The sequence below is a fragment of the Pseudoalteromonas sp. SM9913 genome, assembly GCF_000184065.1.
In the GTDB taxonomy this organism is placed as follows: Bacteria; Pseudomonadota; Gammaproteobacteria; order Enterobacterales; family Alteromonadaceae; genus Pseudoalteromonas; species Pseudoalteromonas tetraodonis.
This window is the reverse complement of sequence record NC_014803.1, coordinates 230,134-345,476: the sequence shown is the minus strand read 5'-3', so window position 1 is coordinate 345,476 and position 115,343 is coordinate 230,134. Positions and strand designations below refer to the sequence as shown.

87 protein-coding genes, 1 tRNA gene and 1 pseudogene (2 of these 89 only partly in view) are annotated in these 115,343 nt (G+C 41.2%); 36 read left to right on the top strand and 53 right to left on the bottom strand.

Going from position 1 to position 115,343, the window contains the following annotated elements; genetic code table 11:
* From aroB to PSM_RS01520, 7 genes are all read right to left on the bottom strand, one after another.
* Positions 1-850, bottom strand: partial view of a 3-dehydroquinate synthase gene (aroB, locus tag PSM_RS01550; RefSeq protein WP_008115047.1) — the 5' portion only. It extends 221 nt beyond the left edge of the window; 850 of the gene's 1,071 nt are visible here — the first part of the coding sequence; its start codon is at positions 848-850; the stop codon falls past the left edge of the window.
* Between the two features lie 29 nt (positions 851-879).
* The gene (gene aroK, locus PSM_RS01545; RefSeq protein ID WP_008466255.1) at positions 880-1,398 is read right to left on the bottom strand and encodes a shikimate kinase AroK; all 519 of its coding nucleotides are present in this window, start codon (positions 1,396-1,398) and stop codon (positions 880-882) included.
* A gap of 448 nt (positions 1,399-1,846) precedes the next feature.
* Entirely contained in the window at positions 1,847-3,937 is a 2,091-nt protein-coding gene (locus tag PSM_RS01540; RefSeq protein ID WP_013463907.1) for a type IV pilus secretin PilQ, read from the bottom strand.
* Positions 3,924-4,460 carry a pilus assembly protein PilP gene (locus PSM_RS01535; protein ID WP_008115036.1) on the bottom strand — a complete coding sequence of 179 codons (537 nt, stop codon included), beginning with the start codon at positions 4,458-4,460 and terminating at the stop codon, positions 3,924-3,926. The genes PSM_RS01540 and PSM_RS01535 overlap by 14 nt, the downstream gene beginning before the upstream one ends.
* Entirely contained in the window at positions 4,460-5,062 is a 603-nt protein-coding gene (locus tag PSM_RS01530; protein ID WP_008115035.1) for a type 4a pilus biogenesis protein PilO, read from the bottom strand. Before PSM_RS01530 ends, PSM_RS01535 begins: the two co-directional genes overlap by 1 nt.
* Positions 5,052-5,624, bottom strand: coding sequence for a PilN domain-containing protein (locus PSM_RS01525; RefSeq protein WP_008115031.1), 573 nt, complete (start codon positions 5,622-5,624; stop codon positions 5,052-5,054). The genes PSM_RS01530 and PSM_RS01525 overlap by 11 nt, the downstream gene beginning before the upstream one ends.
* Entirely contained in the window at positions 5,612-6,691 is a 1,080-nt protein-coding gene (locus PSM_RS01520; protein ID WP_013463905.1) for a pilus assembly protein PilM, read from the bottom strand. Before PSM_RS01520 ends, PSM_RS01525 begins: the two co-directional genes overlap by 13 nt.
* 131 nt (positions 6,692-6,822) lie before the next feature.
* Here PSM_RS01520 and PSM_RS01515 point away from each other — a divergent pair, with 131 nt between their 5' ends.
* A complete protein-coding gene (locus tag PSM_RS01515) occupies positions 6,823-9,297 on the top strand; it encodes a penicillin-binding protein 1A (RefSeq protein WP_013463904.1) in 2,475 nt (824 codons plus the stop codon).
* 48 nt (positions 9,298-9,345) lie between these two features.
* On the opposite strand, the gene metL is transcribed toward PSM_RS01515, so the two are convergent.
* Together metL and metB are read right to left on the bottom strand one after the other, a co-directional pair.
* On the bottom strand, positions 9,346-11,691 hold the full coding sequence (metL, locus tag PSM_RS01510) for a bifunctional aspartate kinase/homoserine dehydrogenase II (protein WP_013463903.1): 2,346 nt from the start codon (positions 11,689-11,691) through the stop codon (positions 9,346-9,348).
* Positions 11,692-11,740: 49 nt separating this feature from the next.
* Positions 11,741-12,988, bottom strand: a complete 1,248-nt coding sequence (gene metB, locus PSM_RS01505) for a cystathionine gamma-synthase (protein ID WP_013463902.1) — start codon at positions 12,986-12,988, stop codon at positions 11,741-11,743.
* A 198-nt stretch (positions 12,989-13,186) separates the two neighbouring features.
* Here metB and metJ point away from each other — a divergent pair, with 198 nt between their 5' ends.
* On the top strand, positions 13,187-13,507 hold the full coding sequence (gene metJ / locus PSM_RS01500; RefSeq protein WP_008115021.1) for a met regulon transcriptional regulator MetJ: 321 nt from the start codon (positions 13,187-13,189) through the stop codon (positions 13,505-13,507).
* Positions 13,508-13,576: 69 nt separating this feature from the next.
* On the opposite strand, the gene PSM_RS01495 is transcribed toward metJ, so the two are convergent.
* Together PSM_RS01495 and rpmE are read right to left on the bottom strand one after the other, a co-directional pair.
* Entirely contained in the window at positions 13,577-14,818 is a 1,242-nt protein-coding gene (locus PSM_RS01495; protein WP_013463901.1) for a malic enzyme-like NAD(P)-binding protein, read from the bottom strand.
* A 524-nt stretch (positions 14,819-15,342) separates the two neighbouring features.
* Positions 15,343-15,558, bottom strand: a complete 216-nt coding sequence (gene rpmE, locus PSM_RS01490; protein WP_008115018.1) for a 50S ribosomal protein L31 — start codon at positions 15,556-15,558, stop codon at positions 15,343-15,345.
* A gap of 230 nt (positions 15,559-15,788) precedes the next feature.
* Here rpmE and priA point away from each other — a divergent pair, with 230 nt between their 5' ends.
* From priA to PSM_RS01465, 5 genes are all read left to right on the top strand, one after another.
* Positions 15,789-17,972 carry a primosomal protein N' gene (priA, locus tag PSM_RS01485; protein ID WP_013463900.1) on the top strand — a complete coding sequence of 728 codons (2,184 nt, stop codon included), beginning with the start codon at positions 15,789-15,791 and terminating at the stop codon, positions 17,970-17,972.
* A 20-nt stretch (positions 17,973-17,992) separates the two neighbouring features.
* Positions 17,993-18,520 (top strand): SPOR domain-containing protein, encoded by a 528-nt coding sequence (locus PSM_RS01480; protein WP_008115014.1) that lies wholly within the window; start codon positions 17,993-17,995, stop codon positions 18,518-18,520.
* A gap of 80 nt (positions 18,521-18,600) precedes the next feature.
* On the top strand, positions 18,601-19,119 hold the full coding sequence (gene hslV / locus PSM_RS01475) for an ATP-dependent protease subunit HslV (protein ID WP_008115012.1): 519 nt from the start codon (positions 18,601-18,603) through the stop codon (positions 19,117-19,119).
* 12 nt (positions 19,120-19,131) lie between these two features.
* Entirely contained in the window at positions 19,132-20,460 is a 1,329-nt protein-coding gene (gene hslU / locus PSM_RS01470; RefSeq protein ID WP_013463899.1) for an HslU--HslV peptidase ATPase subunit, read from the top strand.
* A gap of 65 nt (positions 20,461-20,525) precedes the next feature.
* Positions 20,526-20,900, top strand: a complete 375-nt coding sequence (locus PSM_RS01465) for a gamma-butyrobetaine hydroxylase-like domain-containing protein (protein ID WP_013463898.1) — start codon at positions 20,526-20,528, stop codon at positions 20,898-20,900.
* Positions 20,901-20,977: 77 nt separating this feature from the next.
* Here PSM_RS01465 and PSM_RS01460 read toward each other — a convergent pair whose 3' ends face one another.
* Positions 20,978-22,858 carry a methyl-accepting chemotaxis protein gene (locus PSM_RS01460; protein WP_013463897.1) on the bottom strand — a complete coding sequence of 627 codons (1,881 nt, stop codon included), beginning with the start codon at positions 22,856-22,858 and terminating at the stop codon, positions 20,978-20,980.
* Between the two features lie 428 nt (positions 22,859-23,286).
* On the opposite strand from PSM_RS01460, the gene rraA reads away from it, so the two are divergent.
* Both rraA and PSM_RS01450 read left to right on the top strand, forming a co-directional pair.
* Complete coding sequence (gene rraA, locus PSM_RS01455; protein WP_008115004.1) at positions 23,287-23,784, top strand: ribonuclease E activity regulator RraA; 498 nt, start codon at positions 23,287-23,289, stop codon at positions 23,782-23,784.
* Between the two features lies 1 nt (position 23,785).
* On the top strand, positions 23,786-24,835 hold the full coding sequence (locus PSM_RS01450) for a formimidoylglutamase (RefSeq protein ID WP_013463896.1): 1,050 nt from the start codon (positions 23,786-23,788) through the stop codon (positions 24,833-24,835).
* 272 nt (positions 24,836-25,107) lie between these two features.
* On the opposite strand, the gene PSM_RS01445 is transcribed toward PSM_RS01450, so the two are convergent.
* Together PSM_RS01445 and hutI are read right to left on the bottom strand one after the other, a co-directional pair.
* Positions 25,108-26,832 carry a GGDEF domain-containing phosphodiesterase gene (locus PSM_RS01445; protein WP_013463895.1) on the bottom strand — a complete coding sequence of 575 codons (1,725 nt, stop codon included), beginning with the start codon at positions 26,830-26,832 and terminating at the stop codon, positions 25,108-25,110.
* Positions 26,833-26,891: 59 nt separating this feature from the next.
* On the bottom strand, positions 26,892-28,139 hold the full coding sequence (gene hutI, locus PSM_RS01440; RefSeq protein ID WP_013463894.1) for an imidazolonepropionase: 1,248 nt from the start codon (positions 28,137-28,139) through the stop codon (positions 26,892-26,894).
* 110 nt (positions 28,140-28,249) lie between these two features.
* Between hutI and hutC the strand changes: the two genes are divergently transcribed.
* From hutC to hutH, 3 genes are read left to right on the top strand one after another with little or no spacing between them, the layout of a single operon-like run.
* Entirely contained in the window at positions 28,250-28,978 is a 729-nt protein-coding gene (hutC, locus tag PSM_RS01435; RefSeq protein ID WP_013463893.1) for a histidine utilization repressor, read from the top strand.
* Positions 28,979-29,000: 22 nt separating this feature from the next.
* Positions 29,001-30,680 carry a urocanate hydratase gene (hutU, locus tag PSM_RS01430; protein ID WP_013463892.1) on the top strand — a complete coding sequence of 560 codons (1,680 nt, stop codon included), beginning with the start codon at positions 29,001-29,003 and terminating at the stop codon, positions 30,678-30,680.
* Positions 30,677-32,209 (top strand): histidine ammonia-lyase, encoded by a 1,533-nt coding sequence (gene hutH / locus PSM_RS01425; RefSeq protein ID WP_013463891.1) that lies wholly within the window; start codon positions 30,677-30,679, stop codon positions 32,207-32,209. Before hutU ends, hutH begins: the two co-directional genes overlap by 4 nt.
* On the opposite strand, the gene PSM_RS01420 is transcribed toward hutH, so the two are convergent.
* Positions 32,206-32,976, bottom strand: a complete 771-nt coding sequence (locus PSM_RS01420) for an NADP-binding protein (protein ID WP_013463890.1) — start codon at positions 32,974-32,976, stop codon at positions 32,206-32,208. The genes hutH and PSM_RS01420 overlap by 4 nt on opposite strands.
* Before the next feature lie 621 nt (positions 32,977-33,597).
* Between PSM_RS01420 and secA the strand changes: the two genes are divergently transcribed.
* Together secA and mutT are read left to right on the top strand one after the other, a co-directional pair.
* On the top strand, positions 33,598-36,306 hold the full coding sequence (gene secA, locus PSM_RS01415; protein ID WP_013463887.1) for a preprotein translocase subunit SecA: 2,709 nt from the start codon (positions 33,598-33,600) through the stop codon (positions 36,304-36,306).
* 70 nt (positions 36,307-36,376) lie between these two features.
* Positions 36,377-36,775, top strand: coding sequence for an 8-oxo-dGTP diphosphatase MutT (gene mutT / locus PSM_RS01410; protein WP_013463886.1), 399 nt, complete (start codon positions 36,377-36,379; stop codon positions 36,773-36,775).
* A 108-nt stretch (positions 36,776-36,883) separates the two neighbouring features.
* Here mutT and PSM_RS01405 read toward each other — a convergent pair whose 3' ends face one another.
* The 3 genes from PSM_RS01405 to pmbA form a co-directional block, all read right to left on the bottom strand.
* Positions 36,884-38,956, bottom strand: a complete 2,073-nt coding sequence (locus PSM_RS01405; protein ID WP_013463885.1) for a M13 family metallopeptidase — start codon at positions 38,954-38,956, stop codon at positions 36,884-36,886.
* 239 nt (positions 38,957-39,195) lie between these two features.
* Positions 39,196-39,675 (bottom strand): DUF721 domain-containing protein, encoded by a 480-nt coding sequence (locus PSM_RS01400; protein ID WP_013463884.1) that lies wholly within the window; start codon positions 39,673-39,675, stop codon positions 39,196-39,198.
* A gap of 109 nt (positions 39,676-39,784) precedes the next feature.
* A complete protein-coding gene (gene pmbA, locus PSM_RS01395; protein WP_013463883.1) occupies positions 39,785-41,134 on the bottom strand; it encodes a metalloprotease PmbA in 1,350 nt (449 codons plus the stop codon).
* A 145-nt stretch (positions 41,135-41,279) separates the two neighbouring features.
* Here pmbA and yjgA point away from each other — a divergent pair, with 145 nt between their 5' ends.
* Positions 41,280-41,804: a ribosome biogenesis factor YjgA gene (gene yjgA / locus PSM_RS01390; protein ID WP_013463882.1), complete on the top strand. Its 525-nt coding sequence runs from the start codon at positions 41,280-41,282 to the stop codon at positions 41,802-41,804.
* A gap of 116 nt (positions 41,805-41,920) precedes the next feature.
* Entirely contained in the window at positions 41,921-43,294 is a 1,374-nt protein-coding gene (gene hemN / locus PSM_RS01385) for an oxygen-independent coproporphyrinogen III oxidase (RefSeq protein ID WP_013463881.1), read from the top strand.
* A 72-nt stretch (positions 43,295-43,366) separates the two neighbouring features.
* Here hemN and PSM_RS01380 read toward each other — a convergent pair whose 3' ends face one another.
* The 3 genes from PSM_RS01380 to PSM_RS01370 all read right to left on the bottom strand — a co-directional run bounded on the left by PSM_RS01380 (position 43,367) and on the right by PSM_RS01370 (position 45,844).
* On the bottom strand, positions 43,367-43,882 hold the full coding sequence (locus tag PSM_RS01380) for a DUF2489 domain-containing protein (RefSeq protein WP_013463880.1): 516 nt from the start codon (positions 43,880-43,882) through the stop codon (positions 43,367-43,369).
* Between the two features lie 12 nt (positions 43,883-43,894).
* Positions 43,895-44,479 (bottom strand): Der GTPase-activating protein YihI, encoded by a 585-nt coding sequence (gene yihI, locus PSM_RS01375; RefSeq protein WP_013463879.1) that lies wholly within the window; start codon positions 44,477-44,479, stop codon positions 43,895-43,897.
* A gap of 732 nt (positions 44,480-45,211) precedes the next feature.
* Positions 45,212-45,844: a c-type cytochrome gene (locus PSM_RS01370; protein WP_013463877.1), complete on the bottom strand. Its 633-nt coding sequence runs from the start codon at positions 45,842-45,844 to the stop codon at positions 45,212-45,214.
* Positions 45,845-46,125: 281 nt separating this feature from the next.
* Here PSM_RS01370 and yihA point away from each other — a divergent pair, with 281 nt between their 5' ends.
* Positions 46,126-46,782: a ribosome biogenesis GTP-binding protein YihA/YsxC gene (gene yihA / locus PSM_RS01365; protein ID WP_013463876.1), complete on the top strand. Its 657-nt coding sequence runs from the start codon at positions 46,126-46,128 to the stop codon at positions 46,780-46,782.
* Here the strand turns inward: yihA and PSM_RS01360 are convergent, their stop codons facing one another.
* The 3 genes from PSM_RS01360 to polA all read right to left on the bottom strand — a co-directional run bounded on the left by PSM_RS01360 (position 46,783) and on the right by polA (position 51,121).
* Complete coding sequence (locus tag PSM_RS01360) at positions 46,783-47,301, bottom strand: DUF1285 domain-containing protein (protein WP_013463875.1); 519 nt, start codon at positions 47,299-47,301, stop codon at positions 46,783-46,785.
* On the bottom strand, positions 47,298-47,885 hold the full coding sequence (locus PSM_RS01355) for a YceI family protein (protein ID WP_013463874.1): 588 nt from the start codon (positions 47,883-47,885) through the stop codon (positions 47,298-47,300). The genes PSM_RS01360 and PSM_RS01355 overlap by 4 nt, the downstream gene beginning before the upstream one ends.
* Before the next feature lie 500 nt (positions 47,886-48,385).
* Positions 48,386-51,121, bottom strand: coding sequence for a DNA polymerase I (gene polA, locus PSM_RS01350; RefSeq protein WP_013463873.1), 2,736 nt, complete (start codon positions 51,119-51,121; stop codon positions 48,386-48,388).
* A gap of 510 nt (positions 51,122-51,631) precedes the next feature.
* Between polA and elbB the strand changes: the two genes are divergently transcribed.
* The 3 genes from elbB to PSM_RS01335 all read left to right on the top strand — a co-directional run bounded on the left by elbB (position 51,632) and on the right by PSM_RS01335 (position 55,634).
* Positions 51,632-52,279, top strand: coding sequence for an isoprenoid biosynthesis glyoxalase ElbB (gene elbB, locus PSM_RS01345; RefSeq protein ID WP_028834474.1), 648 nt, complete (start codon positions 51,632-51,634; stop codon positions 52,277-52,279).
* Between the two features lie 223 nt (positions 52,280-52,502).
* Positions 52,503-52,895: a c-type cytochrome gene (locus PSM_RS01340; RefSeq protein ID WP_016899314.1), complete on the top strand. Its 393-nt coding sequence runs from the start codon at positions 52,503-52,505 to the stop codon at positions 52,893-52,895.
* Positions 52,896-53,069: 174 nt separating this feature from the next.
* Positions 53,070-55,634 carry a bifunctional diguanylate cyclase/phosphodiesterase gene (locus tag PSM_RS01335; protein ID WP_013463870.1) on the top strand — a complete coding sequence of 855 codons (2,565 nt, stop codon included), beginning with the start codon at positions 53,070-53,072 and terminating at the stop codon, positions 55,632-55,634.
* Positions 55,635-55,647: 13 nt separating this feature from the next.
* Here the strand turns inward: PSM_RS01335 and rep are convergent, their stop codons facing one another.
* Positions 55,648-57,666, bottom strand: coding sequence for a DNA helicase Rep (gene rep, locus PSM_RS01330; RefSeq protein ID WP_016899315.1), 2,019 nt, complete (start codon positions 57,664-57,666; stop codon positions 55,648-55,650).
* A gap of 113 nt (positions 57,667-57,779) precedes the next feature.
* Here rep and ubiK point away from each other — a divergent pair, with 113 nt between their 5' ends.
* Positions 57,780-58,043, top strand: coding sequence for a ubiquinone biosynthesis accessory factor UbiK (ubiK, locus tag PSM_RS01325; protein WP_013463868.1), 264 nt, complete (start codon positions 57,780-57,782; stop codon positions 58,041-58,043).
* Between the two features lie 37 nt (positions 58,044-58,080).
* On the opposite strand, the gene PSM_RS01320 is transcribed toward ubiK, so the two are convergent.
* The 8 genes from PSM_RS01320 to ilvG all read right to left on the bottom strand — a co-directional run bounded on the left by PSM_RS01320 (position 58,081) and on the right by ilvG (position 67,264).
* Positions 58,081-58,737, bottom strand: a complete 657-nt coding sequence (locus PSM_RS01320; protein ID WP_013463867.1) for an NADH dehydrogenase — start codon at positions 58,735-58,737, stop codon at positions 58,081-58,083.
* Position 58,738: 1 nt separating this feature from the next.
* A complete protein-coding gene (gene can / locus PSM_RS01315; RefSeq protein WP_013463866.1) occupies positions 58,739-59,404 on the bottom strand; it encodes a carbonate dehydratase in 666 nt (221 codons plus the stop codon).
* Between the two features lie 10 nt (positions 59,405-59,414).
* Positions 59,415-60,599, bottom strand: coding sequence for a methyltransferase (locus PSM_RS01310; protein WP_013463865.1), 1,185 nt, complete (start codon positions 60,597-60,599; stop codon positions 59,415-59,417).
* 133 nt (positions 60,600-60,732) lie between these two features.
* Complete coding sequence (locus tag PSM_RS01305; protein ID WP_013463864.1) at positions 60,733-61,716, bottom strand: ABC transporter substrate-binding protein; 984 nt, start codon at positions 61,714-61,716, stop codon at positions 60,733-60,735.
* A 144-nt stretch (positions 61,717-61,860) separates the two neighbouring features.
* Entirely contained in the window at positions 61,861-63,414 is a 1,554-nt protein-coding gene (gene ilvA / locus PSM_RS01300) for a threonine ammonia-lyase, biosynthetic (RefSeq protein WP_013463863.1), read from the bottom strand.
* 2 nt (positions 63,415-63,416) lie between these two features.
* Positions 63,417-65,273 carry a dihydroxy-acid dehydratase gene (ilvD, locus tag PSM_RS01295; RefSeq protein ID WP_013463862.1) on the bottom strand — a complete coding sequence of 619 codons (1,857 nt, stop codon included), beginning with the start codon at positions 65,271-65,273 and terminating at the stop codon, positions 63,417-63,419.
* Between the two features lie 102 nt (positions 65,274-65,375).
* Complete coding sequence (gene ilvM / locus PSM_RS01290) at positions 65,376-65,618, bottom strand: acetolactate synthase 2 small subunit (protein WP_013463861.1); 243 nt, start codon at positions 65,616-65,618, stop codon at positions 65,376-65,378.
* Complete coding sequence (ilvG, locus tag PSM_RS01285) at positions 65,615-67,264, bottom strand: acetolactate synthase 2 catalytic subunit (protein WP_013463860.1); 1,650 nt, start codon at positions 67,262-67,264, stop codon at positions 65,615-65,617. The genes ilvM and ilvG overlap by 4 nt, the downstream gene beginning before the upstream one ends.
* 529 nt (positions 67,265-67,793) lie before the next feature.
* Here ilvG and PSM_RS01280 point away from each other — a divergent pair.
* The 4 genes from PSM_RS01280 to PSM_RS01265 all read left to right on the top strand — a co-directional run bounded on the left by PSM_RS01280 (position 67,794) and on the right by PSM_RS01265 (position 72,739).
* Positions 67,794-69,467, top strand: coding sequence for a phosphoethanolamine transferase (locus tag PSM_RS01280; protein ID WP_013463859.1), 1,674 nt, complete (start codon positions 67,794-67,796; stop codon positions 69,465-69,467).
* The gene (locus tag PSM_RS01275) at positions 69,464-69,835 is read left to right on the top strand and encodes a diacylglycerol kinase (RefSeq protein ID WP_008112748.1); all 372 of its coding nucleotides are present in this window, start codon (positions 69,464-69,466) and stop codon (positions 69,833-69,835) included. The genes PSM_RS01280 and PSM_RS01275 overlap by 4 nt, the downstream gene beginning before the upstream one ends.
* The gene (locus PSM_RS01270; protein ID WP_013463858.1) at positions 69,826-71,760 is read left to right on the top strand and encodes an LTA synthase family protein; all 1,935 of its coding nucleotides are present in this window, start codon (positions 69,826-69,828) and stop codon (positions 71,758-71,760) included. The genes PSM_RS01275 and PSM_RS01270 overlap by 10 nt, the downstream gene beginning before the upstream one ends.
* 100 nt (positions 71,761-71,860) lie before the next feature.
* On the top strand, positions 71,861-72,739 hold the full coding sequence (locus PSM_RS01265) for a TraB/GumN family protein (RefSeq protein WP_013463857.1): 879 nt from the start codon (positions 71,861-71,863) through the stop codon (positions 72,737-72,739).
* Positions 72,740-72,745: 6 nt separating this feature from the next.
* Here PSM_RS01265 and modF read toward each other — a convergent pair whose 3' ends face one another.
* From modF to PSM_RS01245, 4 genes are all read right to left on the bottom strand, one after another.
* Positions 72,746-74,197, bottom strand: coding sequence for a molybdate ABC transporter ATP-binding protein ModF (gene modF, locus PSM_RS01260; protein WP_013463856.1), 1,452 nt, complete (start codon positions 74,195-74,197; stop codon positions 72,746-72,748).
* A 67-nt stretch (positions 74,198-74,264) separates the two neighbouring features.
* On the bottom strand, positions 74,265-75,989 hold the full coding sequence (locus PSM_RS01255) for a response regulator (RefSeq protein WP_013463855.1): 1,725 nt from the start codon (positions 75,987-75,989) through the stop codon (positions 74,265-74,267).
* A gap of 119 nt (positions 75,990-76,108) precedes the next feature.
* Entirely contained in the window at positions 76,109-78,439 is a 2,331-nt protein-coding gene (locus PSM_RS01250; RefSeq protein WP_013463854.1) for a fatty acid cis/trans isomerase, read from the bottom strand.
* On the bottom strand, positions 78,439-78,801 hold the full coding sequence (locus PSM_RS01245) for a hypothetical protein (RefSeq protein WP_013463853.1): 363 nt from the start codon (positions 78,799-78,801) through the stop codon (positions 78,439-78,441). Before PSM_RS01245 ends, PSM_RS01250 begins: the two co-directional genes overlap by 1 nt.
* 531 nt (positions 78,802-79,332) lie before the next feature.
* On the opposite strand from PSM_RS01245, the gene PSM_RS01235 reads away from it, so the two are divergent.
* Positions 79,333-80,501 (top strand): IS3 family transposase gene (locus PSM_RS01235; protein WP_128860809.1). Its coding sequence is split into 2 segments (ribosomal slippage): positions 79,333-79,603 and positions 79,603-80,501, totalling 1,170 coding nucleotides; the frame shifts between segments, so codons are not numbered across the junction.
* Positions 80,502-80,777: 276 nt separating this feature from the next.
* Here PSM_RS01235 and tuf read toward each other — a convergent pair.
* The 13 genes from tuf to PSM_RS01170 all read right to left on the bottom strand — a co-directional run bounded on the left by tuf (position 80,778) and on the right by PSM_RS01170 (position 97,629).
* On the bottom strand, positions 80,778-81,962 hold the full coding sequence (gene tuf / locus PSM_RS01230; protein ID WP_013463851.1) for an elongation factor Tu: 1,185 nt from the start codon (positions 81,960-81,962) through the stop codon (positions 80,778-80,780).
* Positions 81,963-82,024: 62 nt separating this feature from the next.
* Entirely contained in the window at positions 82,025-84,139 is a 2,115-nt protein-coding gene (gene fusA / locus PSM_RS01225; protein ID WP_013463850.1) for an elongation factor G, read from the bottom strand.
* 27 nt (positions 84,140-84,166) lie between these two features.
* Positions 84,167-84,637 (bottom strand): 30S ribosomal protein S7, encoded by a 471-nt coding sequence (gene rpsG, locus PSM_RS01220; protein WP_010392135.1) that lies wholly within the window; start codon positions 84,635-84,637, stop codon positions 84,167-84,169.
* Between the two features lie 97 nt (positions 84,638-84,734).
* A complete protein-coding gene (gene rpsL / locus PSM_RS01215) occupies positions 84,735-85,109 on the bottom strand; it encodes a 30S ribosomal protein S12 (RefSeq protein ID WP_002958885.1) in 375 nt (124 codons plus the stop codon).
* Positions 85,110-85,303: 194 nt separating this feature from the next.
* Positions 85,304-89,476 carry a DNA-directed RNA polymerase subunit beta' gene (rpoC, locus tag PSM_RS01210; RefSeq protein WP_013463849.1) on the bottom strand — a complete coding sequence of 1,391 codons (4,173 nt, stop codon included), beginning with the start codon at positions 89,474-89,476 and terminating at the stop codon, positions 85,304-85,306.
* A 104-nt stretch (positions 89,477-89,580) separates the two neighbouring features.
* The gene (gene rpoB, locus PSM_RS01205) at positions 89,581-93,606 is read right to left on the bottom strand and encodes a DNA-directed RNA polymerase subunit beta (RefSeq protein ID WP_013463848.1); all 4,026 of its coding nucleotides are present in this window, start codon (positions 93,604-93,606) and stop codon (positions 89,581-89,583) included.
* A gap of 269 nt (positions 93,607-93,875) precedes the next feature.
* Entirely contained in the window at positions 93,876-94,238 is a 363-nt protein-coding gene (gene rplL, locus PSM_RS01200; protein ID WP_013463847.1) for a 50S ribosomal protein L7/L12, read from the bottom strand.
* Positions 94,239-94,312: 74 nt separating this feature from the next.
* Complete coding sequence (rplJ, locus tag PSM_RS01195; RefSeq protein WP_013463846.1) at positions 94,313-94,807, bottom strand: 50S ribosomal protein L10; 495 nt, start codon at positions 94,805-94,807, stop codon at positions 94,313-94,315.
* Between the two features lie 320 nt (positions 94,808-95,127).
* Positions 95,128-95,832 carry a 50S ribosomal protein L1 gene (gene rplA / locus PSM_RS01190; protein ID WP_013463845.1) on the bottom strand — a complete coding sequence of 235 codons (705 nt, stop codon included), beginning with the start codon at positions 95,830-95,832 and terminating at the stop codon, positions 95,128-95,130.
* Positions 95,833-95,836: 4 nt separating this feature from the next.
* Complete coding sequence (gene rplK, locus PSM_RS01185) at positions 95,837-96,265, bottom strand: 50S ribosomal protein L11 (protein WP_008108462.1); 429 nt, start codon at positions 96,263-96,265, stop codon at positions 95,837-95,839.
* A gap of 217 nt (positions 96,266-96,482) precedes the next feature.
* The gene (gene nusG, locus PSM_RS01180) at positions 96,483-97,040 is read right to left on the bottom strand and encodes a transcription termination/antitermination protein NusG (RefSeq protein WP_013463844.1); all 558 of its coding nucleotides are present in this window, start codon (positions 97,038-97,040) and stop codon (positions 96,483-96,485) included.
* A gap of 4 nt (positions 97,041-97,044) precedes the next feature.
* Positions 97,045-97,422, bottom strand: a complete 378-nt coding sequence (gene secE, locus PSM_RS01175) for a preprotein translocase subunit SecE (protein ID WP_013463843.1) — start codon at positions 97,420-97,422, stop codon at positions 97,045-97,047.
* Positions 97,423-97,552: 130 nt separating this feature from the next.
* A tRNA-Trp gene (locus PSM_RS01170) sits at positions 97,553-97,629 on the bottom strand.
* A gap of 165 nt (positions 97,630-97,794) precedes the next feature.
* Here PSM_RS01170 and PSM_RS01165 point away from each other — a divergent pair.
* Both PSM_RS01165 and PSM_RS01160 read left to right on the top strand, forming a co-directional pair.
* The gene (locus tag PSM_RS01165) at positions 97,795-101,784 is read left to right on the top strand and encodes a hybrid sensor histidine kinase/response regulator transcription factor (RefSeq protein ID WP_013463842.1); all 3,990 of its coding nucleotides are present in this window, start codon (positions 97,795-97,797) and stop codon (positions 101,782-101,784) included.
* Between the two features lie 133 nt (positions 101,785-101,917).
* The gene (locus PSM_RS01160; protein ID WP_013463841.1) at positions 101,918-103,048 is read left to right on the top strand and encodes a CsgG/HfaB family protein; all 1,131 of its coding nucleotides are present in this window, start codon (positions 101,918-101,920) and stop codon (positions 103,046-103,048) included.
* 56 nt (positions 103,049-103,104) lie between these two features.
* Here PSM_RS01160 and PSM_RS01155 read toward each other — a convergent pair whose 3' ends face one another.
* Positions 103,105-103,605, bottom strand: coding sequence for a hypothetical protein (locus PSM_RS01155; RefSeq protein ID WP_013463840.1), 501 nt, complete (start codon positions 103,603-103,605; stop codon positions 103,105-103,107).
* Positions 103,589-104,341, bottom strand: coding sequence for a deoxyribose-phosphate aldolase (gene deoC / locus PSM_RS01150; protein WP_013463839.1), 753 nt, complete (start codon positions 104,339-104,341; stop codon positions 103,589-103,591). The genes PSM_RS01155 and deoC overlap by 17 nt, the downstream gene beginning before the upstream one ends.
* Positions 104,342-104,605: 264 nt before the next feature.
* Here deoC and cysG point away from each other — a divergent pair, with 264 nt between their 5' ends.
* The 8 genes and pseudogenes from cysG to PSM_RS01110 all read left to right on the top strand — a co-directional run bounded on the left by cysG (position 104,606) and on the right by PSM_RS01110 (position 114,695).
* Complete coding sequence (gene cysG, locus PSM_RS01145) at positions 104,606-106,027, top strand: siroheme synthase CysG (RefSeq protein WP_013463838.1); 1,422 nt, start codon at positions 104,606-104,608, stop codon at positions 106,025-106,027.
* Positions 106,028-106,070: 43 nt separating this feature from the next.
* Complete coding sequence (gene cysD, locus PSM_RS01140; protein ID WP_013463837.1) at positions 106,071-106,970, top strand: sulfate adenylyltransferase subunit CysD; 900 nt, start codon at positions 106,071-106,073, stop codon at positions 106,968-106,970.
* Entirely contained in the window at positions 106,970-108,394 is a 1,425-nt protein-coding gene (cysN, locus tag PSM_RS01135; RefSeq protein ID WP_013463836.1) for a sulfate adenylyltransferase subunit CysN, read from the top strand. Before cysD ends, cysN begins: the two co-directional genes overlap by 1 nt.
* 34 nt (positions 108,395-108,428) lie before the next feature.
* The gene (locus tag PSM_RS01130) at positions 108,429-110,153 is read left to right on the top strand and encodes an SLC13 family permease (RefSeq protein WP_013463835.1); all 1,725 of its coding nucleotides are present in this window, start codon (positions 108,429-108,431) and stop codon (positions 110,151-110,153) included.
* A gap of 33 nt (positions 110,154-110,186) precedes the next feature.
* Complete coding sequence (cysC, locus tag PSM_RS01125) at positions 110,187-110,780, top strand: adenylyl-sulfate kinase (RefSeq protein ID WP_013463834.1); 594 nt, start codon at positions 110,187-110,189, stop codon at positions 110,778-110,780.
* Positions 110,781-110,789: 9 nt separating this feature from the next.
* Positions 110,790-111,560: a 3'(2'),5'-bisphosphate nucleotidase CysQ gene (gene cysQ / locus PSM_RS01120; RefSeq protein WP_016900056.1), complete on the top strand. Its 771-nt coding sequence runs from the start codon at positions 110,790-110,792 to the stop codon at positions 111,558-111,560.
* Positions 111,561-111,957: 397 nt separating this feature from the next.
* A complete protein-coding gene (locus tag PSM_RS01115) occupies positions 111,958-113,229 on the top strand; it encodes an aromatic amino acid transport family protein (protein WP_013463832.1) in 1,272 nt (423 codons plus the stop codon).
* Positions 113,230-113,358: 129 nt separating this feature from the next.
* Positions 113,359-114,695, top strand: a pseudogene (locus PSM_RS01110) (M24 family metallopeptidase).
* A gap of 62 nt (positions 114,696-114,757) precedes the next feature.
* Here PSM_RS01110 and speD read toward each other — a convergent pair.
* On the bottom strand, positions 114,758-115,343 hold the 3' portion of the coding sequence (speD, locus tag PSM_RS01105) for an adenosylmethionine decarboxylase (RefSeq protein ID WP_013463831.1). Its footprint extends 227 nt past the window's final position; only the last 586 of its 813 coding nucleotides appear in the window; its start codon lies beyond the right edge, outside the window; its stop codon occupies positions 114,758-114,760.

Sequence of the window (115,343 nt, the reverse complement as noted above, 5' to 3'; positions counted from 1 at the left end):
TTAAATCTTGGCGAGTATAAGCAAGCTTTGCAGCAAGCACCATACCTGTTGCGACTGCTTCTCCATGTAACCAAACACCGTAACCCATTTGTGCTTCAATAGCATGCGCAAACGTGTGCCCTAAATTTAACAACGCACGAAGACCCTGCTCTTTTTCATCTTGTGCAACAATGAGCGCTTTAATTTCACAGCATCTGAAGATGATGTGCTGTAAACACGTCTCGTCTAATTGTTGTAATTTAGCGATGTTATGCTCTAGATAAGCAAACAGTTCAGTATCGTAAATCAAGCCATACTTAATAACTTCAGCCATGCCTGCAGCAAACTCGCGTGTTGGTAAGGTATGCAACGAACGTGTGTCAATAAATACAGCTTGGGGTTGATAAAAAGCCCCAATCATATTTTTACCTAGCGGGTGATTAACCGCTGTTTTGCCGCCAACTGAAGAATCAACTTGAGATAATAAAGTGGTTGGTATTTGGATAAAAGGGACGCCACGCTGATAACAAGCAGCAACAAATCCAGTTAAATCACCTACAACGCCACCACCTAATGCAATTAAGCAGGTGTCACGGCCGCAATTATTCTCAAGTAGGAATGCCGAAATTTTTTCAAACCAAGTGAGTGATTTATATTGCTCACCATCTGGAATAATAAAATGCAGTGGGTTTAGCTGTGCTAATGAATCAAGCAACTGTTGAAGGTACAGCGGTGCAATCGTTTCATTAGTAATGATGATAGGCCGACAATCACCAATGTGATGGATTAGACGGCCTGTATCTTGAAGTGCAGATTGGCCAATATAAATAGGATAACTTCGCTCGTCTAAATTAACAGTTAATTCAAGCATGCTGGGTTAGTCCTTTTTAATACTGGCTTTTAAAAATCCAATTTCTCGATGATTTGGTTAGCAACAACTTTCGCGCTCTGCTCATCAGTGCGTACAACAAAATCAGCTACTTCTTTATATAATGGTTCACGCTCTTCTGCTAAGCGCTCAAGTACATCACGAGGTGCTTCTTCTGTTTGCAGTAATGGGCGACGCTTGTCGCGTTGCGTACGTGCAACTTGCTTTTCAATCGGTGTCTCTAAGTATACAACAATACCGCGAGCCGAAAGCTTGTTTCGAACTTCTTTACTCATTACTGAGCCACCACCGGTTGCAAGTACAATACCTTGCATTTCGGTTAAGTCACCAATAACAGATTCTTCACGAAGTCTAAAGCCTTCTTCACCTTCAAGATCGAATACCCAGGCAATATCTGCGCCCGTGCGACGTTCGATTTCTTGATCAGAATCAACAAATTCAAGGTGTAATTGGTCAGCGATGTGACGACCAATCGTGCTTTTGCCAGCCCCCATGGGGCCAACTAGAAATATATTACGTTTCTCAGCCATATCTTTTAGTACAAACGAACTCTAAAATTTGAAATAAAACCCCGCCTAACGACCTGGCCCCAAAATTAAGAAAGGGATTATCTCAGTAATCGGTCGGGTATTTCAAGTCAATTAGGATAAAAAGCCATATAACGAGCAATTAAACTAAATAATTACCCACTGGTTAACAAAAAAGCACCTTATTATAGGCAAGTTTATCTTCTAGGGTTAAAATTTATGCAATTAAGGTTACTACATTGTTGCTTCATGAAAGCTTTTGCATGGTAACTTTACAAGAGCCTGAATTACACACAACATAAACGCAGCCTTAAATACATCCGCAGTACAGTACATGATCAAAATTATATACTGTCTTATTGTACATTTATAGGGAGTGTTCACACCACGATAACTAAATTACATACCCATACTATCTAGGCTGGTATTCAACCTAGATAAGCTTAAATATTTAGTCTATTTGGATTTTAGGTGTGACAAAAATCAGCAGTTCGCGCTTTTCATTGAACTCGCTTGTGCTTTTAAATAGTCTTCCTACGTAAGGAAGGTCGCCCAATAAAGGTACTTTTTTGGTCGAATTAATAATTTGCTGTTGGAAAATACCACCCAACACTACCGTTTGTCCATTCTCAACGAGTACTTGAGTCTCAATTTGTTGCGTATCGATGGCAACCGCTGGGCCTGTACCTGTTTGAACCGTATCCCCTCGGGTATCTTGAGTAATGATTAAATTTAAAATAACTTTGTTATCGGGTGTGATATGAGGTGTCACCTCTAGGCTTAGTACCGCCTTTTTAAAACTTACGGTTGTTGCACCACTTGAAGCTGACTCCACATACGGGATCTCAGTACCTTGTTCAATACGCGCTTTTTGCTGATTAGCAGCAGTAATGCGTGGGCTTGCAATGATTTCACCTTTGTTTTCTTCTTCAAGGGCGGTTAATTCTAAATCAATTAATGTTCCGTTAGCCAATTTAGCAATGTGCATACCTATACTTGCCGATGGATTCGCCACAGGTAAATTAACGTTAAGTCGATCAGAAAGGCTAGGAATATTACCATTAGAAATCGTTTCAGCTCCTTCTAATGTGCCAGAAACACCGTCTGAGCCTTGCTGATCACTAAACCCCCAACGAACCCCCAAGTCTTCAGTTACGTTGTCACGTACGGTTACCATACGCGCTTCAATAACCACTTGTTTAACCGGTATATCTAAAGTTTCGACCATACGACGAACACTTTCAATACTTTTTGCAGTGTCTTTCATTAATAACGTATTAGTACGTTGATCAACAGACACGCTCCCTCTGGCTGTAATAATACTGTTGGTATCTGTTTTTAATAAGTCGGCAAAATCTTCTGCTTTTGCATAATTTAAGCGGATGTATTCACTGTAAAGTGGCTCTAAATCCTCAACTTGCTGTTTAGCTTTTAACTCTTTTGCTTCACGGGCAGCCAGCTCTTCAGATGGTGCAACCATTAAAATAGAACCGTCCATGCGTTTGTCTAAGCCTTTTATTCTAAGCACGACATCTAACGCCTGATCCCACGGAACCCCATCAAGGCGAAGAGTAATATTGCCTGTCACTGAGTCGCTTGTTACCAAGTTAAAATCATTGTAACCGGCAATAATCTGTAATACAGCACGAACAGAGATATCTTGAAAATTAAGCGTCATAGGACGACCCAAGTACTCTTTACCACCATCTAAGTAGGCATTTTGCGTTTCATCTTTCTCAACCGTTAAGGTAAAAATATTCTCAATTTGCTGATAGGTATAGGCAAAAGCAGTGTTTGGTTCAATCACTAAACGTGTAAGGTTATCTTCTTTAAACGTTTCAATACTGCTCACCACAGTGCCAAAATCGAGTACATCTAATTCATACAATAAATCATCTAAAATATCGGTATGATGAAACTCGGCAATGATTTTTCCACCGCTTTCATGAACCTCTACAGCTGCCTGAGTATCTTGTAGATAAACAAGTACTTTCGCCTCACCTTTTTCTCCACGTCGAAAGTCAATTGCTTGAATACCGTTAATATAATTAGACGTGTAAGCAGGCTTATCTTCGCTGGTTGTTAAAATTTGCTCTGTGAGTGGGTTATCAGAAATTCTAATAGAAACTAAATTATTGTTTACTTCAGTCTCATAAATTTTTAATCGGTCCAAGTTAATGGTCACTTTTAAACCCGCACTGGTCATCATACTCGTGATGTTACTGATACCAGCTTGGTTGATAGCGATATTCGTCAACCCTTCATCTAATTCTACCCCATCGAATAGTAGCTCTATTCTTGCAGGGCTATTAAAAACTTGTACTGCTGGTTGCTGCTGCAACTCTTCATCAAAAACTAGCTGTAATTCGGTTTCACCTTTAAGCAATGGATTATATCGAACGTCATAGAGTAAAGGGGCTGCACTGACGGCTTTTGTCATTAGTAGTAAAAAAACAAACAATAAAGCAGATAAAATACGATGATGCGAACACTCACCTTTGTGCATATAGGGTATACCTTTTTTCTTATTAATTTGCGCCATTGGTTGCCGCCTCTAACATTTCTAATTTGGTCAAACGTTCTTTCCAACAACCTGACCCATCAGGGATTAATTCTACTAATTCAATATAGTCACTATTAACACTGCTTACTTTTCCGTCATAGGTGCCTAAATAGCTTCCTATTGTTACTCGGTGCAAGGTGTCATCAGCAGCTGTAATGAGCGCCCATGTTTTGCCGTTCGATCCTATTGTGCCCCTCATTGCTAAATTATCTAATGGGTACTTCTCCAGTGGCTGACGAACACGCTCTGGATCTGGGTGAAGACAGTTTTTAACTTGTGTTAGCTTGTTTTGAATAATTTCTGGTTCTGGCGCTACAAAAGGGCTACGTAAGTCTTTGGCGTTATACTCAAAGTGCTCAAACTTAACTAGCTCAGGTATTTTTTCAATACGTGCCGTGGTATTTGCCTTAACCTGATCAATAAATTCTTTTTGCTCCGATGTATCCTCGTTACAGCCACTGAGCAAAAACATCGCAGTGGTTAAAAAGAGAAGCTGCTTCATCATCTCACCCCCTCTTCATAACGGTAAGTTTTTGCTACTACACTGAATGTTAGCTGCTTTTCGCCAGATGATAAAATAGAAAAGTCATGTAAACTGACAATTCTTGGTAGTTGAGCCACTTTCCCTACAAATTCGCCAAACTCATGATAAGTACCTACCACTTCAATTTTAATTGGCAACTCGGTATAAAACTCTTTTTCAACTTCTGGCAACCAACCAATTTTTAAAAATGTTAACCCGCTGGTTGTACCCACATAAGAAAGGTCGTCCAATAATCCTGGCGTCTCATTTGAAGTAGGTAGGCGTTTTAATAATTGAGAGAATTTATCTTCCATCTCAACCATTTGCTCACGATAAATATCAAGCTTACTGGCAACTGCATATTTAGTTCGGTAGGTTGTGCGTAACTCAATTTCCTTAGCAACGGCATTGTGGTAGCTGTCTATTTCATCCGACACTAATAAGCTGTAGCTAAAAAACAACACCAAACAAGCTACAAAAGTTCCGCATATTGCTTTTACAATAACGGGCCACTCACCGATGTTATCGAGCTCGATTTCATTCCAATCGATTTCTGTAAACGATTTAAAATCAAGGTTCATTACGTACCTCACCTATTTTGCCAAATGGTTTTACGTAAAACTCCATATTAAAATCGCTGAGTAAACGTGAAGATTGATCGCCGGCAACAATACCTTGCATAGTCGGGCGCTCTAATAAGTAAGAGCTTTGTACCTGTCTGAGCATAGTAGATAAACGATTATTAGACTCACTTTTGCCTAACACATGAATTTGATTACCTTTGCGCTCCAGCTTGGTTAAATAAACCCCTGCAGGCACTATTTTTGCCACTTCATCCATTATTTGGGTGCCTAAATTACGGCTACTTTGTAACTCTTCAATTAAACGCATACGTTGTTGTAAGTTTTCTTTTTTCTTGTCTAGATCACGTATGTCGCGAATTTTATTGTCGAGCGTTGTAATTTCTGAACTAAGATAATTATTTTTTAACGTTTGCCCTTCTTTTAGAGCACCATAAAACACACTCAGCATATACATACCAGCAAAACAGACGATAACCACAGCCATAAGAAGTGTTATAAATTTCTTTTTAGACTGCTCACGCTGTAGCTCACGCCAAGGTAATAAATTTATATGTGGCATGATGAAAAGCTCCTCAACGCCAGGCCAGTCGCAATTGCAAATTGAGTGCGGTGGCGCTGTATTATATTACGATCAACTCTAGGGGATATTTCCATCTTATCAAATGGTTCAACAACAACTGTGTGTATTCCTAATTCTTCAATCAGCAATCTATCAATGCCTTTAATCATCGCTGAGCCGCCCGTCAATACAATATAGTCCAATTGTTCTTTACCTGTGGTGGTTAAAAACATTTGAACAGCACGACGAACCTGCTGGAGTAACGATGTTTGAAAAGGTGCTAACACTTCAAATGTATAGTTTGGAGGTAAATCACCGGTTGTTTTGCCAATTTCAGCTTCATCAAAGCCTTTGTTGTAGTAAGCAACGATACTATTTGTGTATTGGTCGCCACCAAATACTTGGTCACGGGTATAAATTGTCTCACCAGATTGCACTACACTCACCAAGGTGAGTACAGCACCAATATCAACCACTGCAACCGTTTTGTCATATGCATCTGATGGTAACTGTTGGTAGTAAACATCCATAGCGCGACTTAGCGCATAGCTTTCAACGTCCACTACTTTTGCGGTTAAATTCGCAGCACTTAACGCACCGACTCTGGCTTCAACGCTTTCGGTTCTAGCGGCAGAGAGCAGTACATTTATTTTGCTCGGGTCAGCACTATTTGTAGAGAGCTTTTCAAAATCAAGACTCACTTCATCTAGTGGGTAAGGAATTAAGCTGTCGGCTTCAATTTCAATCTGCGACTCTAATTCAGCGTCGCTTAAGGAAACATCCATGAAAATAACTTTGGTAATCACGGTTTGCCCAGAGACGGCAACAGACGCGAATTTTAGCGACTTTGGTAGCTTTCGTTTTAACTTGATTATCACATTACCAATTGCTTCAATATCTTGAATATTACGCTCGCTCATAGCGCCTTTTGGCATAGGTTCAATTGCAAGTGCTTCTAGTCGAAGCCCAGTTTCCGTTTCACTTAAAAGTACGGCCTTGATAGAGTGCGATCCAATATCAATACCTACCATCATTGGTGATGGTTTTTTTATTAGTTGACTTAGCATGTTTGCAACTTTGCCTTTGTTTTAATAATAAACAAGTTATAATTTATATCTTAAAAAATATTATTCAATTTTTAATCAATATATACTAGCAGTCTCAACCTGTAATTGGGAGTCCGTTTAGGGAAATATCAGTGATTTTATTAAAAAGAACTTTACAATTTTTGATCATTTGTGCATTACTTGCACTAATTACATTGCTCAGCCTTTATTACTACGTTAAATCCGATATTCCCAGCGTGCAAGTTTTAAAAAACGTGCAATTACAAACGCCTATGCAAGTATTTACTAAAGATGGGCTTTTAATCAACCAATTTGGTGAAAAAAGACGGATCCCTGTAACTATAGACCAAATTCCCCAGCCTTTATTGCAGGCTTTTTTGGCAACTGAAGATAACCGCTTTTACGATCATATCGGTATTGATCCAATTGGTATTGTGCGCTCAGCGCTAGTACTTATTTCTACTGGTGAGAAAAAGCAAGGTGCCAGTACTATTACCATGCAATTAGCTCGTAACTTCTTTTTAACACGAGAAAAAGCCTACATTCGTAAAGTAAAAGAAATATTTATTGCCATTCATATCGAAAACCTCCTCTCAAAAGATGAAATATTTGAGCTTTACCTGAATAAAATAGAATTAGGAAATCGTGCCTTTGGTATTGGTGCTGCGGCGCAAGTTTATTATGGTAAAGAACTAAAAGAGTTAACTCTTGCGCAAATGGCAATGATTGCTGGTTTACCAAAAGCCCCTTCGGCACTTAATCCTATTCGTAATCCAGAACGTGCTAAAGCAAGAAGAAATGTGGTGTTAGGAAGAATGCTTGAAGAGAAGTATATTTCAAGAGCGCAGTATAACGAAGCCACTAACCAACCAATTACCGCGTATTTTCATGGAGCTGAAATTGACTTATACGCGCCGTACATTTCAGAAATGGTACGAGCAGAAATGGTGTCACGCTACGGTATAGATAAAGCCTATAACTCAGGGTTTAAAGTGTACACTTCTGTTGAATCAGATGTTCAAAAAGCAGCACAAACAGCTCTAGTTAATAACCTGCATGCCTACGATATGCGCCATGGTTTTAGAGGCCCTGAAGCCATTTTATGGGATCCACAAACAGAGCCCACACCTTCTGATTCTGAGTTATTAAACACTTTAAAAGAGGCCAATGAACTAGGCCCTCTAAAAGCCGCTGCAGTTTTAAATGTATCCGACAAAAGCGCGGAAGTTATACTTAAAAGCGGCGAGCGCACAACCCTTACTTGGGATAACCTAAAATGGGCACGTAAGTTTATTACACGCTATCGCCAAAGCTTTGCGCCTGAAACAGCAAGCGATATACTAACGCCAGGCATGCAAATATGGCTGCGCAAAAATGATGACAACAGCTATATTTTAAGTCAAATACCTGAAGCGGCGAGCGCCATTGTTTCTTTAGACCCACAAGACGGGCGCATAAAAGCCATTGTTGGTGGATATAGTTTTGAACAAAGCCAATATAACCGAGCTGTACAAGCTAAACGCCAAGTAGGCTCAAATATTAAGCCGTTTATATATTCAGCTGCGCTTGAAAAAGGCTACACACTAGCGTCAATTTTAAATGATGCTCCTATAAATCAATGGGATAAGAGCCAAGGCGTTGCATGGCGACCAAAAAACAGCCCAGCTATTTATAATGGTCCAATTCGCATTCGTCGTGCTTTAGCCCAATCTAAGAATGTAATTTCCGTACGCTTATTAAGGGGCGTTGGACTGCAAAGAACAGCCGATCATTTATTAAAATTTGGTTTTGACGATAAAGATATAAATCGTAGTGAGTCACTGGCATTAGGCAGTGCATCCATTACGCCGCTTGAATTAGCTCGTGGGATGAGTGCTTTTGCTAATGGCGGTCACCTAATTGAGCCGTACTTTATTTCACAAATCCAAGATGCAATGGGTAATACGTTATTTAAAACCAATCCCACCATTATTTGTGATGATGAAACGACAACACCTAGCTCGCTAATGCTAGGTGAGCAAGTAGCACCAAATTGTGCGCCGCAGATCATCTCTAAACAAAATGCATTTTTAATTGCCAGCGCAATGAATAGTGCTATTTGGGGTGGCGGTAGCTGGTCACATAAAACCGGTTGGAGTGGAACAGGCTGGCGTGCACAAGCGCTAAAACGTCGCGATCTTTCTGGTAAAACAGGCACGACAAATGATTCTGTAGATACTTGGTTTAGTGGCTTTAACCGCGATGTGATGACATCAGTTTGGGTTGGCTTTGATAACCCAGGTAATACACTGGGACGCTCAACCTACAATAACAACTTAGGAAGTGGTCAAATATCAGGTGCTGAGTCAGGCGCAAAAACAGCTCAGCCTGCATGGGTTGATTTTATGCGCGCCGCACTGGATGGTAAACCTGCTGCGCCCATCGAACCACCTGAAGGCTTAGTTTCTATTCGTATTGATTTAGAAACCGGATTATTAAGTCATAAAAACGATTACACCAGCCGTTTTGAATACTTTGAAAAAGGCACCGCTCCTACCAAGTATGTGTTATCACAACCAAATGATATATTTGAAGAAAACACTAAAACTGAAGAAGAACTATTTTAAATATAGCGAACAGTAAAAAGGCCGCAAATTAGCGGCCTTTTTGATGGTCTAACTAATATTTTGTACCAACCAGTATAAGTCAGAGTGAACGCCAGCAGCAGTCACTTCTTTACCCGCACCGGGCCCTTGTATCACTAATGCGTTTTGGTTATACCACTGGGTATTAATCACAAAAATATTATCGCCAGGGGTCAAATTCGCAACCGCTTCGCTTTTTGGTACATAGGTAATCCCTACCTTAGCGTTTAGCGTGTTGTTTTCAAACTCTAATAACCCGGTGTAGCACAGTGCAGCATTTTGTTGCTGAGCCGCTTGCGCATGCTGCTCAATAAATGCATCTAAACGAGCCTTATTATCAATAAAGTCATTCCAGCTGCCTGCACTTAACTCATCGGGCATCAAAGCGGATAAAGAAATGTCATCAAGTTCCAATTCAATACCTAATTCACGCGCTAAAATAAGCAACTTACGTTGCATATCTCGTCCAGATAAGTCTTCTCGAGGATCAGGCTCTGTGAACCCCAAAGCTTGCGCTTCTAGAACTAAATCTGAAAACGCTTTACTGCCATCATACATACTGCATAACCATGATAGCGTGCCTGAAAACACGCCTTCTATTCGCGTTATTTTATCGCCACTATTTTGTAAATCAGCCAAGGCAAAATTAATCGGTAGTCCGGCCCCTACACTTGCATTATAACGCCAATGTAAGCCACGTTGAGCAAGGCTTTCACGTAGTGTTTGATACCACGAAAGCGATGCGGTTCCCGCGTATTTATTAGCACTAATTAGATGGCAGTTTAATTCAACTAACTTACTATAAAGCTGACTAAAATGTTCACTGGCGGTAATGTCGATCACTATTTTATGTTCATACTCAAGAGTATCTATGTATGACAATAAATCGGCTTGTTTATAGGAGCTTGCATGGTTTTCCCATTGAAGTTGCCAGCTTTCACAGTCTAATCCATTAGCATTCACCAGCATCTGCTCTGAGCGTAAAAGCGCTACTAACTTGACGTTAAAATCAGTTGATAAGCGTGCTAGTTGAGCAGGTAATTGGCGCATAAACTCAGCACCTACATTACCAAGTCCTGCAATAATTAAAGCTATTTCTTGTGCTTTATTAATGAGCTTGTCATGTAACAGGCTCAGCACATCACTTTCAAGTACTTGATCGGTTAATAGTAACGTATATCCCTCACCGTAATGGGTAAACCGAGGCTGTATAGATTGTGTTTGTAATAAGGCTTCACTTTGCTTAACAAGCGGCGCTACCTCTTGATCAGGTGCAATAATCGCCACCCCATTTAAGTTTGACTCACTAATATTGGCGCGGCCAGCAAAATAATTAGCCACCTGATGTGTCGCTGACGCAGGGACTAGTAAGTAGATTTCGCCTTCGTGTTCAAAGTGATGCAAACTATGCTGAATAAGTTGGCTAACATGTGCTACTTCGCCTTCACTCAGATCATCAACAATGAGTAAATCCACATTATTTACTGTGGTTAAAAAGCGTTTTTGTTTACTCATTCCTAGTTTAACTATTTCGGTATGACTGCCTTGAGGATCGTAACTACTGCGAACAACTAATTCTATATCGGTATCTTTTAATGGCGATAATGTTTTAGCGTGTAATACTGGATTACCTAACCTCGCTAATAAATTAGCTTGATCACGGCACACTCGCGCATACTTAACCGCATTAGCAACCTTACGCGGATCAGTACTAAAAACACCTTGAGTGTCAGTCCAAATAGAGACTTTTTTAGCATTGCAATACCGCGCTAATAAAGTGGCACTGTAATCACTGCCATTTCGCCCTAAGGTCACTGTTTCACTATGTAAATCAGCCGCAATAAACCCCGTAACTACATTAATTTTACTCGTCTGTATGGCTTTTAAGCACTGCTGCTGATTATTAGCATGCTGCAGCTGTCCGGCATCTAACGTAAATAACTGCCTAGCGTCATGGGCACAAGCGCTAACGTTAAGCTGTTCTAAGTAAGCGCTTAGTAACCTTGCAGACCACAATTCACCATGTGCTAATAACGCAGCTTCAGCTAATGTTCCTTGCTTAGCCTGCTTGGTAATAATACTGAGCTCAGTTTCAAGTAAATCAAGCGCATGGTGCTTAGCGTTAGCTATTAATAATTGCTCAATCAGAGCTATTTGATGGTTGCTCAATAGCAATACAATATCAGCAATAGCTTGAGTGTCTTGCTGTTGATAGCTTTGCCACAGTTTAACTAAGGTGTCGGTGGTTTTACCGGCAGCCGATACCACCACACAATCCCCAGCTTGAGCATGAGTTAAAATAATATTTGCGACACTTTTAAAGCGATCCGCTGAGCTTAAACTCGAACCACCAAATTTATGAACCTGATTTACCATATTAATACCGACTCGCATTTATGTTTTGTATTTTGAAGATTGGTATGCACTACCATAACGCCGGATGCGCCGCGTTTAACTTTGCTGAACCAAATGATTCACTAGCACCACTTTTTGCCGATAGGCCGGGATTGGCTTGCCCTGGGCGCACCAAATTAAATACCCTGTCTAAGTCAGCGAGTAAATCATTTACATCTTCAATACCCACCGAGATACGAATAAGCGTGTCGCCTACTCCGGCTTCTGCACGCGCGGTTGCGTCCATGCCGGCGTGGGTCATAGTCGCAGGGTGACAAATCAAACTTTCTACTCCACCTAATGATTCCGCTAAGCTAAATTCATTTAAGCGCGTTAAAAACGCTGCAGCATCGTTTATATCGCCTTTTATATCAAAACTAACCATAGCACCAAAGCCAAGCTGCTGCGCCTTAGCTAGCGCATGTTGAGGGTGTGATTCAAGACCTGGGTAGTAAACTTGGGCAACAAACTGGGAGCGTTCTAAATACTGTGCAATGGCGAGTGCATTTTCTTGGTGTTGCCTTAAACGCACGTTTAACGTACGTAAGCCTCTGAGCGTTAAATAGCTATCAAATGGCGCGCCAGTGATGCCAATGTTATTTGCCCACCACGCTAACTCTTCACCTAACTCAGCAGTCGCTGCGATAACCGCGCCACCAACAACGTCTGAATGGCCATTGATATATTTTGTGGTTGAGTGCACCACAATATCAGCGCCAAACTTAATCGGGTTTTGTAATGCTGGCGATAAAAACGTGTTGTCGGCGGCAACCAGTGCACCACACTGTTTAGCTGTATCAGTTACCGCTTTAATATCTGTTAGGCGTAAAATAGGATTGCTAGGTGTTTCAATCCAAATCAGCTTAGGTTTAATAGCAAGGATGCGTGTCAAACTGTCGCTTTTGGTAAAATCGACCACTTCTAGTTTTAATAAGCCGCGCTTTTCTAGCGAAGTAAATAAGCGATAGCTGCCCCCATAACAGTCATGAGGGATCACTAACGTATCGTCACTATTAAGTAATTGTGTTGTTAGGTGAACGGCTGCCATGCCTGTTGCGGTAATAATGCCTTTAGCGCCACCTTCAAGCTCCGTGAGCGCCTCAGCCAAAATGTCACGATTGGGGTTACCACTGCGGCCATAATCATATTGGCGCTTTGTATCAAAGTCAGCAAATGAGTAAGTTGTTGATAAATAAAGCGGTGGAACAACCGCACCATGCTGTTTGTCGGCTTCTATTCCACTACGAACAGCAATTGTTGCCTTATTTTTTTCACTCATTTTCGCTACCTTTACTAATTTGGATGTTTAGACGTCTAAAATGTAGCGCATGCAATTTAAGATGTCAAAACATTTAAATGTCTAGATAGCTAAATAACTAGTATTTGACTATCTTTTTTAAACCGATAGAATTTCACGCATATTTACACGCTTTGATGCTGTGTGAGCAATTTATAATCTGAGGCAACGATACATCTTATGGCTAAATGGAATGGTGAATATATTCACCCATACGCAGAACACGGGAAAAAATCCGAACAAGTAAAGAAGATCACCGTTTCGATCCCGCTAAATGTATTAAAAGTATTAACTGATGAACGTACTCGTCGTCAAATAAACAACTTACGTCATGCAACAAATAGCGAGCTTTTATGCGAAGCGTTTTTGCATGCGTTTACCGGGCAACCGCTGCCTAATGATGATGATTTGCGTAAAGATAACGCAGAAAAAGTACCTGAAGAAGTGAAGAAAATAATGCAAGAAATGGGACTAGAAGTGCCTATTTTAAATGAAGACTAGAAGGGTCTTTATACAAAAAAACCTCAGCAAATAGCTGAGGTTTTTTTTGCGCTAATTTACACTTAACAATTACGCCATGTAGTTTTCTGGCATATCAATTTGTGCAACGCCAGAGTCTACCGCCGCCTGCGCAACCGCTTTAGCTATACGTGGTAACAAACGTGGATCCATTGGTTTTGGTATAATATATTTAGCACCAAACTCTAATTTGTCGATGCCTGCGGCAGTAAGCACTTCAGTTGGCACGGGCTCTTTAGCAATACTGCGAATTGCTTCTACAGCAGCAATTTTCATCTCGTCGTTTATTTCACTGGCACGTACATCTAACGCACCACGGAAAATAAACGGAAAACACAATACGTTATTAACTTGATTCGGATAATCAGAGCGACCTGTAGCCATAATTAAATCGTTACGTGCAGCGTGTGCTAATTGCGGATCGATTTCAGGATCGGGGTTTGAACAAGCAAATACCACGGGTCTATCAGCCATTAATTTTAAATCTTCAGGGGCTAATAAGTTAGGGCCCGATACACCCACAAACACATCGGCATCTTCAATTACATCTTGTAAAGTACGTTTATCGGTATTGTTTGCAAATAATTGCTTATATTCATTCAAGTCATCACGACGCGTATGAATAACTCCTTTGCGATCTAACATATAAATATGTTCACGCAACGCGCCACATTTAATTAAAAGCTCCATACAGGCAACAGCTGCAGCGCCGGCACCTAAACATACAATAATTGCATCTTCAATTGCTTTGCCCTGTACTTCCAGCGCGTTTAGCATACCCGCAGCCGTTACAATAGCCGTACCATGCTGATCATCATGAAAAACAGGAATGCTACAACGCTCTATAAGCGCTTTTTCTATTTCAAAACACTCGGGCGCTTTAATATCTTCTAAATTAATTCCACCAAAGGTGTCGGCAATATTAGCCACCGTGTTAATAAAGTCTTCGGTAGTACGGTGCTTAACTTCAATATCTATAGAGTCTAACCCTGCAAAACGCTTAAATAGTAGCGCTTTACCTTCCATAACGGGTTTTGAAGCCAGTGGACCTAAATTACCTAAGCCTAAAATTGCGGTGCCGTTAGTAATAACCGCAACCATATTTCCTTTACCAGTATATTTGTAGGCATTTGCTGGATCAGCGGCAATTTCACGAACAGGTTCTGCGACACCCGGGCTGTATGCGAGCGCGAGGTCTTTAACCGTCTCAGCGGGCTTGGTCAGCTCAATACTGATTTTACCTGGAACGGGATGGGCATGGTAATGTAGTGCTTGTTCACGAAAATCTGACATAACGCGATTATATCCTGCAATTTAAGTTAAAGTGAGAGGTAGTTTTAATCTACGATACCTTTATTATTTTTAAATTCCAAGCAATATCAGGTCTATCCTGTTATATGCTAGAACTGTTAATTTTAAGTGATTTATCAGCAACTTCCCTAGATTATCCTGACATTTTTAAAATATAAATTCGTCATAAAAATGAAAAATACAGGTACTTTTTGCCCTTGTTCTATTTTTATAAAGCGTATTTTTTAGTCTTAAATTAAAATAGTGAAATACCGAATTTTATTTAACTTTAAACACAAATAACCTCACGTTACCTGCATTTGAGTACCATCTTTAAAGTTTAACAAATAAAAATATAGAGAATATTGGCTGTTTTGTCTGCAAATGTTTATGCATACTCAGAATAAGAACAGGAAATAGTTATGCAAAAAAAATAAATACAAAATTGCTAAGAAAGCAGGTAGGAAAGTAAATTTTGGCCACAAAAAAAGCACCCTAAGGTGCTTTTTTTACATAGAAACAAAAAATTATTTTTTGCTGCTAAGTGCACCGAAGCGCTTGTTGAAGCGATCAACACGGCCGCCAGTGTCTAAAATCTTTTGCTTACCAGTGTAAAACGGGTGACACGCAGAACATACGTCTAAGTGAATGTCTTTACACAGAGTAGAACGAGTTTCGAATTTGTTTCCGCATGAACAAGTTGCAGAAATTACTTCGTACTTAGGGTGAATACCTTCTTTCATAGGAACCTCTAGTTAAGGCCGCATCGCTCTCCAAACCCGAAGTCTGGCACCATACGTCGTTAAAACAAATTTATTGGTCGCGAATTTTATCCAACAACCCGCACGCACACAAGCTTTAATTACCCTTTTTGCTAAAAAGTCGGCAAACACCTATTCATTACTGATTTGTCGGTAGGCTTTTAATGCTATTTTTAGTACATTAAACCATTACGTTAATTGGTTGAGTTGTTATGCGTTTTGCTGAAGTTGCAATAAAAGTCCCCTTGCCTCGCACCTTTGATTATAAAGTGGATGAGCAATTAGTACCTCTGACTCAATTACAGCCTGGTATGCGCGTGTTAGTCCCTTTTGGTAATCAACGTAAAGTAGCGGTTATTCTTAGCTTAAAAACGGAAACAGCAGTCCCCGAAGGCAAAATAAAATCTATTATTGAAGTTATTGACGACTCACCGGTGTTATCTGCGCAGCATTTAGAGCTACTGAAATTTACAGCGCGTTATTATTGCTATCCACTCGGTGAAACTATTCATATTGCATTGCCCAGTGCACTGCGCCAAGGTGAGTGCCCTGATAAAACCAGTATAAACATGGTGACATTAAGCGAAAAGGGAGCATTTTTACCGTCTTTAAAAGCTAAAACACAGCTTAATTTGCTTAAGCAATTATCAGCATCAGGTAAATCATCATTAACCGAACTCAAAGCTCTCGGGTTTAATAAAAAAACCATTGATACCCTTTTAGATAAAAAGCTAATAGTTCAAACCATTGAGCACGACAATCAATGGCAACATACCTCGCCAACGGTTGGCAGCAAACCCCGTTTAAATAAAGAGCAAGCCATTGCCTGCACTGCAATTAATCAAAGTACGGGGTTTAATAGTTTTTTGCTAGAAGGTGTCACTGGCAGCGGAAAAACCGAAGTTTACCTGCAATGCCTAGAAGAAGTATTAAAACGTGGCGAACAGGCGTTAGTGCTCGTTCCTGAAATCGGGCTAACGCCTCAAACGGTCAATCGTTTTAGACGTCGCTTTCCTGACACTCCTATTATGTTATGGCACTCGGCATTAACCGATAACGAACGTCTACAAACATGGCGTTTTTGCGAAAAAGGCAGTTGTGCCATTGTTATAGGCACCCGTTCGAGTATTTTTCTGCCATTTTTAAAGCTTGGGATGATTGTGGTTGATGAGGAGCATGATGCCTCATTTAAACAACAAGACACTTTACGCTACCATGCCCGTGATTTAGCTGCGTATCGTGCCTATCAGCATCAAATTCCACTTATTTTGGGTAGCGCTACGCCAGCACTAGAAACACTGCATAAAGCTATTAATAACAAATACCAGTTGCTTACATTAAGTGAGCGCGCACAAACCGCCACCGATAATCAGTTTAAGCTGCTCGACATGAAAGGTCAGCCTGATCGAGCCGGTATTGCACATGCCAGTCTTGCAATAATGCGCCAGCACCTGAATAGGGGAAAGCAGGTGATGGTATTTTTAAATCGCCGTGGGTTTTCTCCTACTTTGATTTGTCATGAATGTGGTTGGTTGAGTGAATGTAACCGCTGCAGCACCAGTGCGACTTTTCATAAGGCAATAGGCCAAATGATTTGCCACCATTGTGGCGATCAATATCATGTACCGCATCAATGCCCTGACTGTGGTAGTACGCAAATCTTTCCTAACGGCAAAGGCACCGAGCAAATAGAAGAGTTTTTGAGTAGTGAATTTGCAGACACCCCGATCAGCCGTATCGACCGTGATTCAACTCGGCGTAAAGGTAGCCTTGAAAAAGCACTGGATGAAATAAATCAAGGCGGCGCACGTATTTTAGTTGGTACGCAAATGCTGGCAAAAGGTCACCATTTTGCTGATGTTAGCTTAGTACTTATTTTAGATGTCGATAGTGGTTTGTATTCGTGTGACTTTAGGGCTACTGAGCATTTAGCACAATTAGTAACACAAGTTGCAGGACGCGCGGGACGTTCTGGCGAGCCCGGTGAAGTATTATTACAAACGCACTTTCCTGAGCACCCGTTATTACAAGACTTAGTTAATAATGGCTATCAAGATTTTGCCCGCTTTGCACTCACTGAGCGAAGTGATGCACAGTTGCCACCTATTACGAGTATGGCAATTGTTCGCGCACAAGGGCATAACATAAAGCAAGTCGTCGACTTTCTAACGGATTTGGTTCCTGTCAATGGGGTATCTGGTATACAATTGCTCGGACCGATCCCCGCGCCTTTAGAAAAAATTGCGGGAATGTATCGTTTTCAATTACATATTCAAGCGCAAGATCGACGCATACTACATCAGTATCTCGCGCAAATGGTTGATTATCTCAGCACTAGCAAACTTGCACAAAAAGTTCGCTGGAGTTTAGACGTAGACCCTACAGACATGATTTAGGTAAGGCCACATATAACACCATGGCACAGCACGATTATATTAATAAAAAACCAAAAAATAGAAAAAACACTAAACAAGAGCCGGCTAAAAAACCCTTCCCGTTTTTGTTAATCATTATTGCCTTGTTACTAATCGGTGGTTTTGCATACGGACTCTGGTTTGTTAAAAACAATGCCGATCCAGAGCTTGTTGAAAAGCAAGCAAATCCAACACCCGAAAAACAAGTAGAAATAGCTAAACCGCGGCCACCTAAATTTATTAAAGAAATTAAAGAGCATGAGATTCAGGTTGAAGTAAAAGAACTTGAACAAAAAGGCCCTTATGTCATGCAATGTGGTTCATTTAGAACCCATCAGCAAGCTGAAACCTTAAAAGCTAAAATAGCGTTTGCAGGATTAATTTCAGAAATCAAAAAAACCACAGGCAGCAATGGTATTTGGTACAAAGTGCGTTTAGGGCCTTATGAAACCAAGCGTCATGCAGAAAGTGACAAGAACAAACTTAAACGAATTAATATTGTCGGCTGCGGAATTTGGGGCTGGACTTGAATTTAAACCATTCACCCATATAACCTCTTCATAATCGTTTTTTACGCGCTGCCCCTTGCAGCGCGATGATGAGGAATAACATGACTACAATCGTAAGTGTACGCCGTGATGACAAAGTTGTTATTGGTGGTGACGGCCAAGTATCTCTTGGTAACACAGTAATGAAGGGCAATGCCCGAAAAGTTCGACGCCTTTATAATGGCAAAGTTATCGCTGGGTTTGCTGGCGGCACTGCTGATGCCTTTACTCTTTTCGAACGTTTTGAAAGCAAACTAGAAATGCACCAAGGTAACCTCACTAAAGCTGCTGTAGAAATGGCTAAAGATTGGCGTAGCGATCGTGCTCTGCGTAAACTTGAAGCTTTACTTGCTGTTGCTGATGAAACAGCTTCGCTAATTATCACCGGCAACGGTGACGTGGTGCAACCAGAAAACGACCTAATCGCAATTGGCAGCGGCGGTAACTTTGCGCAATCAGCTGCAACCGCCTTATTAGAAAATACCGACTTAAGTGCTCGTGAAATTGTAGAGAAAAGTCTAACAATTGCTGGCAACATCTGTGTATTTACGAATAACTTCCAAACTATCGAAGAATTGTAATAGGAACTCGCTATGTCTGATATGACCCCAAGAGAAATTGTTCATGAGCTAGACCAACATATTATTGGCCAAGCTAAAGCGAAAAAAGCGGTTGCTATTGCCCTTCGTAATCGCTGGCGCCGTATGCAGTTAAACGAAGACTTACGCGCAGAAGTAACGCCAAAAAATATCTTAATGATTGGCCCTACGGGTGTAGGTAAAACTGAGATTGCTCGTCGTTTAGCAAAGCTTGCCAACGCACCTTTTATTAAAGTTGAAGCCACTAAATTTACAGAAGTAGGTTATGTCGGCAAAGAAGTTGAAACTATCATCCGTGATTTAGTTGATGTTTCAATTAAAATGACACGAGAGCAACAAACTAAAAAGTTCAAACATCGCGCTGAAGAAGCGGCTGAAGAACGTATATTAGATGTATTACTGCCTCCAGCGAAAGATCAATACGGTGAAGTTCAGCGCGATGAAAATTCATCGACACGCCAATCGTTTCGTAAAAAGTTACGCGAAGGCCAATTAGATGACAAAGAAATTGATATTGATTTAGCCCAAGCTCAACCTAATATTGAAATTATGGCTCCTCCTGGTATGGAAGAAATGACCAACCAGTTACAGGGAATGTTTCAAAACATGGGTGGTGATAAACGCACTAAGCGTAAGCTTAAAATTAAAGAAGCGTTTAAGTTACTTACTGAAGAAGAAGCCGGTAAACTGGTTAATCCTGAAGAATTAAAAGAACAGGCCATTTTTGCAGTAGAGCAAAACGGCATTGTGTTTATTGATGAAATAGACAAAATTTGTAAACGTGGTGAAGCCTCTGGCCCAGATGTAAGTCGTGAAGGTGTACAACGTGATTTACTTCCGCTTATTGAAGGCTCTACCGTTAATACTAAGCACGGCATGGTAAAAACTGACCACATGTTGTTTATTGCCTCAGGCGCATTCCAAATGTCTAAACCATCAGACATGATCCCTGAGTTACAAGGCCGTTTACCTATTCGTGTTGAACTTGAAGCACTCACAGCCGATGACTTTAAACGTATATTAACTGAGCCACACGCGTCACTTACTGAGCAACAACGCGAGCTACTCAAAACAGAGCAAGTCGCTATTGAATTTAGCGACGACGCAATTGAGCGTATTGCTAAGGCAGCATGGCAAGTAAACGAAAAAACCGAAAATATCGGTGCGCGTCGCCTTCATACAGTTATGGAAAGGCTAATGGAAGAGATTTCATATGACGCTTCTGAAAAAGCGGGTTCAAGTCTTGTTATCGATGCCGCCTACGTTGAAAAACACTTAGGTGCGCTAGTTGAAGATGAAGACTTAAGTCGTTTTATTCTTTAATTGAAAACACAAACAGTTATACTAAAAGCCTCCAATATGGAGGCTTTTTTGTAAGCGAGATGACGATGAAACAAGTTACAAAAGTGCACTATCATAGTGTGAGTAAAAATTTAGATGTTTATTTTGATGATCACTCTGAAGTTATATTTAGCGCTGAGTTTTTACGGGTACACTCTCCCTCAGCAGAGGTTCAAGGCCATGGATCTGAGCCTATGAAATTAGTACTAAATAAACAAGCAGTGGGCATTAAAACCATTACGCCGGTAGGGCATTACGCGTTACGTTTAGAGTTTGACGATGGCCATAACAGCGGGCTGTTCAGCTGGCAATATTTTGCTAAATTACAAGCTGAACAAACAAGCTTATGGGATACGTATTTAGAGCGTGTTAAACAACATGAAAACAACAAAGACAGCGTACCCATAAAGTTTGTTCCCTAGTATTTAGTCTTTAGTCTGAACTTATACTCTGTGAATGAGAAAAAAGCGGCAATTAAGCCACTTTTTTCTGTTAGTAGTTAAACCTTATATTTTGAAATTGCTTGATGAAGTACCCTTGCTTGCTCAGAGACCTCTTCACTGGTTTGCGCATTAGTTTGTGAGTGAGCCGCAGCCCCCTCTGCAATATCTCGAATACGGACCACGTTTTTATTTACCTCAGAAGCCACCTGACTTTGCTCATCTATAGCAGTAGCAATATGTGTACTCATTTCCATAATAGTTTGCACATCAATGGTAATTGATCCTAGCAGCTCACCCGCTTTTGTTGCTTGTGTAGCACTTTCGCCACCTTGAGTACGACATTGGTGCATGATACTCACAACTTCTTGAGTACGCTGTTGTAGGGTGTTAATAATGCCTTCTATTTCGCTGGTTGACTCCTGCGTACGCTGTGCAAGTGAGCGCACTTCATCTGCAACAACCGCAAAGCCACGACCTTGTTCACCCGCTCTCGCCGCTTCAATGGCAGCATTTAAAGCAAGTAAATTAGTTTGCTCTGCAATCGCACGTATCACATCAAGCACAGAACCTATGGTTTCACCATCTTTTTCTAGCTGAGACACCACGCTGGAAGCTTTACCAAGTGAATCAGATAAGGCATTAATATGCTTAATGGTTGACTCTACTTCAACCTGACCTTGCTGGGCGCTTACATTGGTCGATTCAGCTTTTTTAGCGGCGGCTTCAGTATTGTGTGAAATATCTTGAATCGTTGCCTGCATTTCTGTAGCAGCGGTTGCTACCATATCCGCTTCATGTAATTGCTCTTGCATACCAGAGCTAGTCGCTGAGGTTGTTTCAGATAGGTTCCCTGTTGCTATATTAAGCGTTGTTAGAGCCGTATTTACTTCGTAGATGAGATCTTTAAAGTCACTAATTAAACTATTAAAGTCTATGGTCATCCTCGTTACTTCATCTTTCCCTTTATGCTCTATAAACAAGCTTAAGTCATTGTTTTGTCTTATCTTATCTATTGCTTGATAAACTTTTTCTATAGGTTGGATAATCGAACGACTGGTTAAGTACACAAGCAGCATAACGATGATACTTGCAATTATAAATATGACTATTGCTAATAATTGCGCCTGCTGCGCCGTTTCAGTTACTTGCTCTTTAGTCGCATTAGTGATCAAAGTGACCACTTCATCACTTTTCTTAACACTTATTCTCATTTTCCCTAGGGCACCCGAATTTAAATCGACGCCTAGTTCCACCTGCGCCTCTACCAATGCAGTAAATTTATTTTGGTAGTTGGTCATTAACGAGACCAGATGATTGCGTAAATTATTAGGTAGCTCTGCAGCATTTACTTGTTGTTTTAACTCGCTTGCTAATTTATTAAATCGATCTAAATACTTGGTATCTAAACGTAACATAAAATCTTTTTCAGCTCGGCGTAGCTGTAGCATAGTGGTGAGTAATTGGTAATTATTTTGCTCACTAAGCAATGTTTCTATTTTATGAACTGCTTCTCGCAGCTCGCCATATAAAGCGTCTTTTGGGTGCAACCCGATTTTACGCTGTAGTTTTACAACATTTTGAAAGTCGTCATAGTACTGTTGGGCTAACGTAGAAAATTGATTGACCTGAGCCGTAGCAATATTTAAATCTGCAGATAAAACAGATAGCTTTTCTAGTTTAAATTGTAGTTTTTTATATTCTTGCGCAAATAGCTCTAAACTAGACTCATCTTTGTAAAACAAAAAGTCTTTTTCGTATTTACGCATCGAAAGCTCATGCACATCTAGCTCTTCAGCGTACTGAATAGTTTCATTTAATTTAAGCATAATACGTGCTTCATAAATGATGATGCACAGCATAACAATCATGGCTAAGCCAACGATTAATGCGTTAAATTGTAAACGACGTTTAATCGTTAGATTCTGTAAAAAGTTCATTGTAAATACCTATATTAAATTTGCCAGTTCAGTATAACGTGATGCTTTCTTGTATTAACATAATTTTGTTACATGAAATAAACAATAATGCCTATCATTAAAAACCATAAAAAAGGGCTACCAGTAAAATTTAACCATTAACAAACTCCCTTTATACAAATGGACAATATAATCATCGGCCTAATCACAGTATTGTTTAATTTTTACAGTCTCGCCAATCAGAACTTAAATCTCTCGCACTTAATAAGCGCTCAGTCCATAGCTTTAAAATATTTATTTATAAAGATGACAATTTTATTAAAAAATTATGAGTCGTGTTATTGATTTAGTTCTATTTCTGGCTAAATTTACTGCAATTAAGTCGTTGTTATTGAATATAAGGAGGGTATACTAAGTCACTAACTTATGTATCTTTTGAGGATAAAATAATGGATTACAGCACTTCTGATTTATGTGACCATTTCGCTGATGTGGTTGACGTGCTTGAACCTATGTTCATCAACTTTGGTGGTCGACACAGTTTTGGTGGCCGCATTAAAACGGTAAAATGTTTTGAAAATAATGAACTGATCCGTCAATTGCTTTCTCAAGATGGTACAGATCAGATTTTACTTATTGATGGTGGAGGCTCCACTCGCAGAGCCTTAATTGATATTGAACTGGCTGAGCTGGCACTTGAAAACAATTGGCAAGGTATTATTGTATATGGTGCACTGCGCCATGTTGATGAACTTGAAGAACTGGATTTAGGAATTCAAGCCATTGGATCAATTCCGGTTGCAGCTGACAGTGAAGGCGCGGGTGAAAGCGGCATAGGCGTTAACTTTGCGGGTGTATCATTTTTCGATGATGATTTTGTTTATGCCGACAGTACAGGTATTGTACTTTCTGCTGAAGAATTAGAGCTAGAAATAATAGAACTGTAGCGTGACAGCACACCTTAAAGTATATAACGAAAGCACGCTCAAGCGCATTTGTTCTAACCGTGCAGGTGAACAAAAAGCGTGGCAGTCAATGGCATTACTTGACGCAAACGTTAATATACAACAAGCGCTTACTGATGCTGCACAGTTTGGTATGCGCTTTGTTTTACTGGGCGTTTGCGAAGACATTGGACCTAGAGCCAATTTAGGTAAAGGCGGAGCACAACATGCTTGGCCCGCTTTTTTACAACACTTTTTAAACCAACCTCACAATCACGCTATTGCCATGCAAAAAGTGTTACTCCTTGGCGAAGTAAACCTCGATGACTTAATGGAACAAGCACACCCGCTTGATAACCAAAATCCTCTCGATTTAGACCAATTACGTCAGTTGTGCGCTGAGATTGATGTGCGGGTTGAAGCAATTTTAAGCATGATTTTTAAAGCAGGTCTTGAACCCATCATTATTGGTGGCGGACATAATAACTGCTTAGGTATTATTCGCTCGCTTGCAAAATATAAAAACAGCGCAATTAACGCCATTAATTTAGACCCCCATGCCGACTTTAGAGAGTGTGAAGGCAGACACAGTGGCAATGGTTTTCACTACGCCTATCAAGAGCAGCACCTTAACAGTTACCATGTAATTGGCTTACATGAGCTTAAAAATAATCAACAAATTTTTAATGCGATGCAAAGTGCAAAATTTAGTTTCACCAGCTATCAAGCGATTAATGTTAGGCGAGAAATAAGTTTAACGGAGGCAACTAACAATGCACTAAACGCATTTGATAACGCACCGTTAGGAATAGAAGTTGATTTAGATAGCCTAACCAACATGCCTGCAAGCGCATTTAATTATTGCGGTTTTGATGTTAGCGATGGCGAGCATTATGTTTATTTAGCTGCAAGTAATCATCACAGTGCTTATTTACATTTATGCGAAGCAGCACCGTCACAACATCCTCACTCTCTTGCTGCAGGTAAATTACAATGTGGTCAAGTTATCAGTGCCTTAGTAAATACCTACCTACAAACAAAGCAAAAAATCTAATCTTCCCTAGGGTCTGTCGACCTTTGCGGATTAAAATTTGTTCAAACTAGGGGCTATTTAATCGCGGCGCGAGGTTTGTAACCTAGTGGGCTAAGTAAAAATCGAGCAACAAAGAGTAAATCGCCCCTAGGCAGAACCCGAAGGGCTGCGCCTGTTTGGCATTGATGCTGCGTTATCGCCTATTTATGGGGAATAACCACACCACATAGGCTCTGCCTTGCCTAAATACCAAACAGACTGCTGCAAATTTAACCTTGAAAGATCAACAGACCCTAGTCTTCTTGTGCCTGTAACCACTGTTTAAACCAACTCATTAACCCTAAGCTACTTAAAGGGTGTCCGAAGTAGTAGCCTTGTGAGGCATAAGCTTTCAAACTTTTCACAAATTTAAGTTGGTCCAGTGTTTCAACACCTTCAAAAATAACTTTTGTTTGTTGCTGATTATGCATTTCTACCATACCGCTTACTAAGCTGCGTATATTATTTTGATTACTAAAGTCAGCAGTTAAAGCAGGAGATACCTTAATATACTCCACCGCTAAACTTGGTAATTTAGACAATAATACGGGGTTATCTCCCAAGCCATCAACGCATACTTTTAAACCTAAACTGTTAAGCCTTGCGATCATGGCTCTGCCTTTATCATCTAGGCTGGTAAAAACATGAAGCGGACATTCAATAATTAAATCGCCTGGCCTTAGTTGATGCTCACTAATTACTCCGTAAACAAAATCAACAAACTCTTCATTGAGCATTTCTGGGCCAAATAAATTAACACTCAAAGGTACCGACATCCCTTCCATACGAAGTGCCATGGCTAATTCGCCAGCACGCTCTATAACAAAGGTAGCCAGTGAATAACCAAGCCCTGCAATTCTAATATCATTTATAAATCGGCTTGCCGATAAGGTGCCTTGCGTGGGGTGTTGCCAACGTAATAACAATTCTAAAAATTCAATTTGGCCATCGCCGTTGCGAATAACGGGTTGAAAAAACAGCTCAAACTCATCAGCAAAGCTGATATTCGCAAGCTCTGTTAATCGCGCTTGTTGCTCTAAATGCTCAACCGTCATTTGTTGATGATAAGCCACTATTTGTTTGCTTGGCTGACTATCAAGTGCCAAGTAAGCATGGCTAATTAAATCATCAAAGCTCGTACTTTGTTGATCGCAATGAACATAACTGGCTCTTACCTTTACTTCAATAGTGCAATTAGCCACGTTAAAGGGCTTTAATGTAGCGCCAATAATTTGCTTGATAAGCTGTTGATGTAAATGATTATGGCTTTGTAGATCACAAATAAACGCAAAATTTAACCCGCCTAAATGCGCTAATTTAGCATGCGGAGCAAGGAACAACACTTCATCACTGTCTAGTAAGTCTTTTATTCGATTTGCCGACTGCGACAACAATAAGTCACCAAAATCTCGTCCAATATGCTGATTTACCTGCGCAAACCCCTCAAGCCTTAATACAATAAGTGCGGCTCTGAATGAACCTTCATCAATAAGCTCATTATACTTTTGACGTAACTGTTGTTTATCGGGGAAGCTGGCTAAGGGTGAGTTTTCAACATACACCTCAGGCTCGGTTTGTGGCTTTAAAGGCGTAGTAGCTTTAGGCTCATTATCAGCTAAAAAACCACTGACTGAGAGCAGTAAAATAGCCATGAGCAACCACGCTAAATGCAGCGTAAAAAAGAGATACCCTATTAACAATAAAGCAAGTAATGCGCTTGCACAGGCACTGATAAGAAATGGTTTTTTTTGCTTTTGTAACTTCGCTTGATATAAATTAAAACCAAAACCTAGCGCTAGTAAAATAGCGAGCCAAGGTATTGCGCTACTCACCATAGCTAAGCCAATGAGCCCAGTACATAAAAAGCTGAGTCTCATTACGTTACTTTTAACGGTTAATAGCGTGGCAACCATTGCCATTAAAAGTGCACCACTTAAAAAAATAGCTAAATTGCTGTAGCTCAATAACGTTCCATCCATAGCTGACGTACTCACTGACATTAAATAAAACATAGGTTTAAGAGTTAATTTTATACAAACTAACTAAGTTTACCCAATATCCATAGATTTAACAGTTTATTTACCCCAAACTGATAACTTAATTGTGCAGGATGGTCAATTTGCCAATGAGCTATATCTGCGCGAGCGCCAACTTTTAATACCCCTCTATCAGTAAAACCTAAAGCACGAGCCGCATGTGCTGTTACGCCAGTTAATGCCTGCTCTGGGGTGAAATTAAATAAGGTGCAGGCCATATTCATCATTAATTGCAACGAACACAAGGGTGATGTGCCGGGATTAAAGTCACTGGCGATCGCAATGGGTACTTTGTATTTATTTAACAGCTCAATTGGTGGGTATTTCGTTTCTTTTAAAAAATAAAAAGCCCCAGGCAGTAATACCGCCACAGTGCCTGCGTTTGCCATAGCTTTAACGCCTGCTTCATCAAGGTATTCTAAATGATCAGCCGACAGGCCATTGTATTGTGATACCAGCGCTGCACCGTGTTGATTTGATAATTGCTCGGCATGACACTTGATTGCCAAACCCTGTTTTTTAGCTGCATCAAATACGCGTTGAGTTTGTGCGTAGCTAAAGCCAATGTCTTCACAAAATACGTCAACTGCATCCACTAGGTCATGTTCAACAAGCGTGCTTAGCATTTCATTGCATACCAAATCTATGTAATCATCACTGCGGTTTTTAAACTCCAAAGGTAGCGCATGTGCCCCTAAAAAGGTGTTAACCACTTCAATAGGATGATGTTGATTTAACAGCCTAGCCACCTCCAATATTTTTTTCTCATTGTCTATATCAAGCCCATACCCTGACTTAATTTCAACCGTCGTCACCCCTTCAGCTAACAATGCATTTAAACGCTCTTTTGCTGCTACAAATAACTGTTCGTGGTCAGCCTCTCGGGTTGCTTTAACTGTACTTGCTATTCCCCCTCCCTGCGCTGCTATTTGTTGATAGCTCACGCCCTGCAAACGCTGCTCAAACTCTTGCGCACGAGAACCGGCAAACACTAAATGTGTATGGCAATCAATTAAGCCTGGGGTTAACCATTGTCCTTTTACACTTAATATCGGAGTGGCTAACACATCAAAATTAGGTAAATCAGCTTGTTTACCTAGCCACACTATTTTGCCATTTTTAATAGCTAGCGCCGCATTTTCTATCGCCCCATAAGGCGCATCAATATTGCTATCCATGGTCGCAATGTTGGCATCTGTGAGCAATAAATCGATATCATTTAACTGTTCTGTAGACTCTGTGGCTTGCATAAGTTTCTCCGCGATAATGTTCAAATGAGTTTAACAACACATCTTGTATATACAAGGTAATTATGCCATCTTATTAAGTATTGTTTATTTTTAATACACCAAAAGCGTCTATGCCAACACCTAAATTTACACAAATAAAACAGTTTATTGTGGACAAAATACGCAGTGGGCTTTGGCTTGAAAACCAACGCGTGCCCTCAGAAAATGAACTGGCAAAGCAGTTTGCGGTAAGCAGAATGACCGCACGTCGAGCGTTAAGTGAGCTAACTGATACAGGCATTTTAACCCGTAGCCAAGGGCTAGGTACTTTTGTCGCAAGCTTTAAGTCGCAGTCATCATTACTCGAAATAAAAAACATTGCACATGAAGTCAAAGAGCGAAACGGAAACTACAGCTGCACAGTACAGGTGTTGGAATCAATCAATGCCGTGGCGCCAATTGCTATTGCTTTAGGTGTTGAGGTAGATAGTGTGGTGTATAGAAGTGTCATTATTCATAACGAAAATGACAGTCCCTTGCAAGTTGAAGAACGCTTTGTAAACCCGTTACTTGCCAAGGATTATTTACAACAAGATTTTACCGCTCTCACCCCACACGAATACCTATCAACGGTTGCCCCTTTAACACAAGCAAGGCACACCGTAGAGGCTATTACACCAAGCAGTGAAATGTGCCAATGGCTTAACTTATATAACGAAGAGCCATGCTTACAAGTAATACGCCGCACTTGGTCGATAAACGGGATTGTTAGCTTTGCACGACTTATATCGCCTGGCAGTAAGTATCGCTTGGGCGGGCAATTAACATTTAAAAATAATAATAAAGCGCATAACGCTTAATACTATTTAACAGGAGTGAACAATGAATCATCGACTGGACACACAACGCGAAATACGCGCGCAACATGGCAATAAAATAACCACCAAAAGCTGGCAAACCGAAGCGGCTAAACGCATGCTAATGAATAATTTAGACCCTGATGTTGCAGAGCACCCTCAAGCTCTGGTGGTTTATGGCGGTATTGGCCGTGCTGCACGTGATTGGCCAAGTTATGACAAAATAATTGCCACACTGGAACGCCTTGAAAATGACGAAACTCTATTAGTGCAATCAGGCAAACCTGTGGGTGTATTTAAAACTCATAGCAATGCACCACGGGTATTAATTGCCAATTCTAACCTAGTACCGCACTGGGCAAATTGGGAGCACTTTAACGAGTTAGATAAAAAAGGCTTGATGATGTATGGCCAAATGACCGCTGGGTCTTGGATTTACATTGGCTCTCAAGGCATAGTGCAAGGCACTTACGAAACGTTTGTGGCTATGGCAAAACAGCATTTTGCTGGTAATGCTAAAGGTAAGTGGGTATTAACGGGTGGCCTTGGAGGTATGGGGGGCGCACAACCATTAGCGGCTACTATGGCAGGCTTTAGTGCCTTGGTGGTGGAATGTGATGAAAGCCGTATCGATTTTCGGATAAAAACAGGATATGTCGATGTAAAAGCCACAGATCTTGAGCATGCACTAAAATTAATAACAGATGCTTGCATAAAAGGAGAAGCGCTTTCTGTGGGGTTACTAGGTAACGCCGCCGATGTGTTTAGTACCTTGGTAAAGAGTGGTATTACTCCCGATATAGTTACCGATCAAACCTCAGCTCATGATCCACTTAACGGTTACCTGCCACAAGATTGGAGTATGGAATACGCAGCTAAAATGCGAATCGATAACCCACAAGCAGTTGTAAAAGCGGCTAAACAGTCAATGGCAGTCCAAGTAAAGGCGATGCTGGCACTACAAAAAGCGGGCGCAGCAACAACCGACTATGGCAATAATATTCGTCAAATGGCCCTAGAAGAAGGCGTGAGTAATGCATTTGATTTCCCTGGGTTTGTGCCTGCGTATATTCGTCCATTATTTTGTGAAGGTATTGGTCCATTTAGGTGGGTAGCGCTATCTGGCGATCCTGAAGATATTTATAAAACCGATGCAAAAGTAAAAGAGCTCATTCCAGATGATAAACACCTGCATAATTGGCTTGATATGGCGCGTGAGCGAATTCAATTTCAAGGCTTGCCTGCACGTATTTGTTGGGTCGGTTTACAAGATAGAGCGCGCCTTGCTGTTGCCTTTAACGATATGGTTAAAAGCGGTGAGCTTAAAGCGCCGGTAGTTATTGGACGGGATCATCTCGACTCAGGCTCAGTTGCCAGCCCTAACCGTGAAACTGAAAGTATGAAAGATGGCTCCGACGCGGTCTCCGATTGGCCACTATTAAATGCCCTGCTTAATACCGCAGGCGGTGCTACTTGGGTATCACTTCACCATGGCGGTGGTGTAGGCATGGGGTTTAGCCAGCACTCAGGCGTAGTGATTGTTGCCGATGGTACTGATGAAGCAGAGCAGCGTCTTGCTCGAGTATTATGGAACGATCCCGCCACCGGTGTAATGCGCCATGCTGATGCGGGTTATGAAATTGCAAAAAACTGTGCGCAACAGCAGCAGCTAGACCTACCAATGCTTAATGAGGACAAGTCATGATTTCATATACACTCAAACCGGGTCAGCTTGACTTAAACACGCTAAGAAAAATTAACAAATCAGCCATACACTTAACTCTGGCCAATGATGCACAGGCGCAAATAGCTGCCAGTGCTCAAACAGTCCAAAACGTGATAAACGAACATCGCACTGTATATGGTATTAATACTGGCTTTGGGTTATTGGCCAATACTAAAATCGCTGACGATGAACTCGAACTATTACAACGCAGTATTGTACTTTCACACGCCGCAGGTATTGGTGAGTTAATGGATGACAGCACCGTTAGATTGATGATCACACTAAAAATAAACTCTTTATCGCGCGGTTATTCTGGTATTCGCTTAGCTGTGCTTGAGTTTTTTATGCAGCTGCTTAAAAGTGAAGTTTACCCTTGCGTGCCTAAAAAGGGCTCAGTGGGTGCATCGGGCGATTTAGCACCGCTTGCGCATATGTGTTTGCCTTTATTAGGTGAGGGTAAAATGCGTTATCAAGGTGAGCTGATAAGCGCTACACAAGGGCTAAAAATTGCAGGTCTTGAGCCACTAACATTAGCTGCAAAAGAAGGGTTAGCCTTATTGAATGGCACCCAAGCATCCACTGCATTTGCACTACAAGGCTTATTTAGAGCCGAAGACTTGTACGCACAAAGCTGTGTTATTGGCTCTATCAGTATAGAAGCGGCCATGGGCAGTCGCGCGCCATTTGATGCGCGTATTCATGACATTCGTGGTCAGCAAGGGCAAATAGATACGGCTCACGTATTTAGAGAATTACTCGATAGCCACTCACAAATTAGTGACTCACATATTAATTGTGAAAAAGTACAAGACCCATATTGCCTGCGCTGCCAGCCGCAAGTTCTTGGTGCATGTTTAACCCAAATACGTCAAGCCGCCGAAGTACTACTGTGTGAATCAAACGGAGTAACCGATAACCCTCTCGTATTTGCCGATGTAGGGGATATTATTTCAGGCGGAAACTTTCATGCTGAGCCCGTCGCTATGGCCGCTGATAACCTGGCGATTGCTATTGCTGAAATTGGCGCCTTAGCTGAGCGACGTATTGCTCTATTGATTGACTCTAATTTATCTAAATTACCGCCATTTTTAGTAAAAAACGGTGGGGTAAATTCAGGATTTATGATTGCTCAAGTCACCGCGGCTGCACTGGCCTCTGAAAACAAATCCTTAGCACACCCTGCTTCGGTAGATAGCTTACCGACTTCAGCAAATCAGGAAGACCATGTTTCTATGGCAACGTTTGCAGCACGACGACTGGTTGATATGGCTAATAATACGCAGGGCGTACTGGCCATAGAATGGCTAAGTGCTGCCCAAGGGCTTGAGTTTAGAGCACCACTACGCGCGTGTGATAAAGTAGAAAGTGCCAAAGCACTGCTACGCCAACATGTTAGCTATTACGACAAAGACCGGTATTTTGCTCCCGATATTGAAGCGGCCAACACGCTACTAAGTGAAGGTAAGTTGTGTGACTTCATAAGCCACTCCCCCTTACCTTCTTATTAAATACCATACTGATAACTAAAACCCAGTGCTTCTATCGCTGAGCCAATAACTTTGCGCTCAGCGACCTCATTACTACTAAAGCTCGGCATTTGTGTGCCATACAGCTCACACTTTTGCGCATAATAATCTGCTTTAGTCGGGTGCGCTGGGTTCACCACGTTATAAATGCTCTGTCCTTGCGACCAGTTATTAAGGACCACATAAATAGCATTGATCACATCTTGTTGATGCACCATATTCACTACTTGCTGACTAGAGGTATTGAGTTCTTTACCCGCCACAAAACGACCAGGCTCTCTATTTGGCCCCAACAATCCGGCTAAGCGAAGCACTTTACCTTGCTGTTCAAGCACTTGCTCTTCAGCGTCATACAGCTTTATTTGTCGCTCATTAGTGCCTGATATATCGCTGCTTTCACTATAAACGCCAGGTTCTTGATCATATACCCCAGTCGATGAGCACAATAAAAAGCCTTTGCAATTAAGCTCAGTTGCCAGCTTTAACGCCTGCTCAAGCACTTGCGGATAATCACTTTCGCTATCTCGACTGCGAGGCGGGATTGCACAGACCCAATACGCATTTTGTAAATCAACTTGGTGCTGCAACTCACCGTTTTGTAAAACAAACTGACGTTCAAAATCAAATTGATGAGTGTCACTTCGATGAGTCCCCTGCACTTGCCAACCTTGTTTTTGTGCATCAATACATAAGGCTTGGCCAAGCCAGCCAGCGCCAAGAACGACTAAATTATCTTTGTTGGTTTGCACTTTATTTACCCTTATTAAAACTCAATCAACGCGTTTTATAGCGATAAAAAATATAATTAACTTTATGCGACTAAAAATAATATTAGCAAACGCTGGTTGCAGAAGATATTAACACACGCTTTTTTTGCAATTAGTAATCTCTTTAATGATACCGCAACCATTCATTACATACCTGCAGATAAAGCGTATGACTTAAGTGACTTATCGAGAGTAATATATAAAACGATTGCTCAATTTAAGCTTTAAAAAACGATGGCTGCTAACAAGGCGTTTAAGGGTGAAATTTAAGCGCTTTGCTCTTGTTTTTAATTTATTCAGCACCATATCTTTAGGGTCTGTTTATCTGCAGTTTGAATCAAGTTTCGTTACATAACGCTATTTTTATGAGCGAGATCTCATTTTTCTGTTTTAAATGAAGATCTTTTTATTGAGGTAGTTTGATGTTTAGCAGAGTCTGGTATAGTAGCGCAGGTAATAAACAGTGCTTTTTAAGCAGCTTAATACAAAATTGCTAATTAATGTGTCCTAAAGGTTAATTTAAAGAATACATTAATTATCAATTGTAAAAAATGGGTTAGCCGATGCACGGCTAGCAAAAAAACACATTGTAACGGTTTTATCATGATATCTAATTTATTTACCAAGATTTTTGGTAGTCGCAATGACCGCACTATTAAAAACCTAAGAAAGACGGTCGCACTGATCAATGCACTTGAAACGCAGCTAGAAGCGCTTTCAGATGAAGATTTAAAAGCTAAAACAGCCGAGTTTAGAGAGCGTTACGATAACGGACAAAGCTTAGGCGATATTCTACCAGAAGCATTTGCAGTGGTACGTGAAGCATCAAAACGTGTAAACGGTATGCGTCATTTCGACGTGCAGTTATTAGGTGGTATGGTTTTACACCAAGGTCGTATCGCAGAAATGCGTACCGGTGAAGGTAAAACACTCACAGCGACACTGCCGGCTTATTTAAATGGTTTAACAGGTAAAGGTGTTCATGTCATTACCGTGAATGACTACTTGGCCAAACGTGATGCTGAAACCAATCGCCCATTATTTGAATTTTTAGGGTTAACCGTAGGCTGTAATGTTCCGGGCATGATGCCACAACAGAAAAAACAAGCTTATGCAGCTGACATCACTTACGGTACCAATAACGAATTTGGTTTTGATTACCTGCGTGACAACATGGCATTTAGTATTGATGAGCGCGTACAACGCCCATTATTTTATGCTGTAGTGGATGAAGTGGATTCAATCCTTATTGATGAAGCACGTACGCCACTGATTATTTCTGGTCCCGCTGAAGATAGCTCTGAGCTATACACTGAAATAAATACCATTGTTCCTTTACTTGAACTACAAGAAAAAGAAGATGAGGAAGGGATTGAAGGCGATGGCGATTTCACCATCGATGAAAAATCTAAGCAAGTTCATCTTACTGAGCGTGGGCAAATAAAAGTTGAAGAGTTACTTACCGAGCGCGGTCTAATTGAAGAAGGTGATTCACTGTACTCAGCAGCGAGCATCACGCTACTTAGTCACGTTTATGCAGCTCTTCGTGCGCACAAGCTTTACCAAAAAGATGTTGACTACGTTATTAAAGAAAACGAAGTTATCATTATTGATGAACACACAGGTCGCTCTATGGAAGGACGTCGTTGGTCAGAAGGTTTACACCAAGCTGTAGAGGCAAAAGAAGGTGTGAAAATTCAAAACGAGAACCAAACATTAGCCTCTATTACGTTCCAAAATTACTTCCGATTGTACGAAACGCTAGCAGGTATGACAGGCACAGCCGACACAGAAGCGTTTGAGTTTCAGTCTATCTACGGTTTAGACACTGTGGTTATGCCAACCAATAAACCAATGATCCGCGATGATCGCGCTGATTTAGTTTACTTAACGCAAGAAGAAAAGTACGAAGCGATTTTAGCAGACATTAAAGACTGTCAAGAACGTGGTCAGCCGGTACTTGTAGGTACTATCTCAATTGAAAGCTCTGAGTACTTATCGCAGTTTTTACGCAAAGAAAAAATTAAGCACAACGTACTTAATGCTAAATTCCACGCACAAGAAGCAGACATTGTTTCTGATGCGGGCTTACCAGGCACAGTCACCATTGCCACTAACATGGCCGGTCGTGGTACCGATATTGTACTGGGTGGTAATTGGAACAGCGAAGTTGAAAAACTTGAGAACCCAACTGACGAACAAATTGCTGAAATAAAAGCAGCATGGAAAATTCGCCATGATGCGGTAATTGATGCTGGCGGCTTACACATTATTGGTACTGAGCGTCATGAATCACGTCGTATTGATAACCAATTACGTGGTCGTTCTGGCCGTCAAGGTGATGCCGGTTCAAGCCGTTTCTACCTATCGATGGACGATGCGTTAATGCGTATTTTTGCTGGTGAGCGCATGACTAATATGATGCGTAAACTAGGTATGCAACGTGGTGAAGCGATTGAACATCCATGGGTTAACCGCGCAATCGAAAACGCTCAGCGTAAAGTAGAAGCACGTAACTTTGATGTGCGTAAACAGCTACTTGAGTACGATGATGTAGCAAACGACCAACGTCGTGTTGTTTACTCTCAACGTAATGAATTGCTTGAAGAAGGTGATATTTCAGAAACGATTACTGCTATCCGTGGTGATGTGCTCGCTGGTGTGATTGATCAATACATTGCTCCACAAAGCTTGGCTGAAATGTGGGATATACCAGGACTTGAAGAACGCTTAAAACAAGACTTCTTAATTGAGTTACCAATTACTCAGTGGTTAGCTGATGACAATAAACTGTACGAAGAAAAACTGCGTGAGCGTATTGAAGAAGCGGTTGAACAAGCTTACAAGCAAAAAGAAGAAATGGTTGGCGATTCTGTACTACGTCAGTTTGAAAAAGCCATTATGCTTCAAAGTCTTGACCAACATTGGAAAGACCATCTTGCTGCAATGGATCACTTACGCCAAGGTATTCACTTACGTGGTTATGCACAAAAGAATCCTAAGCAAGAGTACAAACGTGAGTCGTTTGAATTGTTCTCTGAAATGCTAGAAAACTTAAAAGTCGATGTCGTCGGTATTTTAAGTAAAGTGCAAGTTCGCGCTGAAGAAGATGTTGAAAAAGTAGAAGAGCAACACCGTAAAAGTGAAAATGCCCCTCGCGAATATCAACATGAAGAAGCAGAGCACGTAGGTGGTGAAGCACCACAAAGCGCTCAGGTTATGGCGCGTAGCGAGCCAAAAGTGGGTCGTAACGATCCATGTCCATGTGGTTCAGGTCAAAAATACAAACAATGTTGTGGTAAATTAAAATAACACCACTTTGTTAAGTTAGATAAAAAGCGACGCTTGCGTCGCTTTTTTTATGCTATTTAAGGGAGAGATAATGACTAAAGTAATCATCAATGTTGCTGTGGGTGTAATTAAAAAAAACAACAATGTGTTTATTTGTAAACGTGCAGATGAACAGCACCAAGGCGGCTTATGGGAATTTCCAGGCGGAAAAATTGAAGCCGGAGAAAGTGTTTTTCAAGCACTGAAGCGCGAATTATTTGAAGAAGTAGGACTGACTATTCATAGCTCAAGCGAACTTGTCACTATAGAGCACGACTATGGCGATAAATGCGTACGACTTAATGTACACGTGGTCAGTAACTTTAATGGTCAAGCTCATGGCGCAGAAGGGCAACCAAGCGAATGGGTAAGTATAGACGAACTTGATAACTATGATTTTCCTGCAGCCAATGTCGAGATTATCAGCGCCATAAAAACGAAATATAGCTAGTTTTATCATCAGGTATAAAAGTAACTAAAAAGCCAGTGAGCATCATGCTCACTGGCTTTTTATTTTGCGATTAGTGGGGCTAACCGCTTAAGCTAATTTCAGCTTAAATTACCAAATTTTTACGCGATCTTCAGGCTTGATATACATTTTATCGCCCTCTTTAACATCAAACGCTTGGTAAAATTCCGGCATATTCGACAAAATACCAATCACGCGATAATGACTCGGTGAATGTGAATCGGTCATTAAACGATTGCGCAATGCTTCATCACGGTATTTACGACGCCAAATTTGCGACCAGCCCATAAAGAAGCGTTGGTCGCCCGTATAGCCTTCAATAATGGGCGCTTTAGAATCACCCAGCGATAATTGATACGCTTTATAAGCGACGGTTAAGCCGCCTAAATCACCAATGTTTTCACCCAGTGTCAGCTCACCATTAACGCTGGCATCTTCAAACGGTTTATATTGATTATACTGCGCAACTAAGGCAGCACTTCGCTGTTCAAACTGCTTAAGGTCTGACTCGCTCCACCAATTACGTAAATTGCCATCACCGTCGTATTTTGCACCTTGGTCATCAAAGCCATGGCCTAACTCATGGCCAATAACCGCACCAATAGCACCATAGTTAACCGCATCATCTGCTTCTAAATTAAAGAAAGGAGGCTGCAGAATCGCCGCAGGGAATACTATTTCGTTATTCACTGGGTTGTAGTAAGCATTCACTGTTTGTGGCGTCATATGCCACTCAGAGCGATCAACTGGCTTACCTAATTTAGCAATCATATCTGCATAAGCCCACTCACTGTAGCGAATATAGTTACCTACTAGTTCATCAGGATTAATTACTAAATCTGAATAATCTTTCCATTTATCTGGGTAACCAATTTTAGGCGTAAACTTATCCAGCTTTTCTTGCGCCGCAACTTTTGTTTCAGGGCTCATCCACTCAAGGTTTTCAATTGCCACTGAATAGCCTTTAATCACGTTATCAACTAATTCTTCCATGCGCGCTTTCGCTTCTGGCGGGAAGTTTTCTTTAACGTAGACTTTACCTAAAATTTCACCCAGTACACTGTTTGATGAATCAACGGCTTGCTTCCAAAGTGGCGCTTGCTCTTCAACACCACGCAATGTGGTGCTGTAAAAATTAAATTTCAAATCCACTAAGTCTTTATTTAGCAACTGCGCGTAATTACTAACGAAATGGAATTTTAAGTAGTTTTGCCAAACCGATAAGTCTGTATTTTTGAAAATGTCTGCAAATTTTTCAAAGTAACTTGGTTGGCGCACAATCAACTCTTGGGCATCAACACCAACGGCTTCAAAGTAAGCACTTAAATCAAAATCTCCCATTAACGTGTTAGCTTCAGCTACTGACATTTTATTATATGATTTTGTTGCATCACGACTTTGTACCCGACTCCACTGTGCCTCAGCAAGTGTCGTTTCAAGGGCAAGTATCGCTTTGGCTGCATCCGCGGCATTATTAACGCCAGCTTTAGCTAAAATATCGGTAATATAGGTTTGATATGCCGCGCGAATTTTTGTGAATTTTTCATCATCTTTTAAATAATAATCACGGTCAGGTAAACCAAGTCCCGCTTGATAGGCATAAAGCGCATTTTCACTTGAGTTTTTAGCGTCATTATTAACATACCAGCCAAAAGGAAGATCTCCGCCTTTAACTTGTAGCTGTGCCATCAGTGTGACCAACGCGGCTTTATCTTTTACTGTATCAATGCTTTTAATAGCTGGCTCAAGTGGTAACATCCCTAACTCTTCACGAGCATTTTCAGCCATGTAGCTAGTATAAAATGCGCCGATCTTATATTCATCTGAACCTGGCTTTGCGCTGCTATTGGTACTGGCATTTTCTAGTACTGTTTTCATTGCTTTTTGCGATTCATCATATAACTGTGAGAACGACCCATAGTTTGACTTATCGCCAGGGATTTCAGTTTTTTCTAACCATTTACCGTTTACGTGGTAGTAAAAATCATCCTGTGCACGAACACTTTTATCGATATTTTGTAAATCAACACCTAAGGCACCAGGGGTTGCTACCGGTGCGGTTACTGTTGTTGCTTCTGCTTGCATTTCTTGTGGCTTTTCGCCGCAACCAACCAAACCTAACGCCAATGCAATACTGGCGGCAGTCATTGTTATTTTTTTCATAAGAATTCCGTATATTAATTAGAATAAATACGCATTTCATTAAGATTTGATAACTCAAAAAAACAACAATAGGATGCAGTCTATTATCTGCTTAATGAAATACGCATCAGCTACAACCTAATTTAGGAAGTACTAACTAGGCATCATAAACCTGATTTAAATAACAATAAAATCGAATATGTAACAAAGTATTTTAAAGCCAGCAAAACAAACCGAGCAAGGTGTTAAATGGTATTTAATTAAGGTTTATTTTTACCATGTAAAGCTAAGCGTTGAAGCTTTTCTTTTAATGACGGTGGAGCAGAATCGGCGATCGCATTTAAATAATCAGCCGTTTGTTCACTCATTTTAAGGGAGTTCGTTGGTTTGCCATCAGCCACTTTAAGTCGAGTGCTTAACCGTTGAGTTGCCTGTGGATTGGCAGTAATTTTTATTTGCCCAAGCTCGGCCATACCCGCGGCTCTAAAATGCGATTGCATGTCCATTTTTAAATAATTAAGCCTAAGGGCAATAGGTGCAGAAACGGCTTCTATCATTAAGGTGCCGTCACGGTAATTACTTACTCGGCACTTTTCACCTAACTTAGGGCCTAAGAAATCGCGCAACAATTGTTGCTGTGTATCCAGTGCTTGGCTTTTTCCCGCATAGGCTGCTAAGCGGTTGTTCAGCCCAGCCATAATATCGGTTAACGGTTTTGGCGCATATCTATCTTTAGCCATATCACACCTTAGAAACATCAAAAGAAAGCTTGCTTAAATTAAGCTTAATTTAAGCAAGCAAAGTGGGTTTATACCAATTCACTGAAATAAATATTATTGCGGATGGGTATTAAGCACCTGCTACTTGCATTTGTTCAATCAGTACTGAACCAGTCTGAATCCCGCCGCGACGCTCTATATCGCCACCTATAGCGGAAATACCTTTGAACATATCTTTTAAATTACCAGCAATCGTAATTTCGCTTACTGGGTATTGTATTTCCCCATTTTCAACCCAAAAACCAGCCGCACCGCGAGAGTAGTCACCGGTTACGGTATTCACGCCCTGCCCCATCAATTCTGTAACTAATAAGCCCGTACCCATGGTTTTTAATAATGCAGTTAAATCTTGATGCGTCTGTTCTACTAACCAATTATGAATACCGCCAGCGTGCCCTGTTGGGGTCATATTCATTTTACGTGCAGCATAGCTTGCTAATAAATACGTTTGTAACTCGCCACCGTGAATTATTTCTCTGTCGAGAGTTTTAACCCCTTCGCTATCAAATGGCGATGATGCTAAGCCTTTAAGTAAGTGCGGACGCTCTGAAATATTAACGGTTTTGCTAAATACCTGCGTGCCTAAGCTATCCAATAAAAAGCTGGATTTACGATACAGTGCGCCACCACCAATTGCTGATACCAAATGGCCAAACAATGAATTAGCAATATCGGCTCTAAAAATAACCGGCACTTTCATGGTGCCTAGTTTTTGGCTGTTTAGTTTTGCTAGGGTTTCTGCTGCAGCTTCAAGTCCAACACTTGCAGCATCTTTTAACCCCGCTTGATCGCGAGAAATCGTGTAGGCTGAGTCGCGCTGCATATGCTCGCCCTCTTTACCTATCACCATAGTGCTTATGCTGTGGCGAGTACGTGGAAAGCCGGCAATTAAACCATGGCTGTTACCATATACTCGCAAACCTTGATGCGATGAAAAGCTAGCGCCATCTGAATTCACAATTCGCTCATCGGCGTTTAATGCGGCTTGCTCTGCGGCATGACATAAATCAATCCCTTGCTCTGGGCTTACATCCCAAGGATGAAACAAGTCTAGATCTTTAGGGGCAAACTCAAGCAGTTCTTTATCAGCAATGCCATTACATGGATCGTCTGAAGTGAATTTAGCAATATCGATGGCTTTTTCGACCACAGCACGTAATGTTTTAGGATTTAAATCAGCCGTTGATGCCGAGCCTTTGTTATTGCCAACATACACGCTAATACCTAAACCACCGTCTTGATTAAACTCAATGGTTTCTACCTCCCCCATGCGCGTACTTACCGACAGCCCCGAAGTGCTAGACATAGCAGCTTCTGCAGCGGTAGCACCTAGTTTTTTAGCATGTTCAAGTACTTCTGATACAGCGTCTTTTACTTGAGAGATTTGCGAATAAATTGGATCTTGGTGTTGGCTTTTCATAAATTCTGTCCTGAGCCCTGAAGGCCATATTGCACACATTTTTTATATTTAAATGCTAACACACTCACTGCACCACATCAGCTAATATTAATCACTAAAAGAATCGCGTATAATAGATGAAGTTATTTTTATTTAAGAGCACCCCATGGCGAAGAAAAAAGGCAAGCCTGCTGAAATTGAAGAAGAAATTATATATGTATCAAAAAGTGAACTTAAGCGCGAAGCGCAAGAGTTTCATCAGTTAGGATCTGAAATTGCCAAAATGGGTAAAAAGCAGCGTGAACGCCTGCCGCTCAATGATGACTTAAAAGAAGCAATGGTGGTTGCTGATAAAATAAGTAATAAAAGTGATGCTTACCGCCGACATTTAAATTACATCGCAAAAACCCTTCGTACAGTAGAAAATATTGAAGAAATTAAAGCGATCATTGATGTCATGCTTAATAAAAATAACCAAGCTGAGGTTATGATCAAAAAAATTGAGCAACTGCGCAGTGATTTAATTGAACAAGGCGATGACTTAATCAACGAAACAATTGAACAATATCCAGCTCTTGAGCGCCAAAAAATGCGCCAAATGGTGCGTAATGCTGCCAAAGAAGTAAAAGCCGAAAAACCAGCGAGAAGCTACAAAGAGTTATTTCAGTACTTAAAAGACGCCATAATGTAACGCAGCCGCGTTATATATTAAAAAGGTGCTGCGGCACCTTTTTTTGTTGTAGATCAAAACCTCCTCCTCTTTGCTTTTTTACAATACGCAGCAACTTAAAAGATAAGGTGCGCGTGATGATTAAACTTCCTCAATGGGATCAAACTTTAATAAACAAATACAATGTATCGGGCCCGCGTTATACGTCTTACCCGACCGCACTTTCGTTAGCTGATGGTTATCAGCAACAAGATTTGATTAGCGCTATTGAATCATCGCAAACCCGTTCGTTGTCTTTATATATTCATATTCCTTTTTGTAGTCAGCTTTGTTATTACTGTGGCTGTAATAAAGTCATTACTCGCCACCAATCTAAAGCCGATACCTACCTAGACTTTTTAGCTAAAGAAATTGCAGCACAAGCGCCGCTGTTTCAAGATTATCGGGTTGAGCAATTACATTTGGGGGGCGGCACACCAACTTTTTTAACCGCAGCGCAAATGACGCGCTTAGTAACGCTACTAGAGCAACACTTTAACTTTAGCGATACCTGCGAGCGCGGTATCGAAATCGACCCTCGCTCACTGGCTGACAATATGCTGGTTGATTTAAGCGAGTTGGGGTTTAATCGTGTGTCATTTGGTATTCAAGATTTTAATGATCAGGTTCAGCTGGCTGTTAATCGCCCTCAGCATGTTGATGAGGTAAAGCAATTAATTACCCAAGCAAAACAGTTGGGCTTTAAATCAATTAATGCTGATATGATTTATGGCCTGCCACTACAAACACCTGAGAGCTTTACACAAACGATTGAGCAACTTATTGCCTTAAACCCTGACCGCGTTTCAGTATTTAACTACGCTCATTTACCAGAACGTTTTGCCGCCCAACGTAAAATTAAAGACGCCGATTTACCCAGTGCGCATAATAAGCTCACCATGTTTAAAAATACCCTAGAGCAAATGACGCAGGCGGGCTATCAATTTATAGGTATGGATCACTTTGCAAAAGTTGATAATGAGCTAGCCATTGCACAAAATACGAATCAGCTGCATCGTAATTTTCAAGGCTACACCACTCATGGCGAGTGCGACTTATTGGGCTTAGGTGTCTCGTCTATTTCACAAATAGGCACAGCGATATTACAAAATAAAAAAGAGTTAAAACATTATTATCAAGCAGTTGATGAGCAAGCAGGCAGTGCCATTAATAAAGGCATGCATTTAACCCAAGATGATCTTATTCGCGCCGATGCGATTAAGCAGCTTATTTGCCAGTTTGAGCTTGATATGAGCGTATTCGCTAACAGACATAAAATCAGCTTTAATGACTACTTTCAAGATGCTTTAGAGGCACTCGCACCATTAATTGCCGATGAAATGGTAACAATAGAAAACAACCTAATTAGCGTAACACCAAAAGGGAATTTATTTATTCGTATTATTTGTATGTGCTTTGATGCGCATTTACAAAAACAGATAAATGCCACTCGCTTCTCACGCGTTATATAATTTAAAACTAGCACGCATAAAAAAAAGCAGACCAAGGTCTGCTTTTTTTATATATGCCGTAAAATCTAAGCGCTAGTTAAAAACCACGTTTTCGCTGCCTTGGGCTGCTTTAAACTCAACAATAATTTTTTTACAGTCAGCTTCAATTTCATCACTCAGTGATTCTTCTGCGCGCCAGCGCGCCGTGTCTTGCTTAAAAATTTCTTTTTTAGCGTACTTTTTGCGCGAATCATGGGTTGGCATTTCTTTTACCACGTCGTACATTTTATAAATACCCGGGTATGCACTCGTTAGGTCGCGCTCAGTATCAAAACTATATTGCGACATAAGCACCCAAATACGTAAGCACCCCTCAGAGTAATCACATTGCTTTTCATTCATAGCACGTGCAATTAAATGAATACTATCGGCTAACTTCGCATTACGCTTTAAACGCGACTGTTTTAGCTTTTGCTGTTGCTCTGTCTGTTTTTTGCTAATTAGCTTTTTTTGCACATTTAGCTTATAGAGCAACTGACCCGCATAAAATGCCAAGCCCGCTATAATAGCAGCACCTACAACTAAGGCTAAGATCACTGCTGTACTCATTGCGTGTCCTTATTACTTATCTTCGTCGTCATCTAGCCATTCATTCGCTAGATCGTTTGATAGGTATTGATCAAAGTCTGAATTACTGTCTTCATCGCTGAAGTCATCTTCAAACTCTTCTTCATCTTCAATGCCTAATAATTTACAAAGCACTTGGTGACGCGCTATGCGGCTATTAAAGTATTTTGCATCTTTACCCGTTAGCATTTCACCTTGCTCATGACGCTCAACTAATTTAAGTAAGCGCTCATCATTTTCAAGGGCTTCTAACTCTTGTTCAGGCGTTAATTCTGGTTCAACAGCCTTTTTAAGCTCTGCTACAGGTTTAAGGTTACGTTTCATTTCGATTTTTGGTTCAGCAGCAGGTGCAACCAATGGCACTGCTTTTTTACTACCAACGCGTTTATCTTTAGCAGCCGAACCTGCTTTTTGAGTGTCATTACTCAATGCATCCGGTGCATTACGTGAACCAGGCTTAGCGCCCTTAGTTTTTTTAACACGTTGCTCTTTCAATGCGCGCATTTCTTTAAGCTTATCTTGACTTAAACGAACGGGACCATTTGATGGAATTTTACGTGACTTTTTCTTTCTACTCATATCTTGATCGTCTCACTTAAGAGGTTTTGAGCGAGGCGCAACTCAATGGGCATCGCGGTGCTGGCCTAGCCAGGAGAATTCAGTTTGGGCGTTTTGCGCGCCAAAGCACAGTTAAGGTGCTTTTTTTAAACGGGGGGTATTGTAACAGGACAAATAAAAAGGCGGTAGAGAAAACATCTCTACCGCCTACTAATCTGAGCGCCATTATATGGACACTTCTCCCTTCGACTTTTTAGTCTTTATTGTTTTTATTATTATTTTCTATCCGTATTTTTATTATTTATCTTCCGTGTAGCATTCCATTTTGTTTTTATTATTAAACTTCCATGAGTATTTTATTATTTTCGGTCTTCCTAACACTTTTTTGATATTTCCTTTGGTAGCACACTCTATGTGCTATTCAGTCGTGCCGCGCTACTATCCTTATAACGTTTTCCTATTTGTTATTGTTTTTGCGACAGGGGTTAATTTACTCGTTAATAATTTTGTTACAACTAATTTATATCTTTTTTCTTGTACTACATATGACAAAAAACACTAAAAAATATAAATTACAATAAGTTACATTAAAAAATAAAAATAAAATGAGATTTTTCTTACACCAAAGTATGGTCAATGTCTTACAAGAGAAGGAGCTTTATCGGTCACGGCAGGCACAAAAAAAGCAGCTAAAGCTGCCTTTTTCACTAATTAACATTATATTATGTTAACAACATCTAAATAAATACGACTTTAGTGTAGACCACCAAGGTATTTAGAGAGTGTTTCAATGTCTTTATCTGTTAGTTTCTTTGCAATGTCCTGCATAACACCATTTAGGTCGTTATTACGAACACCATCTCTGAACTGTTCAAGTTGTGACTTGATGTATTCTGGATGTTGGAAAGAAATCTTTGGGAATTTAGCAAGTGAAGAGCCATTACCACGTGGACCATGACAAGCCGCACATGATGGGATACCGCGCTCAGCATCACCTGCTTTATATAACATTGCGCCTGTTTCTTGAACATCTTTCGGTGTAGCACCTTCAGACATGTTCAAAGAAGCAAAGTAAGCAGCCAAGTCTTTCATATCTTGATCACTTAATGGCATTGCCATACCGCTCATTACTGGATTCATACGACCTTCTTTACCGCCCGAAGTCATACCTAATTTAAATTCAGTAAGTTGCTTGTATATGTAATCTGCGTGTTGGCCTGCAATTTTTGGGTAGATGTTAACCGGCGCATTACCGTCTGGGCCGTGACAAGCCGCACACGTTGCTGATTTTTCTTTACCTGCGTTTACATCGCCATCAAATGCTGTTGCGTTGCTTGCTGACAACGCACCAAGCAATATAGTTAAAGATAGTGCTATTTTTTTCATGGTGAATTCTCTGTTTCCGACCCTGTATCATCTACAATATGGATGTTGTGATTTTTATATTCTACACGATATTAAATTCTCTGGCACGTTTTCTACACACATTAAACCTATAAATTATAGGGTTTTGAGTAAAATTAAACGCTAAGCCAGTTAAAATGTACTGTCAGCAATGATCTTACATGCTCAAATACACTTTTTAATAGCTACTTTATAGTATAAAATACGCGCCACGGGTGAATTTGGTTTACCCAATGTTATTTTTTTAAGTTTTAGGAGAGCCTGTGCTCAAATCTCGTATCAAGTATAACACTGCGTCTTTTGTTACAAGCGCGCCAGACATCACTAAATTACCTGCTGATACGGGAATTGAAGTCGCGTTTGCCGGTCGCTCTAATGCAGGTAAATCAAGTGCGCTAAATGCCCTAACCGATCAAAAGTTAGCACGAACCAGTAAAACACCCGGCCGTACTCAGCTGATCAACACCTTTGAACTTGCCGATGTAGATAATATGCGCCTAATTGACCTACCTGGCTATGGGTTTGCAAAAGTGCCGATTGAAATGAAAAAGAAATGGCAAAAATCGCTAGGCGAATACCTGCAAAAACGTCAAAGTTTAAAAGGTATTGTGGTATTAATGGATATTCGTCATCCATTAAAAGATTTAGACCGCGACTTAATTAATTGGGCTGTAGGCAGTGAAATTCCGGTATTGGCACTATTAACTAAAGCCGATAAGCTAAAGCAAGGTCCGCGTAAATCACAAGTTCTTAGCGTACGTCGTGAGTTAAGTGAATTAGATGGCGATATTACGGTTCATGCATTTTCATCACTTAAAGGCACCGGCTTACCAGAAGTCGCTAAAAAGCTAGATGAGTGGTATTTAGGCCCAATCGTGGCCGTTCCACCTGCTGATTTAGTAGCGCCAGATAGCGAATAATTACTGTAAGTAAAATTTCTGCTGTGCGGAGGTAATAAAATAGCCGAGCTCATCTGTTTCGGCTATTTCAGCCCACTGATAAAACACATTTCGCGCAACTCGCGCAAAGCAGCCGTAGGGTAACTGCATATAAGGCACAGCCGCACCTTTGTAGTCATTGATATAAAGTGACTCAGAACGACTTAATAGCCATGTGCGGTTTAAGTTATCAATACAACAAATAACACTTCCCTCTGATGTCTTTTCACTATGCCAATTTACAATAATAAAAGGCGCATCCTTCACCTCAATCGCGATTTTTTCTACGGGTGTTTTTAAGTAAAACTGCCCATCTTCGTTGCATAATACACTGGCAAAAAGTTTCACCATTGATTGACGGGTAATTTCACTACCTGCGTAAAACCATTTACCTTGCTCATCAATCAATAATGGTAACTGCCCGCAGTGAGCGGGCTGCCATTGTTCAAAAGGTTTGCTTGGCTCGCTGAGTTGCTTGCTAAGCTCGTTAAGTGAAATCACTGTTTTTTAAATGTCAGTGCAAAAGTAACTGGCACGGCAGTAGCAATTGAAGGTAATCCGGCTAATTTTTGTAACTGCATTACCCCTTCGGTGATCTTAAAGTCATCACTGTTGATAATGATAGGAGTGAATGATGCCACACTTAAATCTCCATTGGCCGCACTGCTTACGAGTACATCAACAGCAAGTGGCTTTTTATGACCATGAAAGTCTAGCTCAGCGCTAATACCTTTTAATACGTACTGCCCTGGTTGCTTAATAAGTGACAACTTATCAGATAAGTCAGCGGTTAATACTGCGTTTGCAAACGTGTCAGACTCAAACAATATCTTACTTAAACGTTCGTTACGGATAGGGATAAAGGTTTCGGCTGAGGTTAAATCAACGTTTACGCTAAATTGACCCTGATCGCTCAGCTGCCCAGCTAACTGAGTAAAGTGACTTGCTTCAGCAATGCTATTTTTTTTAATTGATACAAAACTTAATTGGCTTTTATCGTTCAATAGTTGCCAGTTTGCCGATGCAGCACCTGAAACTAGTAAACATGATAAAGATAAACCTGCGATAGCTAACGTTTTAAACATAATGCACTCCTAAAATAAAAAGACTTATACCGGTAAAAATAATACTTTGATCAGCCCAGCTGAAAATCATTAGTTACTGTGTGGTAAATCGAAAATGCTAAGTAGACTGATGGTATCACTTGAAACGCTAAGTGCAATTAGAGAATAAATTTAACGCTTGGATGCAAGACAATAAAAAAACGGCCCATCAAATATATGATAGGCCGATATAGCAAACTGGGGAGAAGCTATTAATACGTTGCATCTTACGATGCATCATCAACAGGATGTCCTACAGGATGAGGACGGGCGGCACTTTACCAAAAGCAAGTGTAAAAATACAAGCATATTATTGATAATCGTAGCGAATTGACGAACCTCTAACGATTTAATACAAACTGCTGTTTAATTTAACTTTTTTTTAACCTGCAAGATAAAGAAAAAGCGCCTAGCGGCGCTTTATGATTCTCTTTTTTGACTCTGTATTTGGCCTATATTAAAACCAGTACAGTAGCGCTAAATTAGTGTGCTTGTTCCCAGTTATCACCTTCGTCAGCTTCAACAATAAGTGGTACATCTAACTGCGCCGCTTGTGACATCAGCTCACAAATCTGTTTGGTATATTGCTCAGTACATTCTGTTTTAATCTCAAATACCAATTCATCGTGTACCTGCATGAGCAGCTTAACTGTATTAGGTGCTTGCTGATTAACCCAAGCATGCACGCTTAACATCGCTTTTTTAATAATATCAGCCGCAGTGCCTTGCATCGGTGCATTAATTGCTGCGCGCTCAGCGCCTTTGCGACGAGCGCCATTGCGCGCATTTATTTCTGGTAAATGTAAGCGACGGCCAAAAATTGTTTCTACATAGCCATTTTCGGCCGCTTTCTCACGCGTTGTTTCCATGTATTCTAAAACACCTGGAAAACGCTCAAAATATTTATCAATATAATGCTGCGCTTCATGGCGTGGTACATCAAGTTGACGTGCTAAGCCAAATGCTGACATGCCATAAATTAAGCCAAAGTTTACCGCTTTAGCTTTACGGCGCATATCTGATGTTACCTCTTCAAGCTCAACCCCAAATACTTCAGCAGCCGTGGCACTGTGAACATCTAAGCCATTAGCAAATGCGCTTAGTAATCCCTTATCTTGCGAGAGATGCGCCATAATACGCAGTTCTATTTGGCTGTAATCGGCAGCCACAATTTTATACCCATCTGCGGCAATAAACGCTTCACGAATACGACGCCCTTCCTCTGAACGAATAGGAATATTTTGTAAATTAGGATCGCTTGAGCTTAATCGACCTGTTGCTGTTACCGCTTGGTGATAAGAAGTATGCACTCGCTGCGTGCGTTCATTGACTATCAAGGGTAACTTATCGGTGTAGGTTGATTTGAGCTTAGATAAACCACGATGCTCAATAATCACTTTAGGCAATGGGTAATCATGCGCTAACTCTTGTAGTACTTCTTCTGCTGTAGAGGGCGCGCCTTTAGGTGTTTTTTTGATAACGGGCAATTCGAGCTTTTCAAATAACAGCACCTGTAGTTGCTTTGGTGAGCTTAAGTTAAACGGTTCGCCCGCGATTTCAAACGCTTCTTTTTCAAGCTCAAGTAATCGCTCACCTAAACGTTGGCTATGCGTGGCCAACATGTTGCTGTCGATAGCAACACCGGTGCGCTCAATATCAGAAATAACACTTACTAGTGGCATTTCTATATCTTCAAACACCGATTTTAGTTTTTCATCCGCTTCAAGTTTCGGCCATAACACTTGGTGCAAACGCAAAGTAATATCGGCATCTTCAGCGGCATAAGGCGCTGCTTTTTCAAGTTCTATTTGATTAAATGTAAGCTGCTTTTTACCTTTACCTGCAATATCTTCAAAGCTAATATTTTTGTGGCCTAAATATTTAAGCGCCAACGAGTCCATATCATGACGGGTGCCTACGCTATTAAATACATAAGACTCCAACATAGTGTCGAACTTAATACCATTTAATTCATAGCCTGCATTGGCAAGCACGCTTTTATCGTATTTTAGATTTTGACCTACTTTAGCTTTATTTTCGTCTGCTAATATCGGCCCCAACTTTTGCATCACAAATTCAAGGCTTAACTGCTCGGGCGCACCGGGGTAATCGTGTGCTATTGGTAAATAAGCCGCTTCCCCTGCTTTAACCGCAAAGCTCATACCGACCAATTGCGCTTTCATATACTCTAAACTGGTTGTTTCTGTATCAAAAGCAAATAGCTCAGCTTCATTAAGCTGTTCTATTAATGTCTCAAATTGGGCCTCAGTTAAAATAGTTTCATAGTGCGCATCTTCAACTTTTGGCAGCTCATTCTCTTGCGTTGGGACTGCTAAATGTGTGTCGGCATCTTTTGGGTTGTCTAGCAATTCAGCTAGCCAACGACGAAACTCACATTCACCGTATAAGGCAATTAATTCGTCTTTATTCGGTGTTTGTAATTTAAAAGTATCAAGATCAGATTCAACCTCAACATCACATTTAATAGTGGCAAGCTCATAGCTTAACGGTAAATGATCAATCGCTTTTGCCAGTTTCTCGCCTATTTTACCTTTTATATCAGAAGCATTATCAATTACGCCCTGAAGCGATCCGTACTTTTGTAACCATTTAACCGCTGTTTTAGGTCCACAACCCTCAACGCCAGGAATATTATCTACTTTGTCGCCCATTAAAGCTAAATAGTCGATAATAAGTTCAGGTCCAACACCAAACTTTTCAACCACAGTTTCGGGATCTGAAATGCTGTCGGTCATGGTATTAATCAAGGTTACATGCTCATTGACCAACTGCGCCATATCTTTATCACCAGTCGATACCAGCACATGACGTTGTTGCTCAGAGGCAATCCGTGCAAAAGTACCGATTACGTCATCGGCTTCCACGCCCTCAATACTAATTAACGGAAAACCCATTGCTTTGATAATACTGTGCAGCGGCGCTATTTGAGTACGCAGATCATCAGGCATTGGCGGACGGTTCGCTTTATACTCACTGTACATATCATTTCTGAAGGTTTTACCTTTGGCGTCAAATACCACCACCATATGTGAGGGATCATATTGTTTGATTAAACTTTTAAGCATGTTTACCACGCCATAAATGGCACCGGTGGCCTCACCCTTAGAGTTGGTTAGATGTGGTGGTGAATGATAAGCACGAAACAAATATGAAGAGCCATCAACTAAAATAAGCGGGTTTTCGGGGATCTGAGCCATGGTAAAATTGGATCCTAAATACAAAAAAGTAATATGAGTGTAAGCATGCCATAAGGCAGTAAATAAAACGACTGTGAATTAATGTGAGTAATCGCGCTACATTTTTAGTAAGTTGTGGATAACTATGTAGATAACACCCACAAGCAATTCATCCGAAGCACCTTGAAATGCCTAGATTAATTTGTAATTTATTGTTTTGTTTAAAAAAAGATAATTCGAGGTTCTTTTTTATTATTTTTTTATTAATGTGGAAAAAGCATTTATACCGTCACTGATTTTATAACCCACCTTAATTATTTACGTCCATTTAAATAACTGGATGAGCATTCTAGCATAATGGATCAAAGATCATAGCGATCCTTTATAATTTTTTTCATGGCTACTAATCACTAAATGGCATATAGCGCATAACAACGTGCTTTGCGCCTAAAAAACGAGCAAATAAATTTTTAAATCGGCTGATTCATCGTGTTAAACTTTATTTAAGAGACTTTAATGGAGCGAAATGATATGAAAAATATAGCTGTAATTTTAGCAGGTTGTGGTGTGTTTGATGGTAGTGAAATTAATGAGGTGGTACTGACTTTATTACACATTGAAAAAAATAATGCTCAGTATCAGTGCTTTGCACCTGATATAGAGCAGTACCACACCATTAATCACATCACTGGTGAAGAAATAGCACAGCCGCGAAATGTATTAGTTGAATCAGCTCGCATCACCCGTGGCAATATAAAGTCACTCGCTGAATTAGACGTTACACAATTTGATGCACTCATTGTCCCTGGGGGCTTCGGGGTAGCTAAAAATCTATCTGACTTTGCTATTAATGGCACTAACGCTAAAGTAAACGAGGCAGTACTTAGCGCTTGTAAAGCGTTTGCGGATGCAAAAAAAGCCACGGGTTACATGTGTATTGCACCGGCTCTATTGCCTTTTATTTATCATAAACCTCAGCTTACTATTGGTAATGATAGCGACACAGCCGAGGCTCTTAGCACATTAGGCGCTGAACACGTAGAGTGTAAAGTGGATGATATTGTTATTGATAAAAGCAATAAACTCGTTACGACACCGGCCTATATGTTGGCACAGTCTATTATGGATGCAGATGCAGGAATCGATAAGTTAGTGCGTAACGTATTAGCTATGAGTTAGTCGTAAGGGCTTTGATCGCATTAAAGGCGTGATGATCCCGTTTTATAATTTAACTATGCGCTAAACCATGTAATTTTATTGAGTTAAGACAATCATTAGTCGTATTTCTAAATAAAATCGACTCTGAGCATTTTATAAATGACTTAGTGGAGTTATAATTGGTTTAAATTCCGTCATTTAAAATCGTGATTGATCACGTTCAAATTGAAGTGGGCAAGGCAAAATGAAAAAACTATCAGCTGCAGCATTACTTGTGCTAGCAACCACCGCATACGCACAGCCATATGATAACTCTATGACTGAAGATGCAATTAAAAAACGTTTAGCGCCTATCGGTGCTGTTTACCTTGAAGGTGAAAAAGTAGCGGTTGCTGCACCAACAGGGCCTCGTTCAGGCGAGCAAGTATATCAAGCGGCCTGTTTTGCTTGTCATGGTACAGGTGCTTTAGGCGCTCCTAAATCAGCTGACGATTGGGCTCCTCGTATTGCTAAAGGAAAAGATACCTTATTAGATCATGCAATCAACGGCTTCAATGCAATGCCGCCACGTGGTACATGTATGGATTGTTCTGATGATGAAATAAGCGCAGCAATCGACTTTATGACTGCTAAATAAAATCAGTCAGGCTAAAACTATAAATGAAAGGCTTACTCACAGTAAGCCTTTTTTGTTTCTAATTATCGATTTTTCGCAGCATAATTAAGATAAATATCTACTTGACGCAAAATGTTAAAAGTGGAACTATAATGATTAATAACTATACAAAAAATTATAACTGGTTAAACATCATTGGAAGATAAACTCATTGTACCGAGTAGCGTAGTGCGCCAAAATAAACGACTAAAAGCACTATTGAAAAAGTACAAACATGCCTACCACCTCCACAATGCCCTGATACAGCTATCAGAGCAAGCAAGTACTGTTGCCGAATTAACCTTACTTTACCCAGCTATTCATGACATTTTACAAAAGTATGTCCCGAGTAAAAGCTTTTATGTGGTGCTTGTTGAACCGCAATCACAACAGTTGGAACTGTCTTATTTTTCTGATGAAAAAGATGGAATTTCTGTACCACTTAATCGGGAGAATAATTTTGAAGAAGGCGCAACGGGTTATGTGTTTAAGCAAGGAAAGACCACTTATTTCACTAAGCAACAAATGCATGATGCTGCACAGCAAGGCTTATTTAAAGCATTAGGTACACCTGCAGAACACTGGGTAGGCGTTCCAGTTTATCAAGAAAAAAATATTATTGGCGTATTAGCAGCGCAAAGTTACGACACTGAGCAAGGTTATAGTTCGCAACAAATAAACCTACTTGAAGCAATGTCACTTTATTTAGCGACAGCTATTGAACGCGTTAAGAAACGAGAGTTGCTCGAATCAGAAGTAAAACTAAGAACCCGTGCATTAACGCAAAGCAATGATGCTTTAAATGTTGAAATACAACAGCGAAAAAGCGCCCTGCAACGCCAGCAAATATTATTTAAAATTTCAGAGCTGACAACTCAAGCTAAAAACCTAGATGATGCTTATTTTCAAATACACGAAATAATAAAAACCATCACTTACGCAAAAAATCTTTATATTGCCTTGTATGATAAAGAAACGGGCTGGATTAGTTTTCCTTACAGTGTTGACGAATTTCAAGGCAGCACCCAACCAAGGCGCTTTGCAAAAGGGTACAGTGAGCTGGTGATCAGCACCGAAGAAACACAAATAATTCACCCGCAAAGAGCACAAGAGTTATTAGATAGTGGCATTGTAGAGCGTGAAAAACCAATTGATGAATCTAGAAGAGCCACCAGCTGGCTTGGCGCTCCGCTAAAAACATCGCAAGGAGTTATAGGTTTAATTGTTTGCCAAGCTTATAATAATGAACACCTTTTCACACAAGATGATGCAGAACTCATAACCTTTGTATCGCATCAAATTGCCACGGTATTACAAACAAAATTAGCCTCACAGGCGCTGAAAAAGAGCCACCAAGAGCTCGCTTCTCGAGTAAACGAAAAAACCAAAGAGCTAAGCCAAGCAAATTTGCATTTACAGATGCAAATTGATGAGCGTAAAAAAATAGAGCAGCAGCTGTATCACGATGCGCACCATGACTCATTAACAAGCTTGCCTAATCGTAATTTATTTTTAACGCAGCTAGAAAAAACGCTACAGTTTTACCAACGTCACCCTGATGAGCACTTTGCGGTACTGTTTATTGACCTTGATAAATTTAAAGATATAAACGACCAGCTTGGGCACCATGCCGGAGACGAATTTTTAATTAGCGTGGGTCAGTTGTTCTCTCAATGTATCCGTGAGCATGATTTATTAGCACGCTTAGGGGGAGATGAATTTGTAATTTTACTCACTCATTTAACCGAGCCAAACCAAGCTGAAGATGTTGCAAATCGAATCATCAACATCATGCGAAAACCTTTTTGTACAAAAGGTATTTGTGTGCAAAGCGGCGCGAGTATTGGTATCACTTATTCAAAACAAAGCTATAAACATACAGATGAAATTATTAGAGATGCTGATGCCGCAATGTATTACGCTAAAAACTCTGGTAAAAATCGCTTCGAATTATTTCACCCGTTACTCACAGAGCCAATGCTGCAACATGAGTCACAAACATTGCACCATCTTGATGTATTACCTATGACGTTTCGTAGCTCAGATATTATTTCTATGGATGAGCATTATCAATATGCCTCATTATTTGAAGCGTTTGGTGAACACCCTGTACTTGGCTTTACTAGTTTTGATATTTTAAAGAAATTTGCAAGTGATAAAGAACAGCATATAAAAGTAGAACTCCAACTGATTTTACAAGCGTATCAACAAGCGAAAGACTCTGAAATAAGCGTTGCTCTTCTGCCTTGCTCAAGTCTGCTTTTAGAAAAGCATGAGTTCTCTTTATTAACTGCTGCACTAAAGCAGCCATTAAACATTGATCCACTTTGTTTGTTGTTTGATGATCAAGAATTACGTTACGCCAGTGCGCTGCAACTAGAAAACTTAAAACAGCTTAAAGCGCTGGGCTACTCTATTGGTCTAAATAATTTCGCAAAGGATAAATGCGAGCTTAATTTAGTGACCGAGATAGAATTTGATTACTTACTATTAAGCTCCACTTTCAGTAAACGAATATTGCAGCAGGAATGCTATGACTTGCAGCTACAAGGTTTGCTGGCTATCACTAAACTTAAACACATTAAAGTGATTGCTAAAGGCCCGTCAATATTAAACTTCAGAGCCCTTTTAGATAAGCATGGCTTGAACTTGTTTGTTGCCAAACAGCACCCACTTAAAAGCGCGATACGTTCAACACTTATAAGCTCAGAATCAAAATAACGCTAAACACATGCTATTGTGGTTTTTTTAGCATTGCCCTTAAATTTGCAACCCGAGCTTGGCCTTTTTCCATGCGTTCAGCTTGAGTATTAGGCGCTTTTTTGTTTTCAAAGGCTAAGTCATCTTGTGGTAGCTCTTGCACAAACCGGCTGAGCTCCGTTTGCGATGTTTCACCAAATTGACGACGAATTTTAGCATACGTTAAGGTTAGCTCTTGCTGCGCGCGGGTAATACCTACATAGGCAAGGCGGCGCTCTTCATCTACATTATCCTCATCAATGCTTACTTGGTGTGGTAATAGCCCCTCTTCCATGCCTACCATAAATACATAAGGGTACTCGAGTCCCTTTGAAGCATGCAGCGTAAGTAATTGTACTGCATCTGCTTCATCTTCTTCCTCGTTACGCTCTAGCATATCGCGCAGGGTCAATTTACTAACCACTTCAGCTAACGTCATTGGCGGATTATCGGCATCGCCAGTCAGCATATCGGTGATCCAACGGTACAGCTCCGAGACATTTTTCATCCGCATTTCGGCGGCTTTGGCACTCGGTGATGATTCATATAAATAGGCTTCATAATTAATATTTCGCACTAAATCTTTGACCGCTTCTAAGGTATCGCTGCGTACTGCGTTATCCGACAGCTCAACCACCCAACGGGCAAACCCAGCTAACGCATTAAAACCACGTCCTTTTAGTCTGTATCCTAAGTCGTTATCAAAACAGGTGGCAAACAAGCTTTGATGTTTTTCATTGGCTAAGGTGCCTAGTTTTTCAAGCGTCACCGTGCCTATTTCACGCCGTGGCGTATTCACGATTCTTAAAAAGGCATTGTCATCATCTTGGTTCACTAAAAGACGTAAGTAAGCCATGATATCTTTAATTTCAGAACGTGAAAAAAACGACATCCCGCCGCTAATTTTATAAGGTATACGGTTACTCATTAACGACTTTTCAAAACCACGCGCTTGGTGATTACCCCGGTACAAAATCGCGTAATCTTTATAGCTGGTGCGCTTCATAAACTTATGAGAAATAATCTCTGCAACCACACGCTCAGACTCATGCTCTTCATCGCGACAACCAATGACTTTAATTTGCTCACCATAGCCAAGTTCACTAAAGAGCTTTTTTTCAAACTCATGGGGGTTATTTGCAATTAATATATTAGCCGCTTTAAGAATGCGCCCTGCACTACGGTAATTTTGCTCTAGTTTTATTAATCTTAATCCTGGATAGTCTTTACTTAATAGCACCAAGTTTTGTGGGCGAGCACCACGCCAAGAGTAAATTGACTGATCGTCATCTCCTACCACAGTAAAGCGTGCACGTTCACCAACCAGCAATTTTACTAATTGGTATTGGCTGGTATTAGTATCTTGGTATTCATCCACCAGTAAATACCGAAAACGCTGCTGCCAACGTTCACGTGAAGTGGCGTTACTGCTTAAAAGCAGCGTGGGGATCATAATTAAATCATCAAAGTCGAGTGCATTATAAGCGCGAAGTTGGTTTTGATAGCGTGCGTACAATTGAGCGAACAAGGCTTTTTGTGGCTCTCTGGCTTCGCGAATAGCTTGCTCTGGTAAAATGAGTTCATTCTTCCAGCTACCAATTTGCATTTTAAGTAGATTAAGTAAGTCTTTGTCTTTTTTAAGCTCATCTTCGGTTAAATCACCGAGTAGTTGATTCGTATCTTGGTCGTCAAACAGCGAAAAACCAGGCTTAAAACCCAGTGTTTTTAACTCTTTTTTGATGATTTCAAGCCCGAGTGTATGAAATGTAGAGACCCATAAACCTTTAGACTCTTGCTTTCCTAAGGTTTGCAAAACCCGCTCGCGCATTTCTTTAGCCGCTTTATTGGTAAAGGTAACCGCCGCAATATTACGCGCTTGATACTCACACTTCTGTACTAAGTAAGCAATTTTGTTGGTGATAACTCGTGTTTTACCCGAGCCTGCGCCAGCTAATACTAAGCAAGGACCACTAATGTACTTTACCGCTTCATCTTGTTTAGGATTGAGTTTCATAACGACCAGCTGATTGCAAAAAGACGGGCAATTTTAACGTAATCACTACAATACGCCTAGCCAATAAGGTAATATTAGTTATTATCATTTTAGGCAACAGGCAAGGGACGACTATGATTAACCCAGCAAAACTTGAAGAAATTGCGAAACAAATCACCAACAATATGCCACAAGGTGTAAAAAACCTGGCTGATACACTTGAAGGTAAAACCAAGCAAGTGTTACAAAATAAGCTTGCCGAAATGGATTTTGTAAGCCGTGAAGAGTTTGATATTCAAAGCCAAGTGCTGATCCGCACCCGTGAAAAGCTGACTGAATTAGAAGCAAAAGTAGCGCTACTTGAACAGCAGTTATCAGCAAAAACAGACGCTGAATAATAACTATAACGCCATAAAACAAACACCACTTATGGCGTTATTTACATTCACTCTCAAACAGTTCATCTAGCGTATAATATGCGATTGATTGCTGCTGCTTTAAACTAACCATTAGCATTTTCTCAGCAACCTGTTCACCGGTGATAGGTTTATAGCGCTTTAACCTACCACATTGAGTTATCCACGGAAGCACTAACGCGGCTATTTTTTCTGCTATGCGTAACTCTGAACGTTCGCCCACTAATAAAGACGGTTGCAACACGCTTAGTCGCGAGAAGCCAAGCTGCTTTACCTGCTGCTCAAGTTCACCTTTGATTTTTAGGTAACGGCTCATACTATGCGCATTTGCGCCACTTGATGACACCAAACAATAATGGGGAACACCGTTATTGGCCGCCATTTGCGCACAAATAAACTGGTATTCAAAATCAACTTTACGCTGTGCTGCTACGCTCCCGGCTTGCTTTAGCGTAGTGCCCAAGCAGGAAAAAAACACGTCACCTTTGAATAATTCAACGTAATGCGTCAAATTTTCAAAATCAATAACATGGCTGATTAATTTAGGGTGAGAAAGGTCTAAATGACGGCGCGATAAGCTCACTACTTTCGAATAGCAAGGACATGCTAACAGTCGTTGTAACAACTGGCTGCCAACTAAGCCCGTGCTGCCGATAATCACTGCCGTTTTAGCCATATTAAGCGTGACTACCCGCTGACTTGTTCAGTACATGTTGTACTGCTTTTTTATAGCTAGTGCATTCTTCTTCAGCGCAGCTGACCACTGACTCTAAATCATGCAAGTGACCGTTTTCTAATCCATATACCCAGCCATGAACCGTTAATTCTTGACCTCGTAACCAGGCATCTTGAACTATGCTAGTGCGCGATACATTACGTACTTGCTCAATCACATTAAGCTCTATTAAACGGTTTAAACGCTGTTTTTCTGGCATCGCATTAAGTTGCTCTAAATGCTTTTCTTTTACATCACCAACATGGCGTAGCCAGTTATCAATAAAGCCAAAGCGGTCTTCGTTTAATACCGCTTGTACACCACCACAACCGTAGTGGCCAACAACCATAATATGTTTAACTTTTAATACTTCAACCGCATACTGCATAACCGATAAGCAATTATGATCTGTGTGCACTACCACGTTGGCAACATTACGATGCACAAACAATTCACCTGGTAATAAATCAACAATTTGATTAGCAGGAACTCGTGAGTCAGAACAACCAATCCATAAATACTCTGGATTTTGTTGCATCGATAAAACTTTAAAAAATTCGGGATTAGCTTCGCTCGTTCTAGATGCCCAGCGTTTATTATTTTCTAGTAGGTTATTTAAATTTCTCATTACATCTCTTTTAGGTCGAGGGCGTTAAACTGGCTAAAATTAAAATATTACGGGGTGTTAATTGCTTCTCACAAAATGTACTAACACTGACGTTATAGCCTTGCTGTTGCAAATATAAAGCACGATCGAGCACAAGCCAAACTTCTATTGCTCTTCTAAACACATGTCGAACCAGTTCAACTCGCTCGGTTATCTTTTTTCGCGCCTGCCCAATCAATAAAAATTTATTGTAATCAATATCTTTTGGCAGTTTTAAGGCTTTTTTATCTGCCGCCCACTTACAAAATGATTCAAACGAATCTGAAAATATTGCTTTATTCACTGAGGGCACACTAACATACGCCGACTCACCGGTGAGTGACTTTCTTAAATCATCAAACCCGAGTCGCCACTCAACTTCTGTTTTTCGTACTTTGCCCACTCGCGATGGAGCTGTGACGGTTTCTTGCAAGGCGAGTTTTAAATCTCGATGAGTTAAATTAAGCGCACTTCGCTTCGCCTGTTCGCTCATTGCTTGATAATTATTATCAGTAAATAAATGATAGCAACAAGGTGAAAAGCTAATTTGTGGTACTTTTGCTGCACTGGCTTGATGCATAAAAGTTTGGTGTAACGCACCGCAGGCATGCAAAGCGACAGCATGAGTGTGTGGGCTAAAAAAATCCTGAATGCTATCCTTAAGTACATCGGCTTGGCTAAATTGTATTGCAAGTCCCTGCTGCTGTGCACTTTTTTGCCCTTGTTCACACAAATGAGATTGTAGCTCAACGCTGTGTACACTCTGCGCACCATTAAAAGCTAACATTCGCCCTAAATGGCCTTTACCTGCACACCACTCTAATACAGGCTGATTACTAGTGGGCAATGCGCCAACAAAATCTTGTAGCTGAGTAAACTTTCGTCCTTTAATACCGTTACTAATCCAAAACGGATAATCCGTTCGACTGCTTGTTATGACAGGGAGTGAAGCTAATCGGCTTAATTGCTCCATACCGGGTATGTAAGGTGAAAAAAACTGATAAAGTTGCGCTTGATCAGTATCTAACTCAGCAACGTCCTGATCAGTTAAAGCAGTTAGGGGGTCGTGTAATTCAGGCCATGGTAAACAGTCAAAATCAAACGCAGTACATTGCCAATACGAGCGCGTATTCATCAGTAACGAATCGAGGGCAGTAAATTGCTCAGTTAAGGTCATAACAGCTTAAAATATTAAAAAGGCAATAAATTATACCAGTACACTCGCGCCTAATTAAGCGGTTATTTTTTTAACCTCGCAGAGCAAGGGGATTACTTAACTTTCCCACCTTTTCTATTGGTTAAATTAGCCATTAGCGTGCTTTGAACATTAACCGTAAATAAAGGGGAATAGAAATAATACTAATAATAATGGCTGCAATCAGCATCCAAGAAAGCTGCAACGTTTCTTGTTTTTTATATTTATAAATAAAATCGGCTTTTACTTCGTCAAACTTTGTTTGGTCAATCTCATATAAATCAGCAATTAAACGCCATTTGGCCATCGACATATTACCCACATTGGTGCTTGGTGGCGCAATATAGTCTTTTAGTACTTCGGCCTCATAAGCTAATTGATGAAAACTACGCTCAGGGGCATAAAACTGCTGAGTAATGGCGATGGCTTCATCCATATTCATTACCGCATAGCGCCACCCTTTTAAACTCGCTTGGTAAAACTTTTCTACCGTATCGGGGTGGTACTTAATCATGTTATCACTGGTAAATAAAATATCTGCGTATACGTCCATACCATAACGTTGTGGACATATAAGTCGATGAGCAATACCTTGCTGATCCATATAATAAGGTAAGTCGGTAACATAGACTTCGATGGCATCTATTTTATTTTCCATCCATGCTTTTTGTAATTTATCGCCTTTGTATATAGCCAACTTTTCGATATTTATACCGCTGCGCTTGAGCATAGTTAACAACTCAGAATTGCTCTCTTTACTCACTTCACTTACACATTTATTGACAAAATCACGGGCATGAAAAATATCAGAGCTTTCTTTGACCATCCAGCAATAAGGAGAAAACTGTAATATGGCAGCCATGGCTACAAAGGGTTTACCTGCAATACGCTGCTGTAAAATACCAGAATGCGCAACCCCAAACTGGGCTTCACCACGCTCTACCGCGCCAAAACTATTTGGTCGTTTTGGATCGGCAGGCACAATAGTGACGTCTAAACCGGCCTCATCATAATACCCTTTTTGCTGAGCCATATAATAACCCGCAAATTGAAATTGATGTGTCCACTTTAATTGTAGTGTGACTGATTCCTGCGCCATTAACTGGCTACAAAAAAGGCAGACGCTAATTATCATTCCTTTAAGTAACAAAGAGAGTTTCCAAAAAACGTAGTGATTAACGTAACTATATGTAAAGCAGCTGATAAAGCAAGCATCCACAGAAGATGCCTGCTTAAAATAGGATTATGCTAAGGCGAGCTTTTCAAGCTTTTCTGCTTGAGGTTGTGTGGTTAAAAACTGGGTGAAACACGGGTTATGGGTTTCGTCTTGAACACTGTAACCTAAGCGGTTTAAGTGCTCATTAAACATCTCATATTGACTTGGTTCAATAGCAAAACCTGCCAATACATTACCCGTTGAACCGCCATGATTACGGTAGTGAAATAAAGTGATATTCCAATTACTACCCAGTGTATCTAAAAAGCGCGCTAATGCACCTGGGTACTCTGGAAACTCAAACCGCAGTAAGCGTTCATGTAGCTGCTCTGGCGCTTTACCACCAACCATATACCGTACATGAAGTTTTGCTAATTCATTATCTGACAAGTCGCAAAACGAATAGCCATTATCGGTCAGGCTTTGTTTAAGCTCCTCAAGTTCTGCTAATCCTTGACGCAGTGCAATACCAACAAAAATTTGCGCCTCGCCAGGCCCTGCATATCGGTAGTTAAATTCGGTAATAGCGCGCCCACCGAGTGAGGCACAAAATTGTTTAAAGCTACCGCGTTTTTCATCAATTGTTACCGCTAATAATGCTTCGTTCTTCTCACCTAATGCAGTTCGTTCAGCTACATAGCGTAAGCGATCAAAATTTAAATTAGCACCAGACAAAATAGCCGCTAAGTTTAACCCCTTTAAACCCGACTGCTGAGACCATTTTTTAAGCCCTGCAGTTGCAAGTGCGCCTGAAGGTTCGGCAATAGCACGGGTTGATACAAAAATATCTTGCATGGCAGCACATATTTCATCATCTGATACGGTCACCACTTCATCGCAAAACTTTTGCGCCAGTCTAAATGTTTCGCTACCAATTATTTTTACGGCAACACCATCGGCAAAGCTTCCTACTCTTTCTAGCTCTACAGGCTCTCCCGCTTCCATGGCAGCTTTTAAACAAGCGCTTTCATTAGCCTCGACCCCAATCACTTTGATATCTGGGCGCAGCGATTTAATGTACACCGCCATACCCGCCAGCAATCCGCCGCCGCCAACAGGAATAAATACCACGTCTAAGTCGTTCAGCTGTTGCATTAGTTCACGGGCAACTGTGCCTTGACCAACAATGACATCGGGGTCATCAAATGGAGGGACAAATACGCCGTTTCGCTGCTCAGTTAATTCAAGCGCATACGCCTTTGCGGCATCAAATTGATGACCATGTAACACGACTTCCCCGCCCAATGCCCTTACCGCATTAACCTTAATTTCAGGCGTCGTTACGGGCATAACAATGGTGGCTTTATGCCCTAGGTGTGAAGCACTCAGCGCCACCCCTTGAGCATGATTGCCTGCCGATGCGGTTATCACGACCGAGCCCTTTGGCAGCTTATTTAATTTATTAAAAGCACCGCGTAATTTAAACGAGTACACCGGTTGCTGATCTTCACGCTTTAACCAAACATGATTACCTAATCGTGCACTCAATTCGGCCATTTCACTCACCTCAGTCACCTTAGCTAAAGGCTCCATATTGGCTTGGATAATAGCGCGAAAATAATCGAGTTCTTGAGAAACCATACCTAACTAAGCTCCTCCAGTTTGGCTAAATCACGCACCGCACCTTTATCGGCACTGGTTGCTAGTAGCGCATACGCTTTAAGCGCAGATGACACATAACGATCGCGGTTAAGCGGCTTATAAGCTTGTTTACCACGAGCCAATTGTTTTTGCCTGCGAGCTTCGAGTTCCTCATCGCTTAATGCTAAAGTGATTTCTCGAGTAGCGATATCGATGATAATTTTATCGCCATTTTCAACATAAGCTATCGCGCCACCGCTGGCTGCCTCGGGAGACACATGACCAATTGATAAACCTGACGTACCACCCGAGAAGCGACCATCGGTGATCAAGGCACATTTTTCAGCCAAGCCTTTTGATTTTAAGTAGCTGGTTGGGTATAGCATTTCTTGCATGCCTGGGCCGCCTTTAGGGCCTTCGTAACGAATTACAACTACATCGCCGGCTTTTACTTCACCATTTAAAATCCCTTCTACAGAGTCATCTTGAGACTCATAAACAACAGCAGTGCCTTCAAAGTGCAGCATTTCATCGACAACGCCGGCACTTTTAACAATACAGCCATCAACCGCTAAATTACCTGAAAGTACCGCGAGGCCGCCATCTTGACGAAATGCATGTTCAACACTGCGAATACAACCATGTTCACGGTCATTATCCCCTTCGTCCCAACGACAATCTTGGCTCATGGCTTTAGTAGTACGAATACCAGCGGGACCCGCGCGGTAAAACTTTCGCGCCACTTCGTTATTAGGATCCGTTGCATCCCATTTTTTTACCAGCTCACCCATGGTCATGCCGGCAACATGATTAACCGATAAATCAACCAAGCCGGCTTTACCAAGCTCGCGTACTATGGCCATCATGCCACCAGCGCGGTGTACGTCTTCAATATGGTATTGCGCGGTAGCTGGGGCAACTTTACATAAAAACGGGGTTTTACGTGAAAGTTCATCAATGTGTGACATATCAAAATCAACGCCAGCTTCCTGTGCCGCTGCGAGTAAATGTAATACCGTATTTGATGAGCCGCCCATGGCAATATCAACCACCATAGAGTTCATAAATGCGGTTTTATTAGCGATGGCACGAGGCAGTACGTCTTGGTTATCTTTTTGGTAATACTCGCGGCATAAATCAACGATGCGAGCACCTGCTTCAACATACAATTGTTTACGGTCTTTGTGGGTCGCAAGCGTGGTACCGTTACCCGGCAGCGCAAGGCCTATTGCTTCTAATAAACAGTTCATTGAGTTGGCAGTAAACATCCCTGAACACGACCCACAGGTAGGGCATGCAGAGCGTTCAACTTGCTCTGAGTCGGCATCACTTACCGATTCATCGGCACCTTTAACCATGGCATCTACTAAATCGAGTTTAATATCGATATTGGCTAATTTAGTTTTACCCGCTTCCATAGGGCCACCCGATACAAAAATAACCGGTATATTTAAACGCAGCGCCGCTAACATCATCCCAGGGGTGATTTTGTCGCAGTTTGAGATACAAATCATCGCATCAGCACAATGGCCATTGACCATGTACTCTACCGAGTCGGCTATTAAATCGCGCGATGGCAGTGAATAAAGCATACCGCCGTGCCCCATGGCAATACCGTCATCTATGGCGATGGTATTAAATTCTTTTGGAACACCGCCCGCTTGGGTGATGGTTTCAGCCATTAGTTCACTAAGCTGATTAAGATGCACATGCCCCGGCACAAATTGTGTAAATGAGTTAACCACAGCAATAATTGGTTTACCAAAGTCGGTGTCGGTCATGCCTGTTGCACGCCATAATGCTCTTGCGCCTGCGCGTTTACGTCCTTCAGTAGTCGTTGCACTTCTTAATTTAGCCATAGTTACCTCAGTATTTGCCGCAATAAATGCGGGCATTCCTCATTCTTAAAATTGATGAGTAACCACGTGAACAGTTACTCGTAAAATCTGTTAAATTTGTTGTTATACAGCTTGTTGCTGTAAGTTTTGCAGCGTGACGTGCTTCACATCAACCAGCTTATTTAGTTGACTGGTAAGCAAATAAATTGGTTTATCGCTATCAACCGTCATGGCCATATTATATTGACCATCGTCCATATTGAGCTGTAAGTGAGTCAAGTCAAAACCACGATGACGCACCACACGTAAAAAGCGCTCGATTGCGACACTTTGGCTTTTTAAGGCAATAGTTAAACTGTGTTTCATTGTGCTTTCTCCGTCATCATTTCATCGTTAGCAGCCCCAGGTGGAACAAGTGGCCATACGTTTTCTTTATCATCAATACAAGCATGAACAATGTAAGGCCCATCGCTATTTAATAAGGCTGTGATTGCATCATCCACTTGGTTGGCATGAGTAATAGTTTGCCCCGCAATACCAAAAACAGCCGCTAGCTGCACAAAGTCAGGGTTATCTGACAAGTTAGTTTCGCTATAGCGCCCTTCAAAAAATAACTCCTGCCATTGGCGCACCATGCCTAAACGCTGGTTATCAAGTATCAGTATTTTTACTGGTAAATTATTACGACGAATAGTGGCAAGTTCTTGGATATTCATCATGATTGAGCCATCACCTGATACGGTGATCACAAAGTCATCTTTTCTCGCTATTTGTGCGCCGATTGCTGCAGGTAAACCAAATCCCATGGTGCCTGCACCACCACTGCTTAAGTGATTGCATGGATGGCTAAATTTCATATGCTGCGCAACCCACATTTGGTGCTGACCCACATCGCAGCAAACAACACTGGTGCTTGGCATACGCTGGCTTAGTTGATTAAGTAAATAAGGGGCAAACACTTTTTCACCCGGATAATCGTATCGCCATGCATGCTTAACCATCATTTGTTTATTATGATCGCACCATGCTTTTGGCGTAACGACGCACTCAAGGGCGGGAAGTGAGGTTTTTAAATCAGCAATTAAAGAAGCCTTTGCGGGTTTACGTTTACCGACCTCGGCTGCATCTATGTCTAAATGAATCACGTTTGCTTTTGCAGCAAACTTAGCTAAGTTGCCTGTTACACGGTCATCAAAGCGAGCACCAATACACACTAATACATCACATTCTTGCACGGCTAAATTAGCCGCTTGACCGCCATGCATACCTAGCATGCCTAAATCATATTCGTAATCAGGTAATACACTGCCCAATGCTTTAAGGGTTGAAACCGCTGGCATTTGCGTTTTATTTAAAAATTGCATTAATTCATTTTGCGCATCAGCGGCATGAACGCCTCCACCAACATACGCTACGGGTTGCTTGGCTTCACTGAGTAATTGATTGGCGATAGCAACTTGGTTTAAATTAAGTTGCGGTAAGTATTCATCTGCCGCTAACCAAGGTTTAAAAGGCACCTGCGCCATTTGAATGTCTTTGGGGATATCAACTAAAACGGGGCCTGGACGGCCGCTTTGTGCTAAATGCATCGCTTCTTGTAATATTTCGGCTAAATCTTCTGCTCGCTCAACCAAGTAACTGTGTTTAGTACACGAAAGCGACATGCCAAGCACGTCAATTTCCTGAAAAGCATCAGAGCCAATAGCGGCGGTTGGTACTTGCCCTGTAATAGCAAGTAAAGGCACTGAGTCCATCATGGCATCTGCCAATGCGGTAATTAAATTAGTAGCTCCAGGGCCTGATGTTGCCAAGCACACACCTAAACGTCCAGTACTGCGCGCATAGCCCACGGCGGCAAACCCTGCACCTTGCTCATGACGAGTAAGATAATGTTTTACAGGCGCACCATACAACGCATCGTAAATGGGCATAATAGCACCACCTGGGTAGCCAAATACTTCATCTACGCCGTGTTTGGCGAGTAAATCGATTGTTAGTTCTGCGCCTGTCATTAGTAAATCCTCATTCCTGTGTGACAACCCATTAAAAATTTAACTCTAAAACTAAAAAGCCCCCCGGACGGTTAAGTGCGGAGGGCTTTTCAATGCTTAGTTTTTTAAAGCACTACGAAGCCCTCGCGGGAATAATCACCACGATAATAATCAGGACTAGGTTAAGTGCATTTTTAAGCATAAAATTCAGTACCATTTAAGATTTAGTCATTGCGAACATATTGTTTCGCTGTCTTTTTATATTAGTACCGCGCTCAGGGCGGTAAGTCAACACCAAATTCAATTCAAAATAATTATAAAAACACGCTTACTCAGGTTTTAAAATTCAATTAAACCAGGTTAAATAGATTTTTTATCCCTTCATTTCAACTCAGGAAATTCACTATTCTTATAACACTGAATTCTGGTTTGATTAATTTTTAGTAAGCCACCTCATTTTTATCTAACAAAATTAAAATAAATCGATTTCTTAAGAGTTTCTTAAGCGTGGCAGCCTAGCATAACAACGTTCATTAAAAAGAGGCGTGTTATGAACTCAACTTTCAAACTCAGTAAGCAACCGCAAGCAAATACTAAAAAACGCTTTTATTTTAATTGCAGTGCTAATGCATTCATTATTTTTATGGCTTGTTATTACGGCTTAGTTATTAATATTCCATTTATGCATGGTGCGTTTAGCGCTATTACCTCGTTGCACACATTTTCATGGCTATTTTTGTTTTCTGTGCCGTTACTACTGATTTGCTTGCTAATCATATTCTTTTCAGTGGTTTCTATTCGGGGAATACTAAAACCCATTAACTACTTGCTGCTAGTGCTCTCGAGTGCGGCGTTATATGGCTCATTGAACTATGGTGTGGTGTTTGATTATTCCATGATACAAAACACCGTCGAAACTGACTCTAGTGAAGCGTTAAGCTATTTAAACCTGCAACTTGTTGGCTTTTTACTGCTTTTTGCCGCATTACCTGTCTTTATTTTGAGTAGAATAAAAATAAACTGCGCTCGCCCATACAAAGAAGTTATTAGCCGTCTTAAACTGCTTTTAGCAAGCTTTGCACTGATTGCATTAGTGGTCGTTAACTTTTACGCCGATTACGCGGCAACGGGTCGTAATAACCGTATTCTTAAAAAAGAAATTATTCCATTTCAATATCTCTCTAGTGGCTACAAATACGCCCGTGACCAGTTACTTTATAGCGATATTGAATTTAAAAATATTGATACCACGCCAACTTTAGCATCGCCAAGCACAACACGAGTTACTGTTATCGTGGTTGGTGAAACCGCTCGAGCTGAAAATTTTTCCTACCAAGGCTATGAGCGTAATACCAACCAATACACGCAAAAACATAATGTCACTTATTTCGATAACGTATCGTCGTGTGGCACGGCCACAGCAGTGTCAGTACCATGTATGTTTTCACTGCAAACTCATGCCAATTTTTCTCGTTTAGACAGTGATAACCAGCAAAACGTAATTGATTTGATACAACAAGCAGGCGCAGATGTCTTGTGGGTTGATAATAACAGTGGCTGTAAAAACGTCTGCACGCGCGTACCTACCATTAATATTGATACCAAAGCATCTGAACTATGTGATGGTAAATACTGTTTTGATGAAGCGTTACTAGCCCCTTTAAAGTACAAGCTTGCCAATTTGAGTCAGGCTAATACGGTTATAGTGCTGCATATGATGGGTTCACATGGCCCTACTTACTTTAAGCGCTACCCTGAAAAATTTAAACAGTTTAGTCCAACCTGCGACCGCAGCGATATTCAAAACTGTAGCGCTGAAGAACTGGTTAACACCTACGATAATACAATTGCTTATAGTGATTTTATCAACGCTCAAGTTATTGAACAGTTAAAGGCACTGCCAGCTAATATTGATAAGCAGTTACTGTATGTGTCAGACCATGGCGAGTCGCTCGGTGAAAATGGCGCATACTTACATGGCTTTCCCTATGCATTTGCACCAACAGCTCAAACCCATGTGCCTCTTTACATCTGGGCTGATGAGCATAATCAGCGCATTACAGCCAAGTGTCTAAACAACTTAAATAGCACTTTAGCGCAATCACACGATGCTATTTTTCATACCCTTTTAAGCTTAACCGGTGTTGCGAGTAAAACCTACCAAACCTCTGAAGATTTACTCGCGTCATGTCAAACGATTAACCATAGCGAAACTAAAATATGAATAATAAAACCGTTATAAAACGCCAAGGCCTAATGCGCCTAATTTTTACCTTAAGCCATACATTTAACGGCCTAAAATGGATGAGCCGATTTGAGGCTGCTTTTCAGCAAGAGTTGGTTTTATTTAGTTTGCTAGGCGTATTTGCCTGCTTGCAAGAAATTACTTTAAGTAGCAAATTAATCTTGATTGCCAGCTTATTGTTTGTGTTATTTGCTGAGTTGGTCAATACCGCAGTCGAAGTGGTGGTTGATCGCATCGGTAGCGAATATCATGAACTATCAGGCCTAGCTAAAGATATTGCATCCGCCAGTGTCTTTATCGCCATGCTTATTGCTATTTTAGTTTGGTGGTCTGTGCTATGGACTTAATCAGTAGCACTAAAAAAGTACTGGGGCCATTGTGGGTTTTAGCGGTATTTTTTTTCGCACTCCTATGCTTGCTAACTTTTGCGCGATTAGGTTTAAGTTTGTGGCAAAGTGGCCGTGTATTTACCGAAGGCGCCTGGCACTTTGTTTTTGTAGGCGGTTTACGTGTTGATATAGCAACATTATGCTACATCATAACCCCCGCTTTGTTACTAACACTTGCAGCACATGCTCTCAAATTAACTGCTTATATTCGAGGAGTCGTAAAGTGGTATTTAGTAATAATGGCTGCAATGTTAGTGTTTTTTGAGGTTATTACACCCACGTTTATTAACGAATACGACTTACGCCCTAATCGCCTATTTATTGAATACCTTATTTATCCTAAAGAAGTCTCTAAAATGATTTTTTCAGGTTACAAACTCGAAGTCCTCTTCGCTGTTTTAGCGCTCGTTTTCACCATTAAATTTGCTAACAAAATTCTTACTCAGCAATGGCAAAACCGCTCGTCCCTAGGGGCAATAAAACTATCACTATTAGCTGTTATTATATGTAGCCTAACACTGTTAGGCGCTCGAAATTCATTAGGCCATCGTCCATTAAACCCCGCTATGGTGGCATTTTCGACCGACCACTTGCTGAATGACCTCACGCTTAATTCATCATATAGCGTAGCATTTGCGTTAAAACAGCTCTCCAATGAGCAATCAAGTCAGGCATATTATGGCAAGGTCCCTCAAGAGGAGTTACTCGCCACAGTACGCAGTACCATGCAAAATCCTCAAGCAATATTTAATAATCCAAATGCCCCTACCCGCACTTTTCATCAGGCAAGCTACCAAGGTAAAAAGAAAAACCTGGTTATTATTCTGCAAGAAAGCTTGGGCGCTCGTTATGTAGGTACCTTAGGTGGCTTACCCTTAACGCCTAATATAGATGCACTTTATCAACAGGGCTGGGGATTTGATAACTTATACGCTACCGGCACTCGCTCTGTACGCGGTATTGAAGCAGTTATAACCGGTTTTACACCGACTCCCTCACGCGCGGTTGTAAAACTCGATAAATCACAACGTGACTTTTTTACCTTGGCTAGTTTTTTAGCAAAGCAGGACTACCATACTCAGTTTATTTATGGTGGAGAAAGTCACTTTGACAACATGCGTAGCTTCTTTTTGGGTAACGGCTTTAGTGATATTGTTGATAGTGAAAGCTTCGATAACATTAACTTTAATGGTTCATGGGGCGCATCTGACGAAGATTTATTTACTCAAGCAGATAAAGAGCTGAATAAATTACAACAACAGCAAAAGCCATTTTTTAGTCTGATTTTTAGTAGTTCTAATCATAGCCCTTATGAATTTCCGGACGGTAAAATAGCCCTGTTTGAGCAACCAAAGCAAAGCCGTAATAACGCAGCTAAATATGCAGATTATGCCCTAGGCACATTCATTGAAAAGGCGAAAAAGTCATCTTACTGGGACGATACTGTGTTTATAGTGATTGCTGATCACGACTCACGCGTGTCTGGTTCCAGCCTTGTACCTATTGATCACTTTAGAATTCCTGCGGTTATTTTTGGAAACGGTATTAAGCCCAAACGCGATCATCAATTAGCCAGTCAGCTGGATATTCCTACCACCTTACTGTCGCTTATTGGCGCCAGCGGTGAACACCCAATGATTGGTCACGATCTCACTCGCCCTGTGGCCAAAAATAAGCAGCGTGCAATGATGCAGTACGATAAAAACTTTGCTTACATGCAAAATGATAACGTTGTTATTTTGCAGCCAGATAAACCGGCAACCACCTATATTTATAAAAATAAGCAATTACACCCCAAACATAACGATAGCGCACTCATCAAGCAAGCTCGTGCGCTGGCTAATTATGGCAACATGGCCTACAGCAATAATTGGTATCAATAACACCGAAAAATGCCTGATTGATTAATCAGGCATTTTTACGTTACCTATAAAGTAAACTAAGTTAGTATTTATAAAACGACTTAAACTTGGATAGGATTTTATGAACGTGTCATTACGTATTAGTCATTTATTTATGGTGTTATTACTTTTAGCCTTTAGCGTCAATGGCTATGCAGCACCGGCTCTATTCAAAATAGAAAAACAAGGCGCTAGCTCGTATTTATTTGGCACCGTGCATGTGGGTGATGCCAGCATGAAAGGGCTACCACAAAAAGTGACTCACGCACTGGATGACAGTAATCAAGTTGTTGTTGAAGTGGATATAAGTAAACTATCACCATTACAAATGCAACAACGTTCTATGCCGTTTATGCTGCTTACTAACGGGCGTACGCTACAGAGCGAGCTTTCAGAAAAAAATTATCAACTCCTCAAAGACTACTTTGCTAAAAAATCGATTGATATTGCCATGTTCAACAGTTTTAAACCTTGGGCTGTCATGTTGACCATGATGCAAATTGAGTTTCAAAACGCGGGCTATTCTGATAAAAACGGCATCGATAAGCAAATACTCGAGTACGCGCAAAAGCACAGTATTAACATTGCGGAGCTTGAAACCATAGAGCAACAACTACAGATGTTTAATGGCTTAGAGTCATTAAGCAATGCCATGATGGCAGAAACTTTTGAGCAACTAAGCGATATTAATACCTACTTTATCACCCTAGTGGATGCATGGAAAAAGGGCGATATGCAAACCCTAACCAGCTATTACCACACCAGTTTTGATGACAGCCAATACGGTCAACAAAGCGAGCAAGTGATGCTTATTGAGCGCAATAATAATTGGGTCACTCAGCTCACGCCTAAACTTGAACAAGGTAAGGTGTTTATTGCGGTAGGTGCTCTGCACTTAGTTGAGCAGCATGGTTTAATTAAACAACTTCGCGACCAAGGGTTTAAGGTTACTCAGTTATAAACAAGCTTATATAAGCGTCTCACTATGAGCAGCTTGTTGCCCATAGTGAGCCGGTTTAAAATCTTCCATTTTTAAGGTGTGTTCAATCCCTTTAATGGTATCTGCTGCATGATGGTTTACATAAATAACGGTACTCGTTTTTGCAGCACACACCTTTTCAATCAGCAGTAAAACGCGTTGACGATTTGCCTCATCAAGCCCTAAACATGGCTCATCTAAAATAAGCAAAGCAGGATGTTTAACCATTGCGCGCACAATCAGTAATAGTCGCTGATCGCCATACGATAGCTGGGTAAAAGCGCTATTTGTTTTGTCACTTAAACCTATTAGTGCCAACCACTCTTTAGCTAAACGCGTTTGTAACTCACTGGCTTGTTGATATAAACCTATACTATCGAAAAACCCTGAAATAATAGTATTAAGCGCCGAAATACTCACTCGATACTGCAAATGTAGCGTATTTGAAATATAACCAATGTGCTGTTTTATATCCCAAATACTCTCCCCTGTGCCACGCTTAAAACCAAACACTTCAATCTCATTGTTATAGCACTGAGGGTTATCACCTGTAATTAAATTTAATAAACAAGTTTTACCTGAGCCATTTTTCCCGGTGAGTTGCCAGTGCTGATATTGGTTAATCGTCCAGTTTAAATTTTCAAAAATTGTTTGTTCGCTGTAACGCACATGAGCATTAGTGAGCTTAACAAGTGGCATGTTTGTCGCTGATTTAAAACAGCGCTCAGGCGCACCGGGAATACTTAATGATGTATGCTCTAAATGAAGTAATTTGAATAAATCCGCTTGTTTTGCTGCACACGGTTTTGCCAAGCTATGTTGTAAACGACCATTATTCACATAAGCAAAGTGATCAACAAACGCTGGAATTTCGTCAACACGGTTTAGCACAAACACAAAGCAGGTTTGTGCGCTCAACTGCTGTAATAGGCGGTTGAGCTGCCCAACCGATTCAGAGTCTAAGCCATCAAATGGTTCATCAAGCACAACTAAATCACTGTTAGCAGATAGCGCTTTAATTAATAATAATTTACGCGTTTCGCCAGTAGATAAATCAGTAAAATCACGATTAAGTAAGGCATCAAAATTAAAAGCGGTGATTAACAGTTGGCATAAATCGCTATTTATTTGAGGCTCAGCAAAGAGCATGTCTGTTACTTTTTGTGGCTTTTCACTTTTACGATGCGTATTAAGTAACTGCTTTTGTAGATCACTTGACACTAATTGTAGCTTGTTAAAGGTACTATGACGTTGCCCGCTTTGTTGTTTTGCTTCACCAATTAACGCTGCTGCGAGTGCTGATTTTCCAGCACCATTACCCCCGAGTAAGACCCAATGTTCACCCTGCTTTACTTGCCAAGTTAAATCGTCGATATAATACCGTTCACTGTCATCGGTAGATAAATAACCACTAAATTGCTGTAGTAAAATTGAGCGCACGTTAGATCCCAAAACAGAGCTTAAAAACTCAAACTAACGTAATAAGGAATAATTAAGCAAGTGAGATTTAATCAACCTCAGGTAGAAAAGCATCGTTTAGCGCCGCGATTATACTTTGCTGATCTATGGGTTTATGAATATGACCTATTGCTCCACAAGCTTTAGCGCGAGCAAGATCACTATCAGAGGTGTTTGCGGTAACCACAATAATCGGCAGTGTTTTATCGTTATCATGCAAGATTTTAGTGGCTTCAAACCCATCCATAACCGGCATATTTAAATCCATAAAGATGACGTCATAAGATTTTTTGGCGACCATTTCACACGCTATTTTGCCATTCTCAGCGCATTCAGCGTGTATGTTCAATGCAGTTAATAGCTTAGTGAGTACCAGCATATTAAGTGGGTTATCTTCAACGACTAAACAATGTAAGTTATCAGGCATTGACGATGACTTGCTTAAAGTAGTATCCATCTCTAATGGTAATGTTAAAAATACAGATGCCCCTTGCTGACGATTATTTTCAAAACGAATCTCGCCCTTAAAGGCATCAACAATATATTGTACACGGGCAAGGCCTGTTCTGAGTCCTTGAAAATGGTTACTTTGCTCAGTGCTGTCTAATTCTAATTGCTCGATAAGGTGATCAAAGCCACAGCCGGTGTCCTCGACGCTCAGCGATAGTTGGTTATTGTTGAGCGTAGCGATGACTTTTACCTCTCCTTGCTCTGTAAACTTTAATGCATTACTAAGTAGCTCATTAACTATTTGTTGTAAGCGTGCATGATCTACAATCACCGCGCAGTCTAAGCTCGCTGCTAACTCTCTGATTAACTTTAACCCTTTTTCAGTACAACCATATTCATACACAACTAACACTTTATTTATGGTGGTTAGTAAGTTGTCAGAGGTCGGGTTTAACGACCAACGATTTAAACTCAGCGCTTGTAAATCTTGTAATTCATCTAACATCGCCAACAACCTCGCCGAGCAATACCGAGCTTGGCGCTGTATATCCTGCTGTGAAGTGGGAATTCTTAGCTCATCGATCGAGGTAATTAACCCCTGTAATGGGGTTCTAAATTCATGACTGGCTCGTGCAATAAAGTGCTCTTTGTTATTACTTACCTGCTCTGCAAATTCTTTTTGTTGTTGATACTTTTGTAAGGTCTGCAGAACTCGTTTTTCCATCGGCATAAACACAAATCTAAGTTCTAAAAACAATAATGCCAGAGTAAAAAACCAACAAAGCAGTTCAATACTAGAGATCCAATCAACCTTTTTTACCGCTTGTTGCTCAAATAAGCTCACCGCAGTGTCTAATTTTTTGAGTAATGCTTCAACTTCGCTCACAGAAAACGAAGCCAAATTAATAGGCTCCTTTCGAGAAACCAAATTTTTAGCTTGCGTTATAAAGGCCAACACTTCTGCATCTAAGTTGCTTGGGGGGGCATAATATAAATCAAATAAAGGTGTATTTAGACAAACTGCGTCACCTTGTTCATCCTTAGTGAGTAAATATTCATGGGCTTGTTCAAATAACTCAAGGGAGTGTTTTAACGATTGAAGATGTTGTGCGTGGTTATCCGTTTGATTAATTAATGCATTGCTATGCCAAGCTATTTTTTGCGAAAGCATACGTTGCTTGCCAGCTATATTGATAATTTTTGCATCGTATTTTTGCACTGAAAAGAAGTATTGCATCAGTAATGCAGATACGCTGACCAACAAGGCAATAGCAACTAAAGCCCAACGGTAACGTTTGCGAATACTCTTAACAATGTTGAACATACACTAGGTTACTTTTTTTGTTTTAACTGTAGCCTAAGCTTAGCAAACTAATTACTAAATTATTAAATATAAAAAACCCAGCTAGTTAAGCTGGGCTCTTGTAACCGTTTAGCGTGTACCTAACGATTTTCTAGTCGATTATAATCAAACATGCCAAATTCAACACCTCGGTACTGGCGGGCAACCTGATGTAAAATATCGCTGTATTGCCAAAATTGCGGGTGAGTTCGACGAATCGCAAACTTAGACTTTAAAGCGCGATAATCAGCTTCCACTTGCATTAGCGGTAACTGTTCGGCAAAGGCCGAAACCTGTTGGGCGTTATTTAAATACCAAATTGCAGAAGGGTAATCACCAATAAAGCCCGGAACAATTGTCACCGTATCTTCTTCATAGGCGCGCTGTCCATCTTCGTTTAGTAGACTCGAAATATTATAGTGCGCGTTATGGTGAATAATTGTATAGCCTGTGTGTCCATCCTGCTCTTTCACTAGCACATACGATAGCTGTGGCAGTAAGTTAACTGCTTTAGCAGGCATGGTATTAATCGCACTTAATGGTGCGGGTACTTTTTTATAGTCATAACGAGGACTTAAAACGGGCTCTAATGCCTCTTTAATTAAGCCATATAGCTCTGATTGCGGTTCATCTGTTTGATAGTTAATACCGCTGGGTTGACTAAACTCACGATTGTTTTCAAAAAAGGTCGACAAACTAGGTGGTGATTTTCGATACCAACTCTGTTTAATTGTCTCTCGCTGAGTTTCAGGTAACAAAGCTAAAAAGTTGTGCTCACCCTCTAAACGTAAAAAGTCCATGTATAAGCGCGTTATTAATTGATGGCCAATATTGCCATACACATCAAAGCCCGCAACTAACAAGTAATGAATACGCTCAAACAGCGCGTAATCAAGCACCCACATAGTTTTAGGTTGTTGGCCAATAAAGCCTTTAACTACAGTTGCACTATCAAAGTGTCGAAAAATAGTCAGTGCCGCATTTTGATTGTGCCCATCCCCTTTCCACAATAAGTCGGTGGTTAAATGCTCGCCGTTTTTGAACAGATTATTAGCAAGCTCTACCTTGGCTTTTAAGTAACGTTTTTCGCGAACCGAGTATTTGACCCAATTAGAAATCGGTAACGCATTACTTTCCTCTGCTGCGGGCAACTCTAATGCATCCTCATGTTGCACCAGCATTTTACCTACCGCCGGAGTCGCTACCTTTTTAGGATCAGCAAACGCCACCCAAAAATGATCATTAATCACATTGAGTGCTATTTGACCACGACAAACAGGGCCTTTAATAAAGCCCATAATAATTAGCTCAGCTTCATCGAGCATAAATTGATATTTTGCATCTATAGGCAGTGCTTCAAACGTTTTAAACGGGTTTGATGCAAGGGTAGGCTCATAGCTTGGTAAACTAGATACAGTGTAATTTGGCGCAATAAATTGCTGGTAAATACGTGCCAACTTTTCATCATTAAGTTTAAGCGGTAAATGCGTTTTTGATAAAATAGTAGAACGGTCGTGAAGCAGTCGATAATAAACACGCTCAACGTTTGGATTATCGTAAGGGCGACGAGAACTTATTAATTTAATGTCTTCACCAGGGGGAGTACTTGAGCGTACCAACTTAAAAAAGTTAGGTGATTGTGCATCACTAAAGTAGATGTGTGCTAAAAACCAATGCTCATAAATATAGCGCGCTGATAATTGGTACTTCAAACCATCTTGATTTAAAAATGCTTCCCAGTTTTTTACTTGCGCAAGCTCAGCAGCTGATGGCGGCTTGATGTGCGCCATTTTCCCGCCTTTTTTAATCCAGTTTTGTAAGTGCTGAAATTCAGCAGCAGTCACTCCAGGCAAGCCATAAGGCATACCCGCATGCGGTTGCTCATCCGCTAATTGGTCAAACTCACCCATCGTCGCACAACTTTGGTTGCGGCTAAGTGAAAAATCAAAACGTTCATCTAATACTTCATCTTCTGGCAAGGGTGAACTTTGCTTTAATACCAGCGTATTAAATAACACACTACCCGCTAAATTGGCTTCTTCAGTTTGTGCTCGCTCGTTTAATACCGGGCTAAATTCTTTATCACGCCATTGCTCAGTCGTGGTTGCATCAAATAATAATCGGCTCGGCGTTGAGGCTAACAACCGAGTACCATCGTAAACCAACTCTTTACTGAGGCCTCTGTCGATACCTTCAGGAGAAGAGAGTTTTAATTGGCAAGGCGCATCATAACAGCCATGACAAACCACGCAGCGGTTATCGAGTACAGGCTTTACTTGCTGTAAAAACTCAGCCCCAGCACCGCTATTATGAGCAACCATACGATCTTGTGTTTTCTCAGGACCGAATAATTCATTGTAATGTGCATTACCTAAGTAAGCACAACCACTTAAGATAATCAGTACAAAAGTACCTATAATATTTTTTTTCATTATTCAGTCTCATCACCTAAATCGAACGTAGGCATCATATCGATTTGTGGTGATACGAATGTTAGGTTTTCAACAGTAGTCACCACAGCGCTTAATAGAGGGCCCTGTGTTATGGTTAATTGAGCGTCATGCTCGCTATGCGCTATGGTAGCAAAGCTTGAATTGATGATATTCAACTCATAGTCTGCAATGCTAATGCCTATACTACTGTCAGCACTGGGGTTCTGGCATAGTTGAGTAAGCAGCTCATCACTTAAGATAACTGAAATTTCCAAGTCAGGCTGCGCTAAGTCACGGGTACTTAGTGTTTCATCTAGAATAAATAAAGGAAGTGTTAAATTGCTATCTTGTTCAAGTTCCATTGGACTCTCTGCGCTACTGACTATTTAATTATTACCTATTATAACAACGTTCCAACTTAAATAACGATAAACAAGCCTTAAAATAGCCTCGTTAATTTTTAAGCAGCGGTATCAATGCTGCTTTAAACTTCGTTACGACAACAACAGGAACGCCAAACTTCACTAATTAAAACCTGAAACCTGCAGCATTACAGTAATTGAGAACTCAACGATCGTTGCTACTAAGCACCAATGCATAAGGTAAGTGTAGAACCTTCATGCTTTACCCTCTAAGTGCGATAAAACTCAACCCAAGTGACAGTGTTAAATTTACACCGAGCTGCTTTATACCAATCCGCAATAATACTCAATCATTTTGCGGGGCTAAACGTGCCGCTACCTGTGTTAAAAAATTCTCATTTAGAACAACTAAATAGCGAATTTTTTGCCTAGCTATCACCCCGTTTTTCCTGCCTCAAAATAGACCGCTTAATTAAGCGAATTGGTGATACGACTCTATAAAAGTGGACACTTATTTAAGGAATAAGTGTTATGAAAATCAAAACTAGGCGTAGTCATTCAATTGAATTTAAAACAAAAGCAGTTGAACAATCGTTAGACTCTCCAGATACTGTTAATGTAATAGCTCATCGGCTGGGCATTAACCCTGTCTTATTATCTAAATGGAGACGAAAAATGACGTCAAAAAGTACATCTAACCCAATTAAAAACCAAGGCCCTGATAAGTCATATAAAGATTTGGAGCGCCAAGTGCGTAAGCTTGAAAAGCAATTGGAAGATGCGCAGTTGGAGAACGATGTGTTAAAAAAGGCGAAGGCCTACTTGGACAGCCGAAAAGAATAAGATTTGAGTATATTCACCAAGCTGCGACAGCTAAGAAAACGATAAAAAAATTATGCACATGGTTGTCAGTATCAAAAGCTGGATATTATAAATGGCTAAAGCAATCATTAAGTCAACGTGCGTCAGAAAACGACTCATTGCTTGAGTTTTTGAAAAAAGTAAGTAGTGATGAGCACTGTATTCCGGGCTACAGAAAGTTGTGGAAAGCCGCTATAGATAATGGGTATGAGTGTAGTAAAGGCCGTGTGCAGCGATTACTGCAGAGTATGGGTTACCGCTCAGCCGCGGGTAAACGCCGATATACCGGTAGCGGAAAAAAGCAGGGGCATATCACTGCAGAAAACTTATTGGGTCGTGAGTTTAGTGTTGATGAACCCAATACGGTATGGGTGTCAGACATAACGCAAGTTCGTTGCAGAGAGGGTTGGCAGTATTTATGTGTAATTTTAGATTTATACTCACGCAAAGTCGTTGGTTGGGCAACAAGTCGAGTTAACAGCGCAGACTTGGTGATTAGAGCGTTAAAAAAAACATGGGATGCACGTAAACCTGATGGAAGTCGCTTATTATTTCACTCAGACCAAGGCAGCCAGTATCGTGCAAAAGAAACAATATCGTGGTTGAACAACCGACAGGTAACAATTAGCATGTCGAGAAAAGGGAATTGCTGGGATAATGCCTGCTCAGAAAGCTTTTTTGCCCAGTATAAAAAAGAATGGATGAACAATTTAAATGAACTGAGTCGTAGTGAAATGACAGTACAAAGTCGCTTTTATATCGAAAACTACTACAACTCAGTAAGAATGCATGGCACGCTAGGAAATGTGAGTCCCATGCAATACGAGTTAATGAATTAAAAACCCGTGTCTACTTTATCGGGGTCGTATCATCGTATTACCTAAAACCTTAAACCTTGCACCTGAAACCTTTATTTTATTGCAGGCATTAAAAAACCCGAGGCTAAGCTCGGGTTTTTTCGTATTAATTAGCTAGGCTAATTATTACTCTACGATAGTTGCTACAAAGCACCTACGCCTAAGGTAACTGCGCCACCTTCACATGATGTAAATCGCAGCCATTAAAAAAGGCCACCTAAGTGACCTTTTTCTAACAATTAACTTAAACGTTAATTATTACTCTACGATAGTTGCTACAACACCAGCACCTACAGTACGGCCACCTTCACGGATAGCGAAACGAAGACCTTCGTCCATCGCGATTGGCGCGATTAGCGTTACAGTCATCTTAACGTTATCACCAGGCATTACCATTTCTACGCCTTCTGGTAACTGTACGTCACCTGTTACGTCAGTTGTACGGAAGTAGAACTGTGGACGGTAACCTTTGAAGAATGGAGTATGACGACCACCTTCATCTTTCGAAAGTACGTATACTTCTGAAGTGAATGTAGTGTGTGGCTTGATTGAACCAGGCTTAGCTAGTACTTGACCACGTTCAACGTCTTCACGCTTAGTACCACGTAAAAGTGCACCAATGTTCTCACCAGCACGACCTTCGTCAAGAAGCTTACGGAACATCTCAACACCAGTACAAGTAGACTTAGTCGTCTCTTTGATACCAACGATTTCAACTTCGTCGTTCACGTTGATGATACCAGCTTCAACACGGCCAGTTACAACAGTACCACGACCTTGGATTGAGAAAACGTCTTCGATAGGCATGATGAATGGCTTATCGATGTCACGCTCTGGCTCTGGAATGTAAGTATCTAGTGCTTCTGCAAGCTCTACGATTTTAGCTTCCCATTGCTCTTCGCCTTCAAGTGCTTTAAGTGCAGAACCTTGAATTAGTGGTAAGTCATCACCTGGGAAGTCGTATTCAGAAAGAAGTTCACGAACTTCCATTTCTACTAGCTCAAGTAGCTCTTCATCATCAACCATGTCACATTTGTTCATGAACACAACGATGTAAGGAACACCAACTTGGCGAGAAAGTAGGATGTGCTCACGAGTTTGTGGCATAGGGCCATCAGTCGCAGCTACTACTAAGATAGCGCCATCCATTTGAGCAGCACCAGTGATCATGTTTTTAACATAATCGGCGTGACCAGGACAATCTACGTGTGCGTAGTGACGAGTAGGAGTATCGTACTCAACGTGTGAAGTTGAGATTGTGATACCACGCTCGCGCTCTTCTGGAGCGTTATCGATTGATGCGAAATCTTTAGCAACACCGCCGTATACTTTTGCAAGTACGTTAGTGATTGCTGCAGTTAGTGTAGTTTTACCGTGGTCAACGTGGCCGATTGTACCAACGTTTACGTGCGGTTTTACGCGTTCAAACTTTTCTTTTGCCATCTTAAAAAATTCCTAATAAAGAAATTAAAGCCTGACTCAGTATTGAGCCAGACAAGCTAAAATCATATAACAGCGCGAGCTGAAATTATTGTATCTGCAACCTGTTTAGAGGCTTCAGCGTACTTCAAAAACTCCATAGAGTATGAGGCACGGCCCTGTGTTGCAGATCGTAAAGCAGTTGCATAACCAAACATTTCAGATAACGGAACCTGAGCATTAATTTGCTTAAGTCCACCAAGTGCATCTTCCATGCCTTCGATCATGCCGCGACGACGGTTTAGGTCGCCAACTACATCACCCATGTTTGCTTCAGGAGTGAGTACTTCAACCTTCATTACTGGCTCTAATAAAGCAGGGTTTGCATCTAGCGCACCTTGCTTCATAGCGAGTGAACCTGCTATTTTAAATGCCATTTCATTCGAATCTACATCATGGAATGAACCATCATATAAAGTCGCTTTCACGCCAAGTAATGGGTAGCCTGCCAGTACACCTTGAGCCATTTGCTCTTGGATACCTTTGTCTACCGCAGGGATGTATTCTTTCGGAACTGACCCACCTACGGTTTCGTTAACGAACTCGTAAATTGGGGCTTCATCATCCGAAATATCCATCGGTTCAAGTTTAAGCCAGACGTGACCATATTGACCACGACCACCTGATTGACGTATGAACTTCCCTTCAACTTCAACAGTTGAACGAATAGCTTCTCGGTATGCAACCTGCGGCTTACCAACGTTACATTCAACACTGAATTCACGTTTCATACGGTCGACAATGATATCAAGGTGAAGTTCACCCATGCCAGAGATAATCGTCTGGCCTGATTCTTCGTCAGTTTGTACGCGGAAAGATGGATCTTCTGCCGCTAGTTTACCTAGCGCGATACCCATTTTATCCTGGTCAGCGATTGTGCGAGGCTCAACCGCAACAGAGATAACTGGTTCTGGGAACTCCATACGCTCAAGCGTAATAATAGAATTCGGATCACACAGTGTCTCGCCTGTTGTTACGTCTTTGAGACCAATAGCCGCCGCGATGTCGCCTGCGTAGACTTCTTTGATCTCTTCACGTGAGTTTGAATGCATCTGAACGATACGACCAAGACGCTCACGCTTACTTTTTACTGGGTTATATACCGCGTCACCCTGTTTAACAGTACCAGAGTAAACACGGAAAAAGGTCAAGGTGCCAACAAACGGGTCTGTTGCAATCTTAAAAGCAAGTGCAGCAAACGGCGCTTTATCATCAGCAGGACGCTCTTCCTCGGTACCATCTTCGAGGATACCTTGGATTTGTTTCACTTGTGTGGGTGATGGCATGTATTCAACAACGCAATCAAGCACAGCTTGAACGCCTTTGTTTTTAAATGCACTACCACAGGTCATGGGAACAATTTCGTTCGCTAATGTGCGTTGACGCAAAGCATTTTTAATTTCTGCTTCGCTTAACTCTTCACCTTCTAAGTATTTATCCATTAGTTCTTCAGAGGCTTCAGCAGCGCTTTCAACTAAATGAGAGCGCCATTCTTCAGCTAAATCCTGAAGTTCTGCCGGTATTGCCTCATAAGAGAAAGTCATACCCTGGTCTTCATCATTCCAGTTAATAGCTTTCATTTTAATAAGGTCAATAACACCTTTAAAGTCGTCTTCAGCGCCAATTGGCAACTGGACTGGAACAGGCGTTGCTCCAAGACGAGATTTCACCTGGCCGACAACCGTTAAGAAGTCAGCGCCTGTGCGATCCATTTTATTTACGAAGATCATTCTCGGAACTTCGTATTTGTTCGCTTGACGCCAAACTGTCTCAGTTTGCGGCTGTACACCAGATGAAGCACAAAGAACAACTACCGCACCATCTAGTACACGCAAAGAACGCTCTACTTCGATAGTGAAATCTACGTGTCCTGGGGTATCAATGATATTGATGCGATGGTCGTCAAATTGCGCGTCCATCCCTTTCCAGAAACACGTTGTTGCAGCAGAAGTGATTGTGATACCACGCTCTTGTTCCTGCTCCATCCAATCCATAGTTGCGGCGCCATCATGTACTTCACCGATCTTATGAGAAAGACCTGTGTAGAACAGAACACGTTCTGTTGTGGTGGTTTTGCCTGCATCTACGTGAGCACAAATACCGATATTGCGGTAACGCTCAAGTGGAGTTGTACGTGCCATAAAATCCTCTTAAAGGTTAAGGACAGATTACCAACGGTAATGAGCGAATGCTTTATTCGCTTCAGCCATACGGTGAACGTCTTCACGTTTCTTAACCGCAGTGCCTTTGTTGTCAGCAGCGTCAACGATTTCTTGAGCTAAACGTAAGCCCATAGATTTTTCGCCACGCTTACGTGCAGCGTCTACTAACCAACGCATACCTAATGCGTTGCGACGTACTGGACGTACTTCAACTGGTACTTGATAAGTTGAACCACCAACACGGCGAGATTTAACCTCTACCTGTGGACGGATGTTATCAAGTGCAGTTTCAAAGATTTCTAGGTGCGACTTGCCTGATTTCTCAGCAGCCACGTCTAGCGCACCATAAACGATTTTTTCAGCAGTAGATTTCTTGCCGTCTAACATTACGATGTTAACGAACTTAGCAAGAAGTTCCGATCCGAACTTAGGATCTGGAAGAATTTTACGTTGACCTATTACGCGTCTTCTAGGCATTTTGTATCTCCGGTTTATTCAGGTTTGCTCTTTCGAGTCAATCACCCAAAACAATAATTAATAATATTTAGTGCTTGGCCTTACTAACGGAAAACAATTAGCCTTTAGGGCGTTTTGCACCGTATTTAGAACGAGCTTGACGACGGTCGCTAACGCCTGCACAGTCAAGTGCACCACGTACAGTGTGAAAACGCACACCTGGTAAATCTTTAACACGACCACCACGGATTAGGATTACACTGTGCTCTTGAAGGTTATGACCTTCACCACCGATGTATGAAGTTACTTCGAAACCGTTAGTTAAACGTACACGAGCTACTTTACGTAACGCCGAGTTTGGTTTCTTAGGTGTAGTTGTATATACGCGAGTACATACACCACGCTTTTGCGGACACGCTTTAAGCGCAGCTGAGTTACTTTTAGTAACCTTGCTACGACGTGGCTTACGCACTAGCTGGTTAATAGTTGCCATTTAAATAGCTCCTGAAATTAAAATTACTACTGAAAAAAATAAAAAATCCGCCCTTGTTTTACCAGCATGCTTTAAACGTGCAAGTAAATGGGTGGCGGAATTTTAATGAGCAAAGATTGACCTGTCAACCTAAACCGCTCACAAGGCAGTAGATAACTGCCTTGTGAAACTCTAATCCATTGATTAGATTCGGTTTATTGATTTCCAGATAAATCCGCGTTTAAAGCATCAGTGAGTGCTTGAGTTGCCTCTTCCGCACTTACCGTTTGCTCTTCAACAACGTCTTTTTGCTTACGACGAGCCATACGCTCTTGATGATACGCAAAACCGGTACCGGCTGGGATCAATCGACCCACAATTACGTTTTCTTTCAGACCGCGTAGTTCATCGCTCTTACCATTTACAGCGGCTTCTGTTAGGACACGAGTTGTCTCCTGGAACGAGGCTGCTGAGATGAAAGATTCTGTCGCTAGTGATGCTTTTGTGATACCCATTAACTGGATTTCAAACTTAGCTGGGATCTTACCTTGAGCTTCAAGGTCGCGGTTTGCGATATTAACGCGTGCCACTTCAATTTGCTCACCGGCTAAGAACTCAGTATCACCACCGTCTAGAATGATACATTTACGTAGCATTTGACGAATAATAGTTTCAATGTGCTTATCATTGATCTTAACGCCCTGCAAACGGTAAACCTCTTGCACTTCGTTAACAATGTAATTAGCAACATGAGTCACACCACGTAGGCGTAAGATGTCATGCGGTGATTCTGGACCATCGGCGATAACTTCACCTTTAGACACTTGTTCACCTTCAAACACGTTAAGTTGACGCCACTTAGGAATCATTTCTTCGTAATGATCGCCTTCAGCTGGTGTAATAACTAAACGTTTCTTACCTTTAGTCTCTTTACCGAAGCTAATCGTACCGGTGATTTCAGCTAAGATAGCTGGATCTTTCGGCTTACGTGCTTCAAATAAGTCGGCTACGCGTGGTAGACCACCCGTGATATCACGAGTTTTCGAACCTTCTTGCGGAATACGTGCTAATACGTCACCTGGGTTTGCAGTCGCGCCGTCTGTTACTTCAATCGTAGTGAATGAAGGAAGACGCGTTTCTTGTAATCCACGCTCATCACTTTCAATGATAAGCTTTGGCTCTTTCGCATTCGCTTTAGCAAGATCTTTAACAACTACACGAGTTAAACCCGTTAGTTCGTCAGTCTGTGCTTCAGTGTTTGAATCATCGATATCGCTGAACGATACTTTTGATTTATGCTCAAGAACGATTGGGTGACTATGCGGGTCCCAAGTAGCAACGATGTCGTTACCTTGAACTTCTGCATTGTCTTGCACTGTTAATACCGCACCGTAAGGTACTTTATAACGCTCTTTCTCACGACCATAGCTATCAATGATAGTGATCTCGGTAGAACGAGAGGTAATAACAATCTTACCGTCTGTATTTAATACATATTTAGCGTTGTGAAGTTTTAATGTACCGTTTGTTTTAACTTGTACATTATTTTCAGCAGACGCTCTTGATGCCGCACCACCGATGTGGAAAGTACGCATCGTAAGCTGTGTACCCGGCTCACCGATTGATTGAGCTGCGATAACACCTACTGATTCACCCGCGTTGATGATATGACCACGTGCAAGGTCACGACCATAACACTTAGCACATACACCAAAGTCGTTATCACAAGTGATAACTGAACGTACGCGAACTTCATCAACTGAGTGCTCTTCTAAAAGGTCACACAGTTTTTCGTCAAGCATGATGTTACGTTCAACAAGTACTGTATTAGTACCTGGTATTACAACATCTTCAGCAACAACACGACCTAGTACACGTTCGCGAAGTGCTTCTACAACGTCACCACCTTCAATTAGCGGTTTCATTGTTAAGCCATCTTCTGTGCCACAATCGTCTTCATTGATTACCAAATCTTGTGCAACGTCTACTAGACGACGCGTTAAGTAACCCGAGTTTGCTGTTTTCAGTGCTGTATCGGCAAGACCTTTACGCGCACCGTGCGTTGAGATGAAGTACTGAAGTACGTTTAGACCTTCACGGAAGTTAGCGGTGATTGGCGTCTCGATGATTGAACCATCTGGACGTGCCATTAGACCACGCATACCTGCTAGCTGACGGATCTGAGCGGCACTACCACGAGCACCTGAGTCGGCCATCATAAACACTGAGTTAAATGACGGTTGCTCTACTTCTTCACCTTTTGCATTGATAACCGTGTCTTTTGACAAGTTGGCCATCATTTCACGTGATAAGTTTTCATTTACACGTGACCAGATATCGATAACTTTGTTGTACTTTTCACCAGCCGTTACAAGACCTGATTGGAATTGTTGGTTGATTTCAGTTACTTCAGCTTCAGCTGATTCAATGATTGCTGCTTTAACTGGTGGGATAACTAAGTCATCGATACCAATTGAAACACCTGACTTCATTGCATAGTGGAAACCGGTGTACATGATTTGGTCAGCAAACATAACTGTGTCTTTTAGACCAAGACGACGGTAACACTCATTAATTAAGCCAGAAATCTGCTTTTTACCTAAGGCTTGGTTGATTGACTCATACGGCATGCCTTTTGGTAAAATTAAAGACAGAATCGCACGACCAACAGTAGTATCAATTACGGTTACAGTGTCTTCAACAACACCTTCTTCGTTTTTAACTGATTGGCTAATACGTACTTTCACGATAGCGTGAAGGTCGGCATTACCACTACGGTATGCTTTTTCTGCTTCTTTAGGATCTTTAAATACGGCGCCTTCGCCTTTCGCGTTAATACGATCACGCGTCATGTAATAAAGACCTAATACAACGTCCTGTGAAGGAACGATGATTGGCTCACCATTAGCAGGCGATAAGATGTTGTTTGTAGACATCATTAACGCGCGAGCTTCAAGTTGCGCTTCAATTGTTAGCGGTACGTGTACCGCCATTTGGTCACCATCGAAATCGGCGTTGTACGCCGCACATACTAATGGGTGCAAATGAATCGCTTTACCTTCGATAAGCACAGGTTCAAACGCTTGGATACCCAAACGGTGAAGTGTTGGTGCACGGTTAAGTAATACTGGATGTTCACGAATTACTTCGTCTAGTACATCCCATACTTCCGCTACTTCACGCTCAACCATCTTTTTAGCAGCTTTGATTGTCGTAGCCATGCCACGACGCTCTAATTTGCCATAGATGAATGGTTTGAAAAGCTCTAATGCCATCTTCTTAGGAAGACCACACTGATGAAGCTTAAGTGTAGGACCAACCGTGATTACAGAACGGCCAGAGTAATCTACACGCTTACCAAGTAAGTTCTGACGGAAACGACCCTGCTTACCTTTGATCATATCAGCAAGCGATTTAAGAGGACGTTTATTAGAACCTGTAATTGCACGACCACGACGACCGTTATCAAGTAGCGCATCAACCGCTTCTTGTAACATACGTTTTTCGTTGCGTACGATAATATCTGGTGCAGCTAAATCTAGTAGACGCTTAAGACGGTTATTACGGTTAATAACACGACGGTAAAGGTCATTTAGATCAGATGTCGCAAAACGACCACCGTCTAGTGGCACTAACGGGCGTAAGTCAGGTGGCAATACTGGAAGTACTGTCATGATCATCCACTCAGGGTTATTACCTGATTGGTGGAACGATTCCATTAACTTAAGACGTTTAGTGATCTTTTTACGCTTAGTTTCAGAGTTAATTGTTGGTAACTCTTCACGCATTTCTGCAATTAATTGAGCAAGATCGAGTTCACGCAGTAAGTCTAATACTGCTTCAGCACCCATCTTCGCTTCAAATTCATCACCGTGCTCTTCAAGTGCATCTAGGTATTCTTCTTCACCTAATAGCTGACCACGCTCAAGCGTTGTCATGCCAGGCTCAGTTACTACGAATGATTCGAAGTAAAGAACACGTTCAATATCACGAAGCGTCATATCAAGCATTAAGCCGATACGTGACGGTAATGATTTTAAAAACCATATATGCGCAACTGGACTTGCCAGTTCTATATGACCCATACGGTCACGACGCACTTTAGTGAGTGTTACTTCAACGCCACACTTTTCACAGATCACACCACGGTGTTTAAGGCGTTTATATTTACCACATAAACACTCATAATCTTTCACTGGGCCGAAAATACGGGCACAGAATAAGCCATCGCGCTCAGGCTTGAAAGTACGGTAGTTAATAGTCTCAGGTTTCTTTACTTCACCGTATGACCATGAACGAACCATGTCTGGTGAAGCAAGACCAATGCGAATTGCATCGAATTCTTCGGTCTTATTTTGTTGCTTCAGAAACTTAAGTAAGTCTTTCACCTTAGCTCTCCTGTCGGAGTTAATCTTGAGGACGGATGTTCTCGTCCCTACATTCTATTCAGCCATAACAGATGCTGCAGCGCTAACTGCAGCATCTAATTGGCTTAATTTTCTTCCAACTCGATGTTGATACCCAGTGAGCGGATTTCTTTCAACAATACGTTGAACGATTCTGGCATACCTGGTTCCATTTTATGGTTACCATCAACGATGTTTTTATACATCTTAGTACGACCGTTCACGTCATCCGATTTCACTGTTAGCATTTCTTGTAGTGTGTAAGCAGCACCGTAAGCTTCAAGTGCCCATACTTCCATCTCACCAAAACGCTGGCCACCGAACTGTGCTTTACCACCCAGCGGCTGCTGAGTAACAAGGCTGTAAGAACCAGTAGAACGTGCGTGCATCTTATCGTCAACCAAGTGGTTAAGTTTAAGCATGTACATGTAACCTACAGTTACTTGACGTTCAAACTGATCGCCAGTACGGCCATCATAAAGTGTAACCTGACCACTTCTAGGGTAGCCGCCTAGCTCTAGCATGTCTTTGATTTCGCTTTCTTTCGCGCCATCAAATGCAGGAGTAGCAATCGGTAAACCACCTTTCAAGTTTTCAGCTAAACGACGAATCTCGTCATCAGAGAAACTAGCAATATCCACAACCTGACGAGATTCACCGATCTCATAAGCTTGTTTGATGAATGCGCGTAGCTCATGAAGCTCGCGTTGCTCTTTCATCATTTCTTCTAAGCGCTCACCAATACCGCGTGCAGCTAGACCCATATGTGTTTCAAGGATCTGACCGATGTTCATTCGCGATGGTACACCGAGTGGATTTAGTACGATATCTACCGTACGACCTTTGTCATCGTATGGCATATCTTCTACTGGTACGATAGTCGAGATAACACCTTTGTTACCGTGACGACCCGCCATTTTATCACCTGGTTGGATACGACGTTTAACAGCTAGGTATACTTTAACAATCTTAAGTACGCCTGGTGCTAAGTCATCACCTTGGGTAATTTTACGACGTTTGTTTTCAAACTTCTTATCGTATTCAGCTTTAAGCTCATCGTACTGTGCAGCTAGTTGCTCAAGTTCAGCTTGCTTGTCTTCTTCAGCAAGGCTTTGAGTTAGTAACTTTTCAGCATTCAGTGACGCTAAGTTGTCTTCATCGAAACCAGCTGCCACAAGTAACTTGCGTGCACGGTCTAAAACACCAGCTTCTAGAATACGGAACTCTTCGTTGAAGTCTTTCTTCGCTTCGCGAAGCTGCATGTCTTCAACTTCTAACGCACGTTTATCTTTTTCAACGCCATCACGGGTGAAAACTTGTACGTCGATTACAGTACCAGTTACAGAGTTTGGTACACGTAAAGAGCTGTCTTTAACGTCAGACGCTTTCTCACCGAAGATAGCACGTAGTAGCTTCTCTTCTGGTGTTAATTGCGTTTCGCCTTTCGGAGTCACTTTACCTACTAGGATATCGCCGCCTTTAACTTCAGCACCAATATATACAACACCTGATTCATCAAGCTTGCCTAGTGCAGATTCGCCCACGTTCGGGATATCTGCTGTGATCTCTTCTGAGCCTAATTTAGTATCACGGGCGATACACTGTAGTTCTTGAATATGAATAGTCGTTAGACGATCTTCTTCAACTACGCGCTCTGATAGTAAGATTGAATCCTCGAAGTTGTAACCGTTCCATGGCATGAATGCCACGCGAAGGTTTTGACCAAGGGCTAAGTCACCTAAGTCAGTCGAAGGACCATCTGCTAACACATCGCCACGAGTAACCGGTTCACCAACCATACAAGTCGGCTTTTGGTTAATACATGTATTTTGGTTAGAACGTGTGTACTTGGTTAAGTTGTAGATGTCGATGCCCGCTTCACCAGGGATGCGTTCTTCTTCATGTACATTAACAACGATGCGACTTGCGTCGGCATACATTACTTCACCACCACGTTTTGCAACAATCGTTACACCAGAATCTTTCGCTAGTGTTAACTCAATACCAGTACCTACTAACGGTTTGTCCGCTTTCAATGTTGGTACTGCTTGACGTTGCATGTTTGAACCCATCAATGCACGGTTAGCATCATCGTGTTCTAGGAACGGGATAAGTGCGGCCGCTACAGAAATCACCTGTTGTGGTGATACATCCATATATTGCTGGTCCATGCGACCCATAAAGGTTGATTCACCTTTGTGACGACATGGAATAAGTTCATCTACAAACTCATTGGTTTCAGTTAAGTTTGAGTTCGCCTGTGCGATAACAAACTGACCTTCTTCAATGGCTGATAGGTAATCAACTTCATCAGTTACTACACCGTCTACCACTTTGCGGTAAGGTGTTTCTAAGAAACCGTAGTCATTGGTACGTGCATACGTAGACAATGAGTTAATTAGACCGATGTTTGGACCCTCAGGAGTCTCGATTGGACATACGCGACCGTAGTGAGTTACGTGAACGTCACGTACTTCAAAGCCAGCGCGTTCACGCGTTAGACCGCCCGGACCTAATGCAGAAATACGACGCTTGTGCGTTACTTCTGATAGCGGGTTATTTTGGTCCATAAACTGTGATAACTGAGACGAGCCGAAGAACTCTTTAACTGCTGCCGAAATAGGCTTAGCGTTAATAAGATCTTGTGGCATTATCGCATCTAGGTCACCTAAGCTTAAACGCTCACGTACAGCACGTTCTACACGTACTAAACCTACACGGAATTGGTTCTCAGCCATTTCGCCAACACTACGTATACGACGGTTGCCTAAGTGGTCTATATCATCAACATCGCCAACACCGTTACGAATAGCAATCAATACTTTCATAACTGCTACGATGTCTTCTTTGCTTAATGTGCCAGGGCCTGTGTCTGAATCGTAACCAACACGGCTATTGAACTTCATACGACCTACTGTTGATAAGTCATAGCGTTCTTCTGAGAAGAATAAGTTCTCAAATAAGGCTTCAGCCGCGTCTTTCGTCGGTGGCTCGCCTGGGCGCATCATACGATAAATTTCTACTAGTGCTTCTAAACGGTTGCTTGACGAGTCAATGTTTAATGTATTTGACATGTAAGCGCCGCTGTCCACTTCATTGATATATAATGTATCAATAGTAGTGTGACCTGCTTTAACCAATTCAGCCATCATTTCAAGCGTTAGCTCGTCATTTGCAGTCGCGATGATTTCACCTGTTGACTCATCAACATAGTTCTTCGCTAATACACGGCCAATGATGTACTCATGTGGTACTTCTAATTGATTAATGCCTTTTTTCTCGATGCTCTTGATGTGGCGAGCCGTAACACGACGACCGCTTTCAACAAGGACTTCACCGTCTTCGCTCTTGATATCAAAAGCGGCAGTTTCACCACGTAAACGTGAAGGTACAAGTTCCATAAGAACTTTACCGTCAGCAATTTCAAACGCAGTAGTATCGAAGAAGATATCTAGGATTTCTTCACTCGTGTACTCAAGTGCACGTAAGATGATAGACGCCGGTAATTTACGACGACGGTCAATACGTACATATAAGTTATCTTTTGCATCAAATTCGAAGTCTAACCATGAACCACGGTAAGGAATTACGCGTGCGTTATAAAGCACTTTACCTGACGAGTGAGTTTTACCGCGGTCGTTATCAAAGAATACACCAGGGCTACGGTGTAGCTGAGAAACGATAACACGCTCTGTACCATTGATTACAAAAGTACCGGTATCGGTCATGAGCGGAATTTCGCCCATGTAAACTTCTTGCTCTTTAATGTCTTTAACTGTGCCTGGAGCTTCTTTGTCCATTACTACAAGACGCAGTTTCACGCGAAGTGGAGCAGAATAAGTCACACCGCGAATTTGACATTCTTTTACATCGAATACTGGCTCACCAATACGATAACTTACGTATTGAAGCTCAGAATTTCCCGAGTAGCTTTTAATTGGGAACACAGAACGGAAGGCAGCTTCCAAACCATGATCGCCATCAGCGTCCGGGACTAAGAATTTTTTAAACGATTCTAACTGCGTCGACAGTAAGAAAGGTATATCCAAAACTTGTGGACGTTTACCAAAATCCTTACGGATACGTTTCTTTTCAGAATAAGAGTAAGCCATGGGGTTCCTCAGCTTGCTGATCTTTGACCCGACCTGTTCTAGTAAGAACAGACTTAACTGGCATCTATGCCAAGATGTACAACATTTAACTGTTGTTCCAACTTAATCCCACCTCAACACTAGCAAACTATAAAGCGTTGAAATTAAAGAATAAATCAGATTTTATTTGCGCTATAAGAATAGTCGCTCTATAGCGCAAAAAGGCCGGTGATTAAATAATCACCAGCCCTTGCCTGATTTCTCAGGCAGCGAACCTAGCAAAAGCTAGATTACTTAACCTCAACTTCAGCACCAGCTTCAGTAAGTTCTTTAGCAAGAGCTTCAGCTTCTTCCTTAGAAATACCTTCTTTAACTGGAGTTGGAGCAGCTTCAACAAGTGCTTTAGCTTCTTTTAAGCCAAGACCAGTTGCGCCACGAACAGCTTTGATTGCCGCAACTTTATTAGCGCCAGCGCCAGTAAGGATTACGTCAAATTCTGTTTTCTCTTCAGCAGCTTCAGCAGCAGGACCTGCTACCATAGCAGCTGCAGCAGTTACGCCGAATTTTTCTTCCATTGCTTCAACTAGAGCAACAACGTCCATTACTGACATTTCAGCAATTGCGTCAAGGATTTGGTCTTTAGTTACAGACATTACAAATTTCCTAATAATTAACGGACTCTAAGGTCCAAATAAATTTACACCGAAAGGGATTAAACAACTTAAAATTAAGCAGCTTGCTCTTCTTTCTGTACACGTACTGCTTCAATTGTTTTACACAATTTGCCAGCAGACGCTTCTTTCATAGCGCTCATTAAGCGTGCAACAGCTTCGTCGTATGTAGGTAGAGTTGCAAGCATAGCTGCGTCTACTACATTACCTTCAAAAGCGGCCATCTTAAGTTCGAAATGCTCATTCTTTTTCGCGAAATCTGAGAAGATACGCGCAGCAGCACCTGGGTGCTCTGATGAGAAAGCGATTAAGCTTGGACCAACTAATGAGTCAGAAAGGCACTCAAACTCTGTACCTTCAAAAGCACGTTTTGCTAAAGTGTTACGGACAACTTTCATCCAAACACCATTTGCACGAGCTTCTTTACGAAGGGCAGTGATTGCACCAACTGTTACACCACGAGAATCTGCAACAACTGCAGAAAGAGCACCATTGGCTGCTTCGTTGACTTCAGCAACAATTGCTTTTTTGCCTTGAAGATTTAAAGCCATGGGTGTTACTCCTGGTTTAATGGGTTACCGTTTATCGGCTTCCCTGTTTTACTCTTCCCCATCAATAAAGATGGAGATGCTTTTTACGGCGAGAGCCAGAAGATTAGGAAAAATCTATCTGGGGATTCACACCGTCTACGTAGGTAATATTAAGGCCGAAGCCGCCTACGGTCTTGGACGGAAGCCCAATTTATCGCGTTGCCCAAAGGCGCTTCGAAATTATGGACTTCAACCCGAATTCTTTACTTTGCGATTAACTAAATTAATCAACAAAATGGCGCAAAATTATAGTACAAATTTCACGCCATGTAAACACTCAATTAAGCAACAACTGTGCTTAAAGTGCTTTGGTCAACAGAAACACCTGCGCCCATTGTTGTAGAGATAGTTACTTTCTTCAAGTAAACACCTTTAGCTTGAGAAGGTTTAGCCTTCTTAAGCGCAACAATTAGAGCTTCAAGGTTTTGTTGTAACTGCTCAGCAGTGAAATCAACCTTACCAATCGTAGTATGGATGATACCATTTTTGTCATTGCGGTAACGCACTTGACCTGCTTTCGCATTTTTAACTGCTTCTGCAACGTTAGGTGTTACAGTACCAGTTTTAGGGTTTGGCATTAGACCACGTGGGCCTAAGATTTGACCTAGTTGACCAACAACACGCATAGCGTCTGGTGATGCAACAACAACGTCAAAATTCATCTCGCCTTTCTTAACTAGTTCAGCAAGATCTTCCATGCCTACTAATTCAGCACCGGCTTCTTTTGCAGCTTCTGCATTAGCGCCTTGAGTGAATACAGCAACACGAACGTCACGACCAGTACCGTTAGGTAGTACAGTCGCACCACGAACGTTTTGATCAGATTTACGAGCATCGATACCAAGGTTAACAGCAACGTCAACACTTTCTACGAATTTAGCTGTCGCTAATTCTTTTAAAAGAGCAACTGCTTCGTTAATTTCGTAATCTTTAGTTACTTCCACTTTTTCGCGGATAGTACGCATACGTTTAGTTAATTTAGCCATTATCTTAGTCCTCTACGTTCAAGCCCATCGCACGCGCAGAACCTGCGATAGTGCGAACCGCAGCTTCTAAATCAGAAGCTGTAAGGTCTGGTTTCTTTGTCTCAACGATTTCTTCAAGTTGAGCACGAGTTACTGTGCCTACTTTTTCAGTGTTAGGACGGCCTGAACCAGATTTGATACCTGCAGCTTTCTTAAGTAAGTAAGCAGCCGGTGGCGTTTTCATGTCGAACGTAAATGAACGGTCGCCGTAAACAGAGATCACTACAGGAACTGGAGCGCCTTTTTCGATAGATTCTGTACGTGCGTTGAACGCTTTACAGAATTCCATGATGTTTACACCGTGTTGACCTAGTGCTGGACCTACTGGAGGACTAGGGTTAGCCATACCAGCAGCAACTTGTAGCTTGATTAGAGCTTCAACTTTCTTAGCCATTATAAATACCTCATTAGGTGGGTCTTAGCCTTGTGCGCGCGAGGACGCGTACTCTAGCGGCTTCCCAGTTTAAAAATTGGTTTCTCACTTTTTAGTAAACAGTTAAACAAACGTTTTCCCTGAATACAAAAAGGCCGCTGATTATAAGTTAATCAGCGGCCTTTTTCAAGCTTCGTGCCAAAAATTAAGAAACTTTTAACACAACGCTTTAAATCAATTACTTATCTTGTTCAACTTGACCAAACTCAAGTTCAACTGGCGTAGAACGACCAAAAATAAGTACCGATACTTTTACGCGGCTCTTTTCGTAGTCAACTTCTTCAACCACACCACTAAAGTCAGCAAATGGACCATCAGTAACACGAACCACTTCACCTGGTTCAAATAATGTTGCTGGTTTAGGCGCTTCAGCGTTTTCTTGTAGGCGATTAAGAATGCGATCAGCTTCTTTAGAACTAATGGGTGCAGGACGGTCTGATGTGCCACCAATAAAGCCCATAACACGTTCAGTGCTATTTACTAAGTGCCAGCTTGCATCGTTCATATCCATTTGTACTAGTACGTAACCTGGGAAGAATTTACGCTCAGACTTACGCTTTTGACCAGCACGCATCTCAACTACTTCTTCAGTAGGAACTAATACTTCACCAAAGCTATCTTCTAGGCCTTTGATTTTAATGTGCTCTAATAATGTTTGAGCAACACGCTTCTCATAACCTGAGAAAGCTTGTACTACGTACCAACGTAGTTTCTTTTCGTTATTCTCATCCGACATGGGATCAGATCTCCAATCCAGTTAAAAAGCCTACAGCGCGGAATAAAATGCCATCTAATCCCCAAAGGATAAGTGCCATAATCACTGTTGCAACCATTACGATTAATGTCGTGTGCGTTGTTTCTTGACGCGTTGGCCAAATTACTTTGCGTACTTCAATACGCGCTTCTTTAGCAAAAGCAAGGAATGTACGTCCCTTAAAAGTTTGCGAAGCAATAGCTAAACCCGCCGCTATTGCAACCACAACGCCAATAGCACGTAGTAATACAGACTGATCTGCAAACATATGATTACCAACGACTGCGCCTGCAAGTAGCGCAATTGCTACTAACCACTTTACTGACTCCATCCCACTTGATGGTGTTTCTATATTCGTGCTCATAATATTATTACCTTAACTACAGACACAACAACCCTGCACGTCGACAGGGTTAATCCATTAAAATCTAAACTTAAAAACAAGCTTACTCAAACCGATTTTTAGTTCTAGACTTTATTCACTTTGTAAAAATTGGCAGGGGCGGAGAGATTCGAACTCCCAACCGTCGGTTTTGGAGACCGCTGTTCTACCAATTGGAACTACGCCCCTGCAAAGTGGATGCCTATTATACTTACGCAATTCATTAACACAAGAGTAAAAAGATACCCATAACTTAAAATCTCATTGGCCACACTCAAAATCAAACTTAACATTAATAAAAAAGCAGTTTATGATTGTTTCACTTTTAGGAATATTAATAGCACAAGGAAGCGGGTGCATTTACTTCATACACTTTACAAAATCGTGATTCTAAGCGTTTTATGCTTATTTCACAGTGCACTCGTCGCGCGCCCTATTCACTTAGATACATACTCTAGTGAACAGGGGTTATCGCAAAATTCGATTACTTGCAGTATCACTGACAAGCAAGGGTTTCACTGGTTTTCGACACAAGGCGGTCTTAATCGCTTTGATGGTTATGAGTTTAAACGCTTCAAGTCTCACCCTACTGAGGCTAGTATTTCAGGAAACTGGGTCACCGATTGTCTTGCTGCCGATCAACATGCTATTTGGTTTTCTACCGCCAGTAATGGTTTAAATTTACTTGATACTCAAACCGGCCAATTTAAGGTTTTTAATACGCACACTGAGTTGGCTATTACTGATAACCGCATTTGGTCATTAGCTTCAGATAGCCTAAATAATATTTGGTTAGGTCATGAGCATGGAAAGTTAACGCGTCTAAATATAGTCAAGAATGAAGTAGAGTCGTTTAGCTATACTAGCCCCGAGCAAGCTAATACAGTCATACAAGATATTGTTATAGATACACAACAAAATGTCTGGTTAGCAACCAACGAAGGATTAATTAAGTTTAACCCAAAGCATAAAACCTTTAATCACATTGCGGGAAGTCATAAAAATTTATGGCGGCTGCAATTAAATGCACAAGGGCAGCTATTAGTAGCAAGCAAACAAGGGCTTAGCCTATTTAACCCTAAAACAGAGGCTTTTCTAGAGTTTGCTCAGTTTGCAGGTGTATGGATCACCGATATCTTAGTTGACGACACCGATACCTTGTGGCTAACAAGTTATGGTAAAGGTTTATTTTACAAAACAGAGCAAAGTACATCTAAAAATAATTTTCAGCACATACCGCACAATAAGCAGCAACTAAATGGGCTTGCTAATGATTACCTATTGTCACTTTATCAAGATCGGTTCGGTATCATTTGGATTGGTACAGATGGCTATGGGTTACAACGTTATGATAAAAAGCACAATCAATTTTCGCATCAACAGCACTTGAGCGATGATGACAATACCATTAGTCATAATTTTGTTCGCGCTCTACTCAAAGATACACAAGGCCAATTATGGGTTGGTACTCGTGACGGTTTAAACAAACAAACCGACACAGGTTTTAAGCACTATAAAGTTAACTCAAAATTACAAAGCGGCCTAACCAATAATAATGTCTTTAGCCTGCATGAAGATAACAAGCAGCGACTTTGGATTGGCACTTATGGCGGCGGATTACTGCAATATAAACCAACTGAAGATAATTTTATTACCTATACAATGCAAAGCCATCAGCTTAGCAGCGATCGTGTTTATGCGATAACGAGCGATCCTAAAGGAAATTTATGGCTAGGTAGCAATCAAGGTTTAACACGCTTTAATCCCGACACCTTAGAGGTTCAACATTACAAGCACGACGACTCGACTAATAGTCTTGCTAACAACACCGTATTTACTTTGCTTTTTGATCACAATGCGAACGGATTATGGGTCGGGACGCGTGCAGGTTTAGATTATCTAAGCATAGAAGATGAATCATTTACTCATTACCCCGCCAATCAGGCATCGCAAACTGGTTTAAGCCATAATATGGTTACTTCTTTGCACCTACAAAATAACGATACTTTATGGGTGGGTACCTTTGGTGGTTTAAACCGCCTTGATAAAAAAACACAAAAAATCTCTTACATTACCGAACATGATGGATTACTAAACGATAATATTTTTGCCATTAAAGATGATAGTAAAGGCTACTTATGGCTAAGCAGTAACCAAGGGCTCACTCGCTATAATCCTACGAATCAAGCTATGCAGCATTTTTTACCTCGTGACGGCGTGCAGCATAATTCGTTTATTTTAGGTGCTGCTTTTCAAGCACCTGATGGCGAGCTATTTTTTGGCGGAATCAATGGCTTTAATCAGTTTTACCCTAGTAAACTGCAACTGAGTACTTCAGCCCCAACCCCAGTATTAACTGAGCTATTAATTTACAACCAAGCAAGCGAAACAAAAAACTACTTAAAAGATAAAAAACAGCCCGCAAAACTAATAAACCATACTAAAAAACTCTCTTTTCCAACCAGCCAAGGGGTCATTGGCTTTAAATATGCCGCCATTAATAACGCTTCATCGGCTAATCAATACCAGTATGCTTACAAGCTAAATGGTTTAGATAAGCAATTTATCCATACCGATGCAAGCCAACGACAAGTTAACTATTCACAGCTAAGTGCAGGTAACTATCAATTACAATTAAAAGTAAAAGATCAATACGGGCAATGGAGCAAAGTTCACACTATGCTAAAGCTGACAGTAACGCCTCCTTGGTGGCAAACGCAATTAGCCTATGCGGCTTATTTTATAATAGTTTTGATTATTACATGGTTAATTTTAGCGTCACGCTATCGAGCTAAAACCGCAGAGCAACTCATTCAACAAGAAAGAAAGCTCAATCAACTAAAGACCCAATTTTTAGATAACATTAGTCATGAACTTAAAACGCCATTGAGCTTAATTTTAGCGCCAGTAGAAAACTTACAACAGCAACAACTTGGTGCTCAAGCACAACAACAAGTTTCTATAATTAAGCGCAACGGGCACCGCCTTCTTAATTTAATCAATGAGTTATTACAGTTAAGTCAGCGTCCAAGTTCGGCTACAGAGTATGTATCCGCTTATTCTTTAAGCCCTTTTATAGCGCAAATAGTAGACGACTTTGCTATTTTGTTTGCCCAAAAAAATATTAATTTTTCCTTTAACGACACGACGCAACAGCCTAGTTACATAAATTTAGAAACTAAACATACTTTATCTATTATTGATAATTTATTGACCAATGCACTTAAATACACCCCATCAGATGGAACCGTTAATCTAACGCTTTCTAACACAAACAATAATGTTGTTATAACGGTATCTGATACTGGTATTGGTATTGAAGAGCACCAGCAAGCGCTTATTTTTGAACGCTTTACTCGTATTGCAACACACAACCAAACAGGCAGTGGTATAGGTCTCGCTCTGGTTAAGCAACTTGTAGAGCAATACGACGGGCAAATTTCATTAGCCAGTAAAATAAACAAAGGAAGTTGTTTTACAGTCACGTTGCCATTGTGTGAATCAGATAACTTATTAACGGATAAACAACTAGCGTCCTCTCAAACTATGCTGGTAGAAAACAACAAAAAACTACTCATTGTTGAAGATAACGAGGAAATGCGTGAGTTACTGGTTTCATTATTTAGTGATAACTACACCTGCCTCACCGCTAATAATGGAGAAGAAGGGCTAGTGCTGTGCCAAACTCAAATGCCCGATATAGTGCTCAGTGATGTAATGATGCCTACGATGGATGGATATCAACTTCTCAGTGCCATTCGCTCAGATATCTCTATTAATCATATCCCTGTTTTATTACTCTCTGCCAAAGCAGACAGTCGCAGTCGAATAAAGGGGCTTGATTTGCTGGCCGATGACTACCTGTGTAAACCCTTTGAAGCATCATTATTAAAAAGTCGGGTTCATGGCTTATTAGGCATTCGTGATGCGTTAAATAAGCACCTAATAAAACAGTTATCAGCCCAAGCACATGCTGTGACCTTAGATGCACAAATAGAGCAGAATAAAGATTACACGTTTACAGAACGCTTAAAAACAATCTTGCGTGAAAATTACCAAAATGAACTGTTTAGCGTGGAAGAGTTTGCCAGTGCAATGTGTTTGAGCCCTCGTGCACTGCAATTAAAAATGAAAGCACTTTTTGACATTACACCCAGCGATTACATTCGCAATACCCGCTTAGAATATGCAGCAAAATTATTAACTGATAGCGACTTAACCATAGGTTTAGTTGCAGATAACACCGGCTTTAGTTCTCAAAGTTACTTTGCCCGTTGCTTCAAAGCCAAATATTCACTTACACCAAAACAATACAGAGAAGCACAAACATGTAAAAGTAATTAGCTTCGCGTGTGTACTCAAAGCTTTCGCCTGAGTACTATTTTTAAGCTACTGATTTATTTAAATTAACCTTAATTAGCCATTGCTAAAAAAATAACTACAAATGTAATTAAGCACATAAATTAAGGAAAATCCTATGCTCTCATCCATACAAAAAACGCTACTAGCTACAGCATTAATAACCAGCTTAAGCGCATGCCAAAGCACCTCAACAAACGTTACTTCAAATCAAAACTCGCCTGACATTAATGAAGTAAGCAAACAGCAATACAATGGCCCTAAAGCACGTATCGCCGTGGCACGTTTCACTGATAAGTCGAATAACTCAAGGTGGTGGCGAAAAGAAATTGGTGAAGGTATGGCAGATCAACTTACCACCGCCCTTGTTGGCACTAATCGCTTTATTGTATTGGAGCGCCAAGCACTAGACGCTGTACTTTCAGAGCAAGATTTAGCTGTATCAGGCAGAGTGAGTGCACAATCCGGTGCTGCGTATGGCGAAATTGAAGGCGCTGAGATTGTCGTCGTTGCAGCGGTTACTGAATTTGATGATGACAGTTCAGGGGCAAGTGTTGGTTCAGGCGGCTTTATTGGTGATGTGTTTAGTTCTGTTTCAGCTGGCTTTTCTGGATCGCATATGGCTATTGACTTACGCTTAATTGATACGCGCACTTCACGTATTCTGGCCGCTACTAGCGTTGAGGGTGGTAGCAAAGATTTTGATTTTACCAGCGCAGCGACTAACTTTGGTGGCGCACTCGTTGGAGGAAGCCTTAGTGGTTGGTCAGACACTCCAAAAGAAAAGGCACTACGAGAAGTAATAATTAAAGCCGTTGAATTTTTAGAAACTAAAATTCCAGATACCTACTATCGTTATAACCAAAACAACACGCTTGCAGCAGGCTATACAGCGCCACCGCCGCCAAAAGTAACTAGTAAAAAAGCAGCACCTGCTGCCGTCGCTGTCGATGTGCCGAATCATAGAATGCCACATTACGAAAAAATGGATTTGGCTATGTCTCGTATGAACTTGGTTTGCTTAGGGTATTTAAAAAACCAACCTAATTATGAAGAGTTTGAAACTGAAGACGTTAAGTACGACCGTCAAACTGTATTAGCACTGCGCGAGTATCAACAAGAGAAGAGCTTGAAAGTAACGGGCCTTGCCGATGAAACAACAAAGAAATCTTTAGATGACTCAAAATGTTTAGCAAAAACTCAACAGTCAGGGCTAGAAAGCTTAGGCAACATGTTTAAGTTTAACTAATCAGCACCTTTGATTTTTAATTAAGCAATAAAAAAGCGGCTACTCTATAGCCGCTTTTAATCTACTCGTAATAACTCACCGCGATAAAAATCACACAGTAACCATATTTGTTCAAATTGATGGGTATTTGGAAAACATACTTTTTTGACTGCCGCTTCAAAGTCGCTCTTATGCCAAATAGTACTAGCGTTACGAATTAACAACCACGTACGCTTTGAATAATAACGCTTAGTCGCTTTTTGTTTTAATAAGCGCTCCAACGCTGATTGCAACCGGTGTTCGCTTGGTTGTTGCGCCATGTCGGCTAAATCACGCTGCATTTGTATCGACAGTGGCCGGCCTAACACGGCCATGGCTTCCGTTTCACTGGCGTATAAATGCGCCACCTCTATATCGAGTTGCTGATTTTCTTGATAACAGCTTACATCGGGTCTATTTGGTTCATTATGCCAAATATGGCGCATATGAATTCCCGTTTGCTGTTCATAACATCGCAAAAACAACTTGGCCGCATCGTGCTCTAATTGTTGTTTTTCGGCATCACTGCTGCGCTTCATTCAACACCTTATAAACGTCATTTAACAGCGATGAAGCGCCAAACCTAAATGTATCTGGTGCTAAATAATCATGCCCCATAATCTCGGTTGCTAGTTGCAAATAAGCATTTGCATCTACTGCAGTATTGACTCCACCAGCAGCCTTAAAACCAACTCGCTTTGATGACTTTTTGATGGCTTTAAGCATTATTTCAGTCGCTTCAAGCGTGGCATTTACCGCTACTTTTCCTGTACTGGTTTTTACAAAATCAGCTCCGCCTTGGATGGCAAGTTCGGTTGCTTGAGTAATAAATGCTGCCGTTTTTAGCTCGCCAGTTTCAATGATCACTTTGAGCTTAGCACGGCTGCCACATACCTTTTTACTCTCACTCACGTATTCCAGCACGGTATCTGCTTCACCTTTTAAAAGCGCTTTATAAGGAATAACTAGGTCAATTTCATCGGCCCCCCGCTCTATGGCTATCAGGGTTTCATTGAGTACTTCATTGAGTGGCGCATCACCAGAGGGAAAGTTAGTTACGGTGGCCACTTTTACATGGCTCAATAAGCGATTAGCAAGTGCTATTTTAGCGTCATCAACAAATTCACTAAACACACAAAGCGCAGCAGGCGTGCCTAGCTTAGGGTTTATACTGTTTACTAATGCGTTAATACTGGCTTGACTATCATCAGTGTTTAAACTGGTTAAGTCCATTAAGCTAACGGCTAGCGTGGCGTTTTGAGTATTGTTTGTCATTTTATGCCTATGAAATTGTGTGACCTTAAACTATATAAGAGCATCATAGCTTAAACTTGCTATAGCTCATAACCAAACACTATAAGCGCGTTTTCTATACTAAATGTCACTCTACCCCTTACTAAATACGATTTAGACCTAAAAAACATGATTAATATAACTTTTAAGAATATCAACTAAGATTTAATTATTTTTTACTTATCAATAGCCACTATATTCTGCTTCTCAGTTAAACACTTTATTATTTTTTAGGGGCGTTATTCAGTGCAATATTTACCTATCTTTACCAAACTCGACAACAAACCCGTATTGGTTGTTGGCGGTGGAGAGGTTGCCTTGCGAAAATGCCGTGCGTTTTTAAAAGCACGTGCCGATGTAACGCTAGTTGCCCCTTGGTTTTGCGAAGAATTAAAAGAACATGCGCATAATAATGAAGTAACATTAATTGATGCCTATTTTGAAGAGTCGCATCTTGATGGCAAAATTTTGATTATTGCCGCCACCGACAACGATGAAGTAAACAACACCGTATTTGAACTCGCCAATGCGCGTAATGTGTTTGTGAACGTGGTGGATGATCAACCTAAATGTACCTTTATTTTCCCCTCTATTGTTGATCGCAACCCAATTACCATTGCGATTTCAAGTGCGGGTACCGCGCCGGTTTTAGCAAGACGTTTACGTGAAAAGCTCGAAACACTTATTCCCCAGCATATCGGCCCACTCGCTAACTTGGTCGGTGGCTTTCGCCATAAAGTAAAGCAACGCTTTAAACATTTTGCTGATCGTCGCCAATTTTGGGAAGGCGTGTTTGATTCATCAGTAGTAAGCAAAGTCCAAACCGGTGATACCCATGGCGCTGAGCAACAACTAGAGCAAATGCTAGATGCCAAAGTTGAACCAGAAGGCGAAGTATACGTAGTCGGTGCAGGCCCAGGCGATCCAGAGCTACTCACACTAAAAACGCTGCAACTAATGCAACAAGCCGATGTGGTGGTATATGATTACTTGGTATCCGATGAGATCATGGAATTAGTGCGTCGCGATGCCGATTTAATCTGTGTGGGTAAGCGCTTAGGCGATCACAGCGTAGCTCAAGAAGATACAAATAAGATGTTGGTTGATTTAGCACAACAAGGTAAAAAAGTGTGCCGAATTAAAGGGGGCGACCCATTTATTTATGGCCGTGGTGGCGAAGAAGTCCAAGTACTGGCAGCCAATAACGTAAATTACCAAATAGTGCCAGGTATAACGGCAGCCGCGGGATGTAGTGCCTACGCAGGTATTCCTTTAACGCATCGCGACCATGCTCAGGCTATTCAGTTTGTTACCGGACACTGCAAAAAAGAAGGACAAGAACTTAATTGGCAGTCGCTTGCACAAAAAAACCAAACACTGGCTATTTATATGGGGGTAATTAAATCGCCGCATATTCAAGCCGAGCTATTAAAACATGGGCGAGCAGCAACAACACCAGTGGCCATAATTGAAAACGGCACACGCAAAAATCAACGTGTTGTCACAGGACAGTTAGACCAATTAGCACAGCTCATTGAGCAGCATCAAATTATTTCACCCGCTTTACTGATTATTGGTGAAGTAGCTTCGCTGCATCAAGAATTACACTGGTTTGGCGAAAAAGCACAGATCAGTAGCTTTGCTCAACCGCTGACAGACGTGGCGTAGTTTAACAGATTTTAATTTAATCATTTTAGTAGGACGACCAACAATGGCTTTAACTCACCTTCAGCAACTTGAAGCTGAAAGTATCAAAATCATGCGCGAAGTCGCCGCTGAGTTTGAGAACCCAGTTATGCTTTACTCAATCGGTAAAGACTCATCGGTACTTTTGCACTTAGCTCGTAAAGCATTTTACCCTGCAAAAATTCCGTTTCCGTTATTACACGTAGACACCAACTGGAAGTTTCGTGAAATGATTGAGTTTCGCGACCGTTTAGCCAAAGAGTATGGCTTTGATTTAATTGTACACAAAAACCCTGAAGGCATCGAAATGGGTGTAGGCCCATTCACCCATGGTTCGGGTAAACATACCGATATCATGAAAACTCAAGGCTTAAAGCAAGCGCTGAATAAGTACGGTTTTGATGCAGCATTTGGTGGCGCACGCCGTGATGAAGAAAAATCACGGGCTAAAGAGCGCGTGTATTCATTTCGTGATAAACACCATCGCTGGGATCCTAAAAACCAACGTCCTGAGCTTTGGAATACCTATAACAGCCAAGTGAATCCAGGTGAGAGTATTCGAGTATTCCCACTATCTAACTGGACTGAACTAGATATTTGGCAATACATTTATCAAGAAAATATCGAAATGGTGCCACTGTACCTTGCTAAAGAGCGCCCTGTAGTAGAACGCGACGGTACCTTAATCATGGTAGATGACGATCGCATGCCGCTTAATGAAGGTGAAGTACCGCAAATGAAGTCGGTTCGCTTTAGAACCTTAGGCTGTTATCCACTCACTGGCGCGGTTGAATCAACGGCAAGCAGCCTAACAGAAATTATTGAAGAAATGTTGCTATCGTCGTCATCTGAACGTGAAGGTCGGGTGATTGATCATGATTCAGCAGGCTCTATGGAGAAGAAAAAACGTGAGGGGTATTTCTAATGTCTAACCTAAATAACGATACATTTAACGAAGTAAAAGAAATTGGTATAGACGCTTACCTAGCACGTCAACAAGATAAAAGCTTATTACGTATGCTAACGTGTGGCAGTGTGGATGACGGTAAATCAACCCTAATTGGACGCCTACTGCACGATAGTCACCAAATTTATGAAGATCAGCTAGCTGCACTTCATAAAGATAACGAAAAAGTAGGTAATGCCGGTGAAGAACTTGATTTAGCATTGTTAGTTGATGGCCTACAAGCTGAGCGTGAGCAAGGCATAACAATTGACGTAGCGTACCGTTATTTCTCAACCGCTAAGCGTAAGTTTATTATTGCCGACACCCCTGGGCATGAGCAGTACACCCGTAACATGGTAACGGGTGCATCAACCAGTGATGTTGCCATTATTTTAGTGGATGCACGTTATGGTGTGCAGGTACAAACTAAGCGCCATAGCTTTATTTGTGACTCATTAGGCATTAAACAGTTTGTGGTTGCGGTTAACAAAATGGATATTGTTGATTTTGACGAAACCGTTTATGAAAAAATTAAAGCCGATTATTTAAAATTTGCCGAGCAACTTAACGTATCAAACATTAAGTTTGTGCCTATGTCGGCGCTCAAAGGCGATAATGTAGTAACTCGCTCTGCACACACTCCTTATTACACCGACAAACCATTGCTTGAGCTGTTAGAAGACTCTCCGGCAGCTGAAATCGACACTGGTTTTGAAGCGCGCCTTCCGGTGCAGTATGTGGTTCGCCCTAATTTAAACTTCCGTGGTTTTCAAGGCACGCTGACCTCAGGTAAATTACGCGTTGGCGATGAGATAAAAGTACTGCCTTCAGGTAAAACATCTAACATTAAAGAGATTGTGACTTTTGATGGCAACCTCGACACCGCCGAAGCAGGCCAAGCAATCACGGTTACTCTTAATACTGAAATAGATATTAGCCGAGGGGACGTTATTGTGCCTGCGAATTCGCAAGCTCAAGTAACCAACCAATTACAGGCTAAAATTGTGTGGATGCACGAATCGCCATTAGTACTAGGTAAAAGCTATAACCTAAAACTAGGCAGCAAAAACACCTCGGCCATGGTCACAAAAATAGACCACACTATTGATGTAAACACCCTAGAGCATGGCAGCGCAGATTCATTACAATTAAACGAAATTGCGATTGTGACACTCGAGCTCACCGAGACTATTTTAGCGGATCAGTACCATCACAATCATGAAACAGGTTCGTTTATTCTTATTGACCGTTTATCAAACTTAACGGTTGCAGCAGGAATGATAGAACAGGTACTACAACGTGAAGAAAATGCGGGTAAATTTAGCGACTTTGAAGTTGAGTTTAATGCCCTCGTACGCAAGCACTTTCCACATTGGCAAGCGCTTGATATTTCAAAGCTATAACGTTTAATAACCGCCTGTTAGGAATATTTAAAGCATGGTAGAACAGCTCATTTTAACAGGCATTATGTTGCTTTTAGTCGGGTGCCTATTTGGCACCCGTATTAACCCTGCGTGGTTATTTGTCAGTGCCATAGGCACCAGCTACCTAACTGGGCTCATTGACTTAGAAAACATGCTGGTTAATTATACTAACCCATCATTAATTACCTTAGTGTTATTAATTTTAGTGTCGATAGCGATAGAAAAAACCACGCTTATTCAACGCTTAGCTAAATCGTTATCCAGTGGCAGTTTAGTTAAATCAGTGACCAAGCTTGGGCTTTCTACAGCGTTTTTGTCTTCCTTTACTAACAATACCGCGGTGGTTGCCTCCTTAATTACCGCCATAAAAGATAACCCAAACCACTCCCCTTCAAAGCTGTTGCTACCCTTGTCGTACACCGCAATTTTAGGCGGCACTATTACACTCATCGGTACCTCTACTAACTTAATCGTAAATGGCTTTGCAGTAGATGCGGGGATGGCGCCATTAGGCTTTTTTGATTTTACCTTAGTGGGTTTAGGCGCACTCAGTGTGGGCTTAATCACTATTTTAGTGATGCTAAAATGCCTGCCCGACAACGGTAAAAATAGCCAAGAGGTGGTGCCTTTTTATTTAGAAGGGAAAGTACAAACCGGCTCTAAACTAATAAACCGCACCGTAGAAGAAAACGGTTTACGCGATTTAAAAGACTTGTTTTTGGCTGAAATTATTCGCGATGGCAATCGCATTTGCGCCGTGACCCCCCAACATATTATTCAACAAGACGACATACTGCTGTTTGTAGGCGATATAAAGTCGGTACCTTTGCTCACTCGCTTTGACGGCTTAAAAGTGGTGCACGACAAACACGAAAAAGACATAGAACACCTCGTTGAAGTTGTCGTTAGTCAGTCGTCTAAATTAATTGGCAAAACGGTAAAAGAAGCCCGCTTTAGAGAGCAATTTCATGCGGCCGTTATTGCTATTCGCCGTGGTCATGATCGCTTACAAGGCGGGCTTGGGCAAGTGCGCTTACAAGCGGGTGACTCATTAATCCTCGCCCCTGGTAAAAGCTTTTATGACTTAACTAACTTAAAGCGCGAATTTGTGTATATTTCAGGGCTTGATTTACAAACCCACCTCGGTGCAAAACAATCAAACATTGTATTGTTAAGTTTTGCAGGTGTGCTGGGGTTAAGTATTTTAGGTGCAGTACCGCTGGTTAAAGGCTTATTAGTGTTACTTATTGGGCTGATGCTGTGTGGCACGATTAAGCTGAGCGAAATAAAACGCCGCTTTCCTATTGAGTTACTTGCCGTAGTAGGCAGTGCCATAGGTTTAGCTAAGCTGATGATAGGCACCGGCCTTGCTGGGCAAATATCAGACGCCATGTTTGTAGTGCTTGGCGACTTTGGCCCTTATGGCGCGTTTATCGCAATCTTTTTAATGACGGTGTTATTTACCGAATTGATCACTAATAACGCCGCAGCGGCACTGTCGTTTCCGGTTGCCTACTCATTGGCTATTGGCTTTAACGTAGAACCTTTGCCGTTTATTATGGCGGTTGCATTTGGTGCCTCAGCCAGCTTTATTTCACCTTTTGGTTATCAAACTAACTTAATGGTTTATAGCGCGGGTAACTACCGACTAAAAGACTATGTAATGATGGGGCTACCCCTTTCTATTATTTATTCAATTACCGTACTAACTATGATCCCGCTGGTATTTCCGTTTTAATGCCCGCGCTTATAGCATAAAGAGACACAGCAAATGGATAACAATATTGTTTGGCATAATTACGCCACCACTAAAGTACAGCGCAGCGAACAAAAAAAGCATAAGAGCGCTATTATATGGTTTACTGGTTTTTCTGGCTCAGGTAAAAGCACCGTTGCGAATGCTTTAGAAGCGGCACTCAATCAGCAAGGCGCGCACACGTACCTACTTGATGGCGACAATGTACGCCATGGTTTATGTAAAGATTTAGGCTTTAGCGATGCCGATCGCGTTGAAAATATCCGCCGCGTAGGCGAAACCGCCAAGCTAATGGTTGACGCTGGTTTGTTAGTCCTTACTGCGTTTATATCTCCTTTTAAAGCTGAGCGCGACATGGTTCGTGAATTAGTAGATGAGGGTGAATTTATCGAAGTCTTTATCGACACCCCTCTTGAGGTGTGCGAAAGCCGCGATCCAAAAGGCTTATATAAAAAGGCGCGCGCCGGTGAAATTAAACACTTTACTGGGATTGATTCAACTTACCAGCCGCCGGTTAATCCTGAAATAATTTTAGATACCAGTAAAAACACCCTAGACCAATCGGTAGCTCAGCTGATAACGTATCTAAAACATCAGCATATACTATAGGCCCATGTAATGAATCAGACTGAACTGCTAGAAGAAACCCTTATTCTCGCCCGCAAAGCGGGAAGCGCGATTATGGGTATTTACAATAAAGACTTTAACGTTGAGTACAAAGCCGATGAAAGCCCTGTAACCGACGCCGACTTAGCAGCTCATAAAATCATTAGCGCAGGACTAAAAGAGCTCACCCCCGATATTCCTGTGCTTAGTGAAGAAAGTGCCGATATTGGTTGGGATGTACGCCAAACATGGAAAAGCTACTGGCTGGTTGACCCAATCGATGGCACCAAAGAATTTATAAAAAAGAACGGCGAGTTTACCGTTAATATTGCCCTAATCGAAAATGGCAAACCGGTTTTAGCCGTGGTTGATGCCCCTGCACTGGGTGTATCTTATTTAGCCGCCGAAGCCATTGGTGCTTTTAAAGATAAAGGCGATGAGCGCATCGAGCTTAAAGTGACCACCAAGCCTAACAAAGGCATTATTCGTGTTGTAGGTAGCCGCTCGCATCCTTCCCCTGATTTAGCTGAATTTGTACAACGCTTTGATGAGGTTGAAATGGTGTTAAAAGGCAGCTCACTGAAACTGTGTTTAGTCGCCGAAGGCAGCGCCGACATATATCCGCGCTTAGGCCCAACTTGTGAATGGGATACCGGCGCAGGCCACGCCATCGCTGAAATAGCCGGCGCTAAAGTCACTCAACTTGATGGTAGCCCGCTTTTGTACAACACCAAAGATGAGTATTTGAATCCGTATTTTGTGGTTTCGGCACTCGAAGAATAAAGGTAGTTGAGCGTAAGTTGGGTTGAGCGAAGCGAAGCAAAACCCAACAAGCATCTTAAATTACGGGCTACGGGCTTAGAGTAGCGGACAGCTCAATAACAATTTATACACCGTAGGTTGGGTTGAGCGAGCCGAAACCCAACAAGTATTTACCACTTTAACAAATACATATAAATATTTTCCTCACACTCTTAACTCCAAAAGTGATGATTATTCACGCATTTCGCGGCATATTCCTGCACTAATTGCGCAGCTTTTAAACGCTGTTTCATATTCGTGACAGTCAGTAACTAATACGCTACAACAAATTTATATCCAAGACATAAAAACACATGAAATGAGTGCCTAAAAACTATATTCTTCGGCGCAATTATTATGATAAATAATGGATACACACATGACAACATCTCAAGGTGCAACGCCTTCAAGTGCACCAGCACAAAACGCACACACGTCTAAATCAAAATGGAACCTGCATGATACGCAGTGGACACTTAGTCTTTTTGGCACCGCAGTAGGTGCAGGTATTTTATTTTTACCGATTAACATTGGTATTGGTGGTTTTTGGCCGCTGATTATTATGGCGTGTTTAGCCTTTCCGATGACCTTTTTAGCCCACCGTGGCTTGGCGCGTTTTGTATTATCGTCAAAAAATAAAGAGGCTGATTTTACCGATGTGGTAGAAGAGCACTTTGGCGTAAATGCGGGTCGACTGATCTCCTTGTTATACTTTTTATCAATTTTTCCTATTTTGCTTATTTACGGTGTGGGTTTAACCAATACGGTAGACAGCTTTATGGTCAATCAGCTAGGGATGGAGTCGCCGTCACGCGTTGCTTTATCGGGTATTTTAGTTGCACTAATGATTGGCTTAATGATGGGCGGTGAACGCTTAATGCTGCGCGCATTTGCTATTTTAGTGTACCCGCTAGTGGGTATTTTATTCTTTTTGTCTTTGTATTTAATCCCAAGCTGGCAAATGCCCGATACAGCCTTGCCTGAGCTAGGTAGCTTTAGTAAAACACTTTGGTTATCGATTCCTATTATTGTATTTTCGTTTAGCCATGCAGCGGCTATTTCAAGCTTTGTTAATAAGCAACGCAGCCACTACGATGACCTAGCAACGTCTAAGTCAGAGGCGATTTTAAAGCGTACTAGTTTATTACTGATCACCTTTGTTTTGTTATTTGTGTTCTCATGCGTGTTATCGCTTACCGGTGACCAAATGGCTGAAGCAAAAGCGGCAAACGTCTCTGTTTTATCTTATTTAGCTAATATTACAGAAAACTCATTTATTGCAACGCTGGGGCCTTTGGTTGCCTTTATTGCGATTATGTCGTCGTTTTTAGGTCACTTTTTAGGGGCACGCGAAAGCTTTACTGGGTTAGTGACTAAACACTCAAGCATGAGCCCTAAAGTCGCTGACAAAGTGGGTGCGGTACTGATGTTTTTCGCTATTTGGTTCTGCGCGGTTAAAAACCCAAGCATACTAGATATGATGGATCAGTTATCGGGGCCAATCATTGCGATGATTTTATTCATTATGCCAATGATTGCAGTTTACAAAGTGCCTAGCTTACAAAAGTACCGTAATCGTTTAAGTACCTTATTTGTACTGGCTGTCGGTTCATTAGCAGTTTGTGCGTTACTGTACAGCATGCTTAGCTAAGCAGTATTTATTACAAAAGCCCAGTATTTTGCTGGGCTTTTTTGTGTCTACGGTTTATCGCAAATGATTTGTTTATCGTATTGTTTGTGCAATGTTAGCTTATATATTCGTCTAAAAAATAAGCCAGCCATGCAAAATAATAAATACGTTTTTTTACTCACTTTTATACTCATACTATTTAGTCCTGAAATTAAAGCCGCTGAGCCTCCGGCTATTTTATCAATGAAAAACAGGGCTGCGTTTATCGATAGCATTACCGAAAAACGTATTAAGACTTTATTACCCACATTAATGCAGCAACACAATATAGATATGTGGCTAATGATAAGCCGCGAATATAATGAAGACCCGATATTAAAAACCATGCTGCCTGCTACATGGCTCTCGGCAAGGCGCACCACTATTTTATTATTTGCAATTAACAAACAAGGCGGTGTTGACGCCTTTGCAATTGCGCCTTACAAAATAGGGAGTGTTTTTAAAAAGGCCTGGGATAAGCAAGCACAGCCTAATCAGTGGCAAGCGCTCAATACGATTATTGAGCAATACCAACCGCGAAATATTGCTCTCAACACATCTACAGATTGGGCACACGCTGATGGCTTAGTGCATGGCGATTACACCACTTTAATGGCCAACTTACCTGCGACATATAAAAATAAAATAACCTCAGCCGAGCCGCTGGCTGTTGCATGGTTAGAGCAACGCATTCCAGAAGAAGTGGACATGTACAAACACATTGTTGCTATTGCTCATTCTATTATTGCTGAGGGCTTTTCAAATAAAGTAATTACGTGGGCAAAACAACCAGCGACGACTTAGTATGGTGGTTTAGAGAGCGCGTAAGGGAGCTTAAACTGCAAACGTGGTTTCACCCAAGTATTGCAATACAACGCGCCGACAGTAAATCGTTCGACCACGAAGACAGTTTTACCAATGGCTATGCCGACAATGTTATTCAAGCTGGCGATTTACTGCATGTTGATTTTGGTATTACGTATTTACGCCTAAATACCGACACTCAACAACATGCGTATGTTTTAAAACCAGACGAAACAAAAGCCCCCGATTACCTTGTTGATGCGTTAAAAAAGGGCAATAAGCTACAAGACATTTTTACGGCTGAATTTACAGCTGGGAAAACAGGTAATCAGGTATTAAAAGCCGCCCGCGAAAAAGCCATTGCAAAGGGGTTAAAGCCCACTATTTATACTCACCCGCTCGGCTATCATGGTCATGCAGCTGGTACAACACTAGGTATGTGGGATGCTCAGCAAGGTGTGCCGGGTGATGGCGATTACCCGTTGCATTTAAACACGGCGTACTCGATTGAGCTTAACAATGCGGTGTTTATAAAGCCGTGGAATAAAGAAATAAGAATAATGCTAGAAGAAGACGCCCTATTTGATAAAACCGGTGTGTGGTATCTAAATGGCCGACAAACCGAGTTGTTACTCGTTAAGTAGCATTAAACAACACATACAAAAATGGCGCTCAGTGAGCGCCATTTTTATTTAATGCGTTGCTATTATTCTGTATCTGGCAGATTACGACCATAGAATATTTCTTGCATTTCACGTGTTAGTTTTGAGCGAATCTCTTCTTCTTCGTCATCTGACAAATCATCAGTAGATAAACCAAATAAATACGTATTTAAGTCGGTTTCTTTTAACATCATTTTGGTATGGAACAGGTTTTCTTGATACACGTTCACGTCCATCATTTGGTACGCTTCTTTAGTATCTTCTGTCATGAAGTTTTGAATCGAGTTAATTGCATGGTCAATGTAATGTTTAACGCCGTTAATATCGCGGGTAAAACCACGTACACGGTAGTCAATTGTAACCACATCAGACTCAAGGCTATGGATTAAGAAGTTTAACGCTTTAAGTGGCGAAATAATGCCACAGGTTGATACTTCAATATCAGCACGGAAAGTACAAATACCATCATCAGGGTGTGCTTCAGGGTACGTGTGAACACAAATGTGGCTTTTATCAAGGTGTGCAACCACTGAGTCAGGTAACGGCCCTGGTGCTTCGTCAGCATCATAATTTTGCTGCTCTTCTACCGGCTCTTCTGAAACCAAAATAGTTACGCTGGCACCTTGTGGC

What these genes read in the sequence shown, in the direction of transcription:
- aroK (WP_008466255.1), bottom strand. Translation starts at nt 1,398, where the DNA reads ATGGCTGAGAAACGTAATATATTTCTAGTTGGCCCCATGGGGGCTGGC.
- PSM_RS01540 (WP_013463907.1), bottom strand. Translation starts at nt 3,937, where the DNA reads ATGGCGCAAATTAATAAGAAAAAAGGTATACCCTATATGCACAAAGGT.
- PSM_RS01535 (WP_008115036.1), bottom strand. Translation starts at nt 4,460, where the DNA reads ATGAAGCAGCTTCTCTTTTTAACCACTGCGATGTTTTTGCTCAGTGGC.
- PSM_RS01530 (WP_008115035.1), bottom strand. Translation starts at nt 5,062, where the DNA reads ATGAACCTTGATTTTAAATCGTTTACAGAAATCGATTGGAATGAAATC.
- PSM_RS01525 (WP_008115031.1), bottom strand. Translation starts at nt 5,624, where the DNA reads ATGCCACATATAAATTTATTACCTTGGCGTGAGCTACAGCGTGAGCAG.
- PSM_RS01520 (WP_013463905.1), bottom strand. Translation starts at nt 6,691, where the DNA reads ATGCTAAGTCAACTAATAAAAAAACCATCACCAATGATGGTAGGTATT.
- metL (WP_013463903.1), bottom strand. Translation starts at nt 11,691, where the DNA reads ATGGTAAATCAGGTTCATAAATTTGGTGGTTCGAGTTTAAGCTCAGCG.
- metB (WP_013463902.1), bottom strand. Translation starts at nt 12,988, where the DNA reads ATGAGTGAAAAAAATAAGGCAACAATTGCTGTTCGTAGTGGAATAGAA.
- metJ (WP_008115021.1), top strand. Translation starts at nt 13,187, where the DNA reads ATGGCTAAATGGAATGGTGAATATATTCACCCATACGCAGAACACGGG.
- PSM_RS01495 (WP_013463901.1), bottom strand. Translation starts at nt 14,818, where the DNA reads ATGTCAGATTTTCGTGAACAAGCACTACATTACCATGCCCATCCCGTT.
- rpmE (WP_008115018.1), bottom strand. Translation starts at nt 15,558, where the DNA reads ATGAAAGAAGGTATTCACCCTAAGTACGAAGTAATTTCTGCAACTTGT.
- priA (WP_013463900.1), top strand. Translation starts at nt 15,789, where the DNA reads ATGCGTTTTGCTGAAGTTGCAATAAAAGTCCCCTTGCCTCGCACCTTT.
- PSM_RS01480 (WP_008115014.1), top strand. Translation starts at nt 17,993, where the DNA reads ATGGCACAGCACGATTATATTAATAAAAAACCAAAAAATAGAAAAAAC.
- hslV (WP_008115012.1), top strand. Translation starts at nt 18,601, where the DNA reads ATGACTACAATCGTAAGTGTACGCCGTGATGACAAAGTTGTTATTGGT.
- hslU (WP_013463899.1), top strand. Translation starts at nt 19,132, where the DNA reads ATGTCTGATATGACCCCAAGAGAAATTGTTCATGAGCTAGACCAACAT.
- PSM_RS01465 (WP_013463898.1), top strand. Translation starts at nt 20,526, where the DNA reads ATGAAACAAGTTACAAAAGTGCACTATCATAGTGTGAGTAAAAATTTA.
- PSM_RS01460 (WP_013463897.1), bottom strand. Translation starts at nt 22,858, where the DNA reads ATGAACTTTTTACAGAATCTAACGATTAAACGTCGTTTACAATTTAAC.
- rraA (WP_008115004.1), top strand. Translation starts at nt 23,287, where the DNA reads ATGGATTACAGCACTTCTGATTTATGTGACCATTTCGCTGATGTGGTT.
- PSM_RS01445 (WP_013463895.1), bottom strand. Translation starts at nt 26,832, where the DNA reads ATGGATGGAACGTTATTGAGCTACAGCAATTTAGCTATTTTTTTAAGT.
- hutI (WP_013463894.1), bottom strand. Translation starts at nt 28,139, where the DNA reads ATGCAAGCCACAGAGTCTACAGAACAGTTAAATGATATCGATTTATTG.
- hutC (WP_013463893.1), top strand. Translation starts at nt 28,250, where the DNA reads ATGCCAACACCTAAATTTACACAAATAAAACAGTTTATTGTGGACAAA.
- hutU (WP_013463892.1), top strand. Translation starts at nt 29,001, where the DNA reads ATGAATCATCGACTGGACACACAACGCGAAATACGCGCGCAACATGGC.
- hutH (WP_013463891.1), top strand. Translation starts at nt 30,677, where the DNA reads ATGATTTCATATACACTCAAACCGGGTCAGCTTGACTTAAACACGCTA.
- secA (WP_013463887.1), top strand. Translation starts at nt 33,598, where the DNA reads ATGATATCTAATTTATTTACCAAGATTTTTGGTAGTCGCAATGACCGC.
- mutT (WP_013463886.1), top strand. Translation starts at nt 36,377, where the DNA reads ATGACTAAAGTAATCATCAATGTTGCTGTGGGTGTAATTAAAAAAAAC.
- PSM_RS01405 (WP_013463885.1), bottom strand. Translation starts at nt 38,956, where the DNA reads ATGAAAAAAATAACAATGACTGCCGCCAGTATTGCATTGGCGTTAGGT.
- PSM_RS01400 (WP_013463884.1), bottom strand. Translation starts at nt 39,675, where the DNA reads ATGGCTAAAGATAGATATGCGCCAAAACCGTTAACCGATATTATGGCT.
- pmbA (WP_013463883.1), bottom strand. Translation starts at nt 41,134, where the DNA reads ATGAAAAGCCAACACCAAGATCCAATTTATTCGCAAATCTCTCAAGTA.
- yjgA (WP_013463882.1), top strand. Translation starts at nt 41,280, where the DNA reads ATGGCGAAGAAAAAAGGCAAGCCTGCTGAAATTGAAGAAGAAATTATA.
- hemN (WP_013463881.1), top strand. Translation starts at nt 41,921, where the DNA reads ATGATTAAACTTCCTCAATGGGATCAAACTTTAATAAACAAATACAAT.
- PSM_RS01380 (WP_013463880.1), bottom strand. Translation starts at nt 43,882, where the DNA reads ATGAGTACAGCAGTGATCTTAGCCTTAGTTGTAGGTGCTGCTATTATA.
- yihI (WP_013463879.1), bottom strand. Translation starts at nt 44,479, where the DNA reads ATGAGTAGAAAGAAAAAGTCACGTAAAATTCCATCAAATGGTCCCGTT.
- PSM_RS01370 (WP_013463877.1), bottom strand. Translation starts at nt 45,844, where the DNA reads ATGAAAAAAATAGCACTATCTTTAACTATATTGCTTGGTGCGTTGTCA.
- PSM_RS01355 (WP_013463874.1), bottom strand. Translation starts at nt 47,885, where the DNA reads ATGTTTAAAACGTTAGCTATCGCAGGTTTATCTTTATCATGTTTACTA.
- polA (WP_013463873.1), bottom strand. Translation starts at nt 51,121, where the DNA reads ATGGCTCAGATCCCCGAAAACCCGCTTATTTTAGTTGATGGCTCTTCA.
- elbB (WP_028834474.1), top strand. Translation starts at nt 51,632, where the DNA reads ATGAAAAATATAGCTGTAATTTTAGCAGGTTGTGGTGTGTTTGATGGT.
- PSM_RS01340 (WP_016899314.1), top strand. Translation starts at nt 52,503, where the DNA reads ATGAAAAAACTATCAGCTGCAGCATTACTTGTGCTAGCAACCACCGCA.
- rep (WP_016899315.1), bottom strand. Translation starts at nt 57,666, where the DNA reads ATGAAACTCAATCCTAAACAAGATGAAGCGGTAAAGTACATTAGTGGT.
- ubiK (WP_013463868.1), top strand. Translation starts at nt 57,780, where the DNA reads ATGATTAACCCAGCAAAACTTGAAGAAATTGCGAAACAAATCACCAAC.
- PSM_RS01320 (WP_013463867.1), bottom strand. Translation starts at nt 58,737, where the DNA reads ATGGCTAAAACGGCAGTGATTATCGGCAGCACGGGCTTAGTTGGCAGC.
- can (WP_013463866.1), bottom strand. Translation starts at nt 59,404, where the DNA reads ATGAGAAATTTAAATAACCTACTAGAAAATAATAAACGCTGGGCATCT.
- PSM_RS01310 (WP_013463865.1), bottom strand. Translation starts at nt 60,599, where the DNA reads ATGACCTTAACTGAGCAATTTACTGCCCTCGATTCGTTACTGATGAAT.
- PSM_RS01305 (WP_013463864.1), bottom strand. Translation starts at nt 61,716, where the DNA reads ATGGCGCAGGAATCAGTCACACTACAATTAAAGTGGACACATCAATTT.
- ilvA (WP_013463863.1), bottom strand. Translation starts at nt 63,414, where the DNA reads ATGGTTTCTCAAGAACTCGATTATTTTCGCGCTATTATCCAAGCCAAT.
- ilvD (WP_013463862.1), bottom strand. Translation starts at nt 65,273, where the DNA reads ATGGCTAAATTAAGAAGTGCAACGACTACTGAAGGACGTAAACGCGCA.
- ilvM (WP_013463861.1), bottom strand. Translation starts at nt 65,618, where the DNA reads ATGAAACACAGTTTAACTATTGCCTTAAAAAGCCAAAGTGTCGCAATC.
- ilvG (WP_013463860.1), bottom strand. Translation starts at nt 67,264, where the DNA reads ATGACAGGCGCAGAACTAACAATCGATTTACTCGCCAAACACGGCGTA.
- PSM_RS01280 (WP_013463859.1), top strand. Translation starts at nt 67,794, where the DNA reads ATGAACTCAACTTTCAAACTCAGTAAGCAACCGCAAGCAAATACTAAA.
- PSM_RS01275 (WP_008112748.1), top strand. Translation starts at nt 69,464, where the DNA reads ATGAATAATAAAACCGTTATAAAACGCCAAGGCCTAATGCGCCTAATT.
- PSM_RS01270 (WP_013463858.1), top strand. Translation starts at nt 69,826, where the DNA reads ATGGACTTAATCAGTAGCACTAAAAAAGTACTGGGGCCATTGTGGGTT.
- PSM_RS01265 (WP_013463857.1), top strand. Translation starts at nt 71,861, where the DNA reads ATGAACGTGTCATTACGTATTAGTCATTTATTTATGGTGTTATTACTT.
- PSM_RS01255 (WP_013463855.1), bottom strand. Translation starts at nt 75,989, where the DNA reads ATGTTCAACATTGTTAAGAGTATTCGCAAACGTTACCGTTGGGCTTTA.
- PSM_RS01250 (WP_013463854.1), bottom strand. Translation starts at nt 78,439, where the DNA reads ATGAAAAAAAATATTATAGGTACTTTTGTACTGATTATCTTAAGTGGT.
- PSM_RS01245 (WP_013463853.1), bottom strand. Translation starts at nt 78,801, where the DNA reads ATGGAACTTGAACAAGATAGCAATTTAACACTTCCTTTATTTATTCTA.
- tuf (WP_013463851.1), bottom strand. Translation starts at nt 81,962, where the DNA reads ATGGCAAAAGAAAAGTTTGAACGCGTAAAACCGCACGTAAACGTTGGT.
- fusA (WP_013463850.1), bottom strand. Translation starts at nt 84,139, where the DNA reads ATGGCACGTACAACTCCACTTGAGCGTTACCGCAATATCGGTATTTGT.
- rpsG (WP_010392135.1), bottom strand. Translation starts at nt 84,637, where the DNA reads ATGCCTAGAAGACGCGTAATAGGTCAACGTAAAATTCTTCCAGATCCT.
- rpsL (WP_002958885.1), bottom strand. Translation starts at nt 85,109, where the DNA reads ATGGCAACTATTAACCAGCTAGTGCGTAAGCCACGTCGTAGCAAGGTT.
- rpoB (WP_013463848.1), bottom strand. Translation starts at nt 93,606, where the DNA reads ATGGCTTACTCTTATTCTGAAAAGAAACGTATCCGTAAGGATTTTGGT.
- rplL (WP_013463847.1), bottom strand. Translation starts at nt 94,238, where the DNA reads ATGTCTGTAACTAAAGACCAAATCCTTGACGCAATTGCTGAAATGTCA.
- rplJ (WP_013463846.1), bottom strand. Translation starts at nt 94,807, where the DNA reads ATGGCTTTAAATCTTCAAGGCAAAAAAGCAATTGTTGCTGAAGTCAAC.
- rplA (WP_013463845.1), bottom strand. Translation starts at nt 95,832, where the DNA reads ATGGCTAAATTAACTAAACGTATGCGTACTATCCGCGAAAAAGTGGAA.
- rplK (WP_008108462.1), bottom strand. Translation starts at nt 96,265, where the DNA reads ATGGCTAAGAAAGTTGAAGCTCTAATCAAGCTACAAGTTGCTGCTGGT.
- nusG (WP_013463844.1), bottom strand. Translation starts at nt 97,040, where the DNA reads ATGTCGGATGAGAATAACGAAAAGAAACTACGTTGGTACGTAGTACAA.
- secE (WP_013463843.1), bottom strand. Translation starts at nt 97,422, where the DNA reads ATGAGCACGAATATAGAAACACCATCAAGTGGGATGGAGTCAGTAAAG.
- PSM_RS01160 (WP_013463841.1), top strand. Translation starts at nt 101,918, where the DNA reads ATGCTCTCATCCATACAAAAAACGCTACTAGCTACAGCATTAATAACC.
- PSM_RS01155 (WP_013463840.1), bottom strand. Translation starts at nt 103,605, where the DNA reads ATGAAGCGCAGCAGTGATGCCGAAAAACAACAATTAGAGCACGATGCG.
- deoC (WP_013463839.1), bottom strand. Translation starts at nt 104,341, where the DNA reads ATGACAAACAATACTCAAAACGCCACGCTAGCCGTTAGCTTAATGGAC.
- cysD (WP_013463837.1), top strand. Translation starts at nt 106,071, where the DNA reads ATGGCTTTAACTCACCTTCAGCAACTTGAAGCTGAAAGTATCAAAATC.
- cysN (WP_013463836.1), top strand. Translation starts at nt 106,970, where the DNA reads ATGTCTAACCTAAATAACGATACATTTAACGAAGTAAAAGAAATTGGT.
- PSM_RS01130 (WP_013463835.1), top strand. Translation starts at nt 108,429, where the DNA reads ATGGTAGAACAGCTCATTTTAACAGGCATTATGTTGCTTTTAGTCGGG.
- cysC (WP_013463834.1), top strand. Translation starts at nt 110,187, where the DNA reads ATGGATAACAATATTGTTTGGCATAATTACGCCACCACTAAAGTACAG.
- cysQ (WP_016900056.1), top strand. Translation starts at nt 110,790, where the DNA reads ATGAATCAGACTGAACTGCTAGAAGAAACCCTTATTCTCGCCCGCAAA.
- PSM_RS01115 (WP_013463832.1), top strand. Translation starts at nt 111,958, where the DNA reads ATGACAACATCTCAAGGTGCAACGCCTTCAAGTGCACCAGCACAAAAC.